Origin of the sequence: Corynebacterium matruchotii (genome assembly GCF_011612265.2) — a bacterium.
GTDB lineage: Bacteria > Actinomycetota > Actinomycetes > Mycobacteriales > Mycobacteriaceae > Corynebacterium > Corynebacterium matruchotii.
Map to the genome: position 1 here is coordinate 2017603 of NZ_CP050134.2, position 115343 is coordinate 2132945.

Annotated in this window: 101 protein-coding genes and 1 pseudogene; 49 read left to right on the top strand and 53 right to left on the bottom strand. The window is 54.1% G+C overall.

Features of this window, described 5'->3' with window-relative positions:
• Nucleotides 1-943: 943 nt before the first annotated feature.
• The 3 genes from HBA49_RS08965 to HBA49_RS08975 are packed head-to-tail and all read right to left on the bottom strand — an operon-like array spanning nt 944 to nt 3311.
• Nucleotides 944-2392: a DUF4185 domain-containing protein gene (locus HBA49_RS08965; RefSeq protein WP_370443782.1), complete on the bottom strand. Its 1449-nt coding sequence runs from the start codon at nt 2390-2392 to the stop codon at nt 944-946.
• Nucleotides 2393-2437: 45 nt separating this feature from the next.
• Nucleotides 2438-2710: a mycothiol system anti-sigma-R factor gene (gene rsrA, locus HBA49_RS08970; RefSeq protein WP_005520083.1), complete on the bottom strand. Its 273-nt coding sequence runs from the start codon at nt 2708-2710 to the stop codon at nt 2438-2440.
• Between the two features lie 13 nt (nt 2711-2723).
• Complete coding sequence (locus tag HBA49_RS08975; RefSeq protein WP_005520082.1) at nt 2724-3311, bottom strand: sigma-70 family RNA polymerase sigma factor; 588 nt, start codon at nt 3309-3311, stop codon at nt 2724-2726.
• A gap of 77 nt (nt 3312-3388) precedes the next feature.
• Between HBA49_RS08975 and ybaK the strand changes: the two genes are divergently transcribed.
• The 4 genes from ybaK to rsgA all read left to right on the top strand — a co-directional run bounded on the left by ybaK (nt 3389) and on the right by rsgA (nt 7634).
• Nucleotides 3389-3889 carry a Cys-tRNA(Pro) deacylase gene (gene ybaK / locus HBA49_RS08980; RefSeq protein WP_005520080.1) on the top strand — a complete coding sequence of 167 codons (501 nt, stop codon included), beginning with the start codon at nt 3389-3391 and terminating at the stop codon, nt 3887-3889.
• 64 nt (nt 3890-3953) lie between these two features.
• A complete protein-coding gene (locus tag HBA49_RS08985) occupies nt 3954-4901 on the top strand; it encodes a PDDEXK family nuclease (protein WP_040431394.1) in 948 nt (315 codons plus the stop codon).
• A 409-nt stretch (nt 4902-5310) separates the two neighbouring features.
• The gene (gene aroA, locus HBA49_RS08990) at nt 5311-6636 is read left to right on the top strand and encodes a 3-phosphoshikimate 1-carboxyvinyltransferase (protein ID WP_005524012.1); all 1326 of its coding nucleotides are present in this window, start codon (nt 5311-5313) and stop codon (nt 6634-6636) included.
• Nucleotides 6633-7634 carry a ribosome small subunit-dependent GTPase A gene (gene rsgA / locus HBA49_RS08995; RefSeq protein WP_005524334.1) on the top strand — a complete coding sequence of 334 codons (1002 nt, stop codon included), beginning with the start codon at nt 6633-6635 and terminating at the stop codon, nt 7632-7634. The genes aroA and rsgA overlap by 4 nt, the downstream gene beginning before the upstream one ends.
• 13 nt (nt 7635-7647) lie before the next feature.
• On the opposite strand, the gene HBA49_RS09000 is transcribed toward rsgA, so the two are convergent.
• The 4 genes from HBA49_RS09000 to HBA49_RS09015 all read right to left on the bottom strand — a co-directional run bounded on the left by HBA49_RS09000 (nt 7648) and on the right by HBA49_RS09015 (nt 10283).
• Nucleotides 7648-8385, bottom strand: coding sequence for a hypothetical protein (locus HBA49_RS09000; protein WP_005524672.1), 738 nt, complete (start codon nt 8383-8385; stop codon nt 7648-7650).
• Between the two features lie 214 nt (nt 8386-8599).
• The gene (locus HBA49_RS09005; protein ID WP_005520072.1) at nt 8600-9265 is read right to left on the bottom strand and encodes a hypothetical protein; all 666 of its coding nucleotides are present in this window, start codon (nt 9263-9265) and stop codon (nt 8600-8602) included.
• Nucleotides 9266-9365: 100 nt separating this feature from the next.
• A complete protein-coding gene (locus HBA49_RS09010; RefSeq protein WP_005520071.1) occupies nt 9366-9872 on the bottom strand; it encodes a DUF6912 family protein in 507 nt (168 codons plus the stop codon).
• Complete coding sequence (locus tag HBA49_RS09015) at nt 9873-10283, bottom strand: HAD family hydrolase (protein ID WP_005520070.1); 411 nt, start codon at nt 10281-10283, stop codon at nt 9873-9875.
• 197 nt (nt 10284-10480) lie between these two features.
• Here HBA49_RS09015 and HBA49_RS09020 point away from each other — a divergent pair, with 197 nt between their 5' ends.
• Nucleotides 10481-10906: a hypothetical protein gene (locus HBA49_RS09020; RefSeq protein ID WP_005520068.1), complete on the top strand. Its 426-nt coding sequence runs from the start codon at nt 10481-10483 to the stop codon at nt 10904-10906.
• 1033 nt (nt 10907-11939) lie between these two features.
• Here HBA49_RS09020 and secA read toward each other — a convergent pair.
• From secA to HBA49_RS09065, 9 genes are all read right to left on the bottom strand, one after another.
• Complete coding sequence (gene secA, locus HBA49_RS09025; RefSeq protein ID WP_005524023.1) at nt 11940-14498, bottom strand: preprotein translocase subunit SecA; 2559 nt, start codon at nt 14496-14498, stop codon at nt 11940-11942.
• 130 nt (nt 14499-14628) lie between these two features.
• Nucleotides 14629-15288 (bottom strand): ribosome hibernation-promoting factor, HPF/YfiA family, encoded by a 660-nt coding sequence (gene hpf, locus HBA49_RS09030; RefSeq protein WP_005520066.1) that lies wholly within the window; start codon nt 15286-15288, stop codon nt 14629-14631.
• A 142-nt stretch (nt 15289-15430) separates the two neighbouring features.
• Complete coding sequence (locus HBA49_RS09035; protein ID WP_005520064.1) at nt 15431-16075, bottom strand: ComF family protein; 645 nt, start codon at nt 16073-16075, stop codon at nt 15431-15433.
• 1 nt (nt 16076) lies between these two features.
• The gene (lpqB, locus tag HBA49_RS09040; RefSeq protein WP_005520063.1) at nt 16077-17798 is read right to left on the bottom strand and encodes an MtrAB system accessory lipoprotein LpqB; all 1722 of its coding nucleotides are present in this window, start codon (nt 17796-17798) and stop codon (nt 16077-16079) included.
• The gene (gene mtrB / locus HBA49_RS09045; protein WP_276324530.1) at nt 17795-19495 is read right to left on the bottom strand and encodes an MtrAB system histidine kinase MtrB; all 1701 of its coding nucleotides are present in this window, start codon (nt 19493-19495) and stop codon (nt 17795-17797) included. The genes lpqB and mtrB overlap by 4 nt, the downstream gene beginning before the upstream one ends.
• A 74-nt stretch (nt 19496-19569) precedes the next feature.
• Nucleotides 19570-20244 (bottom strand): MtrAB system response regulator MtrA, encoded by a 675-nt coding sequence (mtrA, locus tag HBA49_RS09050; RefSeq protein WP_034995097.1) that lies wholly within the window; start codon nt 20242-20244, stop codon nt 19570-19572.
• A 57-nt stretch (nt 20245-20301) separates the two neighbouring features.
• Nucleotides 20302-20916 (bottom strand): dTMP kinase, encoded by a 615-nt coding sequence (locus HBA49_RS09055; RefSeq protein WP_034995091.1) that lies wholly within the window; start codon nt 20914-20916, stop codon nt 20302-20304.
• A gap of 670 nt (nt 20917-21586) precedes the next feature.
• Nucleotides 21587-23023, bottom strand: a complete 1437-nt coding sequence (ahcY, locus tag HBA49_RS09060) for an adenosylhomocysteinase (protein WP_005520056.1) — start codon at nt 23021-23023, stop codon at nt 21587-21589.
• A gap of 223 nt (nt 23024-23246) precedes the next feature.
• Nucleotides 23247-23618, bottom strand: a complete 372-nt coding sequence (locus HBA49_RS09065; protein WP_005520054.1) for a DUF4259 domain-containing protein — start codon at nt 23616-23618, stop codon at nt 23247-23249.
• Between the two features lie 354 nt (nt 23619-23972).
• Here HBA49_RS09065 and HBA49_RS09070 point away from each other — a divergent pair, with 354 nt between their 5' ends.
• A complete protein-coding gene (locus tag HBA49_RS09070) occupies nt 23973-24725 on the top strand; it encodes a hypothetical protein (RefSeq protein ID WP_005524101.1) in 753 nt (250 codons plus the stop codon).
• On the opposite strand, the gene manA is transcribed toward HBA49_RS09070, so the two are convergent.
• From manA to HBA49_RS09090, 4 genes are all read right to left on the bottom strand, one after another.
• Complete coding sequence (gene manA, locus HBA49_RS09075) at nt 24722-25924, bottom strand: mannose-6-phosphate isomerase, class I (protein ID WP_005523891.1); 1203 nt, start codon at nt 25922-25924, stop codon at nt 24722-24724. The genes HBA49_RS09070 and manA overlap by 4 nt on opposite strands.
• Nucleotides 25925-26144: 220 nt before the next feature.
• Complete coding sequence (locus tag HBA49_RS09080) at nt 26145-27146, bottom strand: phosphoheptose isomerase family protein (RefSeq protein WP_005520047.1); 1002 nt, start codon at nt 27144-27146, stop codon at nt 26145-26147.
• A 23-nt stretch (nt 27147-27169) separates the two neighbouring features.
• The gene (locus tag HBA49_RS09085) at nt 27170-28546 is read right to left on the bottom strand and encodes a phosphomannomutase/phosphoglucomutase (RefSeq protein ID WP_005520046.1); all 1377 of its coding nucleotides are present in this window, start codon (nt 28544-28546) and stop codon (nt 27170-27172) included.
• A 66-nt stretch (nt 28547-28612) separates the two neighbouring features.
• Nucleotides 28613-29116 (bottom strand): DUF3499 domain-containing protein, encoded by a 504-nt coding sequence (locus tag HBA49_RS09090; protein ID WP_005524350.1) that lies wholly within the window; start codon nt 29114-29116, stop codon nt 28613-28615.
• A gap of 103 nt (nt 29117-29219) precedes the next feature.
• On the opposite strand from HBA49_RS09090, the gene HBA49_RS09095 reads away from it, so the two are divergent.
• Nucleotides 29220-29672, top strand: coding sequence for a metallopeptidase family protein (locus HBA49_RS09095; protein WP_005524469.1), 453 nt, complete (start codon nt 29220-29222; stop codon nt 29670-29672).
• 117 nt (nt 29673-29789) lie between these two features.
• Here the strand turns inward: HBA49_RS09095 and HBA49_RS09100 are convergent, their stop codons facing one another.
• The 3 genes from HBA49_RS09100 to HBA49_RS09110 form a co-directional block, all read right to left on the bottom strand.
• Complete coding sequence (locus tag HBA49_RS09100; protein ID WP_005520041.1) at nt 29790-30038, bottom strand: WhiB family transcriptional regulator; 249 nt, start codon at nt 30036-30038, stop codon at nt 29790-29792.
• 529 nt (nt 30039-30567) lie between these two features.
• The gene (gene manB / locus HBA49_RS09105; RefSeq protein WP_005524237.1) at nt 30568-31644 is read right to left on the bottom strand and encodes a mannose-1-phosphate guanylyltransferase; all 1077 of its coding nucleotides are present in this window, start codon (nt 31642-31644) and stop codon (nt 30568-30570) included.
• 35 nt (nt 31645-31679) lie between these two features.
• On the bottom strand, nt 31680-32846 hold the full coding sequence (locus HBA49_RS09110; RefSeq protein WP_005524143.1) for a glycosyltransferase family 2 protein: 1167 nt from the start codon (nt 32844-32846) through the stop codon (nt 31680-31682).
• Between the two features lie 87 nt (nt 32847-32933).
• On the opposite strand from HBA49_RS09110, the gene HBA49_RS09115 reads away from it, so the two are divergent.
• The gene (locus tag HBA49_RS09115) at nt 32934-34508 is read left to right on the top strand and encodes an LCP family protein (protein WP_040431389.1); all 1575 of its coding nucleotides are present in this window, start codon (nt 32934-32936) and stop codon (nt 34506-34508) included.
• 354 nt (nt 34509-34862) lie between these two features.
• On the opposite strand, the gene HBA49_RS09120 is transcribed toward HBA49_RS09115, so the two are convergent.
• Nucleotides 34863-35114, bottom strand: coding sequence for a hypothetical protein (locus HBA49_RS09120; protein ID WP_040431386.1), 252 nt, complete (start codon nt 35112-35114; stop codon nt 34863-34865).
• 364 nt (nt 35115-35478) lie between these two features.
• Nucleotides 35479-36348, bottom strand: coding sequence for a hypothetical protein (locus HBA49_RS09125; protein WP_005524397.1), 870 nt, complete (start codon nt 36346-36348; stop codon nt 35479-35481).
• A gap of 422 nt (nt 36349-36770) precedes the next feature.
• Between HBA49_RS09125 and HBA49_RS09130 the strand changes: the two genes are divergently transcribed.
• Nucleotides 36771-37496, top strand: a complete 726-nt coding sequence (locus tag HBA49_RS09130; RefSeq protein ID WP_005520026.1) for a TIGR03089 family protein — start codon at nt 36771-36773, stop codon at nt 37494-37496.
• Nucleotides 37497-37620: 124 nt separating this feature from the next.
• On the opposite strand, the gene HBA49_RS09135 is transcribed toward HBA49_RS09130, so the two are convergent.
• Entirely contained in the window at nt 37621-38595 is a 975-nt protein-coding gene (locus tag HBA49_RS09135) for an NADP-dependent oxidoreductase (RefSeq protein WP_040431383.1), read from the bottom strand.
• A gap of 86 nt (nt 38596-38681) precedes the next feature.
• Here HBA49_RS09135 and HBA49_RS09140 point away from each other — a divergent pair, with 86 nt between their 5' ends.
• From HBA49_RS09140 to HBA49_RS09155, 4 genes are all read left to right on the top strand, one after another.
• Complete coding sequence (locus HBA49_RS09140) at nt 38682-39686, top strand: ABC transporter ATP-binding protein (RefSeq protein WP_005523908.1); 1005 nt, start codon at nt 38682-38684, stop codon at nt 39684-39686.
• Nucleotides 39687-39789: 103 nt separating this feature from the next.
• Entirely contained in the window at nt 39790-41052 is a 1263-nt protein-coding gene (locus tag HBA49_RS09145) for an ABC transporter substrate-binding protein (RefSeq protein WP_005524695.1), read from the top strand.
• Nucleotides 41053-41137: 85 nt separating this feature from the next.
• Nucleotides 41138-42163 carry a carbohydrate ABC transporter permease gene (locus HBA49_RS09150; protein ID WP_050773675.1) on the top strand — a complete coding sequence of 342 codons (1026 nt, stop codon included), beginning with the start codon at nt 41138-41140 and terminating at the stop codon, nt 42161-42163.
• On the top strand, nt 42156-42977 hold the full coding sequence (locus HBA49_RS09155; protein ID WP_005524241.1) for a carbohydrate ABC transporter permease: 822 nt from the start codon (nt 42156-42158) through the stop codon (nt 42975-42977). Before HBA49_RS09150 ends, HBA49_RS09155 begins: the two co-directional genes overlap by 8 nt.
• Nucleotides 42978-42985: 8 nt before the next feature.
• Here HBA49_RS09155 and HBA49_RS09160 read toward each other — a convergent pair whose 3' ends face one another.
• Entirely contained in the window at nt 42986-43582 is a 597-nt protein-coding gene (locus HBA49_RS09160) for a hypothetical protein (protein ID WP_005524687.1), read from the bottom strand.
• Between the two features lie 309 nt (nt 43583-43891).
• Nucleotides 43892-44380: a YdcF family protein gene (locus HBA49_RS09165; RefSeq protein WP_005524600.1), complete on the bottom strand. Its 489-nt coding sequence runs from the start codon at nt 44378-44380 to the stop codon at nt 43892-43894.
• Nucleotides 44381-44436: 56 nt separating this feature from the next.
• Here HBA49_RS09165 and HBA49_RS09170 point away from each other — a divergent pair, with 56 nt between their 5' ends.
• Nucleotides 44437-45363 (top strand): phytoene/squalene synthase family protein, encoded by a 927-nt coding sequence (locus tag HBA49_RS09170; RefSeq protein WP_005524650.1) that lies wholly within the window; start codon nt 44437-44439, stop codon nt 45361-45363.
• A gap of 2 nt (nt 45364-45365) precedes the next feature.
• A complete protein-coding gene (gene crtI, locus HBA49_RS09175) occupies nt 45366-46886 on the top strand; it encodes a phytoene desaturase family protein (protein WP_005524426.1) in 1521 nt (506 codons plus the stop codon).
• 136 nt (nt 46887-47022) lie between these two features.
• Here crtI and HBA49_RS09180 read toward each other — a convergent pair whose 3' ends face one another.
• From HBA49_RS09180 to HBA49_RS09200, 5 genes and pseudogenes are all read right to left on the bottom strand, one after another.
• The gene (locus HBA49_RS09180; protein WP_005523988.1) at nt 47023-48189 is read right to left on the bottom strand and encodes a serine hydrolase domain-containing protein; all 1167 of its coding nucleotides are present in this window, start codon (nt 48187-48189) and stop codon (nt 47023-47025) included.
• 2 nt (nt 48190-48191) lie between these two features.
• Nucleotides 48192-48692, bottom strand: a complete 501-nt coding sequence (purE, locus tag HBA49_RS09185; RefSeq protein ID WP_034994880.1) for a 5-(carboxyamino)imidazole ribonucleotide mutase — start codon at nt 48690-48692, stop codon at nt 48192-48194.
• A 198-nt stretch (nt 48693-48890) separates the two neighbouring features.
• Nucleotides 48891-50056 (bottom strand): annotated as a pseudogene (locus HBA49_RS09190) (5-(carboxyamino)imidazole ribonucleotide synthase).
• A 401-nt stretch (nt 50057-50457) separates the two neighbouring features.
• Nucleotides 50458-50940, bottom strand: coding sequence for a YdbT family protein (locus HBA49_RS09195; RefSeq protein ID WP_005524057.1), 483 nt, complete (start codon nt 50938-50940; stop codon nt 50458-50460).
• Nucleotides 50941-51010: 70 nt separating this feature from the next.
• Nucleotides 51011-51796 (bottom strand): biotin--[acetyl-CoA-carboxylase] ligase, encoded by a 786-nt coding sequence (locus tag HBA49_RS09200; RefSeq protein WP_005524666.1) that lies wholly within the window; start codon nt 51794-51796, stop codon nt 51011-51013.
• A gap of 448 nt (nt 51797-52244) precedes the next feature.
• Between HBA49_RS09200 and HBA49_RS09205 the strand changes: the two genes are divergently transcribed.
• The 13 genes from HBA49_RS09205 to HBA49_RS09265 all read left to right on the top strand — a co-directional run bounded on the left by HBA49_RS09205 (nt 52245) and on the right by HBA49_RS09265 (nt 66167).
• Nucleotides 52245-53885, top strand: a complete 1641-nt coding sequence (locus HBA49_RS09205; protein WP_005520003.1) for an acyl-CoA carboxylase subunit beta — start codon at nt 52245-52247, stop codon at nt 53883-53885.
• Between the two features lie 670 nt (nt 53886-54555).
• The gene (locus tag HBA49_RS09210; protein ID WP_005524451.1) at nt 54556-56196 is read left to right on the top strand and encodes an acyl-CoA carboxylase subunit beta; all 1641 of its coding nucleotides are present in this window, start codon (nt 54556-54558) and stop codon (nt 56194-56196) included.
• 32 nt (nt 56197-56228) lie between these two features.
• Nucleotides 56229-56444 (top strand): acyl-CoA carboxylase subunit epsilon, encoded by a 216-nt coding sequence (locus HBA49_RS09215; protein WP_005519994.1) that lies wholly within the window; start codon nt 56229-56231, stop codon nt 56442-56444.
• 455 nt (nt 56445-56899) lie between these two features.
• The gene (locus HBA49_RS09220) at nt 56900-57154 is read left to right on the top strand and encodes a LacI family DNA-binding transcriptional regulator (RefSeq protein WP_081455663.1); all 255 of its coding nucleotides are present in this window, start codon (nt 56900-56902) and stop codon (nt 57152-57154) included.
• Nucleotides 57130-58011, top strand: a complete 882-nt coding sequence (locus HBA49_RS09225) for a substrate-binding domain-containing protein (RefSeq protein ID WP_005523981.1) — start codon at nt 57130-57132, stop codon at nt 58009-58011. The genes HBA49_RS09220 and HBA49_RS09225 overlap by 25 nt, the downstream gene beginning before the upstream one ends.
• 182 nt (nt 58012-58193) lie before the next feature.
• Nucleotides 58194-59789 carry a sugar ABC transporter ATP-binding protein gene (locus HBA49_RS09230; protein ID WP_005524072.1) on the top strand — a complete coding sequence of 532 codons (1596 nt, stop codon included), beginning with the start codon at nt 58194-58196 and terminating at the stop codon, nt 59787-59789.
• Complete coding sequence (locus HBA49_RS09235; RefSeq protein WP_005524513.1) at nt 59786-60769, top strand: ABC transporter permease; 984 nt, start codon at nt 59786-59788, stop codon at nt 60767-60769. Before HBA49_RS09230 ends, HBA49_RS09235 begins: the two co-directional genes overlap by 4 nt.
• Before the next feature lie 81 nt (nt 60770-60850).
• Entirely contained in the window at nt 60851-61810 is a 960-nt protein-coding gene (locus HBA49_RS09240) for a substrate-binding domain-containing protein (protein WP_005524395.1), read from the top strand.
• 690 nt (nt 61811-62500) lie between these two features.
• On the top strand, nt 62501-63478 hold the full coding sequence (locus HBA49_RS09245) for a substrate-binding domain-containing protein (RefSeq protein WP_005523947.1): 978 nt from the start codon (nt 62501-62503) through the stop codon (nt 63476-63478).
• A 184-nt stretch (nt 63479-63662) separates the two neighbouring features.
• Nucleotides 63663-64040, top strand: coding sequence for a D-ribose pyranase (gene rbsD / locus HBA49_RS09250; protein ID WP_005519979.1), 378 nt, complete (start codon nt 63663-63665; stop codon nt 64038-64040).
• A gap of 18 nt (nt 64041-64058) precedes the next feature.
• Nucleotides 64059-64967 (top strand): ribokinase, encoded by a 909-nt coding sequence (locus tag HBA49_RS09255; protein ID WP_005524509.1) that lies wholly within the window; start codon nt 64059-64061, stop codon nt 64965-64967.
• A gap of 160 nt (nt 64968-65127) precedes the next feature.
• Nucleotides 65128-65736, top strand: coding sequence for a Maf family protein (locus tag HBA49_RS09260; protein WP_172458847.1), 609 nt, complete (start codon nt 65128-65130; stop codon nt 65734-65736).
• On the top strand, nt 65736-66167 hold the full coding sequence (locus HBA49_RS09265; RefSeq protein ID WP_005524243.1) for a DUF3151 domain-containing protein: 432 nt from the start codon (nt 65736-65738) through the stop codon (nt 66165-66167). Before HBA49_RS09260 ends, HBA49_RS09265 begins: the two co-directional genes overlap by 1 nt.
• Nucleotides 66168-66216: 49 nt before the next feature.
• Here the strand turns inward: HBA49_RS09265 and HBA49_RS09270 are convergent, their stop codons facing one another.
• Nucleotides 66217-68610 (bottom strand): acyltransferase family protein, encoded by a 2394-nt coding sequence (locus HBA49_RS09270; RefSeq protein WP_005523976.1) that lies wholly within the window; start codon nt 68608-68610, stop codon nt 66217-66219.
• Between the two features lie 355 nt (nt 68611-68965).
• The gene (locus tag HBA49_RS09275; protein ID WP_005524042.1) at nt 68966-70024 is read right to left on the bottom strand and encodes a Cj0069 family protein; all 1059 of its coding nucleotides are present in this window, start codon (nt 70022-70024) and stop codon (nt 68966-68968) included.
• Between the two features lie 468 nt (nt 70025-70492).
• Here HBA49_RS09275 and HBA49_RS09280 point away from each other — a divergent pair, with 468 nt between their 5' ends.
• A complete protein-coding gene (locus HBA49_RS09280) occupies nt 70493-71458 on the top strand; it encodes a sulfurtransferase (protein WP_005524543.1) in 966 nt (321 codons plus the stop codon).
• A gap of 196 nt (nt 71459-71654) precedes the next feature.
• Entirely contained in the window at nt 71655-73436 is a 1782-nt protein-coding gene (locus HBA49_RS09285; RefSeq protein WP_005524401.1) for an acetyl/propionyl/methylcrotonyl-CoA carboxylase subunit alpha, read from the top strand.
• A gap of 1030 nt (nt 73437-74466) precedes the next feature.
• Here HBA49_RS09285 and HBA49_RS09290 read toward each other — a convergent pair.
• Nucleotides 74467-75288 (bottom strand): glucose PTS transporter subunit IIA, encoded by an 822-nt coding sequence (locus tag HBA49_RS09290; RefSeq protein WP_005524156.1) that lies wholly within the window; start codon nt 75286-75288, stop codon nt 74467-74469.
• A 334-nt stretch (nt 75289-75622) separates the two neighbouring features.
• Entirely contained in the window at nt 75623-77296 is a 1674-nt protein-coding gene (gene treC, locus HBA49_RS09295; protein ID WP_005524457.1) for an alpha,alpha-phosphotrehalase, read from the bottom strand.
• Nucleotides 77297-77791: 495 nt separating this feature from the next.
• On the opposite strand from treC, the gene HBA49_RS09300 reads away from it, so the two are divergent.
• The 9 genes from HBA49_RS09300 to HBA49_RS09340 all read left to right on the top strand — a co-directional run bounded on the left by HBA49_RS09300 (nt 77792) and on the right by HBA49_RS09340 (nt 85209).
• Nucleotides 77792-78421 carry a DUF4178 domain-containing protein gene (locus HBA49_RS09300; RefSeq protein WP_005519959.1) on the top strand — a complete coding sequence of 210 codons (630 nt, stop codon included), beginning with the start codon at nt 77792-77794 and terminating at the stop codon, nt 78419-78421.
• Between the two features lie 15 nt (nt 78422-78436).
• Nucleotides 78437-78997: a DUF2617 family protein gene (locus HBA49_RS09305; RefSeq protein WP_005524244.1), complete on the top strand. Its 561-nt coding sequence runs from the start codon at nt 78437-78439 to the stop codon at nt 78995-78997.
• A 46-nt stretch (nt 78998-79043) separates the two neighbouring features.
• Nucleotides 79044-79523: a DUF4247 domain-containing protein gene (locus HBA49_RS09310; RefSeq protein ID WP_005524014.1), complete on the top strand. Its 480-nt coding sequence runs from the start codon at nt 79044-79046 to the stop codon at nt 79521-79523.
• Between the two features lie 56 nt (nt 79524-79579).
• A complete protein-coding gene (locus HBA49_RS09315) occupies nt 79580-80062 on the top strand; it encodes a DUF350 domain-containing protein (protein WP_005524018.1) in 483 nt (160 codons plus the stop codon).
• On the top strand, nt 80050-81600 hold the full coding sequence (locus tag HBA49_RS09320) for a polyamine aminopropyltransferase (protein WP_005519953.1): 1551 nt from the start codon (nt 80050-80052) through the stop codon (nt 81598-81600). Before HBA49_RS09315 ends, HBA49_RS09320 begins: the two co-directional genes overlap by 13 nt.
• 208 nt (nt 81601-81808) lie before the next feature.
• Entirely contained in the window at nt 81809-82060 is a 252-nt protein-coding gene (locus HBA49_RS09325; RefSeq protein ID WP_005519952.1) for a FeoA family protein, read from the top strand.
• Between the two features lie 119 nt (nt 82061-82179).
• On the top strand, nt 82180-84090 hold the full coding sequence (gene feoB / locus HBA49_RS09330; RefSeq protein WP_005524385.1) for a ferrous iron transport protein B: 1911 nt from the start codon (nt 82180-82182) through the stop codon (nt 84088-84090).
• Nucleotides 84090-84344 (top strand): helix-turn-helix domain-containing protein, encoded by a 255-nt coding sequence (locus tag HBA49_RS09335; protein WP_005519948.1) that lies wholly within the window; start codon nt 84090-84092, stop codon nt 84342-84344. The genes feoB and HBA49_RS09335 overlap by 1 nt, the downstream gene beginning before the upstream one ends.
• Before the next feature lie 388 nt (nt 84345-84732).
• Nucleotides 84733-85209 (top strand): hypothetical protein, encoded by a 477-nt coding sequence (locus HBA49_RS09340; RefSeq protein WP_040431371.1) that lies wholly within the window; start codon nt 84733-84735, stop codon nt 85207-85209.
• 79 nt (nt 85210-85288) lie between these two features.
• Here HBA49_RS09340 and HBA49_RS09345 read toward each other — a convergent pair whose 3' ends face one another.
• The 3 genes from HBA49_RS09345 to HBA49_RS09355 all read right to left on the bottom strand — a co-directional run bounded on the left by HBA49_RS09345 (nt 85289) and on the right by HBA49_RS09355 (nt 89805).
• The gene (locus HBA49_RS09345; RefSeq protein WP_005524680.1) at nt 85289-86467 is read right to left on the bottom strand and encodes a hypothetical protein; all 1179 of its coding nucleotides are present in this window, start codon (nt 86465-86467) and stop codon (nt 85289-85291) included.
• Between the two features lie 468 nt (nt 86468-86935).
• Nucleotides 86936-88375 carry an NAD(P)H-quinone dehydrogenase gene (locus tag HBA49_RS09350; RefSeq protein ID WP_005524527.1) on the bottom strand — a complete coding sequence of 480 codons (1440 nt, stop codon included), beginning with the start codon at nt 88373-88375 and terminating at the stop codon, nt 86936-86938.
• Nucleotides 88376-88443: 68 nt separating this feature from the next.
• Nucleotides 88444-89805: an amidohydrolase gene (locus HBA49_RS09355; protein WP_005524478.1), complete on the bottom strand. Its 1362-nt coding sequence runs from the start codon at nt 89803-89805 to the stop codon at nt 88444-88446.
• A gap of 175 nt (nt 89806-89980) precedes the next feature.
• On the opposite strand from HBA49_RS09355, the gene HBA49_RS09360 reads away from it, so the two are divergent.
• Entirely contained in the window at nt 89981-91612 is a 1632-nt protein-coding gene (locus tag HBA49_RS09360) for a phospho-sugar mutase (protein ID WP_005524454.1), read from the top strand.
• Nucleotides 91613-92227: 615 nt separating this feature from the next.
• Here HBA49_RS09360 and HBA49_RS09365 read toward each other — a convergent pair.
• On the bottom strand, nt 92228-92737 hold the full coding sequence (locus HBA49_RS09365) for a helix-turn-helix domain-containing protein (RefSeq protein WP_174888106.1): 510 nt from the start codon (nt 92735-92737) through the stop codon (nt 92228-92230).
• 115 nt (nt 92738-92852) lie between these two features.
• Nucleotides 92853-93488, bottom strand: coding sequence for a uracil phosphoribosyltransferase (gene upp / locus HBA49_RS09370; protein ID WP_005524637.1), 636 nt, complete (start codon nt 93486-93488; stop codon nt 92853-92855).
• A gap of 64 nt (nt 93489-93552) precedes the next feature.
• On the opposite strand from upp, the gene HBA49_RS09375 reads away from it, so the two are divergent.
• Genes HBA49_RS09375 through HBA49_RS09385 form a run of 3 tightly spaced genes read left to right on the top strand, consistent with a single transcriptional unit; the run spans nt 93553 to nt 96023 of the window.
• Nucleotides 93553-93840: a hypothetical protein gene (locus tag HBA49_RS09375; RefSeq protein ID WP_005519925.1), complete on the top strand. Its 288-nt coding sequence runs from the start codon at nt 93553-93555 to the stop codon at nt 93838-93840.
• On the top strand, nt 93827-94774 hold the full coding sequence (locus HBA49_RS09380; RefSeq protein ID WP_050773667.1) for a C40 family peptidase: 948 nt from the start codon (nt 93827-93829) through the stop codon (nt 94772-94774). Before HBA49_RS09375 ends, HBA49_RS09380 begins: the two co-directional genes overlap by 14 nt.
• 19 nt (nt 94775-94793) lie before the next feature.
• Complete coding sequence (locus HBA49_RS09385; protein ID WP_005524160.1) at nt 94794-96023, top strand: hypothetical protein; 1230 nt, start codon at nt 94794-94796, stop codon at nt 96021-96023.
• Between the two features lie 94 nt (nt 96024-96117).
• On the opposite strand, the gene HBA49_RS09390 is transcribed toward HBA49_RS09385, so the two are convergent.
• Nucleotides 96118-96888 (bottom strand): hypothetical protein, encoded by a 771-nt coding sequence (locus tag HBA49_RS09390; RefSeq protein WP_225866093.1) that lies wholly within the window; start codon nt 96886-96888, stop codon nt 96118-96120.
• Nucleotides 96889-97122: 234 nt separating this feature from the next.
• Here HBA49_RS09390 and HBA49_RS09395 point away from each other — a divergent pair, with 234 nt between their 5' ends.
• Nucleotides 97123-98532, top strand: coding sequence for a D-alanyl-D-alanine carboxypeptidase family protein (locus HBA49_RS09395; protein ID WP_225866088.1), 1410 nt, complete (start codon nt 97123-97125; stop codon nt 98530-98532).
• A 3-nt stretch (nt 98533-98535) separates the two neighbouring features.
• Here the strand turns inward: HBA49_RS09395 and HBA49_RS09400 are convergent, their stop codons facing one another.
• The 4 genes from HBA49_RS09400 to HBA49_RS09415 form a co-directional block, all read right to left on the bottom strand.
• Nucleotides 98536-99639: a YhjD/YihY/BrkB family envelope integrity protein gene (locus HBA49_RS09400; protein WP_005524387.1), complete on the bottom strand. Its 1104-nt coding sequence runs from the start codon at nt 99637-99639 to the stop codon at nt 98536-98538.
• 291 nt (nt 99640-99930) lie between these two features.
• A complete protein-coding gene (gene trpS / locus HBA49_RS09405) occupies nt 99931-100971 on the bottom strand; it encodes a tryptophan--tRNA ligase (RefSeq protein ID WP_005524759.1) in 1041 nt (346 codons plus the stop codon).
• A 31-nt stretch (nt 100972-101002) separates the two neighbouring features.
• Nucleotides 101003-101188 carry a hypothetical protein gene (locus HBA49_RS09410; protein ID WP_005519916.1) on the bottom strand — a complete coding sequence of 62 codons (186 nt, stop codon included), beginning with the start codon at nt 101186-101188 and terminating at the stop codon, nt 101003-101005.
• A 92-nt stretch (nt 101189-101280) separates the two neighbouring features.
• The gene (locus HBA49_RS09415) at nt 101281-102180 is read right to left on the bottom strand and encodes an exodeoxyribonuclease III (RefSeq protein ID WP_005524148.1); all 900 of its coding nucleotides are present in this window, start codon (nt 102178-102180) and stop codon (nt 101281-101283) included.
• Between the two features lie 167 nt (nt 102181-102347).
• Here HBA49_RS09415 and HBA49_RS09420 point away from each other — a divergent pair, with 167 nt between their 5' ends.
• Nucleotides 102348-104561: an NADP-dependent isocitrate dehydrogenase gene (locus HBA49_RS09420; RefSeq protein ID WP_005523878.1), complete on the top strand. Its 2214-nt coding sequence runs from the start codon at nt 102348-102350 to the stop codon at nt 104559-104561.
• A 43-nt stretch (nt 104562-104604) separates the two neighbouring features.
• Here HBA49_RS09420 and HBA49_RS09425 read toward each other — a convergent pair whose 3' ends face one another.
• The gene (locus HBA49_RS09425; RefSeq protein WP_225866089.1) at nt 104605-105201 is read right to left on the bottom strand and encodes a hypothetical protein; all 597 of its coding nucleotides are present in this window, start codon (nt 105199-105201) and stop codon (nt 104605-104607) included.
• A 249-nt stretch (nt 105202-105450) separates the two neighbouring features.
• Nucleotides 105451-105885, bottom strand: coding sequence for a riboflavin biosynthesis intermediates N-glycosidase (locus HBA49_RS09430; protein ID WP_005524037.1), 435 nt, complete (start codon nt 105883-105885; stop codon nt 105451-105453).
• A 91-nt stretch (nt 105886-105976) separates the two neighbouring features.
• On the opposite strand from HBA49_RS09430, the gene HBA49_RS09435 reads away from it, so the two are divergent.
• The 3 genes from HBA49_RS09435 to HBA49_RS09445 all read left to right on the top strand — a co-directional run bounded on the left by HBA49_RS09435 (nt 105977) and on the right by HBA49_RS09445 (nt 109584).
• Nucleotides 105977-106603: a Type 1 glutamine amidotransferase-like domain-containing protein gene (locus HBA49_RS09435; RefSeq protein ID WP_225866090.1), complete on the top strand. Its 627-nt coding sequence runs from the start codon at nt 105977-105979 to the stop codon at nt 106601-106603.
• Between the two features lie 324 nt (nt 106604-106927).
• Nucleotides 106928-107533, top strand: coding sequence for an MBL fold metallo-hydrolase (locus HBA49_RS09440; RefSeq protein WP_005524239.1), 606 nt, complete (start codon nt 106928-106930; stop codon nt 107531-107533).
• A gap of 728 nt (nt 107534-108261) precedes the next feature.
• Nucleotides 108262-109584 carry an O-acetylhomoserine/O-acetylserine sulfhydrylase gene (locus HBA49_RS09445; protein ID WP_005524490.1) on the top strand — a complete coding sequence of 441 codons (1323 nt, stop codon included), beginning with the start codon at nt 108262-108264 and terminating at the stop codon, nt 109582-109584.
• Nucleotides 109585-109587: 3 nt separating this feature from the next.
• Here the strand turns inward: HBA49_RS09445 and uriH are convergent, their stop codons facing one another.
• The 4 genes from uriH to HBA49_RS09460 all read right to left on the bottom strand — a co-directional run bounded on the left by uriH (nt 109588) and on the right by HBA49_RS09460 (nt 113568).
• Nucleotides 109588-110544: a uridine-preferring nucleoside hydrolase UriH gene (gene uriH / locus HBA49_RS09450; RefSeq protein ID WP_005524409.1), complete on the bottom strand. Its 957-nt coding sequence runs from the start codon at nt 110542-110544 to the stop codon at nt 109588-109590.
• Nucleotides 110541-111896, bottom strand: coding sequence for a uridine transporter UriT (gene uriT / locus HBA49_RS09455; protein WP_005524739.1), 1356 nt, complete (start codon nt 111894-111896; stop codon nt 110541-110543). Before uriT ends, uriH begins: the two co-directional genes overlap by 4 nt.
• A 9-nt stretch (nt 111897-111905) precedes the next feature.
• Complete coding sequence (locus HBA49_RS13185; protein WP_005524204.1) at nt 111906-112040, bottom strand: hypothetical protein; 135 nt, start codon at nt 112038-112040, stop codon at nt 111906-111908.
• Nucleotides 112041-112152: 112 nt separating this feature from the next.
• Nucleotides 112153-113568: a C4-dicarboxylate transporter DctA gene (locus tag HBA49_RS09460; protein WP_005519900.1), complete on the bottom strand. Its 1416-nt coding sequence runs from the start codon at nt 113566-113568 to the stop codon at nt 112153-112155.
• Between the two features lie 528 nt (nt 113569-114096).
• Here HBA49_RS09460 and HBA49_RS09465 point away from each other — a divergent pair.
• Nucleotides 114097-114660 carry a hypothetical protein gene (locus HBA49_RS09465; protein ID WP_225866091.1) on the top strand — a complete coding sequence of 188 codons (564 nt, stop codon included), beginning with the start codon at nt 114097-114099 and terminating at the stop codon, nt 114658-114660.
• The last annotated feature ends 683 nt before the right edge of the window (nt 114661-115343 follow it).

The following is a 115343-nucleotide window of genomic DNA, read 5'->3' on the forward strand; positions in this document are numbered from 1 at the left end:
GATGCGAAATGGACTAACGTTAACCCTTTATACTCAGATCTGGTCACGTTGAACAGGCTTATTGGTGAGGGGGTATTTTCAGATGCATTTTCCTCCTATTGGGTCCTCGTCGTAGTTGTAACTGTATTGTGATGCATCATGCCATGGTTTTACCGCGAGTATAGCGAGGTTGTAAGACATAACCACCCCCATAATTCGAACTTAGTTTCGAATTGCTGACTAGTCTCATGTGGAGCTTCATATAAGGTTTCGAAAACGGTTGAACTAGCCCAAGTCAAGGCTGAGACTGACATGATCAAAGCGGAGCACATTGCTTGCCGCAGGCTAATCCTAAGCAAAAGCTCCTCTTCTGTAATCGCTAGTAATATGCCCCACCATGCTGATATGAAAGGAGAGCTTTTGGCTTCGCCTCACCATCGAATCTCGTCTCAAATCGGCTGCAATCCGGCACCTACCGATCACGCTGACGCCGAACTGGCACCAATCAGGACCACAATGAATGCTTGAACAACACGCACTCATCGTCTGATTGGTTCACGGGAGCTCTGACATAATGTCAAAGCTCCACTTTCCAATAGACTATTGGGAAATCATGAATCCTTCATTGGAAAGTGGAGCTTTGAAACATTTTCCTTGCGATGCACCATAAGCCCCACCGCAAATAATGTGAGTCATATCACCGCTAAAACACCGCAAACCACCATAAAGCTGCCACATGAGTATCTGCGCTGCGCGAGTTTCACCGTATTCACCAGGTTCTGATGTGCTAATAGTCTTCCCTGGACCCCTGCTATAGCTCCCACATCGCTTTTCTTATCATGAGAATAGTTTTTAACCCCACCAGTCATGCTTGTGACTAGTGGGGCATCAACAATAGTCTGCTATTGATGTAGCAGATTGGCATTAAACCAAACTTGACCAAAGGCTCCCTTGATCGGATGTGTTACTGGTGTTCTTCATCCAGCGGTACCACTGTGACATCGGCAGCAGCTTCAGCGGCTTTTTCTTCGGCAAGCTGTCCACTGACTTCGGGGTCAACTGGCGATTCTCGAACCTCAATCTGACGGTCATCACCCACGCCAGATCCTTGATTATCACTTCCATCGTGGTTGGCGGGTGCTGGCGCATTCTGCAATTCGGGCTTCGCCTGAGCACCGTTGGCGGTGACTTCCTCGGCCTTGGGAGTGATCCCGAAGAATTTGTCCAGGCCTTTCACGTTAAACTGCGTGGACATATACCGACTATTATTACTGGTGTTCCATTGGGAAACCACGATATTCATATCGGCAATCGTGGATCCTGGTGCAATGTAACCACCGTAAAGTTGAGTGAAGTTATTGGGGGTCTGTGCGGCGCCCCACCCACCATTACCTGCAACAACAACGTGAGCAGGCTTGATATCGTTCCAATTAGTATCAATACGGTCAGAAATACGAACCTCGATGGATGCGGTTTTTTCATTAAACATGCACAGTACCCAATGGTCTTCGATACGGCGAAGGGACATTTCACCGGCTTTCATATCGTCCTTGATGATAGGACTGATATTCCTGCCCCCATTGGCTTCCCAACTCCCATTGACATAGTGCTCCCAGGTATTGCGGTCCCCGATTTGTTCGGGTCGGAAACGACTGAGATAGACACCATCATTACGGTTGAAACGGCTGGACATGACATAGACGTAACCGTCGTCACCACGTTCCCAGGTGAGAAGATCACCAAAACCATTCATGAAATGTTTACTGGTAGTGGCGACAGACGACCACGTTTTGCCCTGGTCGGTTGACTTCCAAATTTGGGTGCCGCGAACATTACCGAGCCCTTCGTTCCACATGCCCTGCATGTAGAGGGTTCCATCCAGGTTGATGACGTCCGAAGGAATGAGAGTCAGATTATTGTCGTGATTATACTTGAGCAATTGCTCAATTCTATCGCCTTTATTCAGGGGCCGTTTGACGACAATTTGGCCATTATCATCATAGGTAGCGATGGCACCAATGGGGCTCATCCAATTGCCTTGGCCAAAGCCGTTTCCGCTGAAAGAGTCGCCAAAGATAATGGCGAATTCTTTGTTCTTGTTGATGGGCACCATGATGCCAAGATCGCCAGCCATGGCTCCCACATGATCTGAGATGCCACGTCCTAGGATGTCTCCCATTTTTTTGGTGATGATTCCGGGGCTTACTTGCATGATGAGTGGGACGATTTTGGAACGGCCGAGGAGTTTGAGAATTCTTTCCCACAAATCAGAGGATCCGCTAGACCCACTAGACTTATTGGAATCGCTGGAGCTACTAGAGCTGCCAGACGACAGATCAGAGCTTTGAGCACTCGCGTTAGGCGCTACAATAACGCTGGTAGAGATAGCCATGGTGAGGGCTAACGCACACATATGTTTATGAGACATACATTGTAGGCTAGCAAAGGACCACAGTTATTACTCATTCCTAGATGAAAGCTCACCGCGGATCTTATCTCGCAGTGATTTCGGCGCATCACAAGCACAACAGTGAAGGATCTCCCGCAAGGCGGTCTCGGCAGCTACTTTTTCGGCGCAGGCTGGACATTCACTGATATGACGTTTCAGCCGACTACAATCCTCGTCGGTAAGCTCGTTATCTACCAGTTCGTAAAGAAATATATGCAGGTCATGGCAATTACATTCGCTAGAGACGTGCGGGCGCGAGGCCGCCCAGTCGGTTTCGTGCATGATGTAACCTTCCTTATTGCTTTTCGACGGCACTCACATCGATGCCGTATTCATGCGCTACATCTTTTAACGTTTCTCGCAACTGTTTTCTTCCCCGGTGGAGTCGACTCATGACCGTGCCTACCGGTGTGCCCATAATTTCTGCAATCTCTTTATACGATAATCCCTCCACATCAGCGTAATACACCACCATGCGATAGTCCTCAGCCAAACCATTCATGGCATTAGAAATCGTTTGGTCAGGTAAACGTTTCAATGCTGCCACCTCGGCAGATTCCAACCCCACTGCCGTATGAGTGGAAGAATCAAGCAATTGATAGTCAGTAACATCTTCTGCCGAAGAATGCAGTGGTTGCCGCTGTTTCTTACGATAAGAATTAATGTAGGCATTGGTCATAATCCGGTACAGCCACGCCTTAAGATTGGTACCTGGAGTAAAGGATTCAAAGGCCTGAAATGCCTTAATATAGGTTTCCTGTACCAGATCTTCGGCATCTGCCGGATTGCGGGTCATACGAAGCGCGCCACCATAGAGTTGATCAATAAGTGGCAGGGCTTCGGCTTCAAATCGCTCTTGCAGTTCCGGTGTAGTTGCAACCATCAGGGATTGGGTCTACCTTCCTTGTCGTCTGCCCCCTAGTTTACTGGGCAATAAGCACTACGCCTATTCTTGGTTTTATGTCCAAGAAGAAACCACATTCGGCAACACCTGCGCTGAAAATTTTAGAGGATGCCGGAATTTCCCATGAGGTGCATACTTTTTCTGCTGGCAATGACCATTTTGGTGAACACGCTGTCGCAGAATTGGGAACAGATCCAGAGCGAGTATTTAAAACACTCGTCATCGATCTTAGCGCTGGGAAAGGACCCAAACGCCGGTTAGCGGTGTGCTGCCTACCAGTAACATACCAACTGTCGCTAAAAAAGGCGGCCGCAGCCCATGGTGTTGCAAAAGCCATCATGGCGGATCCACATGATGCCGAAAAGTCATCAGGTTATATCCCCGGTGGGATCTCACCCATTGGTCAAAAGCATCAATTGCCTACGGTTGTCGATGAGTCAGCACAGTTATGGGACTCTATTTTTGTCTCTGGGGGCCGCCGTGGGCTAGACATCGAAATCGCACCACAGGACTTAGCAAACGTGACAGGTGCAAATTTCGCAGATTTGCTAGCATAACTAGTGGTTAAACCCACATTTTAAGGTATTTACACCATAGGTTTCATTGTGTATTTCTTAAGTTATGATCCCCCTGATCGCTCCAGCGCGCGATGTTCATGATCGATGGTACGGGCGGCATACATCTCTGACTAAAACCCAATGGGTTGCTACCAAAGAATACGATTGTCTTCCTTATTTTGAGAAGCTCCTCCTTCACGCTGAGGCCATCCGAAGAAGCACCCGGGCTGCAGTGATTTGCGGGAAAGCAGCCGCCGCTATCCGGGGCATTCCTATTCTCAATCTCCAGCACGATACCCGGGTCACATTAACATTGCCGGGCAAACCACACACACCTTCTCATAATCAATGGCCGATCATAGCTCACTATCGGCGCGCCAGTCTCCCTGATTCGGATTGGGAAGAGGTCTGTGGGTATCGAATCACCACGCCTGAACGAACCTTCACCGACATTTGCGCTATTGATGGTGAGCTAGAAGGGTTAGCTTTCATTGAGGCTGCACTACGTGCAGGATATCGAAAAGATACTTTTCAGAAATATCTTGATGACCGGCGAGGTGAATGGGGAATCACCAAAGCCCGAAAAGTGCTTGCTCTGGCTCGCTACGGTATTGATTCTCCTAGTGAAACTCTTGCCTATTATTTGGCTGCCCAGGTTTATCCCCGGACTTCTATTGAGGCGCAAGCCCAAATGAGCATTAAAAAGCCCAGCGGTTTATATTCTAGAATCCGGGTTGACCTGCTGTTATTTGGGTGGCTTGTGGTGGAAATCGATGGCCGGATTAAATATGGTGGCGCTGACTCGGCCCGAGTCTTATTTGAAGAACGGGCCAGAGAAACCGCCATTCTCAGCATGGGATACCATATTTTGCGATTCCATCCATCAGAACTTATCGACAAACTTATTCCCACCATCGCGGTGGTTCTTAACCAAAATCCTCACCGGCATAGCCCAGAAAAACACACTGTTCCTGATTTAAATAATCCACCGCTTTGGGCATCCTTCACCTAAACCTGCCCATTGTTGCTTGCCTCATGAAATTTGTCGTGAATCTATAACTTTATCCTGCGTTTTCTATCCCTCATTTTTCTCGCATCTCATAAATAACCTGTTTTTCTTTGCAGATCATGGTGTTCAATGGTTTTTCTACCCGATGCTATTCATTACAAAGCTCCACTTTTGACTGAAAGACTGAGTTTTTGACGCATTTCCTGCAGAAGGGGAGCTTAGCTCTATCTGGCATCCGGCCCAGCTCACGCTGTCGAAATATACTGAAGCTCCACTTTTCTCATAACTGGACCCATTATTCCTGGTTTTAGGTCAGAACGGGAGCTTTCGTTCCGACTCCCAAGAAACAATTCGATCTTATAGAGATCACCAAAGCCCCCAATCATCTGCGCATCCCTTTATCATGGTTCACATGACAGAAAAACCTCGCCCATTTAAATATTGGGAAGCTCCCCTTGCACCCCCACTTCATAAGCCCTTCAAAGCAACGGTGCGAGTACCAGGGTCGAAATCAATCACCAATCGGGCTTTAGTTTTAGCTGCCATTGCCGAAAATCCCACCACCATCACCGGCGCCCTATGGTCCCGTGACACCCAACTCATGGCGCAAGCCCTCAAACGTATCGGCGTGGATGTCCAAGCGGAGCCAGATCCTGACTCCCCTGCTAATGCCACAATTTTTGTGGAGCCAACTGGGTTCACCGGCGGCACAGTGGACTGTGGCCTGGCAGGGACCGTGATGAGATTTGTTCCGCCGTTAGCCGCATTAGCCGATGGTGATGTGTTTTTTGATGGTGATGAGCATGCCCGTCAACGACCCATGAAGGGAATCTTAGATGGATTACGTGCACTAGGAATTTCCGTTCAAGGAGATAGCCTTCCATTTAAAGTTTCAGGCAATGGCTCTCCCATGGGGGGCATGGTAGAGATCGATGCCTCAGCATCATCCCAATTTGTCTCTGGCTTATTGCTGGCAGCACCACGATTTGCCCAAGGGATAACCGTACGCCATATAGGTGAGACACTACCGAGCATGCCGCATATTGAAATGACTGTTCATATGCTGCGACAAGCTGGAGCTAGCGTGGACACTACAACGGCATATCAATGGTCCGTAGCACCCGGCCCAATTCGAGGTGGGGTGGTACGGGTGGAACCGGATTTATCAAATGCCACACCATTTTTAGCAGCTGCCGCAGTTACTGGCAGCACCGTGCAGGTGAAGGATTGGCCAACAACCACCACCCAACCAGGTGACGCAATCCGAAATATTTTGGAACGCATGGGCTGTACAGTTTCACTCACTGATGGCGATCTCACTGTGACAGGTCCAAAGCCGGGATCACTTCAGGGAATCGAAATTGACATGTCAGACATTGGTGAATTGACCCCTACGGTTGCGGCAATGGCAACCGTCGCAAATTCACCATCAGCATTGACAGGAATTGCGCATTTACATGGCCATGAAACAGACAGGCTTCAAGCGTTAGCAACGGAGATCACTAAAATTGGTGGCCAGTGCTCCGAGCTACCTGATGGGTTGGCCATCAAACCGTCAGGTAGTCTTCATGGGGCGCATTGGTCTACTTACGATGACCACCGCATGGCGACCACCGGCGCCATCATTGGGCTAGTCGCTCCCGGAATCAAAGTAGAAAACATCGAAACAACAGCCAAAACCCTACCGGGATTTGACCGCATGTGGGCAGACATGGTGCAAGAAATGGGTATGCCATGACACGTTCCTGGGATGAATCCGATGTCAAGATCCGCCCATCTAAACGTTCCCGCCCCCGAACTAAAGACCGACCAAAGCATGACGATGCCAAATTCGGCATGGTGATAACCAAGGATCGGGGCCGGTGGGGAGTAGTGTTAGATGACCAGAGCGCCCAGGAAAACCCCATAGTATGCATGCGCGCTCGGGAGCTCGGTCGCACCCCCATAGAGGTTGGTGACCGGGTAGGAATAGTTGGCGATACGTCTGGGCGAAAAGATACTTTAGCGCGAATCGTCAAGCTAGCTGAACGACAATCCGTACTACGTCGCACCGCCGATGACACCGACCCATATGAACGCATTGTGGTGGCCAATGCCGAACAGCTTTTGATTGTTTGCGCCGTGGCAGACCCACCACCCCGAACCGGGTTTGTGGAACGCGCCCTGGTTGCTGCGTTTGTGGGAAACCTGCAACCGATTATTTGTTTAACCAAATCCGACTTGGCGGATCCCACCCAATTTGCCACCGAGTTTGATGCGTTGAATGTGCCGGTAGTGATATGTGGAATCAACGATCACTTAGAACCCATCCTCGACATTGTAAGTGGTCATGTTACTGCCTTGATTGGACACTCCGGGGTAGGAAAATCTACCCTAGTTAATCGCATTATTCCGCACGCCCAGCGGGAAACTGGTGAGGTTTCCGGGGTGGGGAAAGGCCGACATACCTCCACGCAAACAGTAGCGCTACGGTTGCCGACCGACGGTTGGATCATTGATACCCCGGGAATCCGATCTTTTGGGCTGGCCCATGTGAATGCAGATACGGTTGTAGGGGTGTTCGAAGATTTGGCTGAAGCAGTGCACGATTGCCCACGTGGTTGCACTCATGCCGGACCGCCAACTGACCCGGAATGTCAACTAGATTCATTCAATATCGATTCCCCTACTGGAAGGCGGGTCATAGCAGTGCGAAAATTATTGGCCGCATTGCGTTCCAACGTAGAGTGGAAATAATGACCGTAGGTTCTCAAGCTCCCTTACACACAGTGTCTATTTGTTCACTGGTCATTTGGACTGTAGATTTCTCCCCAAAATCATCAGCGATATCGGAGTTCAGGTAAATTTTGAGTGTCCCATTGCCGTCCTCTTTTGCCTGCTTAATACTTATGTCAAGGTGGCGATTGGTGGGAACCTTATCAAGATCTTCTTGATTTTCAACCGAAAAATCTACGGAAGAAATCTTGGTGCCATTAAACTCGATTTTCACCACATAAGGAATGGTGCGATCTTTAGGGTTAATACGCAAGGTTACTGGTGGGTTAGCGGGGAAAACCCACCGGATGTTCAGGTCTAATCGGGCACGATTATCCTCAAGTTGCACGATGGAACCTCCGCGAAGTTCGGCAAAGTGTTCAGCCCCCGAGGGGAAACCATTGGGGAATTTGCTATCACAGGTATTGAATGCGTATTCGCTACCTGATACCACAACCCCCTCCGGGATATTCTCTTTCGAAGTTATGGTCGAACCATTGCCTTCAATGTTGGATCGTGATGTGCTGGTGTTAGCCGTTGTGGTGGTTGTTGTACTGCGTGATGTGGTGCTACGTAACGTAGTGCTAGAAGTAGGAGTATTGGTAGCTGCAGCCTCGGATTTGGGGGTGCTCTCCATAGCATTATTGAGCAACGCCTGCATATTACAACCAACCAACAGCGGCATTGTCATAAGCGCCACCAAGATTAATCGCTTAGATGCTATATCGCGCATGACATATCCTCTCTATTACCTATCATTGGATACATCCCCATTAAAGCCTTATCAGATTTGATTCTTCAAGACATCCGACCAATAGGGCACATTGAGCCAACAATATCAAGATTGATACCCTGTTCGAATAGGCGTACAGCAAACACGATATATCAATAAATAAGCGAATCTCTGTTCGGTAGCTGCTTGCCACAGCAGCTACCGAAACTACCCCTTATGTTGATGACTTTGGGGCCTTACACTGGGTCACCACTGTCTTATTGCTTATTTCCATAACTGTTTTATCGGTAAAATATTTGCCAAACTCCGGCACCAAATACACCACAATGGTATTCCCCAATGATGAGATCCCGTTTTTGCCCTTGTCGATTTTCTTTACCTCATCATTCTTTGCCGGATCATCCGAACCATACTGTGGTGTAATAATTCCGTCGCCTATGCTTAGGTGCTTAAAATCAAAACGCATATATACCCGATCCTTCCCCTCGGGAGCGGACCACAAGGTGAATGTACCGTCCCGATCGTCGGGCATGTTCCCTATCGTAAACTGAATCATCCGCCGGTGATCGGTACTATCTGCAACAAAACCACCAAGCAATGCCGGCTCATTTTCCGGCGTCAATTGCGCCATGGGTAAAATCTCCGGCGAATTCTGACGTCGCAGTGTACACTCCGTCAAATCTATCCGCGTGCCATCCTTGACGTTGCCACCAGGGACGGCTTTTTCAGAAGCATCAGCAGCTTCAGCAGTAGTTGCTGCTTCTGACTCCGATGCAGGTGGTTGAGTCGGCTGTGTTTCCTCCGCTGAACAACCCCCCAATAATGGTATAAGCATCAACGCACACAATGAGCTGCGGATCCCGAACATGTATTTCTTCATAAACTTCAGGCTAATACAGTTCGCATAATCTATCTAAGTTATCAGACCTCGTTAGCCCCATTATTTGACATCTAACGCACAGGAAGAAGCGTCGAAAAGCTTAAAGCAACTCCACTATGACACCCAACTCGGAGGGGTCAAACCACGCCAAATAATTAGCCAATGCATCACCGACGGTGAGCTCCGCATCCTCATCACCCAAATCGGCAGCATCAATCACCGCAATTGCTTTCTGCGTGGCAGGCTCGCTCGACTCCACGTCAACATGAATCGCCGCAACCGACTGCAACGAAAACGTCGGAGGATCCAACGACACCACAGACTCCCCCAGCTCCGGGCGGTACGTTACTGCAGAATCTGGCACGTCAATGGAGATTACCACCCGCCGATGCGGGAATTTCTCCACCTCACCGGTAGCAAGCAGACGCAATGATGCCCGTGAAGCATCGTCAAAAACATATTCCGAAAAATCCTCTTCCTCCCCCTCAATAAAGAAATCCCGAACAGCCGGAGTCACCATAAACCCATAACCAGACCTAGCGGTCAGCTCCCCCGACTCATTCAACTGCCAGAGCATATCCACAGTTGCTGGCACATATACACGCATCTAGAATTCACCCTCAATATCCAACAACCCGGTGATCTCCACAATCGCTCGATCAAACTGCTGGTAATACACCCCCACCAAACCAGCCTCGACCGCGCCACGCACATTCAAAATCGAATCATCGACCATGACGCAATCCCGCATTGGTAAATCCAATGCGTCCGCAGCTGCTTGAAATGCTTCTTTACTAGGCTTCTCCGCCCCAATCTCACCGGACAACAGCACCGCGTCTACTATGCCTTGTGTCTCTAAAACCCGAATGGGATCAGCAGCCGGGCCACCCGGATCATTCGATAACACAGCAGTCGGGATGCCCACCTGCCGAACGGTTTCTAGCAGGTTGCGCCACCGACGCTGATCTTCATCAGTACCGTCCAACACCCCCACATAGTCAATAATTAAACCACGCACCGCTATTGTTCACCTCGCAGAGAAATATTTACGTTAAGATTTGAAGTACCACATATATTGTGGCACGTCCTGGGTATTATTCTTGCATAACCTGTGCAGCGAATCATCCCCAACATGAAACTTTTACGGAATTTTATTCCTTCACTGTCACCTTCGGCGGCCCGCCATGGGAATCACAAATAAGGAAAGTGATACTCATGTTAGAGCCCATCCCGGGTCTTTCTGTGCTTAAAGTCCTGCTACCTGCAACAAAAGCAGTCATGCCACCAGCCGAACCAAAACTTATTCCCTTTGATATTAAAAACACTGCTACCGCGTTGGTCACAGTTGCCTTGTCCTGTGCTTTTGGTCTACGTCCCACAACCATACTGCGAGCCGAATTATATTCCAATCAGGTACGCAGGCATATCAACTTCCGATTACGCCATGGGGCTACCGCCCAGCGCCGTAATTTCAAAATCAACTCATTCCACTTCAATACACGTAAAGAATCATCACAATCCATCCTCATTGATGTCTTTGGCTCCGTAAGCGTCGGAAATGAACACCGCGCCTACACCGCCCAACTGGTGAAATCGACAACAGATACCAGACTCACAATGCGAACCCTGAGGGTTATCTAGCCTGCCGGCGCTAAATATCCCGCTGCCGTAGGGGTTTGCAACCCTCTGCTGGCTCTCACCGATGCTTGTCAATACCCATACGGCTGTCTACTCATGCTTGTGGATGTTTCCGGGCTGGCTCGGCTCCGACAAAAGCTCCACTTCTGCCCCAAGATGCCGCAAATATGCACTGGGGGAAGGAGAAAGGGAGCTTTCAGAGCACGTAGCCCACACCACCTGCCCAAACCAGTCGACTACGCGCACCAAACTACCTGCTCTTCCCAGCATCATATCTTCTATCCCACCATTGGCGGATGAGCTGGACGATCAAAAGCTCCACTTCCGATCGAAATGGCCAGTTTTAGCAAGGTTCAAATCGAAAGGGGAGCTTTCAGTCTCCCTGTCCTATCCGCTTGCGCTGTGCGCAGGTGCCACGTACCCCTCCACTCATCATTGCAACACCACATCATTATGATGCACGTCACTTCAAGAGTCATCTGGAACCGCAATTTATCTTCCCGACAACCATGATGAACCGATAGCAACGTCCCAAACACTGGTATAGGCAAGGAAGAAGGCATATTTGTAGCAATTCACCAGCCACCGGTGTGGTTATTACCCACCAATCAGCCTAAATAAGCTTTCCGCAACCATTGGAGACAATGCCGGAACTATACTGGTATCCCTCAGCCTGATAAGTGCAACATAACCAAAGAACACACTCACCCACATTCGTCACCGTCCATAAGCTCCACTTCCCTACAGAGGCATCCGCCAAGATGACGTCCAAGGGCGGATGGTTAGGAGCCACCCCAACCGTGGCGTGGTGAGCTACACCTTCACCAAGTCCCGCCCAATATCAGGTGGTTAAGGACGGCTGACTGACGCTGATAATGACTCGCTCATGAAAATCCACGGGGTCACATGCAACCCATTATCGTGAATATGCATGTGACCCCGTGGATACTTCAGATGCTTTACTCGCAACAGTTTAAGTTTGCCGCCCATGACGCAGCATGGCATGGGCCCAATGAAAGCGGCAGCACCGTGGCGTTTAAGCCTGGGCCTCCTCGGCTGCTGCGGCCATGGCTTCTGCTTGCGCCTGGAATTGTTTACGCAGCATGAACAGCTGCCGCACGGTTTCTTCCTTGATGGCGTCCTTCATGGCGTCGAACATTTCGCCGCCTTCTTTTTGGTACTCCACCAGGGGATCCCGCTGCGCCATGGCACGCAGGCCAATGCCTTCCTTCAGGTAATCCATTTCGTAAAGGTGCTCACGCCATTTTTGGTCGAGTATGGGCAAAATCACCTGTCGCTCCAAATTACGCATCTGGGCTTCGCCACCGATCAACGTGACGGCTTCTTCCAGTTGTTCATATTGAGTGTGGGCATCAAGCAGAACTGCCTCCAACAGGTCATCTGCGGAAAGCTCACCGGCTGCACCGAATTGAGTGCCGTCGATAAGCTCCTCAACCGTCATGGAGGGGCCGTACAGGGTTTCCAGGGCATGCCAAAGGGATTCCAAATCCCAGTCCTCCACATAGCCGTTCATGGTGGCGCCACGCACGTAAGCGGTGATGGTTTCGTCAATCATGGCTTGGATGTTGGCGGCGATGTCGGCGGATTCGAGAATTTCGCGCCGTTCCCGATAGATCACCTTGCGTTGCTCATTCATGACCTCGTCGTATTTGAGCACGTTTTTCCGCATTTCGAAGTTTTGGTTTTCCACCTGGGCCTGGGCCCCCTTGATGGAATTAGTCACCATTTTTGCTTCGATAGGCACATCGTCAGGGACGTTGAGCCGGTTCATCATGTTCTCCATGGTTTGACCAACGAATCGCACCATGAGGTCATCACGCATGGACAGGTAGAAGCGGGTCAGCCCGGGGTCACCCTGACGGCCGGAACGGCCACGCAGCTGGTTGTCGATGCGGCGGGACTCATGCCGTTCGGTGCCGAGCACGTACAGGCCACCGGCTTTACGGACCTTTTCGGCTTCCTTTTTGGCCTTTTCCTTCACCTTTTCCAGCTCTTCATCCCACGCTGCCTCGTACTCTTCAGGAGTTTCGATGGGGTCGAGGCCGCGTTCACGCAGGTTGATGTCGGCAATAATGTCGGGGTTACCACCCAACACAATGTCGGTACCACGACCGGCCATGTTGGTGGCCACAGTCACCTGGCCGGGCAGACCGGCGCGAGCGATGATTTGGGCTTCCTGCTCGTGGAATTTAGCGTTGAGAACATTATGCTTGATGTGCCGGCGTTGCAGCAGCTTAGAGAGGTATTCCGAACGCTCCACAGAGGTGGTGCCCACCAAAACCGGCTGCCCCTTGGCCACACGTTCCGCAATGTCTTGCACCACCGCAGCGAATTTGGCTTCCTGGGTTTTATATACCAGGTCAGTCATGTCTACCCGCTGCGGCTTTTTGTTGGTAGGAATCGGCATCACATCAAGCTTGTAGATTTGGTGCAGCTCGGCAGCTTCGGTTTCAGCGGTGCCGGTCATGCCGGCAAGCTTGTCATAAAGCCGGAAGTAATTTTGTAGCGTGATGGTGGCGAGAGTTTGGTTTTCGTTCTTGATTTCCACGCCCTCTTTAGCCTCAATGGCTTGGTGCATGCCTTCGTTGTAGCGGCGGCCTTCCAGGACGCGACCGGTGAAGTCATCGACGATAAGGACTTCACCTTTACTCACAATATAGTCTTTGTCCTTGGTGAATAGTTCCTTCGCCTTGATGGCATTATTGAGGTAGCTGACCAGCTGCGAGTTTTCCGGGGCGTACAGGTTTTCGATACCAAGCTGGTTTTCGACGAACTCGACGCCCTCTTCCTTCACACCAACGGTGCGTTTACGGTGATCAACCTCATAGTGAATGCCTTCACGCATTCGGGGTGCTAATGCCGCAAAGGTGGTGTAGAGCTGCGAGGGGCCGTCGGCTGGGCCGGAAATGATGAGTGGGGTACGGGCTTCGTCGATGAGGATGGAGTCCACCTCGTCGACGATGGCGTAGTGGTGGCCACGCTGAACAAGCTCGGACAAGGAGTGCACCATGTTGTCACGAAGGTAATCAAAACCGAGTTCGTTATTGGTGCCGTAGGTGATGTCGGCATCGTAGGCGGTTTTACGCTCTTCAGGTGTCATGTTGGACAGGATCACGCCGACTTTCAGACCCAGGAACCGGTGGACGCGCCCCATCCATTCCGCGTCACGCTTAGCCAGGTAATCGTTGACGGTGACCACATGCACGCCCTTGCCCTCCAGGGCATTCAGGTAGGCAGGCAGCACACAGGTCAGGGTTTTTCCTTCACCGGTGCGCATCTCGGCAACACCACCGAAGTGGAGTGCCGCACCACCCATGACCTGCACAAGGTAGTGTTTTTGACCCAGCACTCGGTAGGATGCCTCACGGGCTACTGCGAAGGCTTCGTAGAGTAGGTCATCAACAGTTTCACCATCGGCGATGCGCTCCTTAAATTCGTCGGTTTTCGCCTTCAGTTCTTCGTCGGTGAGGTCAGCCATTTCCGGTTCGAGTGCGAGCACTTCTTCGGCAATTTTTTGCAGCCGTTTAATCTTGCGGCCTTCCCCCATTCGGAGCACTTTGGAAAGTCCAAACACGAGTCTTCCTTTGCTTGTTTTTGAGCGCGTGACAATAACTTTTTCATTGTACGCTTAAGAAGCATAAAAGAAAGAACCCAAACTATCAGTTTGGGTCCAAAATTGCTTGTCGACGGCGTGCCGTCACCCGCTATTCAGGCACGATGGAGATCAAACCGTAGTCGAAAGCGTGACGACGATACACGACCGACGGTTGATTATTTTCCTTATTGATGAAGAGGTAGAAGTCGTGCCCAACCAGCTCCATTTCGGAAAGGGCATCATCCACGCTCATGGGATTAGCAACGTGCTCCTTGGTGCGCACCACCTGACCTGGCAAAACATCCTCCACCTGGTCGGCGTAAGGATCATGGTCGTACTTGGAACCAGCGGCCTGCACCTTGTCTGCTTCTTTGACTAAGCCCTTAGCGGCTTCGCCAGTGCCAATGGGAGCCCGGTGGCCGGACAAGGAGATTGAACGACGTTCCTTCACCTTGCGCAGCGAGCGCTCCATACGAGAGAGGACGGTTTCGAGAGCGGCGTAGAAGGAATCTTCTTTGGCCTCTGCCCGGGCAATGTGTCCCTTACCGGTGGCGGTGATCTGGATGCGATCGCTTTCATCGGCACGGCGCGGGTTACGCTCATGTTGGAGCTCTACATGGAAGAATGTTAGTGTCGGGTCTAATCGTGCGATTTTGGCAAGTTTAGAATGGACACGTTCCGCGAAGTGCTCTGGAACCTCAACATTGCGTCCAGTAATGGTCACTTTGAAGTCGGGGTTCAGGGACTCATTACCAGCAGGCGTGGTCATAATCACGTACCTTCCTGTGTCAGCCGCCTAAGTAGAAGATGAGTGGGATTACTCACCTTTACTGAAAAAAGTGGCGGGTTAAACTTCCACCTCCCAATTATACGCTGGTCATAACCTTCACGCCATGCTGATTATTCTCAGGTTAGGCGTTCGACCACCCCAATCCCCCACGTATTTTCACCCCTCTGCTGGTCAGCACCATAATAGTTGCTTTGAGCGTCGCTCCTGTTGTAATCACATCATCGACAACAAGCACATGACCAGTAAGTTTTTTCACTTTTATCTCATCAATCTGGACCGCACCCAACCGATTACGCCACCGTTCGGCAGCCGATAATCCGACCGCATCTTTGCCGGTTTCACTCAGGTGCACCACTGGAACTGTGGTAAGTCCTGAGGCATAGCATACTCGTGTTACTACGTCTCCGCCGCGTGCCGCGGCCGATGATTTTTTCGTGGGTGCTGGCACGAGGATGATATTGGTATCCATCTCCCCACGGGCCTGTAGATATTCTACCGCGGCCCGCATTACCGCACCCAGATATGGGATCACATCAACCCGACCTCGTTCCTTCAGGTTGATGATGGTGCGGCGCCGCACCCCACCCAAAACACCGAGCGACCACACCGGAATCCCCGGATCAATCCGAGTCGAAATTTGGTTCGGAATCGCCGACCATTCCTGTCGGCATGTTGCACATAAAACCACCCCACCTGCACCGCAACCGGCGCATGTTTTGGGTAACGCTAATTCCAGCGCTGCGGCAAGATAGTCGGAAAACCCCATGTCACCTAGGGACAATGGTGATGCTACGGGCCCCTTCTAAACCGGGAACCTCCCGCCAATAGGTGGAGTTTCCGGAGGTAGAAAGCTGTAATGCCGCACGGGAGTCTGTAATGAAAACCGTTGATGAGTTCGAACTGACCGCCACCACCGGGGCGACAATATTGCCCGAAGATAATGGGATGGCGGAGGAACCGTCAACTTCGGCACGCCACACCGGGGTGTCCGTGCTTACCGTACCAACCAATAGGGTGGAATTCACCGACCATTCCAACGTGATGGCAGAATCCCCAATGGCTGGAACGAGTTCGCGCACATTGGTTAATTTGCGATCCCCAGCAGTTGGGCGAGCCACCGTGGCCACATACACCCGACCATCCACGATGAAGGCGGCCTGTACCCCGGTGGGCGATAACCGCAATACCGATATGTCGCCATGGTTCTCCCCTAATTCTGAGGTATCTACCTCAGTCTGAGAAATACTGCTGCTACTTGAACTTTGGGCAACCCGCATGACCTTATTACCGTCCATCACGGTCCATACCGCCTGAGAGTTAGCCTCAAATGTGGGCTTAGTTAAGGTAGCTGCCGTGAGGATCTTGGTGGAGTCGCCATCAACGGGTCCCATGTAGAGCTGGGATTTTTTGTCCCCCTCCGCGTTCGTGGTCACCACTGATGCTGCTACATTCGTGTGGTTCAGGCTGGCCACATCCATGGATTCGATTCCGCCATTGGTGCCAAGGAACCCCGGGACAGCCACCACATTGCCGTCAGAAATGCTGGAGGCTTTACCGTTGGTCAAGGCGTAAAGCACACCGGCAGAAGTGCCGGAAGCGCTGGGGTTATATTCCGGGAAGTCGTTGACCGAAAGTTTGGGATTATTTCGATCGTTACGGACCAGATCGCCATCAATGGAGAACGAAAACGGTTCCGAAATCTCCGCAAGCGCAAGCGTCCACGTCAATTGGGCCGCCAGGCGACGGCGGGCCGCCTCCGACAAACTCGACAGCCCGGTGAGTTCGTAAACACCATTATTGGTGCGGGTATAGGCTGCCGAATTGGGTAGTTCATCCATAACACCAGGCGCTAGTGTTGGTGATGGCCCAGCCAATAACAGCGAAATCAGGGCCGTGTCCTGGGTGTTCGTGCCGGCAAACATCCATCTCCGGTCGGGAACGAGGGTGTTACCGGTGGGGTCAAAAAAGTACAGGTCTCTAGGGATGTAGCGGTTCCGCAATTCTGTGCGTTCAATAATGGCTTGGTTCGGAAGCTCCGCGATCCGCCACTCACCATCCCGCCGCTCCAAAGTAACGACCGCGCGGTAATCCTCGTTACGAGGGTTATAAGCTCCACCCTCCCCCAAGGTGCCGACAATAGTGCCGGTGACCGTGTAGGAAACATGGTCTGCCCCGGCGGTGCTATTACGACTCATGCCAATGCGGTCAATGATGACGGTTTCCGGGCCTGGTTTCCATTGGTTATTGGCATCGGGGGTGAGATAGTTCCGTGCCTGCGCATACTGTTTGAGCGGATTGGCGCTATTGGCATAAAAGTCGCGGAGCAGCAGGTCGGGTTCCCGCCCGGAAATGGGACCCGAATCCTGTTGAGACGAAGGGTTGTCCAACCGTTTGAGGGACTGTGGTTCCGAACTGTTCGGCAGAGAAGCACAGCTAGACACCAGGACCGCCACGGATAGCACCGCCCCTAACGTCTTCATTCGATTCATGGTGTCTCTCCCCGATGCCTACCGGGATTGCCGGAGTTTCCCCCACTGATGGGGTAAATCGGATCCTTGGGTCCCACGTCGTCAAGCCGATGCTTGGAGCGGGTAACGTTCTGTTCAATAAGCTCTGCCCAGTTTGCTACCACGCCATCATCATCGGCTTCGAATTCGGCGCGCACATCATATTCCACGGTGTCCTCGTCCAGGATTTGCGACGGCAAAGCCAGCGGCAATGGGTCTTCCTCGTAGCGCTGGTTGGGGGTAATCGGCAATGTTAAGCGGAAGCACGAGCCCACACCGGGCTTGCCGACGGCCGACAGAGAGCCGCCGTGCAGCAGCGCATCCTCGTGCGAAATTGCCAACCCCAACCCGGTGCCGCCGGAATGACGCACCCGGGAGGGATCCGCCCGCCAGAACCGGTTAAACACCAGGTCTTCCTGCCCCGGCTTCAGCCCAACACCATGGTCGATCACTGTCACCGATATCGCCTCGGCATTGCTGGCCAAAGTCACATCGACCGGATTTCCCTCCGAATGGTCGATAGCGTTGGCCAGCAGATTGCGTAGAATCCGCTCAATACGCCGACGGTCACCAGTAATCATGACCGGTTCGTCTGGCATGTTCAATGTGACAAGCACATTCAGTTCCTGGGCCAAGTGGTCGGTTTGATCCCGCACCGAAGTGACACAACTGCGCATATCAATCGAGGATTCCGCTAGGTCAGCAACGCCAGCATCATGACGAGAAATCTCCAGCAGGTCATTGAGTAGGGACTCAAATTTATCCAATTCCCGCACCATGAGCTCGCTCGCTCGCTGTAGCGCCGGATTGAGCTCGTCGGAATTATCGTTGATGAGGTCGGCGGCCATGCGGACCGTCGTAAGGGGGGTGCGTAACTCGTGAGACACGTCGGAGGTGAACTGGCGTTGCAGATTGCCGAACTCCTGCAATTGATTAATCTGCTTCGACAATGACTCAGCCATGGCGTTAAAGCTCATGGCCAACCGGGCCATCTCATGTTCACCGTCAACCCCCATGCGCTCACGTAAATGCCCCGCCGCAAACCGTTCGGCAATTCGGCTAGCGGATCGCACCGGGGTAATGACCTGCTGGGTGAGCAACCAGGTGATTGCCACCAGCAGCACCGCTAAGGTAATCGCCGCCGTAGTAAACACGCCGCGCAGCAGCGATAATGTGGCCTGTTCGCTCTCCATGGATAGCACTAAATACACCTGGAGATGCGGGATATCCGCCTTGGTGGGGGTACCAATAATAATTGCCTTATAGGTAGAGTTATCCTCCCTGGTAGGGGTGGCAAACTGATAAGCGACCTGCCCCTGGCTGACGAAGCTACGCAAGCGGTCTGGGATCTGTGCATTCTCTGGCGCCTTGATGATGGCATCGCCAGGCGAATCCACCACCAAAATGGGCTCATAGACCGCCTGAGAATCCGAGCTCCCATTCGAACGCGCGGTGAGGGCCGCCCTGGCCGAATTAATGCGCACCTGCGTGCTTGACGACATGGAGGTAGCACTTAATTGCTGTTCCACGGTCACTCGGGCACGGTCAATTTCGGTCTTGGCAACATCAACCTTGGCGTCAATGAGTCGTTGCGTCACAATTGACACCAAAATGTAGGCCAGCGCAATCATGACGAGAGCACAAGCAACAAAGACGGAACCAATCACCTGAAATTGCAGAGAAGTACGCCATCGGTGTAAAACGGCGCTGCGTGCTTTATTAAGCAGCTCGGTCAGGGAACTAAAAATCTTGGCTACTCCCCGGTCTTATAGCCCACTCCCCGGACAGTGAGCACGATCTGTGGTTTTTCGGGATCTTTTTCAATCTTGGCACGCAACCGCTGCACATGCACATTCACCAGGCGAGTGTCGGAGGCATTTCGGTACCCCCACACTCGCTGTAATAGTTCTTCCCTGGTGAAGACTTGCCCTGGTTTACTGGCCAATTCGTGAAGTAGATCGAATTCCAATGGGGTGAGGGAGATTTCTTCCCCATCCCGGGAAACCGAATGCCCCGGAACATCAATAAGCAAATCCCCTACCTCCATGCTGTCGGTGGAGGATTCATCACTACGCCGTAGCCGTGCCCGAACCCTGGCAACTAGTTCTTTCGGCTTGAATGGTTTCGGAATATAATCATCCGCCCCGGATTCCAAGCCCAGCACCACATCAACGGTATCGGTCTTAGCCGTAAGCATCACAATGGGCACGGTGGATTCCTGGCGGATAGCACGACAAATGTCGATGCCATTCATGCCCGGCAGCATAAGATCAAGCAACACTAAGTCAGGGTTTTCCCGCTGGAATACCTCCACGGCCTGCCCGCCATCATTGACTACGACCGAGGCAAACCCTTCAGTACTCAGCACCAGGGTCAACATTTCTGAGATTGCTGGATCATCATCAACAACGAGAACTTTCTGTGTCAAGATTTCCTCCACCCTCGACAATACAAACAGCTAAAACTAGTAATTTCACAACCTATACTACTGTAGAGCAGCAGTGATACGATCAGCGACGTGCAGGTAATCTGCTTCTGGCTCTACGACAAGCCACGGTGATTGCCAATTTTGCGCGACCAATTGACCATACGCATCGGCTGTACGCTGCTGCAACGCCCGATCAGATTCATAACTATCGCGTGCTCGATCTCTATCCAACTTTTCCCGATTTATCGCGCGCTGACCAGCAACATCGGGTGTAGTGTTAAGAAATACTTGAAGGTCTGGGCGGGGCACCCCTAACGTATTGAATTCCAATTCAGCCACCCAATCGATGATGGTTTCATCCCCCGTACGAGCCCATGAATAAGCCGCATTTGATGCCACATACCGGTCCAAAACCACCAAAGCATTTGATGCGACAAACGGGTGCAATAATTCGCGGGCCTCATGACGATCCAAGGCAAATAATGTCGCCATGGCATAGACCGAATCGGTGAGATCCCCCATCTGTTGGTATAGCGCCCGCCGCACCAATTGAGCATGAATGGATGTTTCATAACGGGGAAACGCAATGACCTCTGCGTGCAGCTGTTCCCGAAGCGTGGCAAGGAGCGTGGTTTTGCCGGCGCCGTCAATCCCCTCAATGGCAATAATCATGTTTTCTATCATGACATGCCCGCAGGATTAATAACCATTATGATGCGCAAGCTTGCGGCTAGGACCAATGCACCAGCAACTGAAAGCCACAAAACCATACCCAGTTTCTTCCATCTCATCACCAGCCAGCTAGCCCGACTGGTTTCCCCACAATGTAATGAAAATAACATTTACCCACTGATCCGAATTGGCGCAATGGAGGAAACGTGAGGTTGTTACGCTCAATGCTGGGCTGGGTCTTGAAGCGAAAGCTCCACTTCTGGTTGCTTATTCTTCCAGCTTTGGGTGCGGGACCGGAAGTGGAGCTTTCATCTTGATTCATAATGCGGCCGTTAGTCGTGCCAATCGCTATGCTCGCTGACGAAAGCCCCACTTTAGACTATGAGGCCCCGACCCCAACGGATCTTGAAGCGACAACTGGAGCCTTGGCCCTGCCACAGTCTCGCTGCGTGGCCCATGTGCGTTAAAAGCCGCAAAGCCTATGTGGTCCCATTGTTAGAGATCGTAACGAAGGGCGCACTGCCCAAGCTCCCTTTCCGAACATTGGGAAAATGAAGCTTTCGACAACGGTAATGGCACCGCCCCAGACAAGCGGCTTCATCATGGGTCGGGTATAAAACCCGTGGCAGGCAAAGTCCCGCAAAATCCTTCTCACATCACAGGGCGCTGTTTAGTACCGATAATGTTCTGGCTTATAGGGGCCTGCCACATCAACCCCAATGTATTCGGCTTGTTCCTTGGTAAGCTCGGTAATTTCCCCACCCAAGGCCTCCACATGAATTCGGGCCACCTTCTCGTCCAAGATCTTTGGCAGACGATACACCTCGTTCTGATATTGTCCATCGTTGTGGAACAACTCAATCTGGGCGATGGTCTGATCTGCAAAGGAATTTGACATAACAAAACTGGGATGTCCGGTAGCATTACCAAGATTCAACAGACGACCTTCTGAAAGCACAATAATTGCCCGTCCGTTAGGAAGATGGAACTCATCTACCTGGGGTTTAATATTCACCCGTGTGACATCATCACGGTGCAACAAGGACGCCATATCGATCTCATTATCAAAGTGACCAATATTGCCCAGCACCGCATGGTCTTTCATTTCTAGCATCTGTTCAAATGTGATGATACCAAGGTTTCCGGTGGCGGTAATCACGAGGTCAGCATCACGGATAGCGGTATCAACCGTGACTACTGGGAAACCATCCATGAGGGCCTGGAGGGCATTGATCGGATCAGCCTCGGTCACTTTCACCCGAGCTCCCTGACCCGCCATTGCCTCAGCACATCCTTTGCCCACATCGCCATATCCGCAGATCAAAACGTTTTTTCCACCCATGAGCATATCGGTGGCACGGTTAATACCATCAATGAGCGAATGCCTGGTGCCGTATTTATTGTCGAATTTAGATTTCGTCACCGCATCATTGACATTCATAGCTGGGAAGGGCAAGACGCCCTCCTCGGCGAAATGATAGAGACGATGCACACCAGTGGTGGTTTCTTCAGTCACTCCCTTCACCGTTTCCGCGATGGTGGCCCATTTAGGCCCTTCGGTAGCAAGCACGTTCCGAAGAGTGTCCTTGAAAGCGATAAACTCGTCGGAATCCCCTATTTCGGTGGCTGGCACAAAGCCCGCTTCTTCCCATTGCTTACCGCGAATGACAGCCATGGTGGCGTCACCACCATCATCAAGGATCATGTTGGGGAACACACCATCACCCCAACTGAAAATCTGGTTAATGCACCACCAATACTCGGGCAAGGTTTCACCTTTCCAAGCAAAAACTGGTACACCAGCGGGGTTGTCGGGGGTGCCGTCTTTCCCAACCACGACTGCGGCAGCAGCCTCATCTTGGGTGGAGAAAATATTACATGAAGCCCAGCGCACTTCCGCGCCAAGTGCCACGAGCGTTTCAATGAGGACCGCAGTTTGGACGGTCATGTGGATAGATCCGGCAATGCGTGCACCCCGAAGCGGCTGTTCATCAGCATATTCGGCGCGTAATTGCATGAGGCCAGGCATTTCATATTCAGCCAGGCGAATCTGATGACGGCCAAGCTCGGCAAGAGACAGATCGGCGACTTTGTAATCAAACGTCATACGGACTCCTTGATGGTGGTTTAGTAGCGGTTAATGTGACTCACTATAGCCGACCGAATTTAGGCTTGCCGTTCCATGACAATTCGGGCATGAAAAACCTCTAAAAAACCAACATTACCCCCTTTTGAGGGGGTAGATCGTGGCTTATTTATCATATATCACACTTCATAAGCCACCAGTGCTTCGGCAAACCCAAGCATCAAAATATTGGAGCGCTACAACATCATTCCAAAGCCTCAATGAACGGCTCAATGTCCAGATCTGAATCCTCTTCCGTCTCGTCTCTGGCAGCTTCCAGCACCGCACTAGCCGCTTCACTGAGCTCTTCCGAAATATGCCCCACTAATTCCCGCAGGAATGGATACTCGTCCGCAACCTCACTGGCAGAAAATGGGGCCCCCGCCCAAATCGCCGCAATTGTTGCTGCACAAAGCCCATTTTCCTGTTCTTCTGCCGAAAGCTTCGTAGAACTGAGCACCAGCTTACAGCTGTCCTCCACGGCCTCCACAATATCTTCATCATCCAGAGTTGCCAGCTCATCCAAAAAATCAGTGTTAGCCTCACGGCTAAAAATTTCGATATCCCATGTACTCATATCGTTATCGCTTTCTCACCATGTTTGTATTCATTTTGTGACACTCCGAGGAAGAAAAATCTCGATTGTGCGATTATTCACTTCCTGCATCGTATCTTAAGGGCTTATGCCACCTGGCACCCTAGAGGTACCTAAGGCCATTTATACAGCTACTTAGAGGATTCTGCCGAGGCTTTCCATGGAAATCACCAAAAACCTCCGAAAAGAATTCCGTACGCCATTTTCGCTCCCACGATTCAACAGCTTTGCCCCGCCTATATAACGTTTGTGTTAAGGTCAATGACTGACCCTATGGCGCGCTACCACAGGCGCCAAGTACACACGTAAACAGGCTACCGAAGCCGGAGGTACTGAATGAGCAGCGACAAAACAACCAGTCGCTTCTTTGCGTTCGTCTCCTGCGGTTTTGCTGGTGCTGTGGTGATTGGCCTTGGTGTATGGCAACTCGGTGTTGTCCAAAACAGCAGCCAAACCACCAGCGATGCTGGAATTATAGCAGCTATCACAAGTGATAGTCCTGTCCCTGCCGCAATGAGCGGCACCAACCCTAGCAATACCCCCCTACCAGTACCTACCCCCAACTCTTCTGGGGGCAACCGCGAAAAAACCCCTGATAATCAGGATAAAAATGATAACACAACCACCCCACCAACCGAGCAACCCAATGATATCAAACGTGATCCTCTGCTACCACCACGCGCCTATGTCGCCCCTGACCGGGGTAACCAGCCGAAAAATACTTCCGGCAATGTAAACACGTTCGTTCCGCCCATCACCGCGGAAAACGTCCCCCGCGTCCATCCTGTACCACCGCCGCCGCTCCTAGGCGATACCGACACCACCCCAACCCCCTCCGCTACCACTCCTGCCTCCAGCACCCCGACAACAACCTCATCGTCACCCACAACAACATCCACCAGCACCGAAGCCCCCCATAAAGCAGAACGCGAACGGGAGCGAGCGTCGGAACCCACCCCAACTCCCTCCCCCGCAACCGTGCCGCACCCCCAACATGCCCCCTACTCCCAGGGAACATCCCCCGGTGATTCCGCCAACCAGGCCTATGCCACCATGACAGACCCGCAACTAACAGATCCGCAACTTTAAGGCGTCGACAAGCGTGCGCCCACCCCCACCACAAAAGCCTGACCTGCGCCAGTAACCTGCACCAGCGGTTCCTCCGCAGCCGAAATCCACACGGCTTCTGTGGGGTGCAGCACCTGAGTTGCCGGTCCCACCGTCACCGTAACGTGCCCCGCGGTGCACAACACTACACGCGGCCCAGGAATTTGCGCTGACCACGGCGACTCCTCCGTCGCAGTAACCATACGCATATCGAACTCCTCAACCGGTACCTCAAACCAGCCAGTATCGTTAGACGTGCGCGGATTCACCAACGAGGTAAACCGTAAGACCCGCGCTAACTCCGGCACATCCACATGCTTCGCAGTCAACCCACCCCGAAGTACATTATCGGAATTGGCCATAACCTCCACACCCAAGCCACGACAATACGCATGTAGATTCCCGGCATCCAGATAAATCCCCTCCCCCGGCTCCAGCCTCACATAATTGAGCAGCAATGCCCCCAATACCCCAACGTCACCGGGATAATGGGTATCCAGCTCAATAATGTTTGCCAGCGTCTCCCGCTGCCACTCGGCAGCGCTCCCCTCCGCCACCACTCGTTTTGCCGCAACAATTATGTCATCAATCAATTGCTTACGCACCGCCGCCGGAATCGTAATCCACGTGGTAAACAGCATCCGCAGATTGACAGCTTCTTCACCGGTGGAATCAATCATTCCCACATACCGGGCAAGCGACGGACAATCAAGCGCAGCAAATAACTCCAAAGTCGCAGCTAACGGCCGGAAACCAGCCATCGCATGAAATGGTGTCAAAGCAACAATAAGTTCCGGCTTATGATTATCATCGCGGTAATTCCGATTCCCCGCCCGCACATCAATGCCCTGAGCGTTCTCACGCTGAAACCCTTCCTGCGCCTGCGCTAACGACGGATGCGCCTGCAACGACAACGGCTCCGCTACCGCCAAAATCTTCAACAAAAATGGCAAACGATCCCCAAACCGAGCCCGCACCGCAGCGCCCAACTCCCGATCCGGATCCGCAGCAATAATATCCGTCAACGGCACCCCAGCAATATCCGCCGGGGCCGCTGGATGCGCCCCATACCACAGTTCAGCCTGGGGATGCTGTGTCGGTGATTCCTCCCCCCGCAGATCAGCGATGAGGGTTTTCGACCCCCACGAATACGACTGGAGACTCGGATTGAGAGAGAACATATCAGCCTTTCTGCCAATAGTTATTAAAATTGATACAGATATTATCTGTTAGGAAACACCCGCTAAGAACAGCACCCACCGGCAACACCATGCACCAAAAAGCACATAGGGAAACACATCCGGTAGCGAACCCATCAGACCAATGCGCGCCAGGCCAAAGACCCCGGCGTCGACACGAAACCACCACATAGCCCACGCATGTCGACAACCAGCTGCTTCACTACTCTGTCGAGAAAAACACGGTAGCGGCAAACGCCCGGGCTAAGAGTCGCAACACGCTTACCGGCACGCTATTCGAAACACTGGTCACAGCAATGGCACCCGGCAGCCCTGGCACATCAGCATCCACCGCACACCACACTATAGGTTTGAGCGGTAACCCAACCGAACCATCACCATCAAGGAGTGGGTCGTAAAAAATATCACGATGCGGCCCTTGATAATAACGAGAGGCGCCAGCAAGCTCCGCAAGCGACAAACTAGCACTGACCCGGCCTCGCATCGCCCACAGGGTGGATGCTAATGATGCCAACGCCACACCCGGCACGCTATCGGAACAGTGGACCAGAGAACCGGTAATGACGGCGAGTTCCCGCGCCGGGTTCACGGTCTCGTCCCGTTCGGGGGAGCACGATGCCAACTCCTTGTCGATTTCCTCCGCCCAGTCGGTAAGTTTTTGCACCACAAGCAGCGGGTCAAGGTCAGCAAGTTCCAACACGGCCAGCACGGATACCACGCTGCGGGTTGGACTGGGCCCTAAGGCATTAGGTAAATGGGGCACAATGATTGTGCCTCGTGGAGCGTCACTCACCATGGGGCAGTCACCCGGGCATACCAAGACGGTGGTGATGCCCCGGCTCACCGACTGGGAGATAGCACGACTAATGGCGGCATCTTCACCTTTTTCGCTCACCACGATGAGTACGTCGAGGGCACCAAGATAGCCGGGGATGGTTTCGGTAATGACCAGGGCCACCGGCAAGGGTTGGATGAGGCTGGCCGCTAATTGCGCACAGCGGTAACTGAGGTTATCGGCACAAAGCACCACAATGCTTCGAGCCCGCACACCAGCAAGGGAGGCAAGTCCGGGGATTTCCGCCCCAAATTCATCATGCTGCGGTTTCACGCTTGCTTCGATCGCCCCCGCTATGGCCCTGACCTGGGCCCCTTCGTGGGCGATATCGTAGAATGCCACTGCAAGAGGATCGTATCCATTGCTCATACTTGACTATCCTACGGAAGTTTTTATTTGCGGATAATGTCGAGAATTTCAGTGACGAGTGCTGTTACCTCATCTTTGGTGGGGGCTTCCACATTAAGCCGTAGCAATGGTTCGGTGTTGCTGGCCCGCACGCTGAACCAGGCTGGAGTGTCTCGAAGCTGCACGGTGACCCCGTCAAGCGTATCCACACTTTCCGTCCGATCCGCAAAGGCATCCAGGACGGCCTGGGTACGTTCCTGCTGCTCTTCCTGAGACTCCAACCGGGTATTGATTTCGCCGGAGGATTCGTAACGCTCATAGCTAGCCATGAGTTCGCTTAAGGGCTTCTCTTGGTTGCCCAGGGCGGCCAAAATGTGCATGGCGGCCAGGATGCCGGAATCCGCATTAAAGAATTCGGAGAAATAATAGTGGGCGGAGTGTTCACCACCGAACACGGCATGGGTTTCTGCCATTTGGGACTTGATAAAGGAGTGCCCCACCCGAGTGCGCACCGCGGTGCCGCCGTTTTCGGCAATCACTTCCGGCACTGCTTTAGAGGTAATGAGGTTGTGAATTATGGTGGCCTCGGGGTGTTTCTTGAGATAACGCTCGGCTATTAAGGCGCAAATAGCCGAGGGGCTTACCGGGTCACCGTTTTCGTCAACAACGAAGCACCTGTCAGCGTCACCGTCAAAGGCAAGACCAATGTCGGCACCGGTCTCCTTGACAAATTTTTGCAGATCTACCAGGTTTTTTGGATCCAGGGGGTTGGCCTCATGGTTGGGGAAGGTGCCATCCAATTCAAAATACAAGGGTTCGATTGTAAGCGGGAGGCCAGCGAAAACCTCGGGCACGGTGTGGCCGGCCATGCCGTTGGCGGCATCAACCGCCACTTTCAACGGCCGAATGTCATCGAGTGGCACAAGCTTCCGCAGGAAGGCCGCATAGTCAGCCAGGGTATCCGCTTCGGTGAGTTCACCGGGGTGCCCGTGATAGGTGGGGATTTTTTCCACCAGGTTGGTGACGATATCGGCGAGGCCGGTTTCTTGTCCAACGGGTCGGGCGCCAGACCGACACATTTTGATGCCGTTATATTCCGCGGGATTATGGGAGGCGGTGAACATGGCGCCGGGAATGTCCCGATCCCCGGAGACGAAATAGAGTTGGTCAGTGCTGGTGAGCCCGAGGAATAGCACGTCCATTCCTTGGGACAGCACACCGTCGGCAAATGCCCTGGCCAGTTCGGGTGAACTGGGCCGCATATCATGGCCGATAGCAATGGTGTGGGCTTCTTCTTTACGCATGAGGCGGCCGAAGGCTGCGCCTACATCAGTAATAAGTTCGGGGGTAATGGATTCCCCTACGATTCCGCGCACATCGTACGCCTTAATCACGTCGGTCACTTCTTCGCGTGAACGCATCCCTCAAGCCTTCTCTTTTTAGTGGAGTCAAACTTAGCCAATTCTACCCACTGATTGCGAAAAGAATTACTTGAAAGTGGTATTTGTGTCGGAATCGGGGTCATCGGTTGGTTCGTCGTCTAGCTCTTCAGCGTCGGGGACAATGGTCAAATGGCCTCGTTGAGTGGGTTTTTTTCCACCACGGTGTGCCGGATGGTTGGGAACATATTCTTCCGGTTTATGCCCAAATGGGGCATTAGGGGCGGCGCTACCAAAATCTGGGGGCGGCATTTCGGCCTTAGCACCGGTACGCATTCCCTCAAATGGGGTGTAGTGGTGAGTGGTCTCTGCAACAACATCGACCAGCGCCATGAGATCTTCATCGTCTTCAATGGAGGGGACGCGAATAAGCTGCCACCCCATGGGGGTGGTGATTTTTTCGGCGTGTTCGGCGCATAAATCCCAGCTATGGGGGTCGTCATTGCCTTTTAAGGGACCTATGTAGGCGGTTGATTGGGCGTATGCATAGGTGAGTGTCGCTACGGCAGGCAGGCCGCAGCCGGGGCGAGAGCAACGACGAAATTGATTCACGTGTCAGAGTTTAGACCGATTTGGGTGACCATTTTGGTACCACCCCGATTTTCGGCGTGCCCTTTGCCCCCAAAGTGGGCAGGGCAGTTTAGGCTTAACCATTATGAATGATCGTCGTGATCGGCATGGTCGCGGGGTGCGTGGCCCGCTCATGCCGACTAAAATCCCCCGTTACCGCAGGCGACCTGAGCTTTTCGACGCCGCGGTGTTGGAGGCTTACGCTCCCATTCAGCAGCAGTTCACCGTAGAACTTGAATCGCTCGACATTGCGGTCGACACCATTCCCCGGATGCGCCTGAACATGGATTGGGATTCGTTCCCACCCGAGGTTGTGGTTGATGGTCCGGTACCGCTTGGCCGGATTATTCAGGCGGGGATTGATATTCATGGGTATCCGACTCGGGCTAGGATTGTGATTTTTCGCATGCCAATTGAGCAACGGGTGCAGGGCGCTAAGGAACGGCAAGAGCTATTAACAATTGTGCTCACCCAGTTAGTGGCCCAATACTTGGGCATTACTCCCGAGGATATTGACCCGCATTTTCGATCTTATTAGAGACTAGTTATCTGGGCGAAGAGACAAAGACCAGCCTCACCATAAAGATGAGGCTGGTCTTTGTGTTTTCATTCGGCAGTACCCTGTGGGGTGCTACCTCCTTGTGGTTAAGAGCAATTAACCGATATCTCGCTTTAGACGGCGCCGCTCACGCTCTGACAGACCGCCCCAGATACCGAAGCGTTCGTCATTGAGCAAAGCGTACTCCAAGCATTCGTCCCGGACGGCACACGCTTGGCAAATACGCTTTGCCTCACGTGTGGACCCGCCCTTTTCAGGGAAGAATGCTTCTGGATCGGTCTGGGCGCATAGCGCCTGCTCCTGCCACTCCTGTTCGGCTGCACCAAACAAGTCATCAAGAGACATGCTGCGCCCTGACCGAGTGCGAGGCGCGGAGTTACTAGCCTTATAGTCCACGCCACACTCCTCTCGTTATTTTATGTTTTATGCCTTTACCAGAGGTAAAAGCCGTGAACAATAATTCTTTAAAATACAATTATGTAACGCTGAGAATTGCCTTAAAGCTACCACAATTTTATAAAAACCGCCGGTAGCAGCCTTTCTCGTCATCAAACTGTAATAATAAAGGATCTGCTTTCAAGTGAACAACACACTACATGTCAAGTCAAGCCCAATGGCATGAATTTTCTTTCATTGGTGTCATTTTCCCAAGACAAAAACCACATTAGTAACACAAATAACACTGCGCCCCAGGAGGGCGATTTTCTTGGGGGTACTATATATTGTGCTTCACCCCCGGATTATAACGCTAGAGCAACAATTATGGTGCGCCGAGGAAAAAATATGTATGTAGATCCCGACCAGGAAAAACACTAAAAAATCAGATAAAAATGGCCGCCCTATACCAGCGGCCATTATCAAGTATACTACTTATCTACGCGTCGGAGCTGAAACGAATCCCATTATCCGGAATTTTTACCCCAGGCCACACCCGCAGCCCATCCTGAAGCTCACACCGAGCCCCAATATGTGCTCCTTCACCAATGACACAATTCTTGATTCGAGCATTCGCCCCAATGCGAACCCCATGCCCAATGATGGAATCTTCCAGCACCGCCCCCGGCTCGATTGTCACTCCATCAAACACCACGACATCATCCAATCGACAGCCCGCCCCCACTTCAGTGCCTCGACCAATGACCGTACCGCCCAACAGTAACGTTCCGTCTTTTACCAGCGCTGACTCGTCGACAAGCGATTCACCGGTACGCCCCACCAATAACGGCGATGGCGCAATGCCCCGAACCAAATCGGAACTGCCCCGCACGAAGTCACCGGGGGTACCCATGTCCCGCCAATAGGCATTATCCACATAGCCATACACCGCATAGCCGTCTTCCAAGAGCTTCGGGAATGTCTCGCGCTCAACCGAAACCACTCGGCCCGCCGGAATATCGGCGATGAGCTCCCGGCGGAACACATAGCAGCCAGCATTAATCTGATTTGTTGGCGGATCTTCTGTCTTCTCCAAAAACGCCAGCACTCGCCCGGTGGCATCTGTAGGCACACAACCGAACGCCCGTGGATTTCCCACCTGCACCAAATGCAGCGTCACATCCGCATTATTGGCCTCATGCGCCTGCAAAATACCGGTCAGGTCTGTGCCCCCCAGCACATCCCCATTGAACACCATGGTGGTGTCCCCCCGTAGCCGGTCGTACACATTACGAATACCGCCCCCGGTACCCAGCGCCTCGTCCTCAACCACGTATTCAATATCCAGGCCTAGCGACTCCCCTGTACCGAAATAATCTTCGAATACCTCTGCCTTAAACGATGTGCTCAACACCACATGTTCAATCCCGGCTGCTTTGATACGAGCCAACAAATGCATCAGAAACGGCACACCAGCCGTCGGTAGCATGGGCTTCGGAGTTGACACTGTAAGTGGTCGCAATCGGGTGCCTTTACCACCCACTAACACCACAGCATCAATGCTATTTTCGGTCACTATCGGTTCCTCCAGTACAAATCATTGAGCACCAATTATTTTTTCATTTTAGTAAAGCCCACCACAACCACTGATCGGATCTTTAGCCCAATCCATAACATTGCGCGAATAGGGGCCTGCCACCAGTGCGGATGTCTGTCCGCTTGAAACCGATACGCCGACTCGTGGTGCGCAGGTAGCATACTCTCTGGATGTTTTCCGGCAGAATGCCCCACCGCATGCGTAATTTGAGCTGTGGGACACAAAACGTTGGTAAACCCGGCGCGCCCAAACCGATCGCCTAAATCCACGTCCTCCATATACATGAAGTATCGCTCGTCAAACCCGCCGATACGGCAGAATGCATCCCACCGCACCAAAAGACATGAGCCAGACAACCAACCGGCTACCCGTTCCTTGTCCATTACCGCATTGTCTCGATATGCCTTTGACCATGGGTTATTGGACCAGATTCCGGAAAGTAATGCGTGGCCAATCCCATTACTCAAGGTGGGGATGGCGCGTGCCGACGGATAGGCGGAACCATCCTCCTGCCGAATATACGGTCCCACGTCCGCGGCGTTCGGCCATCTATGGGCGCATTCGATCAGCTCGTCAATGCTGCCCGGGTCGAACACCACATCGGGGTTGGCGATAACGAAAAATTCGGGATGAATTTCACCGGCTTCTATGCGAGGAATGATATGGCGGGCAGCAATATTAATGGCCGTACCATAGCCCACATTTCCCCCGGTAGGGAGGAATTCTACGGCGTCATTATTGTGTGCGGCTTGTTCCGGGGCACCATCAGTGGAACCGTTGTCGGCCAGATAAACCTGGGTGGGGAGGCTGGTGGCAGCAGGGATGGAGTCAAGGAAGTTGGTGAGGTATTTGCCTGGGGAGTAGGTCACGGTAATAACTGCTAACCGTGGTGATGGTTTTTCCTGTTTGGTGATTAACTCATCGGTAACAGCTGTGTCACTGATTGGTGTCTTGACGGGGGCGTTATTAGGTGTTGCGCTATCACCCTGTGATGGGTTGCTGCGAGCCGCGCCACCACGTGTTATGTCATTATGCGCCAGATTATTGTGGGCTTGAATGTGGGGGGTGTTGTCGGTTTGGGTGGCAGGTTGAGTGCTATCTTGTTTATCGCTGTTATCCACCTGCCTGATTCTACTGTGCTCGGCGCGCTTGCCCCCAAAAGCAGTTCTACGCGACCCCATCAAGATGTTTCTCAGGAGATAACAGGTTATTCTTGTATTCAATTTAACTGTTTTCTAGTTACCCCTTAAAGGAGTATCGGAAGCACTATGGGTTCCAAAACTCGACGTAATCGTCCTATTCGTACACCATCAAGTTATGGCCCTGACACCTTACAACAGGGTCATACTGCTGTGAAAGCCTTGGTGTCATTTATGTCTGCCCTAGTGCTTATTGTCTCGGGGGTCGGCTATTTCGCCATTGGCCGAGTGCAAAGCAATATTGCTAGCGCCGGTTCGTTGGATTTAGGGGCCGCGGGGCTAACTGATGCACTTGATGGTGCGATTGATATTTTGATGGTGGGTAACGATTCGCGTAGCGACGCCCAAGGGAACCCACTCACCCCCCAGGAGATTGAGCTTCTCCATGCTGGTGATGAGGAGGCTGATAACACGGACACCATCATGGTGATTCGTATCCCAAATGATGGTAAGTCGGCCACCGCGATCTCTATTCCCCGCGACACCTATATTCATGATGAGGTTGCTGGTAACACCAAGATTAATGGTGTGTATTCGGCCTATAAGGCGGAGGAGAAAGAGCGGCTGCTTCAGTCTGGGCAGCAGGATGGTCCGGAGCTGGAGGAGAAGGCGAAGGATGCGGGTCGTAAAGGCCTGATTAAGGCTATTCACGAGTTAAGTGGGATCACGGTCGACCACTACGCCGAGGTTGGGTTATTGGGTTTCGTGTTGCTGACCGACGCGGTGGGCGGCGTGGAAGTGTGTCTGAAGGAGGCAACGAAAGACGAGTTTTCTGGGGCGGATTTCCCGGCGGGTAAGCAGACTTTGACGGGGGCTACGGGTCTTGCATTTGTGCGGCAGCGGCATGGTTTACCTCGGGGCGATCTCGATCGGATTGTGCGGCAACAGGCCTATATGGCATCCCTGGTATCGAAAGTTCTTTCGACTGGTACGTTAACGTCCCCGGCCAAGTTGGCCAGCTTAGGTAGCGCAGTCACGCGGTCGGTCACGATCGATAAGGATTGGGATGTCATGCAGTTAGCCACTCACATGCAAAACCTGGCGGGCGGTAATGTGAAGTTCAATACTATCCCGGTGACGTCGATTGATGGTGTGGGTGACTATGGCGAATCTGTGGTGACGGTGGATCCAGCCGAGGTGCGCAAATATTTCACCACCTTGCTGGGAAATGAGGCTCCGGTGAAACAGCCGGCACCAACTAGTAAACCACAGGAAAAGCCTGTCAATCCAGAAAAACAGGTCCTCGTGTTGAATGCTTCCACGGTAACAGGTCTGGCCGGCAATGTAGCGGAAGCGCTCAAGAAGATGGGATACCAGGTTTCTGAGACCGGTAATGCTCCGGAGGGGCTTTATAACCAGTCACAGGTGATGGCGGCCAATGCAGCCGACCCGGATGCTCATGCCCTAGCTGAACGGCTTGGCGGATTACCTGTGGTCGCAAGCCCATCGCTGGATAATACGACGCTGACGGTAATTACTGGGCCGGATTATAACGGGCCTACGGGCAATGCTGGTGATGCTGGAAATAATAATTCCACCCCAGCGACCACTTCCCAGGTGGTGGGGCAGCAAGGGGCGGCTTTGGAGGCAGAGCAGCGCTCCCCTGTGCTTGATGCTGGCGCAAGTCCTAGATGCATTAACTAAAAGGCATGAGGCCAAAGCTCCACTTTCCACATAGGATTCCGTATAGGAGCTTCGGCCCTGCAGAACAAGCTGGCGCTCTGGCCTAACGCGGTTGTTTTTCTATGGCTGTTTCGCCCACCTTGCTACCTTCTACCCCGTGCCTGGTGTGCCCCTAAACATTGCGCATTCAACCGAAACCGACAGGCCGATAACCAAACCACCGATGGTCAGCAAACCTTCCTACAAACCTGCTACAACCATGATTTCACCATAATCGATCATAATTGACGATGCTATCGGTCGGTGAAGTTTTTCGGAAGCTCCCTTATCCAGTATCTTGCCCACATTATCCATCGACATGTTGATGCCAATTCTTTAAGTGGAGCTTTCGCTTGTTACTTCCTTGGCTCGTTTCTTCATGCTCCACTGTGCCTCGCCGGGTTTACTGGGGCCAAGTTCGCCGGATGGTTCACCGGATTCGCCAGGAGTAAAAGCTCCACTTCTATGGGTGCTGATCCAATAAAGCGGATCGGTGATCGAAAGTGGAGCTTTCGCTTTGTCATTCTCGGGCTTCTTCACGAATAATTTTGCCGCTACCAGCATGAAACCCATGAAATCTCGGCTCATCACCTACAAACCTGCAGCATCACAATGGCAAATCGTTGGTTGCCGCATTGATTACCATTGGCCGCTGTTTCGATACACGAAATCTCGCATCCCGCCTCGACTAATATTGGTTTATCTTGTTTGGGCTTTCCCTACATGGTGGGTTTTCCTTTTTCGGGGTGAAGGCCCCACACCATCTGCAGAAAATGAGGGCAAGCACTACCTGGTGATGTCATCAAGCACCACCAGATATCAAAACGATCGGCATGTTTGAAAGAAAAATGCACCCGGCGCTCTCTGATTCTTCGTTCAGAAAGTGCCAGGTGCATGATAAAGACCCCACATGCGGCCCTACCCAACTTAAGGCCACATGTATATATGTGTTTTAGGAGGACTTGCCCTGAGAACCGGTGCTCGTCCCACCAGAGACGCTGCCGCTGGAGCCAGCTTTGTTGTTGCCGTTACCTGCGGAGCCACCGTTAGCACCGGCGCCACCTTTTTCGGAGGATCCACCGGCAGAGCCGTTGTTAGCGCCACCTTTTTCAGAAGAGCCACCGGCGGAACCGTTGTTACCGCTGTTGCCGCCCTTTTCGGAGGATCCACCGCCCACTACGGAACCGTCTTTTTCACCGGATTTGCTGTTAGGATCGTTCTTGCCGCTGGTGTTGCCGTCGGAACCAGTTTCGGTGCCGGCCTTAGCGCTGGAGCCGCTGGACAGTGCGGAGGTGAATGCGGTGAAGAAGCCCTTCAGGTTACCGCTGAACAGGGCCTTGAAGGCAGTGCTCAGGACGGAGATGATCTTCTGAGGCAGGTTGAGCAGCTTGTCCAGGCCGCTGCTACCAGTATTGATGTTGCCCAGGGAGTTTGCCTTCTGGTCACCCTTGCCTTCGCTTCCGGCCTTGTCATTGCTCTTGTTGTTGGTGCCGCCCTTCTCGGAGGATCCGCCGACGGAACCGTTGTTACCGCTGTTGCCGCCCTTTTCAGAAGAGCCGCCGCCTACTACAGAACCGTCTTTCTCACCGGACTTGCTGTTCACACCAGTGCCGCCCTTTTCTGCGGAGCCGTTGGCAGAACCACCGTTAGCTCCGCCACCGGACTTGTCGGTGACACCGCCGCCGGACTGCGAGTTATTGTTGCCGTTATTGGAGTTGACGGTCACCCCGCTGCCGTTTCCTTGCTGTGCTTGTGCGGGAACCAGTGCTGATGCCGATGCCAATGCGACTGCGGAGGCGATCGCAATCATCTTGCGCTTCATTATTTCTCCTTGCGGATAAAGTTTTTCGAATTGACTTGGCCCAGAGTAGGGCCTTCGCTTATGAAAGAGATTAATTGTTTTTTAGAAGCGTGGGCTAAAATTGCCATATTTTATAAGTGTTATACCCAGGTTATTCTCAATTTTTCTATTTTTCCTGCGATTATTTGGCTCAAAACTTAAAAGCATTGACATTACGGAGTAATAACAGCACTTGTCGCTCATTGTTGCCAATTAGTGATCTATAATGCGGGTGAATGGGAAACATAATTTGTTGACCAGGGTTTTTAGAAGAATCCATGGGCAATCACACCCAAATGTAAGCTTTGTCACAAATAAGTCGTATGGGGGTTTATCGGGGGGATCAATCGGGGCTGATAGCAAAGTTTTCTTGGGTCCAGCACGGATGACTACTATCAACAATCATGGATTTACTTGCAAAAATCTTGGCTTCGGACCCCACCACACCACGACTGACCGTATATGACGAAAACACTGGCGCCCGCCTGGATTTTTCCGGAATCACACTGGATAATTGGGCCGCGAAAGTCGCCAACATGCTGATTGAGGAATTAGATCTCACCGAAGATTCGCTCATCAGCATTGATCTACCCCCTGGGTGGCAGGCTGTTGCTGTTGCTTTGGGGGCATTGGCGGCTGACATTCCCGTCACGTTGTTCGATGCCGCCACCAGCGACGTGGTTTTTATCGCCGAAAACGATGTCCAGAACACTGCCGGAAATGCCGTCGAAAATGGCGCTGCCGGCCCAGGCGAGTATTCGGGCGATGTTGTGATCGTGACGGATGATCCTTTTGGCCGCGGTGTCGAGGAGACTGGTGGCACATTATTACCGGGAGCCATCGACTTTGGCCCAACCGTACGGTTTTATGGTGACCAATTCGCTCAACCAACCCGGTCATTGGCAGATATCGTGACCAATGTCTCACCGCAATCGCTTCATCGGTTCTCCCCGACCAGTCGCGTGTTGGTTCAGGGCTGGGCCAATTGGTTGGATTTTGTGGCCAAGGTTTTGGCCCCATTGGCGGCGGGTGGTTCCGTGGTTGTTGCCACCGGCGACTCGGATCGCCTCACCCCGGAACGCTTGGACAGGATTATTGATATCGAAAAGGTTTCCGAACGTTTACCTTGATACTTTGACGTGCTCAATTCAATGTGTTCCGGGGTGAAGCAACCGTACCCTAACTAACGGTCCACTGACCAATAATCCCTAGGCGACCAGCCTCCCCGAATAATTGACGAGGCAATGGCGATGATCACTGTAGTTTGACCACGAGTTTGCCCCGAACGTGCCCGCCCATGAGCTGCGTGTAGGCTGCCCGGACCGAATCAATATCGAACGGATATTCGTGCGCAATATCAATGGTGATCGTGCCATCGGCAACCAGGCTGGCGATTTCCGCCAAGTCGCTGGCCGGGTGGGCGTGCCGCATACCCGTGATGTGTACTCCTCGGAATGCTGCCTTTGGCCCGGGCACGAGTGTACCTATGGCTTTTCGGGACAAGCCTAGGGAAAATCCTAGGGTTATGTATTCACTGCCATAGCAGTCGAGCAGTTTCGTCACGGGTGTTGGGGCGGCCGCCCGCACCCGATCTACCAGCCCTTCCCCGTAGGCAACCGGAATTGCCCCCAGGGAACGCACGTAGTCGGCATTAGCGTCGCTAGCGATACCGATGACGGTTGCGCCCCGGTGGACCGCGAGTTGGGTAGCAAGAGAACCAACCCCACCTGCGGCAGCACTGATGACAATCACATCACCAGCGCGTAGATCAAGCGCCCGAAAAGCACCGCAAGCGGTTTGGCCGGGCACGCCTAAAGCTGCGGCGGTTTCAAAGGAAATACCTTCAGGTTTGAGGGTCATGTCTTCCGGCGCAATCAGTATTTCGGTGGCGAGGGCGCCTTGGCGCATGATGCTTGTAACCGGTTGGTAGAGGGTGCCGAGCACCGCGTTTCCGGCATCATCGACACCGGCGAAATCACGGGCTACTCCGCGGGGAAAAGTGCTGGAACGGCGTTGAAACCATTTTTTGGGGTTTATAATGCGTTGCAGTTTTTCCAGAAACCGCAGGCTACCATTGAACGTTTTATAGTCAACAGGATTGAGACCGACTGCGTGAACCGTAACATTCATACCACGATCGAGTGACACGGTTGCTGGCAGGGGTTTCTCGGATTCGACCAGCTCTAATACCTCAGGGCCACCAAAATCTGAGTACTGAATGATCTTCATATTACCCACACTACTCGCCTGGTTCTGCCACTCAATATGGTGTTTATCATCTTACGGACCCGGGCTTTACTGTTATTTTGGTAGCTATGGCCACTGTTGTGTTTGATTCCGTCACCATCACGTATCCCGGCGCGACACGTCCCAGTGTGGACCGGTTAGATCTCGCCATTGATGATGGTGAGTTTTTGGTGTTGGTGGGCCCTTCGGGGTGTGGAAAATCCACATCGTTGCGGGCATTAGCAGGGTTGGAGCCAGTGACGAGTGGCCAGGTTTCCATTGGGGGGAAAGACGTGACGGGGTTGGAGCCGGCGGCCCGGGATATTGCCATGGTGTTCCAAAACTATGCCCTGTATCCGCATATGAATGTGCGGAAGAATATTGGCTACCCCCTGCGGTTGGCGAAAATGCCGAAGGCGGAGATTGCGGCGAAGGTCGAGGAGACCGCCCGGGTTTTGGGGTTGTCGGAGTTATTGGATCGGAAGCCTAAGGACTTATCGGGTGGGCAGCGGCAGCGGGTGGCCATGGGCCGGGCACTGGTGCGAAATCCCCAGGTGTTTTTGTTGGACGAACCATTGTCAAACTTGGATGCAAAATTGCGGGTGCATATGCGCACGGAGGTGGCGGCATTGCAGCGACGGTTGGGGGTGACGACGGTGTATGTGACGCACGATCAGGTGGAAGCCATGACGTTGGGGGATCGAGTGGCAGTGTTAAAGGATGGGGTGTTACAGCAGGTTGCTGCGCCCCGGGAGCTTTATGATCGGCCGGTAAATATGTTTGTGGCCGGGTTTATTGGGTCACCAGCAATGAATTTATTTCCGGGAGTGGTGTTTGGTCGGGAGGTGATTATGGGGGTGCGGCCAGCAGATATGTGGGTGGGGGTTGGTCCGTCGGCAGCGGCGTCGATAAGCGGAACGGTAGTGCTGGTAGAGGAGTTGGGGTCGGAACGGTTTGTGCATATTCGGGCGGCGGGCGATGTGATGCTGGTGGCGCGGGCGAAGCAGTCGCCGCCGGTGGGGTGTGAGATTCAGGTTGGGTTTGACCCCGATATGGCGCACCTATTTGATCCAATAAGCGGCATTCGTGTGTGATTCGTATCATTTTACCCCTTGTTGTGGTTAAAAAGACACACGTCATCGTTTTTCTCACTACATTTTGTAGTAAGTATCCTAATTTATCGAAAGGATGAACCTTATGGCTCTCCGCAGTACTTGGAAATCAATCGCAGCTGTTGTGTTGGTCAGCGGATTGGTTTTGAGTGGTTGTTCGAAGGAATCCACCGGGAGTTCGTCTGGTGGTAGTTCGAATGAGGGTGGGCGTGGTCCTATTACCTATGCCATGGGCAAGGTGGATTCGGAAAAGCTACAGCATGTGATCGAAAAATGGAATTCGGTCCACCCTGATGAGAAGGTGACGTTTAAAGAGTTAGCTGGTGAGGCTGACGATCAGCGGGATTCGTTGGTGCAAACGTTGCAGGCAGGTCGGGATGACATTGACGTCATGGCCTTGGACGTGGTGTGGACTGCTGAGTTTGCGGCAAACCAGTGGTTGGCGCCGTTGGAGGGAGATTTAGCGGTTGACACTTCAGGGCTGCTGCAATCCACGGTTGCGTCTGGCACCTACAACAATAAATTATATGCGCTACCGCAGAACACCAACGGCCAGTTGCTGTACCGCAATACTGAGGTGATGCCGGAGAGCCCACAAACGTTCCAGGAGCTAGTGGATTCATGTTCGAAGGCGAAGGATGCGAAGCAGGAATGCTTAACGTTGCAGCTCAAACAGTATGAGGGTTTGACAGTCAATACCATTGGTTTCATGGAGGGCTGGGGCGGCAAGGTTTTAGATGATTCGGGTAAGCCTGTGGTGGATTCCGAAAACTCTAAGGCTGGCCTGAAGGCGCTTGTCGACGCTTACACTGCGGGGAATATTTCCAAGGATTCAACTTCCACCACGGAGGAGGAGACAGCCCAAGCGTTCACGGAGGGCAAGACCGCGTACGCAATCAACTGGCCGTACATGTTTGACCTGGCGGGCAAGGATCCGTCGAAGGTGAAGGATAAGTTTGAGGTGCAGCCCCTGGTGGGCAAAGATGGTGTGGGTGTGTCCACACTGGGTGGTTTCAATAATGGCATCAATGTGAATTCGAAGCATAAGGCAACCGCCAAGGATTTCATTGAGTTTGTCATCAACGAGGAAAACCAAACGTATTTTGCGGAGAATTCTTTCCCACCGGTGTTGGCCTCGGTGTATGACGATCAGGCCTTGATTGAGAAGTACCCATATTTCCCGGCGTTGAAACAGTCGCTGGAAAATGCGGTGCCGCGGCCGGCTTCCCCGTTCTATCCGAAGATTTCGAAGGCTATCCAGGATAATGCTTATGCGGCGCTGACCGCCGGCAAGAGCGTGGATGATGCCACCAAAGACATGAAGGCTGCTATTGAGGCAGCGAAGTAGGTTGTCGTAACCAACACTCAAAACCGCTTGTGATGAGGGGTTTTGGGTGTTTGGTTTTTCGTGGTTAGTGGAGGATTATGTGCTCATGAAGCAGGGTTCTACTCGGGCGGCGGTGTTACTTATTGCGCCGGCGATCACGGTGTTGGCAGTGGTTATTGGGTATCCGATTGTGCGGGCTGTTTATTTATCGTTCCAATCGGATAAGCATTTAGACCCAGTAACCGGGGTGTTTGTGCAGGGTGGGTTTGCCGGTTTTGACCACTATGTGTACTGGTTATCGCAACGTTGTGGGACAGCAACGTGCCCGCCGGGAGTGTTGGCGTCGGATTTTTGGCCGTCGGTGAAGGTCACACTGTTCTTTGCGGTGGTAACGGTGGCGCTGGAGATTGTGCTGGGCATGTTGATGGCGTTGGTGATGCATCGGGAGTTTGCCGGCCGGGGAATTGTGCGGGCGGCGGTGTTGGTGCCGTGGGCAATTCCGACCGCGGTGACTGCAAAACTGTGGCAGTTTATCTTTGCCGACCGGGGCATTGTGAACTCCCTGCTGGGCAAGCCGGTGGCGTGGACGACGGATCCGTGGGCGGCCCGGTTGGCGGTGATCATTGCGGATGTGTGGAAGACTACCCCGTTTATGGCATTGCTGATTTTAGCGGGGCTGCAAATGATTCCCCGGGACGTGTATGAGGCGGCCAAGGTGGACGGGGCAAATGCGTGGCAGCAGTTTTGGAAGATCACGCTGCCGTTGGTGAAGCCGGCGCTGATGGTGGCGGTGCTATTCCGCACCTTGGATGCGCTCAGGATGTATGACCTGCCGGTTATTTTGATTTCATCGTCGGCGAACTCTCCCACGGCCACGATCTCCCAACTGGTGGTGACGGATATGCGGCAGAATAACTTTAATTCGGCGTCAGCGCTGTCCACGATGGTGTTTTTGCTGATTTTCTTTGTGGCATTCATCATGATCCGATTCCTGGGGGCAGATGTATCCGGAAATAAGGAAAAACGGGAGTTACGGCGGGCAAAGCGCGTCGAACAGGATGTCGAATTTGATCCTGTTGGGCCGGGTGCTACCCAACAACCATTGGTGATGATTGGAGCAGGTCGTGCGTAAGGTCAATAATTATTTGGGCGTGGTTCTAATTTTGGTGTGGGGGTTGGCACCGTTTTATTGGATGGTCATTACGGCGCTGCGTGATAAACGCCACACCTTTGATACGACGCCGTGGCCAACGTATGTGACGTTGCAGAATTTCCGGGAAGCATTATCCACGGCAAAGGGCAATGATTTCGTGAACGCTATTGGAAATTCGCTGCTCATCGGCCTGCTGACCACTGTGATCGCAGTGACCGTGGGGGTGTTTACCGCCTATGCGCTGGCCCGCATGGAGTTTCGCGGCAAGGGGTTTGTGACGGGGATTGTGCTGGGCGCAAGCATGTTTCCCGGTATTGCGTTGGTCACACCGCTGTTTCAATTATTTGGTGATTTGAATTGGATCGGCCAGTATCGGGCCTTGATTATTCCAAATATTTCGTTCGCGCTACCGCTGACGATCTACACGTTAACGTCATTTTTCCGCCAATTGCCGTGGGAATTAGAGGAAGCTGCCCGGGTAGATGGTGCATCACGAGGCACCGCGTTTCGAACTGTCTTACTACCGCTTGCGGCACCTGCGCTCTTTACGACGGCCATTCTGTGTTTCATCGCCACCTGGAATGAATTCATGCTGGCCAAACAGCTATCCACGGAGGCCACCGAACCGGTCACCGTGGCAATTGCCAGGTTTTCTGGGGAAAGCCATTTTGAATACCCATACGCCTCGGTCATGGCGGCCGGTGCACTGGTTACCGTCCCGCTCATCATCATGGTGTTGGCATTCCAACGACGCATTGTGTCCGGGCTCACCGCCGGTGGTGTGAAGGCCTAATACTGGTGTTATTGGGCAGGGATGAGTTCCTGGGCAACCGTAACCCCATTGGGGTCGTCAAACTCGACTTTCCAGCTCACCGGGTTGGAGTCGTCCTCAATGTCGATGCTATCAATGGCCCCGTTCTGTTGCTTTGCACGCGCCTGCTTGGCCGCATCTAAGGCGGTAACCTTAGCGGCCTTAGCTTTGGCAACGTCATCATCGTTAGCGTCGTCGGTGGGAACCTCGGTGGCCATGCCGTCCGGTGTTACCTGGAATTTTTGCACCTTATCGTTGTCAACCACCTTGACCTCTACAACATCCGCATGGTCTTCCCTGTCCACATCCACAATGACCGCCCCGGCATGATCTTTAGCGAAGGCTTCCAGGGCCATAATGACCGGGTCGGTAGTATCGGCGGGCGGCTGATCGGAGGTAGGAGTCTGGGAGGTAGCTTCGGCCATGGCCTCGGTTTTCTCGGCAGTAGTCAATGGTGACACCGGTTGGCTGGCTCGCGCGGGCGCGGAACTAGTGGCATCCTTAGCATTATTACCGCAGGCGGTCATCAGTGGGATGGTAAGAATAAGCGCGGCAGCGCCGAAGGTAACTCGTTGGGTAATTGTCATGGCTACTCCTAAAATTACTGCGATTATTTCTGTATTCCATGAATTACAGTGCCTGTTCCCCAGTCTATACAATATGGAATATGCCGCAGCGAACACCCCAAAAACCCAGCAGAAACCCCGGCTCCGCCCCCAGGGAGCTCATGGTATTCGACACGCTCATAGGCATAGTCGGGTTTTTTACCTTGATGTTTTTCCTCAATGCGGTCGCTAATATTTTTCGGCCCGAACCAGCGGTGACGCCAGCCATAATTTTATTTTTATGCGTAACACTGCTGCTGGTGTTGTGGCGAATCCGACGGGCTAAATTTTTTACTGCTGCCGCCACCACGCCACCAGCCGACGCCACAACACCCGAGCCAGGGAGTGTGGAAACGCCGTCAATTCCCGGGCAAAATCCAGCTGGCGGTGCGGCGGCAACGTTACCGCCGTCAGCACCGTAATTGGGATTCCTAAATGCCAAGCCCACACCAGGGTGCGGAATTTATGAAAGTCACTCGTGACAACCATAAATGGTTGCCCCCTGCTTGGGTCGGGATGGCCGGAACTACGCAAAAGCGCTAAGGACCGCTCTAAATTTTCGTTCGTGCTTGTGGCGGTCGGCTCAATGAGGATACGTGCCGGGTCGATACCATTATCAATCAACCACGTCGCCATCACCGGGGCTTCGTCTTGACCGGAAACCACAATGGTTTCCGTGGGATATCGAGCAGCAATATCATGGGCTTTCCGCAGGCGGCTTGCGAGAACCGCCCCAGGTCTGCCCTCGTAAGTATGGGATCCCAAAACAATAATGGCCATTCCCCTACTCTAAACGAGTACACTAAGACTGTTCATCACTCCTTTCTCGGTACATTATGCATTCCTCCACTCTCGACCCCGACGCTGATTTATATCTCCGCCGCTATGATCGAATGGCTTTTCGAGCAGCCAGACAGGTCATTTCCAGCTATTCCACCAGTTTTGGGCTCGCCACCCGAATGCTAGGGAAACAACAGCGCACTGACATTCGCAACCTGTACGCCATGGTTCGTATCGCAGACGAAATCGTCGACGGCACCACCAAGGCAGCCGGGTTCGACATACCCGCCACCACCGCGCTGCTTGAGGAGTACGAACGGCAGGTTCTCGCCGCCCCGCTACGGCGCTTCCACCCAGACCCCATCCTGCATGCATATGCCATCACCGCCCGACGATGCAAGTTCGACCCCGAACATATTCGAGCATTCTTCGCATCAATGCGCACCGACCTGCAAAAATCTATGCATAATGCCGCAAGCTACAAAAGCTACATCTATGGTTCCGCGGAGGTGATTGGCCTGCTCTGCGTATCGGTGTTCCTGGCAGGCCGCAAGGTCGAGACCTGGCGCCGGGCCCGCATGGCAACCGGAGCACAGGCCCTAGGGGCGGCCTTTCAAAAAATCAATTTTCTCCGCGACTATGCCGAAGATCATGCAACGTTGGGGCGACAATACTTCACCCTGGAACTGACCGAAGCAACCAAAAAAGCCCTCATCGCTGATATTCGCACCGACTTGGCGACGGCGGAAACCGCCATTGGCTTGCTGCCACCGAGTTCTCGCACAGGTGTGCAATTAGCAACCCAGTTTTTTACGAAGCTCACCAACCAACTCGACCACACCGATACCCGCACGATCCGCAACACCAGGGTGCGGTTATCTCCCACCACCCGGGCCCGAATCATCGCCCAGGTCTGTGGCGGCTCCGCCCTGTCGACAATGGCGCGGATCCCGGGCATATCGAAGATCACGCAAAGGAGTTAAGGATGCCACCCAATTCTGCCGTTATCATTGGTGCCGGGATTGGTGGTTTGGCCACCGCCGGATTGCTGGCTCGGCAAGGCGTGCAGGTCACCGTGATTGAGAAAAATGATGAGGTAGGCGGTCGGGCCGGTAGCCTGGCGCTGGATGGTTTTCGGTGGGATGTGGGGCCATCCTGGTATCTCATGCCGGAGGCTTTCGACCGGTTCTTCGCGTTAATGGGTACATCGACGGAAGCTGAATTAAACCTCGTTACTTTAGACCCCGGCTATCGAATGTTTTTCGAAGGCGAAGCCCCCATGGATATCCCCCACGGCGCCACCGAACTTGAACAATTATTCGAATCGGTGGAGCCGGGTGCGGGCACGCAGATTCGGGACTATTTGCGCAGCTCTGCCGAAATGTACCAATTGGCACTGCAGCAATATCTGTACACCAACTTCACATCACCCCGATCATTATTGTCCCGAAAAATGCTGTCGAGACTACCACTATTAGGGATGTCATTGCGCAGGTTTGTGAACCGCCAGTTTCAGGATCATCGACTGCGAAAAATCCTGCAATACCCGGCGGTGTTTTTATCATCGCAGCCGAAACGCATTCCGGCGCTCTACCATCTTATGAGCCATACAGACCTCACCCTGGGGGTTCAGTACCCCCTGGGTGGGTTTCAGGAGGTTGTGGCAGCCCTTTACCGATTGGCGGTAGCAGAAGGGGTACAGTTCCGTCTGGGGCAAGAAGTGACGGAGATTTATGTTGATGACGAGGGTGTGCAGGGGGTGAAAATGGTCAACCGGCAGGGGATCCCCAGTGGCCAACTCGCCAATGTGGTGATTTCCAACGCCGACATTCAGCACACGGAAATGAAGCTATTACCACCAAAATTCCGCAGCTACAACCAGTCGTATTTTGCCCAGCGGGATCCAGGCATCTCTGCGGTATTAGTGCTCTTGGGGGTGGATGGTAAGCTCCCAACGCTCGCCCACCATAACCTATTGATGAGCCGTGATTGGGATGCGGACTTCGCTGCGGTGTTCGATAACCCAGGAAGCCTGCGGGCATCCAAGTCAATCTACGTTTCAAAGCCTTCGGCATCGGATCAAACGGTTGCGCCCAAAGGGTGCGAAAACCTCTTTGTGCTCATACCGGTGGCACCAAACACCAGCATTGGCCACGGCAATGCCTACCGGCAGGAAGAATCACCAATTGTGCGAACAATCGCCTCGGCGGCGGTGCGGCAAATTGGTGAATGGGCGAACATACCGGATCTGGTGGACCGGGTCATTCTTCGACGCACCATTGGCCCACAGGATTTCGAGGAGCGCTACCATTCGTGGCTGGGTGGGGCGTTAGGGCCAGCCCATACGCTGGGCCAATCGGCTTTTTTCCGCGGCACGAATATTTCCCGCCGGGTCAAGGGGCTACTGTATGTGGGTGGCACGACGGTACCGGGTGTGGGGGTTCCCATGTGCCTCATCTCTGCGGAAAATGTCCTCACCAGGCTGGGAATGCCCACCACGACATAATTGGGGCTTTACGCCTGTCCCACAGCAACAAACCCCAAAGCTCCACTTTGGCCGCGGCTCCCACCAATGCGGCAAGTGTCGGTGGCGAAGTGGAGCTTTCGTAGAGGCATGGGGCCGCCCAAGGAGCACAAGGACCCTATCGGGTCTTCGTCTTCTTGGTAAACCAGCCGGCATACAACAACGTGGCAGACGCAACCAGGCTCACCAACAGATTCGGAGCAAAACCCCACACTGTGGCCCACCGGGCCTTCACAATACGAGGCACCGACAAAAGCGCGGTGGGTAACACCACATTCCATATTGTTTTATGGCGGCAGCGCACCAACGGCAACGCCATAATGGTCAGGTACAGGGCCGACAATAGTCCGTGGCGTCGCAAATAAAGCCCCCGATCAACAGGCGAAGGTTGCCGGCCGGCAAGAATATTAGTAATCCCCGCTTCTATCCGCAGCCCAGACATGGTATTTCCCACATAATCCTGCATATTCGTCAAAACCACAACGCCGACCCCCAGCTCGGGAAGCAGCATCATGAAGGAAGAATAACCCTCCAAGGAGCCGGCGTGAAATATTCGATCGCCATCCCGGAACCACCCATCCCGGTAGCCGCCATCCGGCACCTCCGGGACACCATTATTCAGATAGTGCTGAAGATAAATCCCCATGTCATGGACGGTAGAAAGCACAAAACCCGCGGATAGATTCCCCCACCGGGCTTCGTTATTCATCCTATTAGGGAAGAACCGTTCCATCCGCCACGGAACCGGTTTCCCGAAAAACACGGTGTGGCCGGTCAGAAGATCAGTGACCCTGCCCAGATCCGCGGTGGTATTCCACATCCCCAGGGGTTCGAACACATGCTTACGCATATAGTAGTCGTAGTTTTCCCCCGATACCGCCTGGACTACCAGCCCCAAAAGATGATAATTAAGGTTAGCGTATTCGAACGCACCCGGGGCGTTGACAATAATATTATCAAGCGTTGCCTGGGTAGCAATCCCACTGGTGTGTGTTAATAATCGGTCAATCGTCACCCAATCCGGCACATGAAGATTCGCAAGATACTGGGTAACCGGCGCCTGCCGATCTACCCCCAGCTGCTGGATCGCCAACGCCGTCATCGACTTCGTGAGCGACCCAATGCCCGTCACCTGATTTGTTGACACCGCATCCCCGAAAGCCCGGGCATAACGCACCGAATCTTTGTCCACCACAACCACCTGCATGCCAGGTGCGTGGGTGGCCAGGAACACCTCGGACATATAGGCGTCCAACAACGCAGCAACGGACGTCGACAAGCTCACAGCTACTCCCCTAACAGCAACCGCCGCAACCGGCGGTCTTTCTCCTCCACCTCTAACCGCATCTTCTCCTGGTACTGCGCCATCTGATCCAGCAAGGCCGGATCACCAGCACCCAAAATCCGCACCGCCAACAAGCCGGCATTCTTCGCGCCACCAATCGACACCGTGGCCACCGGAACCCCGGCCGGCATTTGCACAATCGACAACAAGGAATCCATACCATCCAGCGTGTCCAATGCGCGCGGAATACCAATCACCGGCAGTGGCGTCGCCGCAGCAACCATTCCCGGCAAATGCGCCGCCCCACCCGCGCACGCGATAATGCATTTCAGCCCATTACCCTGGGCCGCCCTCGCATACGCCAACATTTTCTCCGGGGTACGATGCGCTGACACCACCCCCACCTCAAACGGAATTCCAAACTCCGCCAAAACCTCCACGGTCGGTTCCACTGTTACCCAATCGGAATCCGATCCCATTATCAAACCCACAAGTGCAGTCATGTAAACCCCTTCAATACAACCTTGTCCATCAGCCTCTATTGGAATAATCCCCATATTACCCACAAATGTAGTTCGAGTAACCCAACTGAAATCATCAATCCGCAATTCACAGAGCAACTACCCCCACTACCCCCATATCCCCTAACAGGGCCAGGTCACAGCTACCGCGCCATGACCTGAACCCGCAACCACAAAAACCTATTCCGGCCACACCGCATGGCTAATAAAATGCGCCGCCGCCCGCGCATCCGCCCGCACCTGGGCCGCATCCGCACCAGACATATTCACATGCCCCAACTTACGACCCGCCCGGTACGTCTTGCCATACAAATGAATTTTCGCCTGCGGGAACCTACGCCACACCTCACGCATCCGCTCCGGCATCGGCATCGCCGGATCCTCCGGTGCCCCCAACGTGTTCGCCATCACCGTCACCGGGGCCATCAACCCCACATCCCCCAGCTGCCAATCCAACACCGCCCGAATATGCTGCTCAAACTGGTCGGTCACGCACCCATCCTGAGTCCAATGGCCAGTGTTATGCGGCCGCATGGCCAACTCATTCACCAAAATCACCGGGCGACCAGCCACATCAATGGTTTCAAATAATTCAACAGCCAACACCCCCGTCACATTCAGCTCCGTAGCAACCAACACCGCCAACGCCTGAGCCTCCTGCTGCAACTCCGCACTCAACCCGGGGCGGGAGCAATCGCCTCCTTACAAATCCCATCCACCTGCACTGACTCCACCACCGGCCACGGCTGAGTCGCCCCGCTCGGAGTCCGCGCCACCATGGCAGACAATTCCCGCACCAACCGAACCTTCTGTTCGGCCATGAGCAACATCCCCGCATCGAGCAGCCTGGTCACCAATTCCACGCATTCCCCCTCGGACTTTGGAAACCACACCCCATGACCGTCATAGCCACCCCGGCGCGCCTTCAAACACACCTCGCCATCAACCTGCCGCCAAAAAGCCTCAATATCAGCCACGCTTTCGATTGCCACAAATCGAGGTACCGGTGCTCCCAAGGCCGCCAAATGTTGCCGCATAACCAATTTGTCCTGCGCATTCACCAAGGCTGTGGGCTGCGGTTGCACGTTCACACCTTCGGCAATCAAGGTGGTGAGATGTTCGGTGGGAACATGCTCGTGGTCGAAGGTCATGACATCGGCGCCGGTGACCGTGCGCCGTAAATCATCAAGGTTGGTGTAGTCGCCAAGGAAAACATCGGAAGTGACTTGCGCAGCGGAAGCATCCCGTGTGCCGGCGAGAAGCCGTAACGATATGCCCAACTCGATGGCTGCGGTGTGCATCATGCGAGCCAATTGGCCATCACCGATGACCGCAACGATGGGCATGCCGGGGGTATGTGCGGCTGGGTTTCCTGACACATCGTTATGAGCTGCGGCGGCTTCCTGGGCTGCGACATCGTTTTGGGCGGGATTATTACAGGTGGGGTGGGTGTTATCAGTCACGCCTTACCACTTTAGGAATCATGGCAGGAATTGGCCAACATCAGGGTGGGTCGCACTAGTCCACCCGCCTTTCCCATGTTTCCCCCAGGTCACCTGGTCAACGCATGTGTTGCGCATATTGCGATCACGGTGCCCCCGACTGAGTTTGGTGTGTTGCAGCGGGTGCGTTGTTGGGGGCACTGGGTCTACGGTGTGACGGCATGGGCGCCCACATTCGGCCTGCCGCGCGGGCACAAGCGTTATAAGCGTTAGCGGGCCCCGAGCCGTTTATGGAGCAAACAGGCTTAAAAGTAGCTGGCCTGTTCTTGGCGCGCCGGGGTGCGGTCCATTGCCGCCAACATTTCTTCTTGCACTCGTCGGCTGTATGCAACATCTCGAAGCACCACCGGCTGCGGTTGGCCTATGACCGTCAAAATGAGTTCGTTTCGTTTTCGGTTGACCGCACGGATAAATTTCAGCGGAATGGTGTGGGTAGTGGGTCGGAGGGTGGCGCTATGGATGATGATGCGTTCATCGTTGACCATGATGCGTCGGTTGCGTAGCCGAATGGTGGGAAGGACAAACCGCCAAAGGGATAGTGCCGCCCAGATTCCCACCATAAGGTTACGTATGTTGGTGTCTAGGAACCATGCCGCTTTGTCGGAGTCCATGTATCCAATGATGATCCAGGTGATGCCGGTAATAATGATGAGTTCCAGCGCGGGGAATAGCATGCTGATATAGGGGCTGGTGACATCGACTCGGAGTCGTTCTTCGCTAGGCATCATAATAATTAAAAGCCTAGTGGATTATGGGGGCAATGTTATCCCCCTGGGGGTCGACCGGGGTTATTGGTTGTTATTGAAGTCGCAGGTGAGTGACGTCGCCGGCGGTGAGTTCGTGCAGGGTGCCTGTTTGGTCTCGGACCTGGAGGCGGCCATCATCTGCAACACCTTCGGCAGTTCCTAATAGTTCGGTGTCATTGGGGAGGATGACGCGAGCGTTTTGTCCGATGGTGGCGGAGACTGCGCGATAGTCGGGCATGAGGGCAGGGTCGTTGGTTTCCCATTGGGTGAGGCGGTGGTGAAGGGCGTTCAGGACGCGGACGGCGAGTTCGTTGCGTTCGTAGGGGATGCCTTCGAGGTGGAGTGAGGTGGCGTGGGGGACGGGGAGTTCCTCTTTGGTGAGTGAGGTGTTGAGTCCGAGTCCGATGACGACTGCAGGTTGGTCGCCGAGGGAGACAGCTTCGGCGAGGATGCCGCAGAGTTTCCGGCCGTCGATGACCAGGTCGTTGGGCCATTTCAGTTGGATTTGGGGGGTGGCGAGGGCGTCGATGAGTGCGAGACCGGTGGCGAGCGGCATGGTGCCGAGGCGGGTGACGGATTCGTGGGGTGGGCGGATAAGGATGGAGAGGGGCATTTGGGAGCGGGGTGGGGCGCTGAAGCTGCGTCCCATGCGGCCGCGGCCGGCGGTTTGGTGATCGGTGAGGAAGGCGGTCCAGGCAGGGGCGCCGTCATGAGCTGCGGCAACGAGTTCGGTGTTGGTGGAGCTGACTTCGGGGAAGTATTCGATGCGTTGGTAGGGTCCGTTGGCGATGAGCTGGGTGCGAAGGTAGTCGATATCGAGGGGGTCGCGGTTATCCATGGCGACTATGGTACGTTACCCCCGTCTCATTGGCGGGGTGAGTGTACTTGGGGCAGGGGTATGTTTCGGGGTGCTATCTATCCCAGCTTTTGCTTGTCGACGCCGGTTTGTGCGGGTTAGCCGTGGTCTTAGGCTTTTCGACGTTCAGGTTAACCTTAGTTTTTCTGCGGCTATTCTATGTGGTTTTCATGGTGATTTGTCTGATTTCCGGACCGAAATACACATTTCAGTGTGGTTTTGTTTTTGATTAGTCATGATTATAGGCTTTTTCGGACACCACAGACAGGGGCACCTATGCGGCAACTGAATTCAAAGTGTGAACTAAATTACTTTTAGCCACCGAAACAGGCACTATGCAGCGACTTTAAATCAAAAACATGATGAAATCCTCAACTTTTTTGCCTTAGCCCCTAGAAACTATAAAAATCCTCATCTAGAATCCCAAAACATGACTATTTCCTCACCTTTGATTGATGTTGCTTCCCTACCGGATGTCAGCACTACTGCTGGCAAGATTGCTGATCTTAAGGCTCGTCGTATTGATGCAGCTTCTCCTGTTGGTAGGGCAGCCCAGAAAAAGGTACGCGACAATGGTCGCCTCACCGCGCGTGATCGCCTGGATTATCTACTTGACCCGCATTCCTTTGTGGAAATTGACCAATTAGCCCGTCACCGTACTTATGATTTCGGTATGCGCAGCAAGCGACCTGCTACGGATGGCATTATCACCGGTTGGGGCACGATTGATGGTCGGGAAGTGTGCGTGTTCTCCCAAGATGGCACCGTATTTGGCGGCGCCCTGGGTGAGGTTTATGGCGAAAAAATGTGCAAGCTCATGGAGCTAGCTGTTACCACCGGCCGTCCGCTCATTGGCCTGTATGAAGGGGCCGGTGCCCGTATCCAAGATGGTGCCGTTTCCTTAGATTTGATTGCCCAAACGTTCTACCACAACATTAATGCTTCTGGCGTGGTCCCCCAGATTTCGGTGATTATGGGTTCATGCGCCGGCGGCAATGCTTATTCCCCCGCCTTGACCGACTTCGTGGTCATGGTGGATAAGACCTCCAAGATGTTTGTGACCGGCCCGGATGTGATTAAGACCGTCACCAGCGAGGATATTTCGCAAGAGGAATTGGGTGGCGCTAGCGTACATATGCGCCAGGCTGGCAACTCCCACTACACGGCTTCTTCCGATGAGGATGCCTTGGACTTCGTGGTCGACCTGGTGAGTTACCTGCCGTCTAATAACCGGGAGTTCGCCCCCACTAGCGATTTCGAGCCGGAGGAGGGTTCTTTAGAGGAAAACATGAATCCGGATGATCTGCGGCTGGATTCCATCATCCCGGACTCCCCCACCGTTCCTTACGATGTGCGCGAGGTCATTGAATCCATCACCGATGATGGCGAATACCTGGAGATCCAGGCCGATCGTGCCGAAAACGTTGTGGTGGCTTTCGGCCGGGTCGAAGGGCAATCCGTGGGGTTTGTTGCTAACCAACCCACCTGCCTGGCTGGCTGCCTCGATATTGATGCTTCGGAAAAGGCAGCCCGGTTCATCCGTACCTGCGACTCTTTCAACATTCCCATCGTAATGCTGGTTGACGTACCAGGTTTCCTGCCCGGCTCCGGCCAGGAACACAACGGTATTCTGCGGCGCGGGGCTAAGCTGCTCTACGCCTATGGTGAGGCTACCGTCCCGAAGATCACCGTCACCATGCGCAAGGCCTACGGCGGGGCTTATTGCGTGATGGGTTCCAAGGGCCTGGGCGCCGATGTGAATCTGGCTTGGCCCACCGCCCAGATCGCGGTGATGGGTGCCGCTGGCGCAGTCGGGTTCCTGCACCGTCGGGATTTGAAGGCCGCTAAGGAGAAGGGGCTGGATGATTCCGAGCTGCAAGAACTGCAGAAGCTGTTCGAGAAGGAATACGAGGATCATATGTTGAATCCGTATTTGGCTGCTGAGCGTGGGCTGATTGACGCGGTCATTCTGCCTTCGGAAACTCGCGGCCAGATTTCCCGAAATCTGCGGCTGCTGCGGAATAAGCATGTGAATCGGCCGGCCCGGAAGCACGGCAATATTCCGCTCTAAATCAGTACTTCACGACATTGATGGTGGTCCCAATAATCATCTGGGACGGCTGCCAGCTCCGCGACAGGCAAAATGCTGGCCACTGCCACCATCATAAATAACTCAAAATCGAATAGGATTTCGAGACTCGAAAACCTACCAGCTGCCGCAATCGTCTTCGTATTGTGGGTGCATCGCATGCCTTCTCAAGGGGATTGTCAACCCCCTTGCCTCCTTAATAACTGCGACTCATGCGAATGCAGAAACCACTGATCCGCAAGGCTGATGGTGATGGGGCTGGTAGGTTTTCTTGGCGTTTCTTACCCCCGTTATCCCCTTTTACACCCCACATACTTTCATATGCCCCCATTACCCTCCTTATGGTTGAACACATTCGAATGCGTCCCGATAGGTACACCTCAATAGGTGCGCCCCATCGGGGATACCCGCATAGGGGCGCCCGAAAAACAACCGCGAACAGGGGTACCCACCGGGGGTACCCAAAGGCGTCAAACATACCGGGTGTAATTTGCCCACCCCCACAGTTCGTCAATCCACCACAAGGATAATCGCTGCTCAACCGGCATCACCCCAAGGCGCCTACCCCCGATTGGTGGTTTTTCAGGACGATAAGTCACAAAATTTTCGAACACTTCACAATTTTTGAGGCTTACCCCTACACTGTGAAGTTATGACAGCCGCAACAATCTCACAGCCAGGCACCACAGGTGCCGCAGCACCAGATTTAACCACCACTGCCGGAAAGCTCGCTGATCTGCGGGCCCGCATTGCCGAAACCCATACTCCCATGGGACAGGCATCCGTAGACCGAGTCCATGACGCAGGAAAGAAAACCGCCCGGGAACGCATCGAATATTTGCTCGATGATGGTTCCTTTGTAGAAGTCGACGCCCTGGCTCGCCACCGATCCAAGAATTTCGGCCTGGACGCCAAGCGTCCCATTACCGACGGTGTGGTTACCGGCTACGGCACCATTGATGGTCGTAAAGTGTGCGTCTTTTCGCAAGACGGGGCCATTTTCGGTGGGGCGCTCGGTGAGGTTTACGGCGAAAAAATCGTCAAGATCATGGACTTGGCCATTAAAACTGGCGTGCCGCTCATTGGTATTAACGAAGGCGCCGGCGCCCGCATCCAAGAGGGTGTGGTCTCGCTGGGCCTCTATGCCCAAATTTTCTACCGCAATACCTTGGCGTCGGGTGTGATCCCCCAGATTTCCCTCATCATGGGCGCCTGCGCCGGCGGTCACGTGTATTCCCCCGCCCTGACCGACTTCATCATCATGGTCGATAAGACTTCAAAGATGTTTATCACCGGACCTGATGTTATTAAGACCGTGACCGGTGAAATTGTTACCCAGGAGGAATTGGGTGGCGCGCACACACATATGGGCACCTCGGGCACCTCCCACTATACGGCATCTGACGATGCCGATGCGCTCGACTGGGTGCGGGATTTGGTGGGCTACCTGCCGGCAAATAACCGTGCCGAGGCGCCACGTGAGCCCGCTGACATTATGGTGGGATCGGTTCAGGAAAACATCACCGATTCTGATCTGGAACTTGATACTATTATTCCTGATTCGCCCAACCAGCCATACGACATGAAAGATATCATCACCCACGTGGTTGATGATGGCGACTTCTTCGAAATCCAAGAAGGCTACGCCGGCAATATCATCATTGGCTTTGGCCGGGTCGAAGGCCGATCCGTGGGCGTGGTGGCCAACCAACCCACCGAATTTGCTGGCTGTCTGGATATTCGAGCGGCAGAGAAAGCCGCACGATTTATCCGCACCTGTGATGCCTTCAACATTCCCATCATCGAGTTTGTCGATGTGCCCGGCTTCCTCCCCGGCACCAGCGAGGAATACAACGGCATCATTCGCCGTGGGGCGAAACTGCTGTATGCTTACTCGGAAGCCACCGTCGGCAAGATTACTGTTATTACCCGTAAGTCCTACGGTGGCGCTTATTGCGTGATGGGGTCCAAGGACATGGGCGCCGACCTGGTGTTCGCCTGGCCTACCGCCCAAATTGCGGTGATGGGTGCCGCCGGCGCCGTGGGATTTATTTACCGGAAGGAAATCAAAGCCGCCGCCGACCGGGGCGAGGATGTGGTGGCCGTCGCTAAGAAATACGAGCAGGAATACGAAACAACACTGGTCAACCCCTATATGGCTGCGGAACGCGGTTTCGTAGATGCGGTTATCCCACCGTCAGAAACCCGTGGTCAAATCATCGAGGGGTTGCGACTACTCGATCGTAAGGTAGTGAATATGCCGGCCAAGAAGCACGGTAATATTCCGCTATAACTAACTAGCTTTTCGACGTGAGGAAATTCCCAATGTCCGACCAAAAACCATTCCTACGGATCATCAAGGGCAATCCCAGTGATGTTGAGGTGGCCACCCTCACGGCGTTATTTGCCACCATGGCGAATAACGCCGCCTCGGCTGCTGCCCCGGAGCGTGAACGTAACCTGTGGGGAAATGTCTCTGAACGCCTGCATCGGCCTATGATCTATAACCCATCGGCATTTAGGAATGTCAGCTTCTACTAAGTGACATTCAAATAACATTCCGGTCTTTATCACATGTGATAAAGACCGGGATTTCGTGTTCTATCCCACCTATTTGGGGGGAGGTGACCAAATTTTCAATTGGCGAGGTACCAGGTAAATTCTTATAAGTAGCAAGAGTACCTAGGCACAATTCGCACCCACATAATTTATGAGAATCACTACTGATATCAAGGTTGTCGATATGCAAAAAGGACATGATATAGGGGTTATTTGTGGTTTTCCAACCATAGGGACGTCGAAAAGCATGGTGTGCAAAATTAGTCAAAATCATTGATTTCTGACACATTCGCTATCGACAACTTAAAAAGATTTTTCATATTTTTTGGCTAATTCCTATTGTCTTTTTCGGCGGCCTACGATAGGTTGTGTTTTAAGAGTCATGCAAACGTTTGCGTGACCCCCAATACTGATAAAACGCGGAAGAAGCTAATCCCATGGCAGATAACCCCATCTCGCCACGCGGCCGAGAAAACACACACCCCACCGAGCAGAATCGACGAACTGGTCCCCATAGCGCCGCCGCCAATCGCCCTGGTCGACGCCGAGCACATCGGGGCAATGGTGCCACGTTGAAGGACATAGCCGAACTCACTGGCCTGTCTGTTAGTACCGTATCGCGTGCGCTATCACGCAACCCTGTCATCCCCGCCCCCACCCGAGAGTCGTGGAAAAAGCGGCGGCAGAATTAAAATATCGGCCCAATGCTCAGGCACGCGCCTTGCGGAATGCCCGCACCAATATTATCGGCGTGCTGGTGCCCGATATCCAAAACCCCTTCTTCTCTACCCTGGCCGCCTCAATCCACAAGGCAGCATATGAGAACGGGTTTTCGATGCTACTGAGCCACACTGACGAAAAACCCGATCGGCTTAACCGAGCATTAGAAATGCTGGGTCGCCAACGAGTCGACGGTATCATCGTGGTTCCTCATATCCAATCGGCTCGCGCAACCTTGGAACTGCATGATTCCGGCATGCCCATTGTTGCCGCTGACCGTCTTATTCCCCATTCGATCATCCCCTCAGTCACCGCCGACGCAGTCCCAGGCATCACGGATGCACTCATGGCGCTATCCGCGCTGCCGAACGCAAAAATCGGATACCTGGCCGGCCCCCAGGACACCTCAACCGGGCAGGAACGCCTCAATTTGGTGAAAGAAATTTCGAAAGAAATGGGATTGGAACCGCCAACAATCTTCTTCGGCGGTTACCAAGAATTGGCAGGGTTTGAAGGCACAATAGACCTGTTGGAGCAGGGGGTGAACTGTATTTTAGCTAGTGACACCATGATGACCACAGGTGCTGTGGAAGCGTTGCGCGAGAAAAATCTCAAGATCGGCAAGCATGTGGCCTTAGTGGGGTATGACGACACACAATTATTCCGTCTGCAAAACCCACCGCTTAGTGTCATTGACCAAAATGTCACACTCATTGGTAAGAAAGCATTCGAAATGCTTTACGACTACATCACCTTGGAGAAGGCACCGAAGAGCATGAAGATCCCGTCAATCTATCGGGGTCGTGGTTCCACAATGCTTGCCCCATAACGGGCGTAGCAAAATTTCAACAATTCGGTAACAACTTTGAAGCCGGTACAAAACAACCTTAAAATATACAAAGGTTGTTTTGGGCCGGCTTTTTAGTTCCATTGCTCTAGCTGATAATTTATCCCAATTCATTCCCACTCTCACCACTGATGTAGTGACGATTTTTAAGGAGGCATACATACATGTCGAGTCCCTACAGACGTCCTCACACACAATCTACCAACGAACCACCAGCTGACATAGATGATGATTCGTCAGCGATTCTCCAGCTCAAAGAGGTTTCTAAATCTTTTGGTCCCGTCAATGTGATTGATCGGGTCAGTATTAATGTTCGCCCCGGCCAAGTACACGCGCTTCTCGGCGAAAACGGGGCAGGCAAATCAACCCTTATTAAAATGATGTCGGGGGTATATCAACCCGATTCCGGTGCCATTATTATTGATGGCAAGCAAACCCACTTACCTACCAGCAAAGCCGCGGAAGACCTGGGCATTGCCACCATCCACCAAGAACTCAACCTAGTTCCCACCATGACCGTGGCCGAAAACGTCATGCTTGGCCGCTTCCCTACCCACTATGGCCTGGTTAACCACCGCAAATTAGATGCCCTAGCCCAGGAAGCCTTAGATCTCATTGGTGTGGATGTAAAACTCAACGATCGCATCGGTAACCTGGGCATTGCCCGACAGCAAATGGTGGAAATTGCTAAGGCACTCTCTATGCATGCCCGCATTCTCATCCTGGATGAACCCACCGCAGCCCTCACCGACCACGAAATTGAACAACTCTTCAAGGTGATCCGCGACCTCAAGGCCCAAAACGTGGCCATGGTTTTTATCTCCCACCACCTTGACGAAATCGCCGAAATCGCCGACACGGTCTCGGTATTACGCGACGGCCAGCTTATCGACGAAGTACCCGCCACCACCAGCGAAGCAGAACTCGTGCGCCTCATGGTGGGACGAGAAATTACCAATCAATATCCCCGTGAATCCCACCCAATAGGTGACCCACTCCTTGTAGTCAAAGATTTAAGCAGCGACGATAAATTTCAGAATGTATCGTTCACCGTGCACGCCGGTGAAATTGTGGGCATGGCCGGCCTAGTGGGTGCCGGACGCACCGAGGTTATCCGCGCCATCGCCGGCTGCGACCCCGTCACGGGGGGAACCGTTATGGTCAATAATCACCCCCTTAAACTAGGTGATATTCGTCATGCTATCCGGGCCGGCATTGGGCATGTTCCCGAAGACCGCAAAGCCCAGGGACTCGTCCTGGGCGCTAGTGTCAATGAAAACCTAGGCTTCGCCACCCTGCAATCTACCTCCCGTTTCGGTCTCGCCGACCGACGCGGCCAAAAACAACGAGCCACCAAGGTTGCGAAACAATTACGCATCCGCATGGCCTCAATTGACCAGCCAGTCAAAGATCTTTCCGGTGGTAACCAACAAAAAACCGTCTTCGGCCGATGGGTGCTGGCCAACTCCCAGGTGCTGCTACTCGACGAACCCACCCGAGGCGTCGATGTGGGGGCCAAGGTGGAAATCTACCAACTCATCAATAGCATCACCAGCGCGGGTGGTGCAGTGCTCATGGTGTCATCCGAATTACCAGAAGTCATCGGCATGTCCGACCGGATTCTCGTCATGTCCGGCGGTCGACTAGCCGGCGAATTACCAGCAGGATCCTCCCAGGACGACATTATGGCACTAGCCGTTTCACATGTAGAAGATGCACTGCAAGATGCAGTTTTAGAGGAAATTACGGAGGAATCATGAGCCATACCCTCACGGCCACCAGACCAGCGTCGAAAAGCACAGCCCCGCACCCCATCGTCAACTGGATGATCAATAACGGTGCCCTCGTGGGGCTCATCATCATATGTGTGGGACTGTTCATCGCCACCCCACACTTTCTCACCACCACAAACCTCATCAATGTGGGTATTCAAACCGCTACCGTCGCCATTTTGGCATTCGGCATGACCTTCGTTATTGTGTCCGCCGGCATCGACCTCGCGGTAGGATCCGTGGCCGCATGTTCCGCCATGGTGTCGGCCGTATGCTTCGCCAAACTTGGTCTACCCGACTGGCTCATGATTATCGTTGGCCTGCTCGTAGGGCTTCTCGCCGGGGCGATCTCCGGCCTGGCCATCGCCTATGGTCGCCTCACTGCCTTTATTGCCACCCTAGCCATGATGTCCATCGCCCGCGGCGTCACTCTAGTGATCTCTAAGGGCAACCCAATGTCCGCCCCACCTTCGGTCACCATGCTGGGTAAAAACTATTTCGGCATTCCCATGCCCATCGTCATGATGGCATTATCAGGAGTGATCTGCTGGTTTATCTTGTCTCGCACAGTTATCGGCCGAAACATGTACGCAATCGGCGGTAATGAGGAAGCAGCCCGCCTCTCCGGTATCCCCGTGAAAAGCATCCAAGTAATTGTGTACTGTCTCTCAGGCCTTTTCGCCGGCCTCGCAGGGCTCGTTATCATGGGCCGCTTATCATCCGCACAACCCCAGGCCGCCTTGGGCTATGAGCTCGACGCCATTGCGGCAGTCGTCATCGGCGGGGCATCACTTGCTGGTGGTTCCGGCAAAGCCTCCGGCACCTTGGTGGGCGCAATTCTGCTAGCGGTTATTCGTAACGGCCTCAATATTTTGAATGTGCCATCATTCTGGCAACAAATTGTGATCGGCATCGTTATCGCCCTCGCGGTAGGTTTTGACGTAGTTCGCAACAAAACCAGTACCTAATTCACATGTTTTACGATACATTTAATGTGACTTCATTTTAGAAGCCGCAAATTGTTCTTGTTCCGAAAGGGTTCTACCTGTATGTTCAGCACTAAGCTTCGCAAAACACTTGCGGTCGTAGCCTCAGCAACTTTGCTTTGCACCAGTCTCACTGCCTGCAACCGCGACTCCGGCGGCAACAATGCCGCTGGTGATAGCGCAAACAAGTCAATCACCTTCGCTCTGTCCACCCAAGCCAACTCCTTCATGGTGAAGATGCGCGAAGGAGCCCAGAAAAAGGCCGATGAGCTGGGCCTCACCATCAACTTCCAAGACGCATCCGACGACTCCGCCACCCAGGCCAACCAGCTGGCCAATGCTGCGGCAACCGGCGCCGGGGCGGTCATTGTGAATCCCACCGACTCCGATGCCATGGCACCGGCTGTCAAGCAATTAACTGATGCAAAAATCCCAGTCGTGGCGGTCGACCGCGCCGTCAATAACGCGGAAGTATCTTCCTACATTGCTTCCGACAACGTGGGTGGCGGTAAGCAAGCCGCTAAGGCCTTGTCTGAGGCAATCCATGGGGAGGGCGAAATCCTGGTGTTGCAAGGCAAGACCGGCTCCTCAGCCTCCCGGGAACGGGGCCAGGGCTTCGACGAAGGTTTGAAAGACAGCCCCAATATCAAGGTTGTTGCCAAGCAAACCGCCGAGTTTGAACGGGTCAAGGGCCTGGACGTGACCACGAACCTGTTGCAGGCACACCCGAATGTCAAGGCCATTTTCGCAGAAAACGATGAGATGGCCCTGGGCGCCATTGAGGCCTTGGGCGATAAGGCCGGCAAGGATGTGATCGTGGTTGGCTTCGATGGTGTTGAGGATGCGTTGAAGGCCATCAAGGAAGGCACCATGTATGCTTCTATCGCCCAGCAGCCTGCCGATATGGCGGCACAAGCCGTAGTTGAGGCTTCAAAACTGCTCAAGGGAGAAGCCGCCACCAAAGAAATGCAGGTGGATGTGGTGACCGTCACCAAAGACAATGTTGACAAGTTCAGCGGCTAAGGTATACCGCTAAAAAACTAAAGGCAGGTGGAATGCTTCGGCCCCACCTGCCTTTGGTTTCCCATGCTGTGGATGGTTTCGGCAAAGCCCCGCAATCATGCCTAGGGTAATCCTCGCCAATAGTCATCCGCAATAGTTTTAATCCCTGCGAATGTGGAACTTACTCAGCTTCTGTCATCATTTCAGCAGCAAACGACACATTCAGCCACCTAGAAGATCAGACTGCCAAAGAACGCCGAACTCCCATGGTCATCCTCTGGAAACGGCAAAAACCGAGGTAAACGACATATTTTTATGATTTCCCGCCACAAACGGTTATTTTCTCGCAATACGCCTGAATAAGCTTGCCAATGATGATCGGTATCGCTATCACTACCCCCAATGGTAGGGTTTGACGTCATTCGCAATGAAATCGGTATCTAATTCACATATTTCACGATATATTTGATATGACTTCATTTTAGAAGCTGCAAATTATTCTTGAAGTTTATTCAGTTCCCGGGTCGCCCGCCATGCTTCTGGTGGTCCTAAAACCACCGAGATGCATAACCGTTACTTGAGAATTGGCAAAAACACAAGGTAAATAGCCATATCCTTCAGTATTTTGCTGCCCAGCTACTATCTACCAATATGATTGTTTCCCATCAATACGCCTGAATAAGCTTCCCTTTCCGAAAGGGTTCTACCTGTATGTTCAGCACTAAGCTTCGCAAAACACTTGCGGTCGTAGCCTCAGCAACTTTGCTTTGCGCCGGTCTCGCTGCCTGCAACCGCGACTCCGGCGGCAACAATGCCACCGGCGATCACACCACAACCGGCAGCGCCTCCGCCAAGACAATCACCTTCGCCCTGTCCACCCAAGCCAACCCCTTCTTTGTGCAAATGCGTGAAAGCGCCCAGAAAAAGGCCGATGAGCTGGGTCTTGCCATCAATTTCCAGGATGCAGCCGATGATTCCGCCACCCAATCTAACCAGTTGGCCAATGCCGCGGCTTCCGGCACTGGCGTGGTGATTATCAACCCCACAGACTCCGACGCCATGGCGCCGGCAGTGCAACAATTAGTTGATGAAAAAATCCCAGTCGTGGCGGTCGACCGCGCCGTCAATAACGCGAATGTTGCCTCCTATATCGCTTCCGATAACGAAACCGGCGGCAAGCAAGCCGCTAAGGTCCTATCGGATGCCATCAACGGGGAGGGCGAAATCCTGGTGTTGCAAGGCAAGACCGGCTCCTCAGCCTCCCGGGAACGAGGCAAGGGTTTTGATGAAGGGCTCAAAGACAACCCCAATATCAAGGTTGTTGCTAAGCAAACCGCCGAATTTGAGCGCGCCAAGGGCCTGGATGTGACCACGAACCTGCTACAAGCCCATCCGAACGTCAAGGCCATTTTCGCAGAAAACGATGAGATGGCCCTAGGCGCCATTGAAGCATTAGGAAGCAAGGCGGGGAAAGACGTGAAGGTAATCGGCTTCGACGGCGCCGAAGATGCGCTAAAGGCCATCAAAGACGGTCGCATGTATGCGTCGATTGCCCAACAACCCGTAAAAATGGCGGAGCAGGCCGTGATCGAGGCTTCGAAACTGTTAAAGGGGGAAACCGCCACCAAGAAGATGCAGGTGGAGGTTGTGGCAGCGACGAAAGAGAATGTTGACAAGTTCAGCAGCTAAGGTATAAACCTGAGACCAAAGCAGGTGGAGTGCTCCAGCTCTACCTGCTTCTTATTTTGCTTACACTATTACTCTCCCTACCTGCGTCAAGAAGCATAGGCTTATCGACGCAGGCTAACTAAGTAGTACGCTAAGTAAAATCTTTCTCTTCAACTGACCGATCTAGAACAAGAATGTGACTATCATGAAACGTGATGGATTGCTGAATCCTCAATTGAACCAGGCTATTGCCCGCCTAGGCCATACCGATACCTTTGCCATCTGCGACTGCGGTCTCCCGCTCCCTCCCCAGGCAAGAATTATTGACCTGACGCTGATTCATGGGGTCCCTAGCTTTGAACAGGTCGCCGAAGCCATTCTTAAAGAAGTTGTCATCGAAAAAGTCACCATCGCCACCCAAACCCCCGATGTGATAATCAACACATTACCGGCGGATGCGCCCATAACGAAGATAGATCATGAAGACTTTAAGAAGCAGATCAATGACTGCACTTTCGTCGTTCGCACTGGTTCTACCACGCCTTATGCAAACGCGATTTATTACTGTGGAGTCTCGTTTTAATAGTTTTGAGGAGCTCTTATGAGCATTATCGTTGTTGGCTCAATCAACGCCGACCTGGCGGTACAGGTCCATCGTCACCCTAAACCCGGCGAAACGCTTATGGGTAGCGGGGGCACGATTACCCCCGGGGGTAAGGGTGCAAATCAGGCGGTCGCGGCAGCACTCCAGGGTGCATCGGTGCGCTTTGTTGGTGCCGTCGGTAATGATGCCTACGCCACCCCCGCATTACGATGCCTCACCAAATCCGGAGTCGACCTCACCGGTATCAGCCACGTTGAGGACACCACCGGCCTAGCCGTCATCGCAATCTCGGCCGATGGTGAAAACACCATCATCGTCATACCCGGCGCGAATGCCTGGGTCGATGCAGAAGCGGTGAAGCAGCATGCCACTGACATTGCTGCCGCCGATATCGTGTTGCTCCAGGGTGAGATTCCCGCCGAGGGTTTCCAGGCAGCAGTTGATGCCGCCACTCACCGCGTGGTGATTAACCTTGCCCCGGTTGTCCCCGTGGATCGTGATGCTCTGCTCCAAGCAGATCCGCTCATGGCGAATGAACACGAAGCCGCCCTGGTGCTGCAACAATTAGGCCATGAAGTCGCCGAAGAAGACAGCAAGAATCCAGAGAAGCTGGCCGCAGACCTATTGGATGCTGGTTTCGCCTCTGTGGTGCTCACCTTGGGGGCTGCCGGTGCCTTGGTGGCTACCCCGGAGGGCAGCGAGCTTGTGCCTTCCCCTAAGGTCACCGCGGTGGACACCACCGGCGCCGGTGATGCATTCGCTGGTGCCCTGGTGGCCCGGCTGGATGCCGGAGATTCGCTCCTGGATGCCGCCCATCATGCAGTGCGAGTGGCCGCTTATGCTGTCACTGGTCGAGGCGCCCAAGACTCCTATCCCACGAAGGATGACCAACTGCCGCAGGTGTAGGGCACCAAGAACACATCGATAATATTCGAGGACAGGGTATGTTGGCGTGAGTCAACGTCAATATGCCCTGTCCCCAGTCACTTCCTCATTGCTAGCTTGACGCCGATAGTATCGTCGTCAAGCCACATTGTTATAAACCGAAACCCGCTACAGTATGGGCATGCGTATTATTCTTGCCTCTGGATCCGCATCTCGAAAATCTATTCTAGAATCCGCCGGGATAACACCTGTGCTTCACCCTGCTGATGTAGATGAAGACGCTATTATCGCTACCCTTACCGACGTCGCCCCCGAGGATGTGGTGCTCGCGCTAGCTCATGCTAAGGCAACCATGGTTGCCACCGAGCATCCGCATGATGTGGTGATTGGTGCGGATTCCATGTTGCTGCTCGACGGCGAGCTTCAGGGTAAGCCTCATACCGAGACAGAGGCGATAAACCGCTGGCACAGGCAACGCGGTAAAACCGCGCAGCTCATCACCGGCCATCACATTATTGCGCCGAGCACCAACTATTGCGCGGCAGCGACAACCACCGTGCGGTTTGCCGCGGACATCACTGATGCCGACATTGCCGCCTACGCCGCAACTGGGGAACCGTTGCCGTGCGCGGGCGCATTTACGCTAGAGGCCTTGGGTGGTTGGTTTATTGATCGTATCGAAGGGGATCCTTCGAACGTCATTGGGTTATCTCTGCCGGTGGTTCGGCGTGCCCTGTACCATTTTGGGTATGATGTACACGATTTTTGGAACCGTCGAAAAGCAGAATAATGACACAATTTAACGACATGCTTGCCCCGCCACCAATCAAGTTGCCGAAAGACCTGGTGCCCACCCCCATCACCGAGTCTGTGGTGTTGGCACACCCGGCATCACCGTTAGCGTGGGCCACCCTTGCCGAAGAGAAGATCGCTGCGGCCGCTGCTACCCCCGACGATCCGGCAACGCAGGCTGTGGCCTACGCCTATGCCCGTACCGGCTATCACCGCAGCTTGGACCGGCTGCGCGCCAATGGTTGGAAGGGTTGGGGTCCGGTACCGTATTCGCATCTGCCGAATCAGGGCGTGTTGCGTGCGATTGCCGCGCTGGCCCGGGCATCCGTAATGATTGGCGATCAGGCTGAGTATGACCGGTGTCGCCAGATGTTGTCCGACGCGGACCCGGACTGTGTGGGACCGCTGCTTGACGAACCGCTCAAATAGCGCTGAGCCGCTGTGCTTGCAGCTAGCATGGTAAAAGGCGGCATAGCGGCTAGGGCAGTAGGGAATCGTTAAGATCGTGCAGCTCAGCGGCATTGCCCGGAATGCTGGCGGGTTCCCTGCTTGTTGCGGTTGTTGGGGACCGATTTGTGTTGGTCAGCTGCCGCGGATAATCCCCCGGGGCAGCTGGGGCGCCTGGCTGCACCTCGCCCGACACTGCGGGTTCCGAGGGGACCGCGACCGGAACCGACGCAGTTTCGCCCGCGCCACCAGCACTATCGGCTGCAGTGGCAGGCGCGCTGCCCTTGTGTACGCCTTTTTGAGCGGTAACCGGTCGTTCTTTTTCTCGAACCGGTGCGGCCTCAATGACGTTTTTAATCTTGTCCCATAGGAAGGGGACCAGCGTCAGCACATAGTCATCGGACATGTGGTTGCCGTCGCGGTACACATAGATATTGCCGATCACCGGTGGGCAGAAATTATTAGGGCAGAGCCATTGGGAGGTGTCCACCGCCACCTGGTTTGGCGCGGTCAAGTATTGTGCAGCGGGATCCGTTGGGGAATAGATATCGGATCGTGGCCGCCCACATTTTTGCAGATCGTGGGTTTCTTTCCAGCATTCGGACACCATCTGCCCTGTGCCATCGGGGTTGAGGAACCATGGGTTATCGCGCAACCCAACAAACGGGATGTTCTCGCGGGATAGGAAATCCCACAGGGTGCGGTAGGAAATGGGCGCCTCGTCGAGGAAGCTGCCGCGCTCCAGCAATGGCCGGGTGGAGTTGGTAATCACCACATCGGGTTTGTCGGTGCGGAGCCGTTCCAGCATTTTCCGGTTAAAAATCGCGCATTCGGGTGTGAAGCCATCGTCCCGGTCTTCGGCGAATGCCGGACAGCTTTGGCGCACGATAGGCACAACCCGGAAGTGATGTTGTTTTCCGAGTTCGTCCAGGGCGGCCATCCATTGTTCCGCGTGGGATCCGCCGACTACGTATACGAGTTTGTCGGCGGTTTTATCCCCATACACGCATTTTTCTGGGTAGCGATCAATGGCGATTTCTTCTGGATTGTCGTGGAGGAACGACATGCAACCGTCTTTCCACGCTGGTGACACCAGGTCCGCCAACATGTATGGGTCGGGTTGGGGTTCGACCTCGGGGATGCGGGCCGCTCCCAAGGCTGCCGCCCCCGGATATAGTGTCGGGTCTAGTCGCATTTGTGATGCCCGCTGCACGTCATCTTGCCAAATGACGGGTACGTAGGCGATCACGGCCACGAGCACTGCGATGAGGATGGCGCCGAGCAGGCGGAATCGGGCGGCCCATGCCTGTTTTAATTGTTGCAGTGCTTCAATGGCACGGTGGTCACCAGCCATGGGGCGTTTGCCGTGTTGGCGTAGCGGTTCCTCAATGAACCGGTGTGATAAATCCGCCAGCAACAGTGATACGGCGATGACGATGACGCCCATGATAATGCTGGGGTGGGTTTTGTTGTAGTAGACCGTGACCAGAATCAGCATGGGCCAATGCCACAGGTAGAGTGGGTATGCGATGGTGCCCAACCATCGCATAAACCTTCCGGCCAGCCAATTCACCCCGTGGCCACCGCCGAGGACTACCAATGCTGCACCACCGAGCGGGTAGAGCGTGGCCGGTCCAGGGAACTGTTTCACACCATCCATAACTAAACCGGTGGTGAGCACAAGCACTAACCCAATCCAGCTGAAGAATCGTTGCAGCCGCGGATTGAGTTTGATGCGGGTGGCGAACAGCGCCAGCAGGGCACCTAAGGTGAGCTCCCACATTCGGGAGAACGTGGAATAGTAGTTCAGCGACTGGTTTTCCGAAATATAAAGGTAGGTGGCACATACGAAGGAGGCAATAGTGACCAGCAGCAGCGTGGGACCCGCTAATCGGCGGGGACTCGCGGTTTTTCCCGCGGCGATAAGTCTACGGGCAAAAATCGCCACCACGGTCGCCAGCAGGATAGCAAAAATATAAAACTGTCCCTGAACCGCCATGGACCACAAATGTTGCAGCGGGGAGACCTTATTACTGGCGGCACCATATGATGCGCCTTGGGATGCCAACATCCAGTTTTGGTAGTAGCCAAGACATGCCCATACTTGGGACGCCAGATTGAGGTTGCGTAGCTCTGGGGTGATGAGAGCGACGGTGAGGACGGTGGCGCCTAAGACAACAACGAGCACGGGCACCAGGCGTCGGAGGGTACGCCAGAATGGCCACCAGGGGTTGAGGTTGGCGCCTTCCCGCGTCGCATAGCGAAGTTGGGCGCCGAGGAAAAAATAACCTGACAGTAGGAGGAAAACGTCGACGCCGCCGGAGACTCTACCGACGAACACGTGGAAGAGCACCACAAAGGCAATGGCAATACCGCGGAGCCCATCGAGGTCATAGCGGTATTTACTTGCGTTGAGTTGCTCCATTCATCTCCCCAGACGTTGTGACTTTAGGTTATGGCTTAGATTGTGGTCGTGAATATACGCCACTGAGACACTAGTTCCTGGACACCATATAAGCAGCAAGACCTCCGCAGAAATCTTACCGCAGATATGGTAATTCATTGGTTTATTGCTTCGGCAATGCTGCTACCATCCGGGGTTAGTCACTGGCGTGGTGGTGTTACACACAGATCACTATGGTACTGAGCTTGCCGCTAGTACTCCCCTGTTTAGGTTAGTTTTCTGCGCACCCCACCAGGGTATGTGTCCGAGCGTGCAAATCCCCCAGCACATGTGGCATGGGTGCTGGGGGTTTCTTTGTGCTTGACGACGAGCTTCGTTAGGTGTTCTTGGCCTCGACTCGGCCAATGGCTTCCTTCGCCACAAGCTCTTGGATGCCCATGTGGAGTTCGGAGGTGAATCCGACGCAGGAGCAGTTGATTTCCCCGAGAACGTAGGTGTCGGATCCGTCTTCCGCATCGGCAAGCATGAAGTCGGCAGTCCAGATCAGTGGGATATTGTCGCCGCCGAGTTTTTCGGCGATGACTGGGCGGGCGGCAGCAAACATGTCGACCAGGTCTTGCCAGGATTCGGGCTTGTCGTAGGTGTATTTTGCGCCAGAGAAGAGGGTAGCGGAGAAGTTATCGCCGCCGGCGGCCGGCTTCTTGTGAACCACAAATACCGGGTGAGGGCCAACCAGGAGGATACGGATTTCCCCTTCGACAATGCGGGGCATGAACCGCATGTCGACGAGCATGCCATTGTCACCAATGATGTATTGATCGCAGAAATCCATGAATTCGCCGAGTTCCCGGATTTCGGTGTGATTGTCCACGGCCTCGGTGCAGCGGAGTTTAGTGTCAAGCGGCAGGGCGGTTCCGGGGGTGACGCTGGCTGCGAGTTCTTTGTCTTCAAGTTGCACGCGCCAAATGCCGGAGCCGGTGGAGCCACGGTTTTGCTTCAGAACTCGTTCCCCGTAGGACAAGGAGGTGGGGAAGGTCTTGTGGAAGGTTTCCACGTCGTAGTAGGCGGCGGTGTCGGAGGGCACAAGGTCGGTGTCTTTGAGTTTGACCAGAGCATCCTTGGCGCCATAGGCCATCATCTCGGCTGGGGTTGACATGCCCACCAGGCCGGCTTCGCTGAGTTTGGTGAGCAGATCAAAGTAGCCCTTTTCCCCACCGGGAATGTTTCCGGGGTTCACGCGGGAAATATAAGCATCGAAATTCGAAGAAACATATTCGAATAGGGTTTCGGCCCATTCTGGCCGGTAGTACACTACTTCGGCATGCCAACCAGCGTCTTTAATGGCATTAACGATGGGCATAGTATCTTTTCGGTGCCCGTCAATGAATTTGTCGGAGCCACCTTCGACTTCAAAAACCACGATGCTTTTGTGCACAGCAGTACCCTTTCGCTGGTAATTATTGTTCACCTATTAGTGGGGTGAACAAGAACTGATAAGTTGGAGCCATTGTTTTGCGTGTTTCATATAACAACTGGTGAGTGCCGGTGAAACCATGCATTGGCATATAGAAAACTATAGTGAATTCACCAGTCCCACTGGGATGGAGTAATCAATAACACAATGTTACATGCCTAGTTTCGTGGGTAATTTACAACTAATAATTACCCCCACCATAGGCCATTATAGGGTAACTACCCCCGCCCACTACACCCATTGATTGAGCCCTTTTCGATGGTTAACCCCCTATGGGGTTAGCGTCGACAAGCAAAAATCGGCATATCTTTGGTCACATTTATAGTACTAAACGGTAACAATCCACTTTTCTCTACGATAGAGAACTAGATTACTTAATTTAAGAAGTGTTAATTATCTCCATGCAACTGAAAGGTGCGCTATCCCGCTATGCCCGCTTCTTTTGACCCCCAGCCGCAATTTCAAAATTATGCACATCCTGAGCGACTCGTGTCAGCGTCCTGGCTCTCAGCCCGCCTGGGCACCCCCGGACTGCGAGTCGTGGAATCCGATGCCGACCCACTACAGTATGACATCGGGCACATCCCAGGCGCAGTCCGCATTGATTGGCGACGCGAATTAAACGATCCATTGTCCCGAGACCTCTTGACCGCCGAAAGCTTTGCTGCACTCATGTCGGCAAAGGGCATCAATCGAGACGACACGGTGGTCGTGTATGGAGATAAAGCAAATTCCTGGGCGGCTTTTACCATATGGGTATTCGAATTATTCGGGCACCAGGACGTGCGACTGCTCGATGGGGGACGCGACGCATGGATGGCGGAGGAACGCGACACGTCTTTTGTGGTGCCAGACTACCCGCCCACACAATACCCGGTGGTGGAACGAGACGATGTAACCAATCGGGCATTCGTGGCCGACGTACTCGCCGGAATAACGAAGCTTTCCAAGAATGGCGCAGAAGGCCAATCATCCGACCCGAGCAACGACACAATTGCGATCGTAGATGTCCGAAATGGGAAAGAATACATGGGAGACATTCCCGACAACTCCCCTGATTCAGGGGTAATTCGACACGGTCACATTCCCTCCGCAATCAATATTTGCTGGGAAAACTCGGTGCTCGTGAATGCCCGATTCCGATCAGTCTCGGATCTCAAAGCCGCCTTTGCGCCAGCGCTAAAAGCCGAAAAAGTGTTCGTATATTGCTACCAGGGACATCAGGCAGCTCACGCATGGTTCGTATTAAAATACCTGCTCGGACACAATAATGTGGTTAATTATGATGGTTCATGGGCAGAATGGGGAAATATGATACGTATGCCTGTTCGAAAAGGATCCGATCCCGATAATGTGGAAATGTCGCTTTCGTGGACGGGAACCCACATGTTATAAGGCTGGTTTTGTACATTTTGCTTCCCATGGGGGATAAATGTGTAACAATATTGTACGCCGAATACTTAAATAAATTGTGATGGTTCACGGGAGGCTTCATAAGCCTTAGCTGAACCTATCCCCCGCCAATAACCACGGCAATAGCAAGTATGACGCATCTGCTGACAACTCGCATAATTTACCAGGAGAGCTTCACGTGACTGTGGAATCAAGGAAAATCACTAAAATTCTTGTCGCCAACCGCGGCGAGATCGCCATTCGTGTTATCCGTGCTGCTCGTGATGCTGGAATCCCCAGCGTTGCGGTGTATGCCGAACCAGATGCCAATGCCCCTTTTGTCAGCCTTGCTGATGAAGCTTTCGCTTTAGGCGGCCAAAACTCCGCAGAGTCTTACCTGGTCTTTGACAAGATCCTCGATGCTGCTAAGAAATCTGGGGCGAACGCTATTCACCCCGGATACGGTTTCTTGTCCGAAAATGGCGACTTTGCCGAGGCCGTCATCAATGCCGGCTTGATCTGGATCGGTCCGTCCCCACAGTCGATTCGGGACTTGGGCGATAAAGTCACCGCCCGCCACATTGCCCAGCGCGCCAAGGCCCCCATGGCCCCGGGCACGAAAGAGCCGGTGAAAGACGTCAATGAAGTAGTAGCATTCGCCGAGGAATTCGGGTTGCCCATTGCTATTAAGGCTGCTTTCGGCGGTGGCGGCCGCGGCATGAAAGTGGCTTACACCAAGGAAGAAGTCCCAGAGCTTTACGAATCCGCCACCCGTGAGGCATTAGCCGCATTCGGCCGAGGCGAATGCTTCGTGGAACGATACATGGACAAGGCCCGACACGTGGAATGCCAGGTGCTGGCCGACATGCATGGCAATGTGATCGTGGCCGGTACCCGTGACTGCTCGTTGCAGCGCCGGTTCCAAAAGCTCGTGGAGGAGGCCCCGGCTCCCTTCCTCACCGAGGAGCAGCGCACCACTTTGCATGAATCTGCGAAACGGATCTGCAAGGAGGCCGGCTACTACGGTGCCGGCACGGTGGAATACCTGGTGGACTCCACCGGGCTCATTAACTTCCTGGAAGTCAATACCCGGTTGCAGGTGGAACACCCGGTGACAGAGGTCACGACCGGTTTGGATCTGGTGCGGGAACAGTTCCGCATCGCCGAAGGCAAAGAGCTGCACATCAAGCAGGATCCCACGCCTCGCGGGCACGCATTCGAATTCCGCATCAACGGTGAAGATGCCGGCAGCAACTTCATGCCGGCCCCCGGTGCGATCACCAAATATGTTGAGCCGTCCGGCCCCGGTGTGCGCATGGATTCTGGTGTGCGAGAAGGCTCCGTGGTTGGGGGCCAGTTCGACTCAATGTTGGCAAAGTTGATTGTGTTCGGTGAAACCCGTGAGGAAGCATTGCAGCGCTCCCGGCGCGCACTGTCCGAATATGTGATCGAAGGCATGCCAACTGTGGTGCCATTCCACCGGCATATTGTGGAGAATCCGGCCTTTGTTGGTGATGATACGCACTTTGATGTGTATACCAAGTGGATTGAGGAGGAATGGGAGAACCCGATTCCGCCCTATGTTGATCCTGCGGATGCGGAGGAAGCGGAAGAAGCTACCCCGAACCAAAAGGTTGTGGTGGAGATTGATGGCCGGCGGGTTGAGATTGCGCTACCGGGTGATTTGGCGTTGGCTGGCGGCGGTGCTGGTGGCGCTAAGAAGAAGGCAAAGAAGCGTCGTTCCGGTGGTTCTAAGGCGGGTGTTTCTGGTGATGCCGTGGCCGCCCCGATGCAGGGCACTGTGATTAAGGTGAATGTGGAGGAAGGCCAGGAGGTCGCCGAGGGCGAAGTCGTGGTGGTTTTGGAGGCCATGAAGATGGAGAACCCGGTGAAGGCCCATAAGTCTGGGGTGGTCACTGATTTGGCGGTTTCTGCTGGTGAAGGCGTGACCAAGGGTTCGGTCATGATGGAACTGAAGTAGAAGCTGACTATGAGCTGCTGACCACTGGCCGGTGAACTGGTGGCTGGTGCTGGTGAGCCTGCCGGGTTTACAGCACCAGCGCGATGCTGACAGCAAGGTTGCGTAAGTCCGTCGATCCTCATGTTTTATTGGTGGGGGTCGGCGGATTTTATTGTTCTCAATCATTCCGCGGCGGGTCCTATGGTGTTGAAAGCTCCACTTGTGGCTTGCGGTTGTGCTGCGATCTCGGCGTTGTGGTTGTGCCGTTGGAAAGTGGAGCTTTCAAATTCGGTGATTGGCTATGAATGCTGGGGAATGGTGTGAGTTGAGTGCGCTTCATGGCCGGGAATGCGCATCCTACATACCTCCCACATGCGTCTGCATGCCGTTGTCGCTCGAATTCAACCACCGCCGGCAACGGTATCGGTTGTGCTGAGCTGTACTTTCTCGATTCAGCCTCCTTGGTGGGAGTCGCCTGTCACCACAACTCCAGCTCAGCACATTTGATTCCCAGCCGTCCCTGCGGTTCCGCGACGGGACAGCTCAAGGCGGCTCAAGGCTTTCGGGTGTTTTCGGCATATTACCGAGGGCTTCATAGCCCCAGACGCACAAGTAGCAGTTTCACTGAGCTGGGGTTGTGGTAGACAAGGCATGCGGCTACAATGCATCCCCCACACAGCGATGTAGCACCATGAGTACCCCAGCTCAGCAAGGTTGAAGCATTGTGAAGGTTTTGTGGGTAATGGTGGCCAGATCACTAGAACTAGCAGTGCGGTTCCGGGAATGGTTGGGATTCCCCACCGAGCGACTTCCTTAAGCCCCCTTTTGGGTTACCACCTATGCTGAGCACACACACGCATTGGTAGAAGTGGAGCTTTCACCCTGCCAGCATACGACGTGAAAATGGGAATGATCCCCTGGCCGCCAACAGCGGTTCTGGGGATCATTCTTTGTAAGAGCTTTGTCAGTTTTCTTTTTCTTGAGGCCGACCATGCAGGAGGGATTTCACCCGATCCAACGCGGTGGCGGATTTCGCAGCTTCCGTCCCGGCTTAGCTGCTACTGACTTCGCCAAGTTGGGACATGACTGCGTTATATACTTCTTCCACTTCGGGCCCGACCACCACCTGGTATTGGCCGCCAGCCTGCACCACGTCGCGGACACCGTTGAGGTTGGTGATGATGTCAGTTTCGGCCTTGGTAGTGTCCTTCAGGTAGAACCGCACCCGGGTGATGCAGTATGTGACGCTACGGACGTTTTCCTTGCCACCAATGTTGTCGATAATGTCCCAGGCCAGGGCATCATAGCCGGTGAGCTCCGCGGGCCGGTTGGGATTTTCGGCAGGCGTCAGCTCCTTGGGGGTGGGTGCAGCCTGCAGCACGGGCGGTTCCGCCTTGACGTAGGCCACAGCGACTTTGTCACCGGCTTCGGCGGGCCCCTCGTCGACGTCAATGTGGTCGAGTTTTTTGGCGGTGTTCGTCACCGTCACCACGGTGGTGGTATCTTTACCGCCTTCTTTGATTGCCTCAACATCCATGGTGCCAATGTTTTGCCCGGCTTTAACCTCGTCCCCTTTGGCGATGGTCAGGGTGAAGGGTTTGCCTTCTAATTCCACGGTGTCAATGCCCAGGTGCACGAGAAATTGCAGGCCAGACTCGGTTTTAAAACCCACCGCATGGAGGGTTTTCGCCACCATTATGACAGTGCCGGTCACCGGCGAAACTACAGTGCCGCCGGGTGGTGCACTGATTCCAAAACCATCGCCCACAGATTTCTTCGATAAAACTGGATCGGGCACATCAGTGATATCAATGATGGTGCCGGCGATAGGTGCCACCACTTCAACGGTGGTTGGCGTTGTAGAACTAGTCACTATGCAACTACCTCTTTCTTCATGGTCAGAGCTTCATAGGGGTGAAGCTGAATCGTGTTGACAACAAGGGGGTGCGAATAGTTAGTGATGAGCACTTTCCCTGTTGCGAAGTCTCTAAGGAATATCGTACGTAATTTTCTTGTCGGATAGGTGAACGATCACCAGAAGTTATTCATCCCTATGAGCGTGGGTAAAGGTAAACCTATGGATGATCGAGCTGGCACTGGAAATGATCCCCTGGCCGCCACTGGGTCAGGCACATCAGTGATATCAATGATGGTGCCAGTAATAGGCGCCACCACCTCAACGGCGGTTGGCGTTGTAGAACTAGTCACTATGCAACTACCTCTTTCTTCAAGGTCAGAGCTTCATAGGGATGAAGCTGAATCGTGTCGGCAACAGTGGGATTCGGATAGTTAGCAATGAGCACTTCCCCTGTTGCGAAATCTGCTGGAATGTCGTACGCAATTTCCTTGTCGGATAGGTTAACGATCACAAGGAGTTTTTCGTCCTCGTGAGTGCGGGTGAATGCGTAAACCTGTGGATGTTCGAGCTGGTACGGCTGATATTCGCCGATGGAGATGGCAAGGTGTTGTTTCCGCAGACGGATGAGTTTTTTGTAGTAGGCGAGGATTTTTCCGCCCTGTTCTTCGGCCGCCACATTGATGTGCTCTTGGTTGGTGGGTCGTAACCACGGGGTGCCCGTCGTAAAGCCAACGTTCGGGCTGTCGTCCCACTGCATGGGGGTACGGGAGTTATCGCGGGCCTTCGAACGCACGATCGTAAACGCTTCGGCCGCGTCGAGACCTTGGTCGATGAGCGCGTTGTAGGCGTTGCGGGCTTCGACATCAACATAGTCGTCGATGCTGTGGTATTCGGGATCGGTCATGCCGATTTCTTCGCCCATGTAAATGTAGGGGGTGCCGCGCAGCATATGGATCATGGTGGCCAGCATGGTTGCGGATTCCACCCGGTATGTTGTTGGGTCGCCGAAGCGGTTGACGGATCGCGGCTGGTCGTGGTTGTTGAGGAAGAGCGCGTTCCAACCGTTGCCTTCTTGCATGCCCAATGCCCATTCGTTGAGGGTACGTTTGAGGTCGATGGGGTTGAACCGCACATTGCTCCATTTTTGCCCATTAAGGTAGTCCACTTTGAGGTGGTGGAAGCTGAATACCATGTCGAGCTCATGGTTGTCGGGGTTGGAGTATTCCACGCAGTTTTGAATGCTTGTCGACGACATTTCGCCGACGGTCACCGAGTCGGGATCCTGGCCAAAACTCTCGGCATTCAATTGTTGAAGGTAAGCGTTGACGTCGGGACCGTCGGTGTACATGTAGCGGGGGTCTTCACCCGGTGCCGAGGATTTCAGTTCCGCGGCCTTGCCGATGACGTTGATGACATCAAAACGGAAACCGTGGATTCCTTTGGCCCGCCAGAAGTTCACGATTTTTACCATTTCGTCGCGCACTTCTGGGTTACGCCAATTCAGATCAGCCTGGGTGGGATCATAAAGGTGGAGATAGTAGTTGCCGGTGTCGCCGAAAGGCGCCCAGGCGGGACCACCGAATTTTGATTCCCAGTTTGTGGGCAAGCCACCGTCTGCGGCGGGCGGCCGAATAATGTAGAAGTCTTGGTATTTTTTATCGCCGGCGAGGGCCTTTTGGAACCATTCGTGTTCAGTCGACGTGTGGTTGAGTACCATGTCGAGCATCACGCCGATGCCGTTGTCGGCGAGCGTGCGCACGAGTTCATCGAAGTCATCCATGGTGCCGATAGCGGGATCGATGTTGTAGTAATCGGCAACATCATAGCCGCCGTCACGTTGTGGGGAGACGAAAAATGGATTGAACCAAATCATGTCGATCCCAAGGGAGGCTATGTAGGGGATTTTTTCGATGACACCCCGGAGGTCCCCTATGCCACTTCCGGTCGTGTCCCGGAATGATTTCGGATAAATCTGGTAGATAGCATATTCACGAAAACCCACTTTTGTGGGGGGCTTCCCCATAATTTTCTCCTTACCAAGAAGTAAATGATAAACATGACGATCGACAAATATTTATCATTTTGAGATATATTTCACAACATTTATCGGGTAGTGGTCTTCACTATACACTCCCTTATTAAGAATGCAGCCCATATTATGATATTTGTAGGTTAAATATCACATGAAAGTCTTATATTGGTATTCATCACCAAGTACACATAGCGGGCCACCCCCGACCAGGGCCATTCAGAGGAACCAATGGAACCCATAGTCACCACCAGACAAACTCCGGACGACCCACCTCGACAAGCCCGCAATCACATACGAACACCAGTTTGTTTTACCAGCACACCTAGCCACACAAGTCCAATTTGGCGCGTGTTACACGCCACCACCCCCACAGACATCAGAGAACCCGTGTTCTGCAAAATCTATGGTGCAATAACCAACATTTGCCATCAGAAAGATATGACAATGTGTGTACCCCCGAAAAGACCTAAGCTGGTTTGAAGTACCATGGTAACCATGGCATTTTTACTGAAACTCATCGCTATCATCCTGCTTTTAGTAGCACTCTTTGCGTTTTACCAATCATGGAAAGCGAAAAAATCTGCCTCAAACGAGGGTGCTAGACAACGCAACGATCCCCTCGCCTTCGCCGCTGGCGTATCCGGGGAAAACGACTTCAACCCACAAGTCATAGGCCCCGGCGCAATCCTCAGCCGCGGCGGCATCGACTATGTGGTGCGGGGCACGGTGACACTCAGCCAGGGACCATTCGTGTGGTACGAACACATGATCGATGGTGGCTCCGGTAGCCTATGGCTCAGCGTCGAGGTTGATGAGGGACAATTAGAACTCGTGCTCTGGAATCCCCGGAAAGATCTTAACCTTGACCCACATGCCACCATCGAAGTTGATGGGGTGACCTACCGGGAGATCGAACGCGGCGGCGCCCGCTACACCACCGAGGGCACCACCGGCCTGCCCGCTGCCGGCGACATGAGCTACGTGGACTACGAAGGCCCGAATGGGATGCGGTTAGGCCTGGAAAAATATGGGCCAACCACCCCGTGGGAAGCCACCATAGGCCAGGTTGTTACCCCAGGCGAATTTAATGTTTTCCCGGCCCCACCCGCCCAATAAGGGAATTGAACGTTCATGATCGAATTCACCATTCCTCAAAAAGACGTGTCTGCCGACGCGCTGGGATTATGTTTAGGCGGTCCGGCGCCGGAAGACCAACTTGCCGACACCGTTTTCATACCAGCAGACCAATCCGATGATGGGCAACACTTTTGCCTGCGCCTGTGCATTATCGGGGCCTCACATGTTGCCGAGCTTCTTGATAGAGAGAACACCGTGGTGTTGCGGGAAGAAGTTTCGTGTGCCGCCCAACAACATGGTGGGGAACCATTACGCGATGTCCAGGAACTAACCATGCCACATTCCCACGGTCAATATCGTTTCCATGCCGAGCATTTGTGCTATTCCCCGGAAGGTTTCACCGCCGCCGCGACGGACCTCTGTGCCGTCTTTGATGACGATTGGCTCGTAGGGACTTTTCCTGGAGAAGGAAAATACCACATCACAGCACTATTTGGTATGCCCCAGCACGATGGATGGCTTTGGGACACCTATCATCTCTACCCCAATGACTACACGGTGGTGCACACCACATCGACGTTTCAGCCGCTATCGCAACGCACAACCACAAGCTAGCAATGCGGAATTCTAATGGATCGAAGAGACTGTAAGGACATAAGTCATGGAAAGTAGCAAGTGGCTGAAGATCGCTATCGCCTGCCTGATTGGTGCGGTACTCACGTTTGTTCTGGGGTATGCGGTATCGTCCGATAACACCGACATCAGTAAATATATTGCGAAAACGTATAAAAAGGCGAATGCGTCAGGTTTTGCCTCGGACCAAGCCGTGTACTCCTGCTCCGGTGAACCCAAAAAGGTAGCAAACGATATTGTTACCAAGGGGCCACGGCGGCCAGACGCGCAAAAGGAAGACCCCAAAACCAACACCGTCTATTTACGCTACCCCAAGAATTTAGTGCAGGTATTAACAAAAAATAATCAATGCCTGATTGTGGTGGAAAGCCATAAACGACTCAATAACGGCACCTATGTGTTCATGGGTCCAGGTTTCGGGCCGTCATCACCAGGATCATCATCGGGTGGCCGATCCGGTTCCGGCAGCGGCGGCGGAGGTGGCGGCTCCGGTAGTGGTGTGAAATAAGCAGGTGAAATAATGAATGGGATGAATAACCAATAATCGATAGGGAGTGATAACACATGTATCACATACTGCTGGCCGCACAACCAACCGCGCTGCTCACGGAAGTTCCTGCGCCAGACCAGCCACTAGGTCAAGGTGTTATCAGCACCCTCGCCTATTTCGTCCTGTCCATGGCGATTTTCGGCATTGGTTTTATCGTCCAAGACCTGCTCACACCAGGCAAATTCCGCAAACAAGTCTTTGTGGACAACCTCCCCAATGCCTGCGTGCTGGCCGGATCGCAGGCCATAGCAATCGGTATTGTTTTAGCCGCCGCCATATCAACCTCCCCAACTGACTTGGTAGCAGGACTCATCGCCACCGCCGTCTACGGGACCGTGGGACTAGTGCTGCAAACCATTTTCTTAGTGCTATTAGAATGGTTGAACCCGGAAAAATTCCGCTACGTGGTAGAAGACACCAAATTACGGCCATCAGTGCTGCTCAGCGGCATCATTCTCATCGTCGTGGGAGTCATTAACGCCGCATGTCTCCTGTAGAAATATCGCCAGCAAAACGGTTTCTGCTGCTGGTGTCGGTATCCATCTGTGCCGCAGCCGGCCTGGTCTACGAACTGGCCCTCATCTCCCTATCCACCGTGCTCAACGGGGGCAGCATCGTAGAAACCTCCCTCATTGTGGCGGGGTTCGTTGCCGCCCTCGGCCTGGGCGCCCTCGCGGCAAAACCCTTGCTTCACCGGGCCGAAATTTCGTTCCTGATGATCGAGCTGCTCCTGGGGCTCATTGGCGGCATGAGCGCAATGTTGCTCTACATTACGTTCGTTATCATCGGGCAATCCCTCATTATTCTCACCCTATCGACCCTGGTCATTGGCATGTTCGTGGGTGCCGAACTGCCGCTACTCATGACGTTATTCCAACGCGGCCGGCTTGTCGACGCTGCAACCTCCGGCTCGGTGCTGGCCACCCTCAACGCCGCCGACTACCTGGGGGCGCTATTGGGCGGCCTGGCTTGGCCATTCCTGCTCCTCCCCTACCTGGGGCTCATGCGGGGCACGCTGGCGGCTGGACTACTCAATCTCACCGCAGCCCTCGCAATCTCCATCATTGTGCTCCGCCACGACCTCAAGGTTCGACAGTTTTATGTGATTATGACCGGTCTTCTTGCCGCAATAAGCGTGCTGGTGGTGCTGTTTATCCGCAGTGATGGCATTATCACCACCGCCCGGCAACGGCTCTACGAATACCCGATCGTGTTCACTGCCCAAACCAACTACCAGGAAATCGTCGTCACGCAATGGGGGAAGGATCGGCGCCTCTACCTCAATGGTGGCCTGCAATATTCCACCAGGGATGAATACCGCTACACCGAATCACTCACCTATCCAACCCTCACGGACACCACCGAATCGGTGCTCATCATTGGGGGCGGTGATGGGCTGGCCGCCCGGGAACTCCTGAAGGTACCAACAATTCACCGAATCACCCAAGTGGAATTGGATCCCATGATGATCGAGACGGCCAACACGGTGTTATTGGCCGATAACCAGGGGGCACTCAAAGACCCAAAAGTCCATGTTGTCATTGATGATGCCTTCAGCTGGGTGCGCGCTGGGGGCGATGGGCAGCGATATGACGCGATCATTGTGGATTTACCGGATCCCGATACGGAGATCGTGGGGAGGCTGTATACGGAGGAATTCTATGCGATGCTGCTCAAGCAGCTCACGTCGCGGGGGATTATGACGGTGCAGTCAAGCAGCTCGTTTACCACACCGGATGTGTTTTCCCGAATCTATTCAACGTTGCAGGCGGCCGGGTGTCACACGGTGGTGCCATATCATGTGCATGTTCCCACGTTTGGGGACTGGGGGTTTAATTCGTGTTTTGCGGGTTCGCAGCCGTTTCAGCTACCCGCCACCCTCCCGAAAGATGTGAAGTTTATCACCCCGGAGGTCCTAGCGTCAGCAACTGTTTTTGGGTTAGATAATCAACCACGAAAGCTGGATCCAAACACATTAGACCATCAACGCATTGTAGATGATTTGCGTCGTGGTTATCGGGATACTGGGGCGTAAAATTTGGGGGTATTCTTTCGATAGTTTATCCGAGTTTTTCACTACTATCTAACCCGAAAAATACCCCCTAAATAGGTAAGTTCGTGTGGCATGGGTGATTGCGCTAAGTGACGCCTAAGCGCAAGAATATGAACGATTCACTCCCAAATTGTAGGTAAGACTTATCAAGGTTTTGCACTATATCATTTCAACTTTGGAGGTTTGTCTTATGCCCCACTCCGACCAGATGCTTACATCGGTAAGCATTGGTCAGCGCTGCGTGCTTGCTGACATCAACACAGAAAAGCTGAATGAGGCCACCCGTCGGCGCCTCGCCGAGCTGGGATTTCGACCAGGCATCACAGTTACCATTACCCAAAAAATTAACAGTGGTGGCCGGGTTGTCAAAATTGGTAGCACTCGCTATGCAATTGACGGCCCCACTGCGCGCCAACTCCATGTGAATCCGATCCCCGCCTGATTTGGGCGCATTATCGCTGCGTATCACGTCGTAAAGCGACAAAAGCTATAAGGACCATCATGACAACAACCCCTGCCCCTAAAGCAACAACATGCCATTGCGAATCGCACGGGCATGCTATGGCCCCCAAGGGCGCCCCCATCGTGGCACTCGTCGGCGCACCCAATGCCGGCAAATCCACGCTTTTTAACAGCCTGACCGGTGCAAAAGCCCGCATGGGCAACTGGCCGGGCACCACCGTCGAGGTGAGCCGCGGCGCCTGGAAGCAATCCAAAGACGTTACCTACGACGTCATCGACTTCCCCGGCGCCTACTCACTGGATCCCATGAGCCCGGACGAGGAGCTCACCCGCAATCTGGTCATTGACGCCGCCGAGCAAGACCGCCCTGACCTGGTGATTATCGCCGTCGACGCCTCTAGTCTGTCGCGCAGCCTCTACATGGTGGCGCAATTGACGGAACAGGAAAATCGCCTGGTCGTGGTGATGACCAAGGCCGACGTCGCCGCCGCTAACGGTGAAGAAATTGATAGTAAAAAGCTATCTGAACAGTTGGGTATCCCCGTGGTGTCTGTAGACCCGCGGCACCGTTCGAATGTGGAGAAAATCGGTGCCATCGTCGCCGAAGAGCTGCAGAAACCCAAGAAGGTACACAGGGCTGTGCCGGCAGACGCCAGCGAATTCGACCTGGCCGACCGGCGATTCGAATGGGTGGAGTCAGCAGTCCATGCCAGCACCACGATTAAGGAAGCCAGCAAGACCACCCTCAATGAGAAAATAGACCGGCTTGCACTCAACCCGATTATCGGCCCGCTCATGTTCCTGGCCACCATGTGGTTGGTGTTCCAAATCACCACCACCGTGGCCAGCCCGCTCCAGGACGCCCTGACAAACTTCTTCAATGGCCCGGTCACCGACTGGACCAATGCGTTCCTGACCGCTATTCATTTCGATCATCCGATTGTCACCGGCCTGCTCGTGGGTGGTCTCATCAACGGCGTGGGCAGGGTGCTATCGTTTGCCCCGCTCATGGCGCTCATGTTCTTGTGCCTCGCAGTGCTGGAGGATTCCGGCTATATGGCCCGCGCTGCCGTGGTGACCGACCGGGTGATGAAGTCCATTGGCCTGCCTGGTAAGGCATTCATCCCACTCATCGTTGGTTTTGGCTGCAACGTTCCCGCTATTTCCGCAACCCGGGTGTTGGGCAAGCCGAAACAGCGGCTGCTGACCGCGCTGCTGATCCCGTTCACGTCATGCTCGGCCCGGTTGACGGTGTATGTGATGCTGGCGAACACGTTCTTCCCGGATAATGCCGGCACCGTGGTGTTTGCGATGTATCTGATCTCCATTGCCCTGGTGATCCTGGTGGGGCTGGCCATGCGGAATACCCTGTGGCGGCGCATGGGCTCGGAGCCGTTGGTGATCGACCTGCCCACCTACCAGCTGCCGGGTGCCCGGTTGGCGTTCTCGGTGATGTGGATCCGCCTCAAGGGCTTCCTGCAAACCGCCGGTAATATCATTGTGGCCACGGTGGTTGTGGTGTTCGTTCTGCAGTCTACCCCACTGACCAGCGGATATGGGTTTGCCGATAAGGAGCTGCCGCCGCAGGAAAGCGCCTACGGCCGGATGTCCGAGGCAATTTCCCCGGTGTTTGCCCCGACCGGGTTTGGTTCCTGGTCGATCACCGGTACGCTCGTCACCGGCTTCGTGGCCAAGGAGGCCGTGATCTCCACGTGGGCCCAAACCTACAGCCTGCAGGATCCGAGCGAAGAGGATCCTGAGGCACAGGGCAAGTCCGACCTGGCGCAGGCCATCAGGCAGGATTTTGACGATACCTCCGGCGGGCACGCCATTGCCGCACTGTGGGCATTCATGGTCTTCCTGCTGGCCTACACCCCGTGCGTGGCAACCCTGGCGGCCCAGCGCCGAGAAATCGGGGTCAAGTGGACGCTCATTGGTATTGGTATTCAGTTGAGCACTGCCTGGTTATTGGCAGTGGTGATTTTCAATGTGTTGAAGGTGTGGTTCTAATGCGTCCATTATCAGCGGTTGAACAGTCGGTTCGTAACGGGGCCACCACCACGATGGAGATTTCCCGGCAAACGGGTTTGTCCGCCTCCACGGTGGATGCGGCACTCCAGCAGTTGCAGCGCATGGGCATGCTGAAAAGCAGCAAGGAAACCATCGCCTGTGACGAGTGCGCCCTGTCGTGTGGCTCGGATCATTCCAGCAGCTGCGGTTCCGGGTTGGTGACATTAACGTTGCTACCCCACCGCCCCGAATAGCATCCAATATGGTTGCGACCCCGGTTGGTTTCTTTGCTCGACTGGGGTTTTTGCTTATTTCGGTTGCTTTACGACGCCTACCTCAGGTGGGGATAAGTCATTATGGTGGTGGCCCAATCCACAATATTTTCACTCGTAAATTACCAATTATCTTTAGGCGCATAATGCACACTAATGCGGAGGAAAATCACCGATAATAGCCGTGCTCTTTAAGATTTACCCGGCTATCGCCGGGTTTTACCGGCAGTTATCTGGTATCGGGATCCAATGATAGTGTGGCATGACCATTCACCATAATTACCCCCGGAATACCCATGATAAAGAAACTCATTGATAAAAGCCGGAAATTCAGCCCTCATATAAAGGCTTCGTTCTAAGCTAGATAACCATGGATGTAATGGAATTAAACGGTGGTCGGTTTTACCTACGACCCCTCCACGATGATGAGCGTATTGATGACCGGCCGGCACTCAAAAAGTTACGGGTAAACCCGGACGATTTCATCAGCATGGCCCGTATTTCTCTCGACCGCTACTGTTGGGCAATCTGCGAGCAGACCAGCGTGGAAATGGTAGCGCTGGGGGTTTATGACCATGCTCTTGGCGATATTGTTACCCACCCCATCGGCGACCCCAACCGGGTATTACCTAACGATCCGGTGCTACCACCCAAGACCGTACAGGATGCGGCCGATGATGGATTGGAAATCATTTCCCGGTGGGTTGATTCATATTTCCCGGAAACAGTGGCAGCAGAAACTAACGACAGTTCTCCTTCCTCCCCCGCTAGCAACGTCGATACCACTGCGGTTCGTGCTGCAACCTCGGTGGATAGCACGGACAACGCCGCCGATGTGACGGCATAAGATCATATGACTAAGCGCAGAAGCAGCGTAAGCGCATCATAAAACCGTGGCCGTCCAACATGGTGGTATGCCGACGATGCTATGAGGGGATTTCGGTATCAAAGATTCGGCGTCGCATATCAACAACAGTGTGTGGGTGTGCCAGTCCGGGGCGGGAATCAAATCTGTGTGCTAATTTTTCGACAATATCGACACACCATTGGGCGGCTTCTGCAACGGTGGGATTCTCCAAATCCGTAGAAATGATCCATGGCAGGGATGACCCCGAAAATTTCAGCCGTAGCCGCCGGGATGGTCGCGGATAATGCCGCAATAATATTGCGGCAGCGACGGCACTATCCATAAGAATTCTAGGGCTTTCCATTTCTAGCCAATAAGGCAATTGCGACACAAAAAACATCACACCAATGTGATACTGAAACTTATATCCGCGCATACCCATCAGCGCATAATACATAAAATGCTGCGAATAAAATTCCGTCCCTATGCGGGAGTGTAGGTCGCGGCGGAGGGTTTTCCGATGCGCCCGCCGCGCCTTCTTCACTTCACCGGCGTAAATCCACGGTTCCAGCATGGACAAATACAGATTTTCCGGCTGCGCGCTGCAAAAATCCTCGGTTTGGCTGAGCGCCTGTTCGCCAACGGACACGGCATCAAAGGTGTCTCCCATTGCATATAATGCCTTGATATGGTGGATTGCGGAGCAGCTGGGGCATTCGGAGAAACTGCCTTCTTCCCGTGGTTCAGCCAGCCAGAGGGAAAACGCCTCCCGGGCGGCCGGATCATCGCCAAGTTCCCGGAACACATAGTAGGCACGCAAATAATATTCCTTCATGGAGCTCGCATGCGCGGACCAGAAGTCCCGAAGCTCCGCCAATTCTCTATGCAGGATGGCAACAGGAGTGTCGGGGTGGTCAAGCAACGCAGTGAGATAATATTTATATTGTTTTCCCAGGTAAGGCGCCCAATCGGCCTGTTGATCCAGGTCGAGGGTTTCAAATATTACGCGGGCCTCCTGAAAGGATGTAGGAAGTTGGCACAATTCCCCGCCATATGTGTAGGCGTCACCCAGCTCCACCAGGGCATCGAGCAATAACTCATCATCGTTCATGTACCGGGTTTTCCCAACGAGCTCTTCCCAACTGAGAATCTGTTCTTCCCCATAATCGGCGTTGCGTGCCCTCATGAGGAGTTCAACAAAAGAAGTTTCCAGCTCGTCGGATTCACGGTCGTACGGGAACGACTCGGGGCTTTCCATAATGACCTTTCTCCCTTGCGAGGTACCCATACGCACAGGTAGGTACGGTACAAGTGATGATAAAAACCACCGGGAAATCTATGGGTGTCTACTATGATTATGCTGCTTAACACAGTTTTATTGAGGTGATTTAACGCATAATACCACCCCGTTTCCCTACTATACTCATTTGGTTATCCATATGGGGTAGATCATGCTCATGCTTATCGACGCCTTACCAAATGTAGGCAGAACACTTCCTGTCCAACCTGGGCCAAATGCAGCGGATCTTCTATCACTCACCCTTTGGCGCCCCAAACAGGCACCCGCAAATTGGTTTCCCCGATAAGGTGTCCCCAATTGGGTGGAGCTATCTGATATTTTCTTCAATTACCCCAGTATGGTGACCTAAAAATGGGCACCCGCGCTTGGGTGCCCACGATAAAGTGCAGCCAATCAGGTGTGTTCCTTTGGGCGCACCTGATTGGGTTAGCCTAAATCATCATGTTCCACTAATTGGCGAGCCGCCTCTGTGATGGATCCCGACAACGATGGGTACACAGCAAAAGTATCTGCCAGCTGATTCACCGTAAGATTATTCGTCACCGCCACCGCAATCGGTAGAATCAGCTCCGATGCGGTGGGAGCAACAACCACCCCACCAATCACAATGCCGGAGTGTTTTCGGCAAAACATTTTCACAAAACCATGCCGAAGCGACCGCATCTTTGCCCGAGGGTTAGTCTCCAAGGGCAGCATGACAGTGCGGGCACTCACCTGGCCGGATTCAATCTCATGCTGGGTCACCCCCACCGCCGCGATTTCCGGACGGGTAAACACAGCCGTCGCCACCGTCTTCAACCGCAATGGTGAAACCCCCTCCCCCAAGGCATGGTACATGGCGATCCGGCCCTGCATCGCGGCAACCGATGCGAGCGGAAAGAGGTCCGTGCAATCACCCGCCGCATACACCCCGGGCACATTCGTGCGCGACACTCGGTCCACCTTAATATGTCCCGAAGGGGTGGTTTCCATTCCAATGCTTTCCACACCCATGTTTCGAGTGTTAGGGATAGAACCCACCGTCATGAGCGCATGCGATCCGCGGATTTCTCGACCATCACTTGTGCGCACCAGCACTCCCTCATCATCCATGCGCACCACCGAATCGACCCGCGCGTGCTTCACCAGGGACACCCCTCGCTCCGTCAACACGGTTTCCAGCACATCCGCAGCATCAGCGTCGTCGTGTGGCAAGATTCGATCCCGCGAAGCCACCATTGTGACTTTCACCCCGAGCTCCGCAAATGCCGACACGAATTCCGCGCCGGTCACGCCGGAACCAACCACAATCAAATGCTCCGGCAATTCAGTAATGTTATAGATTTGCTGCCAGGTCACGATCCGCTCACCGTCGGGCTGTGCCCCCGGCAGAATACGAGGCGACGCACCAGTCGCCACCAACACCAAATCACACTCAATGGTTTCTACCGTGCCATTGGCATGCTCTACCCGAATATAATGCACGGTTTGGTTCAAATTATAGTCATCAAAAGTGCCTCGACCTGCGATGATCCGAACCCCGGCGCGTTCGACCGAACGATAAATATCATTTGACTGTTTCCCAGCTAATTGCCGTACCCGACTATTCAGGGCGGTAACAAGCCTGATAGATCCTGCCCCTGCAGCATCCTCGGCTAGTTTCATGCTCAGCCCCATGTCTTCGGCACGCCGAAGATCGGTTTTCACATTGGCCCCGGCAATAAACGATTTTGATGGGACACAGTCATCAATGACTGCGGAACCACCAAGACCATTATCTTCAATGAGAGTGATGTCTGCCCCATAGCGGGCACCGACAAGGGCAGCTTCGTAGCCGGCGGGTCCACCGCCGATAATGACAATGCGCTTTGCGGAATGAGTGGTCAATCGTCCTCCAGAGGTAACACAACTATGGGCGTCGAAAAGCTTACACAGCAGACAATACCTGGCAGCGACTAAACCACAAACACCTGATCGGCGTGGGAATTAAACCGATCCGCAACCCCTGCGAATAACCGCACCCCCACCGGAATGCATTTTTCATCCGCCAACATATTTGCCTTATGCAAATCCCCTTTCTCGCTCACGCCATCCCAGCAGCCCAACCGTGCCATTGAGCCCGCGACGTGCTCCAAATACCACGAAAAATCCTCCCCACCCGACGACTGGGGCGCCTGCACCACCGCCTGAGGATCCATCGTTCGTGCCGCATCCGCGAGTATGGCTGTTGCCACATCATCGTTAATCACCGGCGGCACGCCCTTCACGTATGTGATCTGGTATTGCGCACCGGTTGGGGCAACAATCGCCCCAATGAGTTCTTCCAAGAGCGGTTGGATTTTCCGCCACACATGGATATCTCCCGTACGGATTGTCCCCCGGATCGTCCCTTCCTCGGGGATAGCATTGGGGGCAAAACCTGCGTTGATTGCCCCGAAAACCATGACTGTTGCCGTCCGCGGATCCACCCGACGAGTCAATAGTCCTGGCAGGTCAGTGACTATTTTTGCCAGAGCATACACCACATCGTTTGTGAGGTGCGGGCGAGATGAATGCCCACCGGAACCGGTGACTTTAACCTCAATAACATCTCCGGCAGACGTGATGGGGCCTACCCGAACCCCGATCATGCCGGTGCGAATTTTTGGCTCTGCGTGGATCGCAAAGATATTACTGATTCGCTCCAAAACCCCCAATTGAATGAGTTCTGGAGCACCAGAATCCATAACTTCTTCCGCTGGCTGAAAGATAATGCGAATACCGATTTTTATGAGTCCTCGACGGTCTGCCTCCGCGAGTACACACGCCAGCCCGAGGGCAACCGTGATATGGATGTCATGGCCGCATGCATGCATGACGCCGGCGTTTTGCGAACTATGCTCGCAGCCCGTGTGCTCCTGAATGGGGAGCGCATCAATGTCAGCGCGGAACGCAATTTTTTCCGGGGTGTCTGGGCCGATATCCACCATGAGCCCAGTGTTGGGAAACAGATGGGGGGTGAGCCCGTGATCGCGCAGAATGCTATTGATGCTGGCGGTGGTGCGGTATTCCTGGTCGGAGAGTTCGGGGTGGGCGTGGAAATCCCAACGCCACTCGTAAAGTTCGGTTGTGTGGTCTGCTAGCCACTCATGAGCGATGTCCGCCAACGACGTTGCCGGCACCACTGATGTGGCTGGTTCCCCCGCGTCTCCTGCGGTTTCCGTAGTGCCAGTTTCGGTAGCGTCGCAGGTTTCGCACCCATTTGGCATGTTGTTGTCTGGGGTATGTTCGTCGTGATTATCGCTGCTGGAATGGTGCTGTTTCACTGTGTTCTCCATGAAATACCCAAAAGTGTACTGCTCATTATTTTCATCAATGTCGATGCTGGTTTAAGTTTATGCCCATCCCCCACCCAATCCCATAATGAGATGACTAAGCTTTAAGAAGTATTTTGATATTTTCCGACTTTCAGCATTTCAAGAGCATTCCAAGAAGGGCAGGCCAGGTAGGGGTATGAGTGAACAGCTAGCATTTGGTACTGCCGGGATGCGAGCCCCGATCGGTCCGGCATCTCATCAAATGAATGTTTTTCAGGTAACACGGATCACTTCGGGGGTGGCCATGTGGTTAGGGAAACACCGCATCATTTCCCCGGAACGCCGCCACCTACCGGAAGCCTATTCCATGGCGGAACAGTTTGCTACTACAAGCCCTTACGAGCTTGGTGGGTTGGATTTTCACGATGATGACCCGGCGCCCCGGGTGGTGGTTGGTTATGATGCTCGTTATGGTTCCCACGTGTTTGCCACGACCACCGCGGAGGTTTTTGCAGGTGCCGGCTTTGAGGTGTTTCTGCTACCCACTCCTTCCCCGACGCCGTTAATTCCTTGGCTGGTGCGTAGTTGGGGGCTTGATGGTGGGGTGCAAATCACGGCTTCGCATAATCCGGCCGGCGATAATGGCTATAAGGTGTACATGAATAATGGTCGCCAGTTAACCAGTAGCGCCGCCCGAGAGATTGAGGCACTTATCGCCCAGCAGGTGCCTGCGGCGGTGGAAATACCCCGGGTGACGGTGCGCCCCTGCGCGGATCAGTTGCGTCGTTTCATTGATGAAGTGACGAGTATTGTGATGCCCAGCCAAGCGGATTTATTGCGGGTCAATAATGAGCGGGCAAATATTAAGGTGGCGGTGACGGCCATGCATGGGGTTGGGGGCCGGGCCATGGTACAAACGTTACAGTCGGCAGGGTTCGCCCAAATCTTTCCGGTGATGCGGCAACAATACCCGGATCCAACATTTCCCACGGTAGAATTCCCCAACCCGGAAGAACCTGAAGCTGTGGCGGAGCTGCTGCGGTTGGGAAAAAAGGTGTCAGCGGACATAGTGATCGCCCTGGATCCAGATGCTGACCGGTGTGCGGTGGGCATTCGGTTGAAGGACGGCACGCTGCGCATGTTGCGGGGTGATGAAACTGGGCCGTTGCTGGCAACCCGCATGGTTGCGCCGTGGGATGGTAAGGGGGAACAACCTATTGTTGCCACTACCATGGTGTCGTCCCAATTATTAACGGCAATCGCCGCAGATCGGGGTTGGGATTTACGGCTCACCCCAACCGGGTTTAAAAATCTCAATGCGGCAGGTGGGGAGCACACCGTGGCGTTCGCTTATGAAGAGGCGATAGGGATTTCGCCCGCTCCCTGGCTTGTCGACGATAAGGATGGCATCACCACGGCCCTTATTGCCTGCACCTGGGCTGCGGAGTTAAAGGCACAGGGGTTGACTCTCGCGGATGAGCTCGAATCCCTGTATAAGCGTTATGGAATTTATGTGGGTCAGCAAATCGCAATTCGTACGAATGATCCTACCGGTTTGATTGGGGCTTGCATTCAAAATCCGCCCACGACCTTGGCAGGGATAAACCTGGAATTCGAAGCTGTGTTCGGTGGGGAGCGCACGCCTACCGGGCTGCTGCTGCGGGGTCCAAGCCCAGTAGGAAAAATTCGGGTATGGGCCCGGGCTTCCGGCACGGAGCCAAAGGCCAAGCTATATATAGAAATCGCCGAGGCTACAAGTCGGCCCCAGGCGGAGGACTTATTGCAGCGGATCGCCCGGGAAGTAACTACATACATACGCCAGCTATAATGCTCGGGCCACAAAACGCATCTCAGTGTTGCCAGCAAACAGTATTGCGAACGATCCGTGGCCAATCCGTGCCGCATGGCTACGTGAAACTACTGCATGAATGCGCTGCATAAGTACTGAGCTGGAGTATTCAATGTGCTGCTCGCTATCCCCAAGACGGATCATGGGATCGCCACCACAACTCCAGCTCAGCATCTCTTCTACCGGTCATGATCCACGAGAACACACGGAAACATCTGGATTGGCAGGATTCGCAAGGGGCCAAGGCGGGATCATCTGGAGGATAGCGCAGGTGCTGAGCTGGAGTTGTGAATCAGGGCAATGTCTCAGATCCTACTGAATCGAGAAAGTACAGCTCAGCTTTAACACTACCTATAGCGACTAGAGCTCTCAGCGTCGAGATATCAATCAAGACATCAACAGCCACAACTTGTAGCATATATTCTGAGCTGGAGTTTGTCGCCGCAGGACATTCCCTCACCTCCACCTCGCCCCTGCTGCCACCCGCCACCGCCCACTACCGGCTCTCCCCCACAAGGCGTTCGAAATAGCCGCGGCCGTGGCCACAAGATCGCTGACGATCCAGGGCCACGGCCGAGCGCATATGACACGCGGTTAATATCGGGAACCGCGGTACCCGTTTATACCCGCATTTATAGCAAAGGCCTGATCCTCGGTGAATGGCTCAGTATCGCTCGCGTAGCGAGGCCACACGAGTTCAAAGGTGATAATGCCATCAACAAGCTCCGCAAGATCACACACGCCACCCACGATTTCCGAGCCGGCTGGCAGCATCACCGCCGGCGGCACCATAAGTGCGCTGGATAATTTATAGATTGTTGATAAGCTAGGGTCCGCTGGGGTTCTAGCATTATTATCATTACGTTCCAGATTGGATATCTGGTTTCTACTCAAACCACAAATCTCCCCAAGGCGCTGTTGGGTTATACCTCGAATATCACGAAGCAGCCGTAAGCGGGCGCCAAACACGCGACCATAGCTAGGCCACGTATCCCATTTATTGCTTAGACCACTTCTTATAAGTAGTCGCATGTTTTTAGTTTGCCCAAGACTTTGAATTTGCACAAGAAAAATATGCAAACATTCACGGGTGATAATATTCACACGGAATTACCTGCATATAGTGACCATAAAAATCCCACTACCAGCACTTTTACTATTTTCTTATTAGATTTCGGATTAGATCATGGTCTACCCGCGATGACCTGCTATTTTGTTCCTACAAATCAATATTTCGCGGCCCGTAGAGTCGATCGCCGGCGTCGCCCAGGCCTGGAACAATGTAGGCGTCTTCGTTCAATTCCGGGTCGATAGTGGCGGTCACCAGCCGTACTGGTAGCCCCGAATGGGCGAGGGCGTCTACACCCGGTTGGGCGGAAACCATGCATACCGCGGTGATGTCCGTGGCACCACGGTCGGCAAGAATCCGCACCGCGTGCAACAGCGAACCACCGGTCGCCAGCATTGGGTCGACCACGAAAACTGTGCGACCACTCAGGTCATCGGGCAAGGCCTCCAGATATGGGACTGGCTCATGGGTCACCTCATTCCGTGCCAGACCAATGAATCCCACTTGGGCATCGGGAATCATTTTCAGTGCCGGATCAATCATGCCTAACCCAGCCCGAACCACTGGAACAATAATTGGCGGATCGGCCAATCGTGTCCCGGTAGTTGCCGCAACCGGTGTGGTCAATGGGAATTGCTCAACACGTAGGTCGCGTGATGCTTCGTAAATCAGCATGGTTCCAAGATCCGCTAAGGCGGCGCGGAAACTGGAATTATTAGTTCGTTCATCACGCATAATGCTGAGGCGGGCGGCTACCAATGGATGGTCCACAAGTAAAATATCCATATTTTTATGGTAGCGATCTTGAATCTCCTTGTCCCATAATTTCGGCTGGGCAGTCCAACTAGATATGAACGATAATCTTCACATTGATCCGCAGCACGTCCGTAACCTTGCTACCGGGCTCACGACCATTGCCAATACCCCTGTGACATCCACATTCCTCCCTGGCGAGACCATGCTGGGGGTGGGAAAATTCATTAGCGCCTTTAATGCCGCCGTCGATAGCGTCACTCTGCGAGCCCGCATTCAATGCGCCTACGTTGATGATGCAGTGGCCAAAACCCTCGACTACGTGCGGCTTGTCGAGGAGCATGATGCAGCCCTAGGCCAAGCACTGGAACATGGCGATGATTGATCTCACCCGAACCATTCAGGTATTGGCCGACCTCAGGCCGCCCCTACAACCCGTGGCAGCCCCCAGCGTTCCCGACTTCTCCCAGCTCCCACAGCTAGCACAAGTATTCGGTAATAATCCTTCGCAGTTTATGGCCGATCATCGTGTCCTCATCCAAGATTCACACGAGCTCATACAGTTGCTTGCCCAAGCATTACCAGAATGCGAAACCACCTGTCGTTTTCTCGAACATCTTATCCAATCATTCATAGCCGAGGTCACAGCCACCCTGTCGGTGGTGTGTGCCAGCAGCGGGGCCAATTGGGTCGCAGTCATCAAGCAGCTTATCGTGATGCCTAATAAATATATTGAACAGGCGGTGGCCCATCTGCAGGGCCTAGAGCAACGGCTCGCGCCCCTCACCGCTCGGTTAGAACAAATTTCCGAAACAAAGTCAGAGCTCGCCGCGCCGCATACCGTAACAGATGCTACAACGGATGCCGCAAAAATCCACAGTGTCGCCGCCCGAGTTGCCATTCCCCTCGACGAAACATCGGGAACCACAAAGCCAACGGGGACAACAACCAGCACCCATCATGCATCGTCCGACCAGGTGGAACGCGGCCAACGCGCCGTCGCCGCGGCAAAAACCGCTCTTGGCACTCCTTATGTGTGGGGTGGCACCACAACCTCCGGTTTTGACTGTTCCGGTCTCACCCAATGGGCCTGGCGGCAGGCTGGCGTCGAGCTGCCCCGCCTGGCGGAAAACCAAAACATTGGGCGCCAAGTTTCCCCCGACGAGCTCATCGCCGGCGACCTATTGGTATGGAATGGGCATGTAGCCATGTATGCCGGCAATGGCCAAATCATCGAGGCCGGCGATCCCGTGCAATTGGGGTCAATGCGCACTGAGAATCTGGGCATGGAATTTAAAGGGTACTTCCGACCCGATTAGTAGACTATGATGTATCCCCATGGCTAATAACGGTATTGTTCCTGTCAAGTTGTCGCTCACCAAGGGCGATTTCTACACCTTGTGGGCACCTTCTTGGCGCGAACATGGCGCCGAATGGCAAGCCTTCCTCGGTGCTGGCGATGACCTCTTCGTGTTTCACTCCCCCGCGGAACTCTTGGTTTTCCTGGAATCTGATGAGAAACACGACCTGCAAAGTCACCCTAAATGGGGGGCGTTTTCTGCGCGAGATGCGCTGCGTGCCGTACCTGCAGAAAAAGAGGAATTCGATCTCGTTGGGGTACCAGCATTCCTTGCCGATAAGCCTTCAAGCAGCAATGTGAAAGCGGTGGCCCGGTGCTTCCGAATCGCACGGAGCCTCGGCGATGTGGCCGCATCGACACCTATTCAGGTGTTTTTCTCATCACATTCTATTTTGGGAAATGCCGAACGCGGATTGGAACATTTTTCCGGGCCGGCGGGTATGTCCGAATGGACCGCAATTGGCCGGGTGGTTCTCGTCAACTGGGATTCGGTGATTGACGAGCTCGATGACCTGGTGACGGTCAAAGAGGTGGACGAAGACAAGATCAAGGACGCCGAACAGCGAATCGAGGAGACGAAGAAGATCAACGAGGAAAAGCAAAAGGCGGAAGAGCAAAAACGTAAGGAGGAGGCTGAACAGGTCGATCCTTACGACAATACCGTGTGGGGCATCGCCGGCATCGACCCCATTAAGATCTCCATCGACGGCCGTACCGTCTACACGCTGCGCACATATGTGCAGGCCAAGCCGGTTTTCTTGGGGAAGTACGGTGAGATTTTCACCTTCAATTCGTCCAAGGCCCTGGTGCGGTGGCTGGTGGAACACGACGATCACGACCTCGCCAAGGTTTCCACGTGGGAAGACATTATGACCGTTGCCAATGCTGGCGAGCTCGGGGTCACGGTCCACCAAGATAATGTGTATTCCTTCAATGGCATTACCCGCGACATAGAAAAGGGTCCTGAGCAGGTGGATTCCAACCAGCTGCTGCGCGCCTACGAACTGCTTGCCGACGCCGCCGACTGGGCCGGCGACGATTCCCTCAACTCGTTCTTCCTGGCGAATCCCCGGATGCAGGACTACATTTCCTATCTCACCGGCTACACCAATAATGCCGGCTACACCCCGACGCCACCGTTTAACGAACACGCGGAGGCCTGGCAGCAGCTTGAAGACATGCTGACCAAGCGGTTCTCCAAATTCTAAACCGAACTAAGTCAGGATTTAGGCTCCTTTTAGATTCTTAACGATTTAGCGGGCTCTCGGCGCTTGTCGACGCCACAGGTTCCGGCGAACCCCATCATTCCAGGCCTAAATCCGCCCAGGTGATGCCCAATTCCGCCAGCAGGGCCGGGTCAATGGCAGCAGCCTGCTCGGGGGTGAGGGAGATTGGGGGTTCCTGTGCCGATTGTTGGGAAGCGGGTGAAGATGAGGATACGTCGGTAGCGGCGTCGACAAGCTCAGCAAAGGCAGGTTCGATCACCTGTTCGCGCAATGCCATCCGTGTTCGCATCGGCAAAAAGGACGCATCCAACGTGTTATGCAGCAACCTATAGTATTGGTCGATCTCTAGCTCGGTCGCCTCAATAACCTCCGCGGTCATGTCATCAACCGCAATATTAAACCCCATAGAATCCAATAAAACTAATGGGTGATCCGACATTATCTCAATTTTTTCTTGCTGAATATCTTCCGCTGGTTGACACAACAACGGCAGGTTGCGGTCGAGCACAAACACCGCAGCGCCCGTGGGAATAATCTCGGCGTCATCGGTGAGCTGGAAGTCCGACACCAGCCCAATGGCATCAGTGATGCGTGCCGCGGCATAGATTACCTGTTCTAATACGCTGCCATCGTAGACGTACGGTACCAGGGCATTTCGCAGTAATGCAGCCACTTCTGGGGTATGTGCTACCGCTCCGACGATTAATCCCGTAGGGTCATCCATGATAGCTTCAAGGTCTGCCGGACCGGTGCAATCAACCACAAAACCCACCATAATGCTCGATTCTTCAGCAATATTCGCCAACCGTGGCACATCCGCTACGGCGGCCAGGTGCTCTACATACATCACGTGGCGATTCTTTGCCTGAGCTAAAATTGTGCTTAAGTCTCCCCGACTTTGCAGGCATATTTTCGGTAAGGTGGCTACCAGTTCCGGTGTCAGAGTTTTGTTCTCAGGTAGAAAATCAGGGGTTGTCACCATAGGCCCCAGTGTAAGTGATAAAAGAAAGCTGGCTAGATAATGAAACAGAAAAAACTTTCAGCAGCGACCATGATGCTGACTGTTTTATGCTGCATGTCCATGCCGATCAGCGGCCATGCCCAAGCCCCCGTCACGCCCGACGCGGCGCAGGTTCCCGATTCACCTGGCGTCCCCGGCGCGCCTCCCGCCGCCCCGCCTGCGGCAGCCGCAGAGGTCGCAAACGCTGCGGGTAGGATGGAAACGCCAGGGACTCCGGCTGCGGGTGGGAATTCCGCCCCGGCGCCTGCCGGTAACGCCAATCCCAGCCCTATCAGTACCCCGGGCATGCCCGACGCCGAAATAACCCCAGCCCCTAGAACTAGCGCACCTGATACGAATAACTGTCCCAATGCGGAGCATCCGCCCAAGGCTGTCACCACCTCGGAACGGCCGGTTCCTGGTGCCGCCACTCCCACTCCGCTCCCCCAGGTCCCCAACGAGTTTGGCACTTGCGGCGTAAAAAAAGCCGCTGGGTTTGTTGTCCCAGACATTACCGCTAGCGCCTGGCTGGTCTGGGATCTGGACTCTGGTGCGGTTTTGGGTACTAAAGACCCGCACGGCAGATATCGACCCGCCAGTATTATTAAGGTCTTATTAGCCATGGAGGTCATTAATAATCTTGACCTTAATAAGGTGGTGACGGTGAGTGCCGAGTCCGCCAACCAGGAAGGGTCTGCTGTGGGCATTGGCCCGGGCGGGAAATACACCATTAGGGATTTGCTTCATGGGCTGCTGCTGCAATCCGGCAATGATGCAGCGCACGCGCTGGCGCAAGAGTTGGGCGGCAACGAGCAGGCTCTGACTCGGGTGAATGCGCTCGCCCATAACCTGGGCGCTACCGATACTTATGCCGCCAGCTATTCGGGTTTGGACGCCCCCGGCATGTCCACGTCGGCCCGCGACATGGCGATTTTTTACCATTATGCGTGGAAGAATCCCACGTTCGCCCAGATTGTGGGCACGGATGAATATAAATTCCCTGGTTATCAGGATAATCCGGGGTGGCCCATTGGGAATGATAATGGGCTGCTCATGAACGACCCGGATGGTATTGGCGGAAAAACCGGTTTTACGTCGGATGCGAACCACACGTTTGTTGGGGCGAAAAAGGTGGGAAATCGCCGAATCGCCGCCGTGATTTTGGATACCACCGTGGATAAGGGGCGCCCCTGGCAGCAGGCGCAAAAGCTTATCGACGACAATCGTAATGTGACGGCAAATGTTGGGATGCTTCCCCAGCCCGGCGCGGCGGGGGCTCAGGCATCGCAGCATCCCTCGGCGTCCGCCACGCCCAGCCCCCGGCCGATTCAGGAGGTTCATGCCAGCAGTGGTGATGGTACGTATGCGTCACAATTTATGAAGAATCGTTCCACCGGGGCTGTTTATATTGTTGCCGGTTCGTGTCTCTTCTTGGCGAGCGTTATCGGTTTGGCCTTATGGCGGCGGGATCGGCGGAAGAAAACCGACTAGCGGTTAGTATTTTGGTGGTTTTCGGCGGCCTTTGAGTTTGAGCATGATGGATGCGGCGCTCACAATGCCCGCGCCGATGGCGAGGCCGGTAGTGAATCGTTGGGGGTTGCCGGTGCCCGAGCTGATTTCTTCCCGCACGTGGATGACTGCTGGGGCTGGCGTGTTGAGCTGGGCGATCGCTAATGATTCTTTGGTGGTGGCGGCCCACGCGTTGCAATAGAGTACGATGCGCCAAATCAGATAGAACAACACCATGACGCCGATGATGGGTCCGAAGGTTGCGCCTGCCGGGTTGGTGATGGCGGTAGCGAAGAACACGCTTCCCAATTGTTGAAATATTTCCAGGGCAATGGCCCCAATGATGCTGCCCTGGAATGCGGATTTTCGCGGTACCTCTCCGTGGGGGATGATTTTAATGAGGGTGTAGATGACGAGGAAGTTGGCCACCAGGCCGAGGATGAGTGCCACGGCGACTGTTACCGCACCAATTCCCGGTATGTGATCGAGCCGTAGGAAAGCAAGTAGGGATCGTGATAGGCCCGAGTTGCCCACCGCGGTGATGCCGACTGCGACAATCAACAAAACTAGCAGTAGCACTAGCTCTAGGAGGTCGACGAGTTTGGTGATGACGAAGTTTTTGGCGTCACTGGAGTAGTTCCAGATTTTCGATATCGCGTATCGGAGGTTGTTCATCCAGTTAGTGCCGGTCCATAGTGCGGTAACCCCGCCCACGCCGTAGAGCGATCCGCGCTGGTCAACCGCGGTGATGAGGATGTTGTGGAGGGTTTTCCCCAGTTCACCACCTATCGACGTGGTGAGTTGATTATTGATTTGGCTGAGTAGATCGGGGCGGCTGGCCAGCACGGTGGCGGCAACGGCAAAAACTATCATGAGCAGCGGGAACATGCTGAGAACAGAGAAGTAGGTGATGCCCGCCGCAAATTGGTTCCCCCCGATGGAGGTGTACCGTTCGTTCATGAGCATGAGATGGTCAAACCAGCCCCAACGGCGCCGATATTTGTCGATGAAACCGGGGTCATCAAGGTTGGCGCGTTCAATGCCGTATTCGTCGGCATATTTTTCGTTGAAATGGGTTGTGGTAGCCATGTGTTGTTAGTCCTTGTAAGTTGGGGAATCGTCATGAGCCGGGATGATCCCCACTGTGAGCCCACCCGTGAAAGTGGGGTACGTCATATGAACATGTGGACAGAACTTTAGCGGCTATTATGTCAAAGTCTAACGGCCTCCCCTCACGGGGGTGACCATTCTGTGGTTTCAAAAGCCCCCCTTTTGGTATCTGACCTGCTGCAGGTTGGGGCCTGGTGGTGAAAGGGGAGCTTAGCCCGGCGTGGCAACCATCAGCAGGAGCCAGCAATCCCGCCCGTTTTCGGCAAGGTTTTATGGTTGCCGGGCTGGCAGAAAACCGATGCGATCGTAGACGTCGGCGAGTGTTTGGGTGGCGACTTCGCGGGCACGTTCTGCACCGCGGGCCAGCACATTCTCTAGTTCGGCTTGGTCGGACATGTACATGTCAAAGCGTTCTTTGAGGGGGACCACGAATGCTTCCAATGCGGCGGCGGTGTCCAGTTTGAGGGCACCGTATCCTTGCCCGGCATAGCGTGCCACGAGGTCATCGACGGTGGTTCCGGTGAGCGCCGCCTGGATAACAAGCAGATTTGACACCCCAGGTTTGGTTTCCTTATCGAAGCGGATTTCGCCGTCGTTGTCGGTGACTGCGCTCTTGATGCGCTTGGTGGAGATCTTGGGGTCGTCGAGCAGGTTTATCAGGCCTTTGGGGTTGCTGGTGGACTTGCTCATCTTCGCGGTTGGGTCTTGCAGGTCGTAGATTTTTGCGGAACCGGTGGGGATGAATGGTTCGGGAACGGGGAAGGTTTCCTGATATCGGGAGTTGAAGCGTTCCGCGAGGGTGCGGGTGAGTTCGAGGTGTTGCCGCTGGTCTTCGCCTACGGGCACGATCTCCGGCCGGTAGAGGAGAATGTCGGCGGCCATGAGCATGGGGTAGGCGTAGAGCCCGGCGGAGGTGCGGTCGGCGCCTTGTTTGGTGGATTTATCCTTGAATTGGGTCATGCGGCTGGCCTCGCCGAAGCCGGTGAGGCAGGTGAAGACCCACGCGAGTTGGGCGTGTTCCGGCACGTGGGATTGCACGAAGAGGGCGGCTTTATCCGGGTCGATGCCGAGCGCTAGCAGTTGAGCGGCGCCGGAGATGGTGCGGGCGCGGAGTTCTTTGGGATCCTGGTCCACGGTGATGGCGTGCAGGTCCGGGATGAAATAGAACGCCTCGTAGGTGTCTTGGAGGTCGATCCATTGTTTGAGCGCACCCAGGTAGTTTCCGAGATGGTAGGAATCCGATGTGGGTTGGATGCCCGAGAGAATTCGTTGGGTTTTCTCCATGGATTCGGTGGGTGCTGCTTCAGTCATAAGTCAGCAGTATACCCACCGACCGCGTGTCTTACTGCATTTCCGGTTCTTTGCTGAACAGGAAGACGAACGAGCTCACCACGCTGGCGCCGCCGATGCCGAGGCAGAGTCCGCCGAGGAGGCCGTTGACGTCGTTGGCACCGAGCAGGGTGCGGGAAATGAGTAGCAGAACGATTCCGACAATGAGCAGGATGACGCCTTTAGCGCGCGCAGACATGACCAATTCTCCTTGAATCACAATTGTGGGTGAACTGCTGTTAATTTACCCCATTAGGTGGGGACTTCGCCAAGTTTTTGCGGATAGAAGATTCACTGATACCACACGGTGAGGGGTGCGTGGTCGCTCCAGCGGGCGGCGTGGTCGACGGCCTTGTCGACCCGCATTGTCGTCGCCCGTTCGAACATGGATTTGGTTGCGGCTTGGTAGTCGATGCGCCACCCGGCATCGTTGCCGAAGGCACGGCCGCGATAGGTCCACCAGGTGTAGGGGGCGTCGTCGGGGTGGAGGCGTCGCGCCACGTCATACCATTGCGGAGTTTTTGGGGCTTGACGACGTTTCTTCGACCGATAATTCACAGCCCCGTACCACTCCCCCGCCCCCACCACCTGGGATTGGCTATCGGGATAGGTCCCGAACATGTGATCCATGAATGCCCGCTCGTCGGGCAGGCACCCGGAATTCTTCCGGTTGGCCTGATAGTTTTTGAGGTCTTGTTCGCGGTGGCAAATATTCCAATCGCCCCCGATGACCATGTGGGAATTTTGAATTTCCGTATCGGAAATTACCTGGTCGAAGGCGTCGAGGAATTCGTATTTTTCATCCTGCTTTTCACTGCCGGCTCCGCCAACGGGTAGATAAAGGGAGGCGATAATAACGTCGTCGCCATCATCGGGGTAGGTGCCTTGGATGTAGCGGCCCACGTCTTCGAAACCAGCTAGGCCGACCCGAACGTCGATAAGCTCGCGGCGGGAGAGTATACCCACGCCGGCATGCCCCTTGCGGATGGAGGGCGCGCTATAGAAATGCCAGCCGGCGTCGAGCGCGGGGGCGAGCGCGGTTCGGGACTCAGCGTCGGTGGCGCGAGTCTCTTGGAGCAGCACCACGTCGGGGGCGACGTCGAATAGCCAGGGGAGGAAACCGCGGTTGGTGCTGGAGCGAATTTTGGTGGCGGCGCGGATGCCATTGACGTTGATGGTCGTAATCTGCATGGTCACTCACCCTACCCCCATTAGGGTGAGTGACAGCATCGGTTAAAACAGGACAACCGTACTGTATTCGCGTTATGCGGCCGGTTTCCGGCACTAACGGGGCAAAGAATGGGGGCAACCGGTATTCTGATTCCTTGTACTTCTCAAAACATTATGTAGGGAGACCCATGGCTAAAATCATTTGGACCCGCACCGACGAGGCCCCGCTGCTCGCCTCGCTTTCGCTTCGCCCCATCGTCTCGGCATTCGCCGCCACCGCCGGCGTCGAGGTTGAGGAGCGCGACATTTCGCTGGCCGGCCGGATCCTGGCACAATTCCCGGACTATCTCCCCGCCGACCAACAGGTTTCCGACGCGCTTGCGGAACTGGGTTCACTGGCGCAAACCCCGGCGGCGAACATCATCAAGCTGCCCAATATTTCCGCCTCCGTGCCCCAACTCAAGGCGGCCGTGGCCGAATTACAGGCAAATGGGTTTGCGATTCCCGATTATCCAGACAACCCGGTCACGGACGAGGAACAGGCCATCCGGGCCCGCTATGATGCGGTCAAGGGGTCAGCCGTGAACCCGGTCTTGCGCGAAGGTAACTCCGACCGGCGGGCCCCCGGCGCGGTCAAGAATTTTGCCAAGAAGCATCCGCACCGCATGGGGGTGTGGTCTCAGGATTCCCAAACAACCGTGGCGACAATGGAAGCCAACGACTTCCGCCATAATGAAAAATCCGTCATCATGCCGGCTGCTGATGTGCTGACTATCAAGCATGTGGCGGCGGACGGCACCGAAACTGTACTGCGCGACAACCTGAAGGTTTTGGCCGGCGAAGTGGTTGACGGCACGTTCATGTCGGCGAAAGCCTTAGACGAATTCCTGGCCGCACAGGTAGCGAAGGCCGCCGCGACAGGTGTGTTGTTCTCAACACATTTAAAGGCCACGATGATGAAGGTGTCGGATCCGGTGATTTTCGGCCACGTTGTGCGCGCCTATTTCGCAGACGTGTTCGAGAAGTACGGCGACGTATTGTTGGCCAATGGGCTCAATGGCGAGAACGGCCTGGCCGCTATTTATGCCGGCCTAGATTCGCTGGACAACGGTGCGGAAATCGCGGCGGCCTTCGACGCCGCCTTGGCGAATGGTCCGGCGTTGGCCATGGTGAATTCGGATAAGGGCATCACCAACCTGCATGTGCCGTCGGACGTGATTGTGGACGCCTCGATGCCGGCAATGATCCGCACCTCGGGGCACATGTGGAATGCCGCGGGTGAGGAGCAGGACACCTTGGCTGTCATCCCGGATTCCTCCTACGCTGGCGTGTACCAGGCGGTCATCGACGACTGCAAGGCGCATGGCGCGTTCGATCCGACCACGATGGGCACGGTGCCGAATGTGGGCCTCATGGCGCAAAAGGCGGAAGAATACGGTTCGCACGATAAGACGTTCAAGGTGCCGGCCGACGGTACGGTGCAGGTGGTGAATTCCGCCGGCGACGTGCTTATCGAACATGAGGTCGAGGCTGGGGATATTTGGCGGGCCTGCCAAACCAAGGACGCCCCCATCCAGGATTGGGTAAAGCTCGCGGTAACCCGGGCCCGGCTGTCGGGGATGCCTGCGATTTTCTGGTTGGATCCCGAGCGGGCCCACGACCGGAACATCAAGGGGTTGGTGGAGAAGTATTTGACGGATCACGACACCACTGGCCTAGACATTTCCATCAAGTCTCCGGTTGAGGCCACCAAGGTGTCGATTGCGCGGATTCGCCGCGGCGAGGACACGATCTCGGTGACCGGCAATGTGTTGCGTGACTATAACACCGACCTGTTCCCCATCCTGGAGTTGGGCACCTCGGCGAAGATGCTGTCGATCGTGCCATTGATGGCGGGCGGCGGTTTGTTCGAAACGGGTGCGGGTGGTTCGGCGCCGAAGCATGTGCAGCAGGTGCAGGCCGAAAACCATCTACGGTGGGATTCCCTGGGTGAGTTCCTGGCGTTGGCCGAGTCACTACGGCACATCTCGAACACAGGTGGCACGCCGAAGGCCGCGGTGCTTGCCGACGCTTTGGACGCGGCCACGGAACGGCTTCTCGACGAAAACAAGTCACCCTCCCGCAAGGCCGGTGAGATCGATAACCGTGGCTCGCACTTCTTCCTGGCGATGGCGTGGGCTCAGGCGCTGGCTGAGCAGACTGCGGATGCCGAGTTGGCAGCCATTTTTGCCCCGGTAGCTGCGGCTTTGACGGAGCAGGCCGACACTATTGCTGCGGAGTTGCTGGCGGTTCAGGGTGCGCCGGCCGATTTGGGTGGCTACTACCTGCCCTCCGAGAAGGCGACCTCGGTCATGCGGCCGTCGGCGGCGTTCAATGCGATTATTGATGGCCTGACCGCATAGTTTTGTGGTTGAGATGCCCCCGGTGGTACTGATTCGCCGGGGGTTATTTTTGTACAAAACAGGGCGGCTTGTCCCGGCGGGAGGAATATAGTGGCACGTAGGATTCGGTTAACCTGCCGGTTTCCGGGGAGATCACTTCGTCTGCCAGCACAACGTATTCCTTCGCATTCACGCTGCTGGCGGCCAGGAACATTCGGTGGATATCGGTAGAGCTTATGCGATTATTGTCGTAGCATTTGTTGGTCATGACGCTTACTATGGCTTCGACGCCTTTCCCCGGACTGGCCTTCACGCTGTACACATAGATGGTGCTTACCACCGCAATCCGCTGAAATCTTTGTAGGGCGTCATCCCGCGCCTCAAGATTGCCACGTTCTGCCTTGGTGAGCAGGGCCCGCTCCGGCGGTGTGCCGCGGATAGCCCAACTGGAATTGGGACAGTGCGAAAGCCAGCACCCCGGATCAATCCATTCAGCGTCGAGCACTGTTTGGTATTGTTCGACGGCAGCGCCGACTGCACGGTCCACCTCGGCACCGGCGGTTTCCTGAGCAATTATAGGACCTGGTTGTGCGCTGGGTTGTTCCACCACTGGCTGCTCATCCCGCAGATAATCAACAATGGCAAAGATAATGGCAACCATGGCCACAAGCAGCAAAAAGCAGAGAAATATCGTGAGTCGTGGATGATTTCTCGTTTCCCGTAGCTTCATGGCCCCATTTCATATCTTCATATTTGTTCAGGTCGTTAGTTGACGAATTCAAATACACTTGCGACCCTACGTCAGGGGCCCTTTATTGTCTAGCCACCAGCCAACACATGGGGGTAGCGGATTCGAAACATTGGCCTGAGCTGCGGAAATATTCCTTATGGAATCACCTTATGGTTTTTGCTAGGCTCGCAGGGAATCCCGAACGGCCATTAAGACCTCACCTAATCGATTCTTACCGCTGCCGTCACCACCATCGGCCCAATAGGAATCGTTTTTTGTGTGTTCAATCAGATAGGCGTCGCCGGTACTTAAGAGCTTGCGGGCAATGTCGGGATTTTGGGTGAATTTTGCCAAAACCGCATCAAACATAACCTGGTCTTTTACGGATTCCCAATCTTTCCGCAGCGGTTTTTCCCGGCGCCCCACTTTAGCCGCCCGCCCGGGGGTGTCTAGCGACCGAATCAGGTTCTGGGTTTCCGGGTTTAGGAACTTCATGGCCTGAAAATAATGCTCTGATGTGGGCCATCGTTTGCCATCCAGTTCGAAGGGATAAGCGGCAAAATTAGAGAGGAAGCCATAGTCGTCGTGGGCGCGATAAAATCGGATTTCATTCATCACCTCACTGTAGTGGTTAACACCAAAAACTATCTACTACATCACACTTCTGACCATTGCCGGTGGAGCAACTATGGCTACGCTGGGACGCATGAATCTCTTTCTCACCTCATATTTCGCAAAAGTCGCGCATCTTCTCCCGACTATTTCTGATAAACCGCTGGCAGAATGCACTATCGCGTTCATTCCCACGGCCGCCGCCGTGGAGGATGTGGATTTTTATGTGGCGGAGGCCCGGCAGGCCCTGGCCGACCTGGGCGCCACCATCAGGGAAGTGGACATTGCTTCCGCGGACGCCGCCACCGTCGCCGCCGCGATCGACGCAGCGGACTGCATCTATGTTTCCGGTGGGCACACCTTCTACCTCATCAAACAGTTGCGGGACAGTGGTGCGGGCTCTCTTATCGTCAAAGCGGTGCGCCAGGGAACCACATATATTGGGGAGTCGGCAGGCAGCGCAGTTGCTGCTGATGATTGTGCATATATTCGCCCGCTGGAGGATCCCGAATCCTTTGATTTTCATTCCATGACGGATTTTGCCGGTTTGAGCCTCACCACGACAAGGGTGCTGCCGCACAAGCATAATCCCATGTTCGAATCGGCCGTGGACCAGGCTATCGCCGCACACCCTGAGGTTGTGGACATCACCGATAGCCAAGCCGTGCACATCACCGGCTCCGATCATGGTTCCGAAACCATCATGGTGGTGTCTGGATGATTTCCATTCTCACTCTGTCGCGCATCACCATGCTATAGCAATAGCCAATCACAATAATGCGACCATTAACTAATTGCATGATAACAAAATCATTATGAGACCGTCCTGAAGGCAACCTTTGGAAAATTGGGTAGGCTATTTGAGATTCTTGATGACCCACCGCACCATCCAGGCACAAATCACGATACAGGCGATGAGCAAAATGATGGTGATACCAAGAGCGATCCACTGTGTTGCATTCATGGCTGCCGAGTTTAGCCGTCGATGAGCAAACACCCCAAGAACATACCTCAAATAGCCAGAAGATTTTCTATGATAGTTACCATGACCGCTATAACCCTCTTTGGACATTCCGGCGTGCGTATCGACCGCATTGCGATTGATCCTGGCATTTTTACCAATCCCGCCATTATGGAGGGGGCCGAGCATGTGCTGCTTACCCACTCCCACCCAGACCACTGCAATCTCGATATCATCCATAACCTGCCGGTTTATGGCCCGAAAGAAGCTATTGAACAGCTGACGGATTGCGATACTCATGAAGTTTATCCAGGCGACGAACTAGAGCTTGATGGGCATCATATACGTGTCGTGGGGGGTTATCACGCGGTTGTGCATCCCAGCCTCAATCGGCCGACTAACCTGGGGTACCTCATCGACGGGCGTATTTTGCATCCTGGTGACGAATTTCCCGACATTGCCATGCATTCGCTCAATGATATTGAGATCCTGTTCCTGCCAGTTGCTGCCCCTTGGCTGAAGGTGTCCGAAACCGTGGAATTTGCGCACAGCATTCTGCCACGATTATCCCTGCCCATTCATGACGCCATCCTATCGGCCGAAGGCAAGGCCTTGGTGGATAGCATTCTCACCGCCACCAAGGTGCCGGGCTACGTTCGACCCGACTTATTGACCGCCATCGAACTGTAAACCTGAGGGCTGCAACTTTACTGAGCTGGGGTAACAAACATGCAGCACTTGGCCCGTAGGTACCTGCCACGCTGACCCGCCGCACCAACCTACCGCTCCCCCACCGGCGCTTGCTTGTCCACACGAACTCCAGCTCAGCACATTATCTACCAGACCTTAGTTGTCCATCAGCACCGCCGAACCACGGATAACACGCCCTTTCCGCCCCGGTCCAGCGATTCCTAAGCTTGACTTTCTCGATTCAGTACCCATCAGAGGCGCCCTCGCAGCCCACAACTCCAGCTCAGCACTTGTGATACGGGTGATGTGTGGGTGGCCTGATGGTGGATTGATGATGGTTTTATGGGCGTTCGAAGTTGATATCACTTGTGCTGAGCTGGAGTTCTGGTGAGGAGTATTTCTACATGTCACAAACTCCCAGGCCTGAATCTAGCACAACCGTTACCCCAGCTCAGCACTCGTGAAGCCGCTGGCGGCATGGTGCTATAGCATCGCCACTGCAGCACCACACTATCAGCAAGACCTGCCCCAAGCTCCCCTGCCGCCCATAGCTCACCACCATTGGCAAGGCACCAATGGCGCATGAATAAAAATATGACCAGGTAATTGCGCTATTTCCCACAAGGTATCACCGTGAGCCTTTCGCTTCATTGCACTAAGCAAGTAATTTCGGAACTCAGTCAGTGAACACTTTTATTGCCTCGTTGAGGCGAATGAAGGAATGCATTATGTCAACCAAATACGATAATTCCAAACCGCAAAATTGGAGCCTGGAGACCCAGGCGATCCATGCCGGCCAACCAGTTGATTCCGACACCGGGGCCCGGAATCTTCCCCTCTACCTCACCACATCTTACGTTTTCAATTCCGCGGAGCACGCCAAGCAGCGCTTCGCGCTAGAGGATATTGGCCCCATCTATTCCCGGCTCACCAATCCCACCAATGAGGTGCTGGAAAATCGCCTGGCCGCCCTGGAGGGTGGCGTGTACGCAGTGTCGTTTGCGTCAGGTCAGGCAGCTGAGACCGCGGCGATTTTGAACTTGGCTCAGGCTGGGGATCATATCGTGGCCAGCCCTCGGCTTTACGGCGGCACACTCACCCTATTCACTGGCCCGCTGGAGCGGTTGGGCATTAGCACCACGTTCGTCGAGGATCCCGACGATCCCGCATCGTGGCAGGCCGCGGTGCAGCCGAACACGAAGGCGTTTTATGGGGAAACGTTCGCCAATCCGCAGGCTGACGTGCTGGACATTCCGGCCATTGCCGAGGTGGCGCACCGCAATAATGTGCCGTTGATTGTGGATAACACGATCGCTACGGCCGCCTTGGTTCGCCCCTTGGAATTGGGGGCCGACATTGTGGTGGCGTCGCTGACCAAGTTCTACACGGGCAACGGTTCGGTGATCGGCGGCATTGTGATCGACGGCGGCAAGTTCGATTGGACCGTCAAGAATTCCGCTGGTGAGCCGGTGTTTCCCGGGTTCGTAACCCCGGATCCCGCCTACCATGGGTTAAAATATGCGGACTTGGGCGCCCCGGCGTTTGGTGTGAAAGCGCGCGCCGGCCTGCTGCGGGACATGGGGGCAGCATTGTCGCCGTTTAACGCCTGGTTGAGTGTGCAGGGGTTGGACACGCTGTTTTTGCGGTTGGAGCGGCATAATGCCAATGCCAAACAGGTGGCGGAGTTTTTGGCCCAGCACCCCAAGGTGAAGCGGGTGAATTATGCGGGTTTGCCGGATTCGCCCTGGTATAAGGTGAAGGAAAAGTTGGGCCTGAAATATACCGGGTCCGTACTTTCGTTCGATATTGATGGTGGCCAGGATGAGGCGTGGGCGTTCATTGATGCCCTGAAGCTGCATTCGAATTTGGCCAACATTGGTGACACGCGTTCCCTGGTGGTGCACCCCGCAACTACGACGCATTCCCAGGGGGATGCGGCGGAGTTGCAGCGTGCTGGCATAAGCCCGGCCACCGTACGGCTATCAGTTGGTATCGAAAATGTGGACGATATCATCGCTGATTTGCAGGCCGGGTTTGCCGCCATAAGCTAGGCTTTACGACGGCGGCGCCAGGCGTCGTAAAGCGTCAATGACGAGCCGCCAGAAACCGGCGTGGTCCAGCTGCACCGCCACCTGCGTGTGGCAGTCGGGCGGGGCGGGCGCGCGGAAGTCGGCCACGGTCATGCCGGTGGTCAAGGTGCCGGTCAGCTCCACGGACACCGGCGCGCGTCGCACCGACACCACGGTCGGGTCGATGAGGTAAGCGACGGTACAGGGGTCGTGCACGGGCGGATCGTCGAACCCTTGTGCATTCTTATAGGCCTCGCGGAAATATCCAAACAAGCCCACCACAAAATCGCCCAGATCAGTGCCGAGACCTGCGATTTCCGTCTCCACGGGAGCGGTCGCCAGGGCTTGGTGAGTGAGGTCCAAGCCCACCATGGTCACCGGCCATTTTTCATTGAACACAATGTAAGCGGCTTCGGGGTCGACCTTGATGTTGAATTCCGCCACCGCTGACCAATTGCCCACATGGTAGCCGCCGCCCATGAGCACGACTTCCTGCACTCGCTCCACAATGCGCGGCTCCTTGCGGGCAGCCATGGCAATGTTTGTGAGCGGACCGGTGGGCACCAGGGTCACGGTACCCGGCTCCTCGGACATGATGGTGTCGATAATGAAATCCACGGCATGCCCGTCTGCCAGGTCAAACGCGGGCTCCGGCAGCTGATAGCTGTGGATTTCCATGCCCGTATCACCGTGAATATCGGCAGCCACTTCCACGTCACGTACCAGAGGTCGGGTGCAGCCAGCATACACGGGCACATCGGTAACACCGGCAACAGTGCACACCACTCGGGCGTTTCGGGACACCTTCTCCAAGGTCTGATTGCCACCAATCGTTGTGATTCCCAACACTTCAATGCGGGGATCACCCAGGGCCAGGAGGATAGCAACGGCATCATCGTGGCCCGGGTCGCAATCAAGAATGATTCGCTTTGCGGTTGTCATGCGTCGATTTTCATCTTTTCAAGCGCTTCACGTGCATCGCGGGCAGCAACGGTGTCGTCAATGGTTTCCGGCTTCGGAATGAGCATCGACGTGCAGAACGCAATCGCCGCAATGATGGCACCAGCGATGATGCCCGCAGCATAGCCGCCGTCTGCGTCCTTGAACATCGACACCACCGCGAACAGGGCGGCGAAACTGATTCCCGCACCCAGGTTGAAGGCGCCCGCATTCATGCCCGGAAGATAACCCTGGTTATCGGCAGGGCTGAGCACAATGCCCAAACCGCTGAGCATAATGTTGACCGTGCCGGCGTAGGTGACGCCCATGAAGATGGCGATGAATAGCAGCACCCATTCGTTCGCCATGCCACTGCTAAACACTGCGATCAGAAGGCCGATGAACATACCGACAAGACCAATCTGAAGCATGCGCTTATAGCCCAATTTTGCGGCAAAGATGCCAGCGAGCAGCCCGAAGACCAGGCCAGCCAACGCGTATGGGGTAAGGGTGTACCAAGAAACCATATTGGTGTCGACGCCTGGGCCATAGGTGGCGTCCTGGGCCAGGTTGGGGATAATGCCGTTCATGACGGCAAACACGCTGGTCATGGTGAGGACAGTTGTCGACAACAGGGCCCAGGTCCTACGTTGCTTCAGATACGTAACAGTGACGAGCGGGTGAGGCACCTTGGCCTCAATCTTCAAGAACACTGCGATACCGATGCCACCAAGTACAAGCAGACCAACGACCATCAACCAGTTGGCGGCGGCAAGCTTCCCGGCTTCGTTGAAAGCAATTAAGAGTGAGCCAATGGACACCGTCAGCGGCAACACACCAAGCCAGTCCATGGGCATGGTTTCTTCGGCGGTGGATTCCCGCGTGAACAACCGCACGCTCACCACACCGATAGCACAGATGACTGCCATGACCCAGAAAATCGAGCGGAACCCAAACGTTCCCGCCAACCAGCCACCGGCCAGGGCGTCCACACCGGCAATACCACCGTTAACGGAGGCCAAAATGCCCATCAGTAACGCATATTGCTTTTCGTTGGGTACTTGCTGCCGCAGCATAATCAAGGTCAGAGAAATGGTTGGGCCGCAAACGCCTTGAATCACACGGCCGACAAACAACACGGTCACGTTCGGTGCTATTGCCGAAATAACACAGCCCACAGCGGTGATGGCTAACATGCCCACCAAAACTTTACGACGGCCAATAAGGTCACCCCACCGCGGCAAGAACAGGGAAAACAGGGCAGCAGCTGTAAAGAACGCGGTTTGCGTAAGGCCAATCTGCGCCTCAGTGGTCTCCAGTTCCACCTCCATGGTCTTCAATGCAGGTGACAGCATGGAAGCATTTCATTGGAATGCAAACACCGCCACCAGAAGTGCCATCATGAGTGCAATGGCCTCTGCGACTGGTACTTTTGGCAACTCTACCGATGCGGTGGCGGGTGGTACACCTGCGGTGTGCGGCGAATCGGACGTGGGCATACCTCCCCCTTTCTAGGGTAATTTTCGGTTATTGTGGCCCAGATTACAGTAACATATTATTTATATGTTGCCACACATTTAGGGGGAATGTGACCGATTCGCAAAAAATCTACTAATGCCGATATGCGTCCAGATCCACCTGCGGTGTAGGTTGCAATTCTGCGGTGGCAGGGTTCACAACACTGGGATTCTTGAAATCCACATCATGATCGCTACCGCTATCCACATATGGGATCTTGCCATCAAGAACATCCATAACTTTTTGCTTATCAATAGTTTTCGTCCAAGTTCCGACCAGAAGCGTGGCAACCGCGTTACCGGAGAAATTAGTTAACGCCCGGGCTTCAGACATGAACCGGTCAATACCCACAATGACACCCACACCATCGAGCAGTTCGGGACGGTGCGACTGCAGACCCGCCGCCAAAGTGGCAATGCCGGCACCGGACACACCCGCGGCACCCTTAGATGCGATAATCATAAAGACCAACAAACCAATTTGTTCGCTCAGCGACAGCGGCTTGTTCATGGCATCGGAAATGAAAATAGCCGACATGGTGAGATAAATGGCGGTACCATCCAGGTTGAAGGAATAACCGGTGGGCACGACGATGCCCACGGTGGACTTGTCCACTCCCACATGCTCCATCTTGCGCATCAGATTCGGCAAGGCCGACTCGGAAGAAGACGTTGCGAGAATAAGCAGATACTCGCGGCCCAAATATTTGGCCAATTTGAAAATGCTGAACCCGGTAAATAGCCGCAGAACCAGCCCTAAAACCCCAAACACGAAGATAACGCAGGTGATGTAGAAGGCAACCATTAAAATGGCAAGCTGCTTGACCGCCTCGATACCGGTGGCACCCACCACGCCGGCGATAGCACCAAAAGCGCCGATGGGGGCGATCCAGAGGATCATGGTAAGGATCTTGAAGACCAACCGCTGCAGGTGAGCAATGGCACCCAATATCGGCTCGCCCTTCCGACCCATGGACTGCACCGCAAAACCCACGAGGAGCGCCACAAAGAGGGTTTGCAACACTGAGCCCTCGGTGAGCGCGGAAAACAGCGTATCGGGAATAATGGACTGGATAAACCCGATCGTGCCACCACCGTGATCGGCCTTGGCAGCATATTCAGCCCCCGCGGTTTTCGTGGCCTCAATATTCAGATTATGGCCAGGCTCAATAATGTTGCCTACGGCCAACCCCACGGCAAGGGCAAACGTGGACATGGTGATGAAATACCCGAGGGCAATACCGCCGGCTTTCCCCACACTCGCGGCGGCCCGCACCGAACCAATGCCCAACACAATGGTGCAGAAAATCACCGGCGAGATCATCATCTTAATGAGATTGACGAACATGGTGCCTAGCACCTTAAATTCCTTGGCCACATTGGGAGCAACCAAACCAAAGACAATGCCGGCGATCACTGCAACAATGACGCCGATATAAAGCCAGTGGGTGTTATCCCTTCTAGGTTTTTTGGGTTCCGCAATGCGCGGAGCAGTAGAAGCTTCAGCCATGATTAAACTCAATTTCTTTTACAACGGTTTCATGGTGACCACACGAGGAAACACGGGAAAAACGCATCTCCGTGTGATTCGGAACTCACTCAGTATATAGGTGACCCAGACTACAACGATGCAGATTATTTGGAATATAGGTATAAAGCAGCCATTATCGTAATGATTTACTGTTTCAACTGGCACTTTGATATATTGTTGCACGCATCAACAACAAAATTAGGCCCTCACGCCTACCCTCAACCGGAGGTAACCAAAGAGTGTAAAAGTGTGAAATTCGCCCCATAAAAACCGCCGAATGGCAACACCGTACCCCATAAGTCCCCATGTTATCGTGGGCATAATGCGCCATGGTGATTCTTCGCATGCTGAAAAACTAGTCCTTAAGAATAACCACCATTTTCACCGAAAACATGAGGCGAAGTACGCAGCTAATTTTAAGCAAGATATAACGTAATGCTATTACGATGAGTTGTGACGTTCCGCAAGGAACACCAAATCTATGAACAAAATAAAGGAGCAGCGGCAATGTCTGCCACTGGATTATTAGTTTATCTCTGCGGATTCTTCGCAGGAGCCTACCTGGTCTTTCAGGGGGCCCGTATGATGGGCAACCCCGAAAAACTATGGTCGGCGCTGAATAATTTTGGCACACTAACACCCGCCAAAACCATGCGAACGGCGGCGTTCTTCCCACCCGCCCTCATTGCTGCCGGACTCTTACTGGCCAGCAACACCGCAATCTTGTTCTCGGGAATCCTCTCCATTGCCATCCTATTGGCATTCACCCGAATCATCATCAAAACCCCCGCGGATAATTTAGTTTTTGGCACTCCCGCCAAGAACTCGACCAATCCTGATGCGGCTGAGCAGCAGAAAAACTCCATTGTTGCGGTGAATATTCTCGTCATGGTCATGGCGTTCATTACCTATTTCGGGGATTTCCAAATGAAACTATGGGAATACATTCCCCTAGGAATCGGTGTCGTCTTTGTGATCGCAATATTCAGCTACCGACTCACGACGCTGAAAAAAGCACACACAACGACCCTCCCTACCCCAGCGCAACCATTGGCCTCCGCAGCCGCATAATATTCGCAAAACCCATAATGGTCGTCACCTTGCAACAGGGACGGCCATTATGGGTTTTTTGCATCTCGCCAGATGAATACATTACCAGCAACCACAGCCGAGCTAAACCGCTAAGCTACCCCCTCGCCTGTTGCTGCGCGATATCAGCACCGATCTTGCCCACCACCGCGGGGGGGCCAGAGCTTGACGAGCTGGTACCGGTTGTGTACTCGGCAATCGTTCCGCCAGTTACCGCCGCAACCATCCCGGCGGGGGAAGTCCCCCATTGCCCGCTTTGGCGGCGAAAACGGGTTGGGGGCACAGGGCAAGACTCACGGCCAATGCCACACTCATCACACGATATTTCATAGGGTTATCCTTTCGGAAATAAGGTCGGGCAGGTTTTCTGCATTATCGGTGACACGGCGTCGGGCCTTAGGACGCCACCACGCTAGCGGCAAAACAAATAATGTGGTCGCAATAGGCTGCGGCCGCATTCAGGTTGGTATCTCTATGGTCGCTTTGGCAGGCCCACAACCGCAGGGGTGATGACGGTAACAGCACTCTTGGTGTGACTTATGCCCAGCATGAATGCGATGTAGTTTCGCCATGGGAAGGCGTCGCAAAGCACACCCACGGGGCCAGGAAACCGACACTGTGGCTGTACCACGCATATTCGACTAGACCAAGCTGTCCAGGTAGCA

Bases quoted from the DNA above. Each gene is read 5' to 3' on its own strand.
- HBA49_RS08965 (WP_370443782.1), bottom strand. From the start codon at position 2,392: ATGTGTGCGTTAGCCCTCACCATGGCTATCTCTACCAGCGTTATTGTA.
- rsrA (WP_005520083.1), bottom strand. From the start codon at position 2,710: ATGCACGAAACCGACTGGGCGGCCTCGCGCCCGCACGTCTCTAGCGAA.
- HBA49_RS08975 (WP_005520082.1), bottom strand. From the start codon at position 3,311: ATGGTTGCAACTACACCGGAACTGCAAGAGCGATTTGAAGCCGAAGCC.
- ybaK (WP_005520080.1), top strand. From the start codon at position 3,389: ATGTCCAAGAAGAAACCACATTCGGCAACACCTGCGCTGAAAATTTTA.
- HBA49_RS08985 (WP_040431394.1), top strand. From the start codon at position 3,954: ATGATCCCCCTGATCGCTCCAGCGCGCGATGTTCATGATCGATGGTAC.
- aroA (WP_005524012.1), top strand. From the start codon at position 5,311: ATGACAGAAAAACCTCGCCCATTTAAATATTGGGAAGCTCCCCTTGCA.
- rsgA (WP_005524334.1), top strand. From the start codon at position 6,633: ATGACACGTTCCTGGGATGAATCCGATGTCAAGATCCGCCCATCTAAA.
- HBA49_RS09000 (WP_005524672.1), bottom strand. From the start codon at position 8,385: ATGCGCGATATAGCATCTAAGCGATTAATCTTGGTGGCGCTTATGACA.
- HBA49_RS09005 (WP_005520072.1), bottom strand. From the start codon at position 9,265: ATGAAGAAATACATGTTCGGGATCCGCAGCTCATTGTGTGCGTTGATG.
- HBA49_RS09010 (WP_005520071.1), bottom strand. From the start codon at position 9,872: ATGCGTGTATATGTGCCAGCAACTGTGGATATGCTCTGGCAGTTGAAT.
- HBA49_RS09020 (WP_005520068.1), top strand. From the start codon at position 10,481: ATGTTAGAGCCCATCCCGGGTCTTTCTGTGCTTAAAGTCCTGCTACCT.
- hpf (WP_005520066.1), bottom strand. From the start codon at position 15,288: ATGACCACGCCTGCTGGTAATGAGTCCCTGAACCCCGACTTCAAAGTG.
- HBA49_RS09035 (WP_005520064.1), bottom strand. From the start codon at position 16,075: ATGGGGTTTTCCGACTATCTTGCCGCAGCGCTGGAATTAGCGTTACCC.
- lpqB (WP_005520063.1), bottom strand. From the start codon at position 17,798: ATGAATCGAATGAAGACGTTAGGGGCGGTGCTATCCGTGGCGGTCCTG.
- HBA49_RS09055 (WP_034995091.1), bottom strand. From the start codon at position 20,916: ATGATTATTGCCATTGAGGGGATTGACGGCGCCGGCAAAACCACGCTC.
- ahcY (WP_005520056.1), bottom strand. From the start codon at position 23,023: ATGACGTTTGATTACAAAGTCGCCGATCTGTCTCTTGCCGAGCTTGGC.
- HBA49_RS09065 (WP_005520054.1), bottom strand. From the start codon at position 23,618: ATGAGTACATGGGATATCGAAATTTTTAGCCGTGAGGCTAACACTGAT.
- HBA49_RS09070 (WP_005524101.1), top strand. From the start codon at position 23,973: ATGAGCAGCGACAAAACAACCAGTCGCTTCTTTGCGTTCGTCTCCTGC.
- manA (WP_005523891.1), bottom strand. From the start codon at position 25,924: ATGTTCTCTCTCAATCCGAGTCTCCAGTCGTATTCGTGGGGGTCGAAA.
- HBA49_RS09080 (WP_005520047.1), bottom strand. From the start codon at position 27,146: ATGAGCAATGGATACGATCCTCTTGCAGTGGCATTCTACGATATCGCC.
- HBA49_RS09085 (WP_005520046.1), bottom strand. From the start codon at position 28,546: ATGCGTTCACGCGAAGAAGTGACCGACGTGATTAAGGCGTACGATGTG.
- HBA49_RS09095 (WP_005524469.1), top strand. From the start codon at position 29,220: ATGAATGATCGTCGTGATCGGCATGGTCGCGGGGTGCGTGGCCCGCTC.
- HBA49_RS09100 (WP_005520041.1), bottom strand. From the start codon at position 30,038: ATGTCTCTTGATGACTTGTTTGGTGCAGCCGAACAGGAGTGGCAGGAG.
- HBA49_RS09110 (WP_005524143.1), bottom strand. From the start codon at position 32,846: ATGGGGTCGCGTAGAACTGCTTTTGGGGGCAAGCGCGCCGAGCACAGT.
- HBA49_RS09115 (WP_040431389.1), top strand. From the start codon at position 32,934: ATGGGTTCCAAAACTCGACGTAATCGTCCTATTCGTACACCATCAAGT.
- HBA49_RS09120 (WP_040431386.1), bottom strand. From the start codon at position 35,114: ATGAGCCGAGATTTCATGGGTTTCATGCTGGTAGCGGCAAAATTATTC.
- HBA49_RS09125 (WP_005524397.1), bottom strand. From the start codon at position 36,348: ATGAAGCGCAAGATGATTGCGATCGCCTCCGCAGTCGCATTGGCATCG.
- HBA49_RS09130 (WP_005520026.1), top strand. From the start codon at position 36,771: ATGGATTTACTTGCAAAAATCTTGGCTTCGGACCCCACCACACCACGA.
- HBA49_RS09135 (WP_040431383.1), bottom strand. From the start codon at position 38,595: ATGAAGATCATTCAGTACTCAGATTTTGGTGGCCCTGAGGTATTAGAG.
- HBA49_RS09140 (WP_005523908.1), top strand. From the start codon at position 38,682: ATGGCCACTGTTGTGTTTGATTCCGTCACCATCACGTATCCCGGCGCG.
- HBA49_RS09145 (WP_005524695.1), top strand. From the start codon at position 39,790: ATGGCTCTCCGCAGTACTTGGAAATCAATCGCAGCTGTTGTGTTGGTC.
- HBA49_RS09150 (WP_050773675.1), top strand. From the start codon at position 41,138: ATGAAGCAGGGTTCTACTCGGGCGGCGGTGTTACTTATTGCGCCGGCG.
- HBA49_RS09160 (WP_005524687.1), bottom strand. From the start codon at position 43,582: ATGACAATTACCCAACGAGTTACCTTCGGCGCTGCCGCGCTTATTCTT.
- HBA49_RS09165 (WP_005524600.1), bottom strand. From the start codon at position 44,380: ATGGCCATTATTGTTTTGGGATCCCATACTTACGAGGGCAGACCTGGG.
- HBA49_RS09170 (WP_005524650.1), top strand. From the start codon at position 44,437: ATGCATTCCTCCACTCTCGACCCCGACGCTGATTTATATCTCCGCCGC.
- crtI (WP_005524426.1), top strand. From the start codon at position 45,366: ATGCCACCCAATTCTGCCGTTATCATTGGTGCCGGGATTGGTGGTTTG.
- purE (WP_034994880.1), bottom strand. From the start codon at position 48,692: ATGACTGCACTTGTGGGTTTGATAATGGGATCGGATTCCGATTGGGTA.
- HBA49_RS09195 (WP_005524057.1), bottom strand. From the start codon at position 50,940: ATGATGCCTAGCGAAGAACGACTCCGAGTCGATGTCACCAGCCCCTAT.
- HBA49_RS09200 (WP_005524666.1), bottom strand. From the start codon at position 51,796: ATGGATAACCGCGACCCCCTCGATATCGACTACCTTCGCACCCAGCTC.
- HBA49_RS09205 (WP_005520003.1), top strand. From the start codon at position 52,245: ATGACTATTTCCTCACCTTTGATTGATGTTGCTTCCCTACCGGATGTC.
- HBA49_RS09210 (WP_005524451.1), top strand. From the start codon at position 54,556: ATGACAGCCGCAACAATCTCACAGCCAGGCACCACAGGTGCCGCAGCA.
- HBA49_RS09215 (WP_005519994.1), top strand. From the start codon at position 56,229: ATGTCCGACCAAAAACCATTCCTACGGATCATCAAGGGCAATCCCAGT.
- HBA49_RS09220 (WP_081455663.1), top strand. From the start codon at position 56,900: ATGGCAGATAACCCCATCTCGCCACGCGGCCGAGAAAACACACACCCC.
- HBA49_RS09230 (WP_005524072.1), top strand. From the start codon at position 58,194: ATGTCGAGTCCCTACAGACGTCCTCACACACAATCTACCAACGAACCA.
- HBA49_RS09235 (WP_005524513.1), top strand. From the start codon at position 59,786: ATGAGCCATACCCTCACGGCCACCAGACCAGCGTCGAAAAGCACAGCC.
- HBA49_RS09240 (WP_005524395.1), top strand. From the start codon at position 60,851: ATGTTCAGCACTAAGCTTCGCAAAACACTTGCGGTCGTAGCCTCAGCA.
- HBA49_RS09245 (WP_005523947.1), top strand. From the start codon at position 62,501: ATGTTCAGCACTAAGCTTCGCAAAACACTTGCGGTCGTAGCCTCAGCA.
- rbsD (WP_005519979.1), top strand. From the start codon at position 63,663: ATGAAACGTGATGGATTGCTGAATCCTCAATTGAACCAGGCTATTGCC.
- HBA49_RS09255 (WP_005524509.1), top strand. From the start codon at position 64,059: ATGAGCATTATCGTTGTTGGCTCAATCAACGCCGACCTGGCGGTACAG.
- HBA49_RS09260 (WP_172458847.1), top strand. From the start codon at position 65,128: ATGCGTATTATTCTTGCCTCTGGATCCGCATCTCGAAAATCTATTCTA.
- HBA49_RS09265 (WP_005524243.1), top strand. From the start codon at position 65,736: ATGACACAATTTAACGACATGCTTGCCCCGCCACCAATCAAGTTGCCG.
- HBA49_RS09270 (WP_005523976.1), bottom strand. From the start codon at position 68,610: ATGGAGCAACTCAACGCAAGTAAATACCGCTATGACCTCGATGGGCTC.
- HBA49_RS09280 (WP_005524543.1), top strand. From the start codon at position 70,493: ATGCCCGCTTCTTTTGACCCCCAGCCGCAATTTCAAAATTATGCACAT.
- treC (WP_005524457.1), bottom strand. From the start codon at position 77,296: ATGGGGAAGCCCCCCACAAAAGTGGGTTTTCGTGAATATGCTATCTAC.
- HBA49_RS09300 (WP_005519959.1), top strand. From the start codon at position 77,792: ATGGTAACCATGGCATTTTTACTGAAACTCATCGCTATCATCCTGCTT.
- HBA49_RS09305 (WP_005524244.1), top strand. From the start codon at position 78,437: ATGATCGAATTCACCATTCCTCAAAAAGACGTGTCTGCCGACGCGCTG.
- HBA49_RS09310 (WP_005524014.1), top strand. From the start codon at position 79,044: ATGGAAAGTAGCAAGTGGCTGAAGATCGCTATCGCCTGCCTGATTGGT.
- HBA49_RS09315 (WP_005524018.1), top strand. From the start codon at position 79,580: ATGTATCACATACTGCTGGCCGCACAACCAACCGCGCTGCTCACGGAA.
- HBA49_RS09320 (WP_005519953.1), top strand. From the start codon at position 80,050: ATGTCTCCTGTAGAAATATCGCCAGCAAAACGGTTTCTGCTGCTGGTG.
- HBA49_RS09325 (WP_005519952.1), top strand. From the start codon at position 81,809: ATGCCCCACTCCGACCAGATGCTTACATCGGTAAGCATTGGTCAGCGC.
- feoB (WP_005524385.1), top strand. From the start codon at position 82,180: ATGGCCCCCAAGGGCGCCCCCATCGTGGCACTCGTCGGCGCACCCAAT.
- HBA49_RS09335 (WP_005519948.1), top strand. From the start codon at position 84,090: ATGCGTCCATTATCAGCGGTTGAACAGTCGGTTCGTAACGGGGCCACC.
- HBA49_RS09340 (WP_040431371.1), top strand. From the start codon at position 84,733: ATGGATGTAATGGAATTAAACGGTGGTCGGTTTTACCTACGACCCCTC.
- HBA49_RS09345 (WP_005524680.1), bottom strand. From the start codon at position 86,467: ATGGAAAGCCCCGAGTCGTTCCCGTACGACCGTGAATCCGACGAGCTG.
- HBA49_RS09355 (WP_005524478.1), bottom strand. From the start codon at position 89,805: ATGGAGAACACAGTGAAACAGCACCATTCCAGCAGCGATAATCACGAC.
- HBA49_RS09360 (WP_005524454.1), top strand. From the start codon at position 89,981: ATGAGTGAACAGCTAGCATTTGGTACTGCCGGGATGCGAGCCCCGATC.
- upp (WP_005524637.1), bottom strand. From the start codon at position 93,488: ATGGATATTTTACTTGTGGACCATCCATTGGTAGCCGCCCGCCTCAGC.
- HBA49_RS09375 (WP_005519925.1), top strand. From the start codon at position 93,553: ATGAACGATAATCTTCACATTGATCCGCAGCACGTCCGTAACCTTGCT.
- HBA49_RS09380 (WP_050773667.1), top strand. From the start codon at position 93,827: ATGGCGATGATTGATCTCACCCGAACCATTCAGGTATTGGCCGACCTC.
- HBA49_RS09385 (WP_005524160.1), top strand. From the start codon at position 94,794: ATGGCTAATAACGGTATTGTTCCTGTCAAGTTGTCGCTCACCAAGGGC.
- HBA49_RS09390 (WP_225866093.1), bottom strand. From the start codon at position 96,888: ATGTATGTAGAGCACCTGGCCGCCGTAGCGGATGTGCCACGGTTGGCG.
- HBA49_RS09395 (WP_225866088.1), top strand. From the start codon at position 97,123: ATGCCGATCAGCGGCCATGCCCAAGCCCCCGTCACGCCCGACGCGGCG.
- HBA49_RS09400 (WP_005524387.1), bottom strand. From the start codon at position 99,639: ATGGCTACCACAACCCATTTCAACGAAAAATATGCCGACGAATACGGC.
- trpS (WP_005524759.1), bottom strand. From the start codon at position 100,971: ATGACTGAAGCAGCACCCACCGAATCCATGGAGAAAACCCAACGAATT.
- HBA49_RS09410 (WP_005519916.1), bottom strand. From the start codon at position 101,188: ATGTCTGCGCGCGCTAAAGGCGTCATCCTGCTCATTGTCGGAATCGTT.
- HBA49_RS09415 (WP_005524148.1), bottom strand. From the start codon at position 102,180: ATGCAGATTACGACCATCAACGTCAATGGCATCCGCGCCGCCACCAAA.
- HBA49_RS09420 (WP_005523878.1), top strand. From the start codon at position 102,348: ATGGCTAAAATCATTTGGACCCGCACCGACGAGGCCCCGCTGCTCGCC.
- HBA49_RS09425 (WP_225866089.1), bottom strand. From the start codon at position 105,201: ATGGTTGCCATTATCTTTGCCATTGTTGATTATCTGCGGGATGAGCAG.
- HBA49_RS09430 (WP_005524037.1), bottom strand. From the start codon at position 105,885: ATGAATGAAATCCGATTTTATCGCGCCCACGACGACTATGGCTTCCTC.
- HBA49_RS09435 (WP_225866090.1), top strand. From the start codon at position 105,977: ATGAATCTCTTTCTCACCTCATATTTCGCAAAAGTCGCGCATCTTCTC.
- HBA49_RS09440 (WP_005524239.1), top strand. From the start codon at position 106,928: ATGACCGCTATAACCCTCTTTGGACATTCCGGCGTGCGTATCGACCGC.
- HBA49_RS09445 (WP_005524490.1), top strand. From the start codon at position 108,262: ATGTCAACCAAATACGATAATTCCAAACCGCAAAATTGGAGCCTGGAG.
- uriH (WP_005524409.1), bottom strand. From the start codon at position 110,544: ATGACAACCGCAAAGCGAATCATTCTTGATTGCGACCCGGGCCACGAT.
- uriT (WP_005524739.1), bottom strand. From the start codon at position 111,896: ATGCTGTCACCTGCATTGAAGACCATGGAGGTGGAACTGGAGACCACT.
- HBA49_RS13185 (WP_005524204.1), bottom strand. From the start codon at position 112,040: ATGCCCACGTCCGATTCGCCGCACACCGCAGGTGTACCACCCGCCACC.
- HBA49_RS09460 (WP_005519900.1), bottom strand. From the start codon at position 113,568: ATGGCTGAAGCTTCTACTGCTCCGCGCATTGCGGAACCCAAAAAACCT.
- HBA49_RS09465 (WP_225866091.1), top strand. From the start codon at position 114,097: ATGTCTGCCACTGGATTATTAGTTTATCTCTGCGGATTCTTCGCAGGA.